Source organism: Pseudaminobacter soli (ex Zhang et al. 2022) (genome assembly GCF_014595955.1).
GTDB classification, from domain to species: Bacteria; Pseudomonadota; Alphaproteobacteria; order Rhizobiales; family Rhizobiaceae; genus Kumtagia; species Kumtagia pseudosoli.
The window spans coordinates 57,672-173,014 of the sequence record NZ_JABVCF010000014.1; the positions used below are offsets into that span (position 1 = coordinate 57,672).

The following is a 115,343-nucleotide window of genomic DNA, read 5'->3' on the forward strand; positions in this document are numbered from 1 at the left end:
CCGTCTCGGTCGCCAATGGAATAGATGTTCTGGCCGGTGGCTATATCCTCGCCCCAGATGTCGACCCCGACGATCGACAGAGGCATGCGGACATTCCCCGATAGTACTTTTTCGGTCCGTTCCAGCGGAAGCCGCTTGCCGCGCAGAATACCGTTCAGGTCACATATTACCGCCTGTATACTCTCCGGTTCTTCCGCCAGGCGTGGGCTGACCGTGTCTCGCGAACTGGACTGTAAAATTTGCCTCTCCTGTCACAGTTGATCCTCTTCTAAATTGATCAGCTTCAGGAGGAGATGGCAACAGCCGGACCGCTCGCGTCGCCGTGGCTGGGCTTCCGGATACCGCCTGCGGATCGAAGAACCCGCTAGGATTGGAAGCAGTTGCTGGAGGAGGAGCAGCCCCGCCCGTCTATTTACCCTGCGAAAGGCCGCGGGAAGAGGAACTCCCCATCCCCTTTAGGAGGCATGCCAGGCGCGGCATGTCGCCAGGGGGCCGCGAGTGCCGCGGCATCCCCCAGCGAAGCGTTCAGATCCCAAGCCTTTGCTTCCGCTCGGCGGACCAGCGCACGAGTAGATGATCCGCCATCAGGCCGATGAACGCGACTGCGAAGCCGAGCACGAGGCCCTTTCCAACGTCAGTCGACGAAAGCGCGCGCTGCATTTCCTGGCCGAGGTCCTGCGTGCCAATGAACGCGGCAATGATGACCATGAAGAGCGAAAACATGATCGACTGGTTCGCGCCCACCACCATGGTGGGCAACGCGAGCGGCAGTTCGGCATGAATCAGCCGCTGCCAGCGCGAGGCGCCCGACATGGAGGCGGCCTCGACGATCTCGGCGGGCACATTTCGCAGGCCTTCTACCGTGTAGCGGACGATCGGCACCGTGGCGAAGACCACGACAGCGGCAATGACGGCCACGTCGTTCACACCGAAGAGCATGATGACCGGTATCAGGTAGATGAAGCTTGGAAAGGTCTGGAACGAGTCGCAGACCAGGAGCAGACGCTCTGCGCGTGCGGCACGCCTTGCTCCCCAGAGGCCGAGCGGCACCCCGATCATGATCGCAAGCACCACTGACACCGTCACCATGTAGATGGTGATCATGGCCCTGTCCCACCAGCCGGAGAGCGCGATCGGGATGATGAAGGCAAGGCTCACCAGTGCGGAGCGCAGTCCGCCGATGGCCCAGCCGACCGCGGCGAGGAAGAGCAGGACCGTCACGTAGGGCAGCCAGAGGAAGGCATCGCGCATCGGGATGAGCACCCAGGTGATCAGGAACCAGCGCAGCCAGTCGGTGACGGGAATCGCTGCACGGACGAAGACGTCCATCGCAGCGTCAATCGGCCCGGCAATACTCAACGCCTGATTGCGCTTCACCTCGACGAAATAGGGATCCCAGGCCGCCAGCGCGAAGGCGAGCGCCGTGGGGACAGCCCAGACGAGGAGCAGCCGATGGCGTTCGAGCCAGCTAGCGCCCGCTTCATTGTGTTCGGGCTGTCGCAGCGCCCACGCCCTGGACAGCCGGTCCAGCAGGATGGCGAGAAGGACGATGGTGATTCCGATCTCGGCGGAGAGGCCGATCTTCAGCGCCTGCAGAAGCTGCAGGAGCTTTTGGCCCAATCCCGGCATGCCGATGAAGGAGGCGAGCACGACCATGGCCAGGCACTGCATGATGACCTGGTTCACGCCGATCAGGATCTCCGTCCGAGCGGATGGAAGCCGGACCCGGGTCATGAGCTGCAGCCGGGTCGCTCCGCTCATCTGGCCGCTCTCGATGATCTCTGGCGAGACCTTGCGCAGCCCGAGCAAGGTCATGCGGATCATCGGAGGAACGGAAAAGATGATCGTAACGATCGCGCCCGCCTTGGGTCCGATTCCGATGAAGACGACGACCGGGATCATGTAGGCGAAGTGGGGCAGCGACTGCGCGACGTTGAGGATTGGGTTCAGCACCCGCTCGACAGTTGCGGATCGCCAGGCAAGGATGCCCATGGTCAGCCCAAGCGCCACCGAGAAGGGCGCCGCGACGACGATGACCGACAGCGTCTCCATCGCCCATTTCCACTGACCCATCACGGCGATCCAGACGAAGGTTCCCGCCGAGAACACCGCAAGCCGCCAGCCCGAGAGCGCATAGCCCACCGCCCCTGCCGCAACGGCAATCACCGTCCACGGGATCGGGCCGAGATGGGGCCAGCGGCTCTTGCCATAGAGGAGGTTCGCGGTGACATCGAGACAGAACTCGACCAGATCGGAGAAAGCCCGCGTCAGGCTCATCAGCCCGAGGTCCTCCTGCACGAAGACGAAGATCGAGTTGATCCAGTGCGCGAAGGGCAGGACCAGCCATTCCGGCGGGCGATGAAGCGCCTGCGGCAGCACGGACTGCGCCGCCGCGAGCACGACGGCCAGGGCCAGCAGAACCGGCCATGCCGAGAGTCGTGCCGGCATTACGCCTCTCCACCGAAGAGGAGTTCGACCGCGCGCGACTTGTCGAGTCCGCCGACCGGGCGCCCCTCGCCCGTGACGACCGGGATCAGGTTGCGCGGATCGCAGACGAGTTGGTGCGCGAGTTCACGCAACGTTTGGTGGGCCAGCACAGGCGGACCTTCGAGCATGCGGCCTGCTGGCAACTCCGCCAGCGCACCGGCTCGGATGACGCGGCCGCGATCGATCGCCGACGTGAACTTCGCGACATACTCGCTTGCCGGGGCCATCACGATGCGCTCCGGGGTGTCGCACTGTTCGACCGCGCCGTCCTTCATGATGGCTATCCGGTCGGCGAGCCGAAGCGCCTCGTCGAAATCATGGGTGATGAACACGATGGTCTTTGCGACCATGGATTTCAGCCGCAGGAACTCGTCCTGCATCTCGCGCCGGATAAGCGGGTCGAGCGCCGAGAAGGGCTCGTCGAGAAACCAGATGTCGGGCTCGACCGCGAGCGAACGGGCGATGCCGACGCGCTGCTGCTGGCCACCTGAAAGCTCGCGCGGGAAGTAGTCTTCGCGTCCCTTCAGGCCGACCAGTTCCATCATCGCCCGTGCGCGGGCGAGTCGGGTCGCGCGGTCCTGACCGCGCATCTCGAGCGGAAAGGCCACGTTCTCGATGGCCGTGCGATGCGGCAGCAGCCCGAAGCTCTGGAACACCATGCCCATCTTGGCGCGGCGCAACTGGATGAGCTCCGCTTCGGTCATGGCGCCGATGTCGCGTCCCTCGACCATGACTGCGCCGCTGGTGACATCGACCAATCGCGCAAGGCAGCGCACCAGCGTGGATTTGCCGGAGCCCGATAGGCCCATGACGACCAGCATCTCGCCGCGACGCACCGAAAGCGAGACATCCCGGACGGCCGCGATATAGCCAGTGCTCCGCAACTCCTCGGCGGTGGTAGCGGACGTAAGGCGGAGCTTCTCGGCCCCTTTGCCAAAAACCTTCCAGACATTGTGACAGGAAATAACGACGTCCGCCTCGCTCACGCGGGACTCCCTTGAAAGCTCCCACCCGGACAAGCCGGGTGGGCACGTGACGACTGGGTCACCGAATTTGGCGGGAGAGTTCATTCGGTCCAAGGCTTCCAGACGGCCTCGTTCGCCTTGAGCCAGGCGGCTGCGGCGTCCTCGGGCTCCATCCCGTCGACGTCGACGAGCTTCGCCATCTCGGCGATCTGCGGATTGGTGAAGGTGACCTTCTGCAGCGTCGCATAGGCCTTCGGCCACTTGTCCTTCATGCCGGTCCAGGCGGCGATCTTCAGGTAGCCGTCGGCCGGGTTGCCGCAGTCGTAGACCTTGTCCGCATGCGGACCGACCTTCGGATCCTTGTCGCAGCCCTCTTCCCATTTCGGGAACTCGACGAACTCGCCGGGCCAAACGGCTTCGGCAAAGTTGGGCGTCCAGTTGAACACCACAATCGGTGTCTTGTTCTTCTCGGCGGCAGCGATCTCGGCCCACAGAGCGGCGGCGGAACCGGCGTTGACCACGACGAAATTCATGCCCAAGGCATCGACCTTCTCCTGGTCGTGCTTCAGCCAATCCACTGGACCGCCAAGGAAACGGCCCTTCTCGCCGGTCTCGGGCGTAGCGAAGGCCTTGGCGCATTCGTTCAGCGCCTTCCAGTCCGGCAGGCCGGGACAGGCCTCCTTGGTCCACGTCGGATACCACCAGTCCTCGCGAGTGATGGCATTGTGGGTGGCGACGTCCTCGATGCCGCCCTTTTCCAACGCCGCTTGGAACGATGCGCCGAATGCGCCTTCCCACACCTCGACCTCGAGGGTGGCATCACCCAGGCGCACCGCCTCGTAGACTGCTTGGCTGTCCGTGGAAACATATTCGACCGAGTTGCCCAGCCCTTCGAAGATCTGGCCAATGGCGTGGCTCATGACGATCTGGCTCGACCAGTTGTGGATCGGAATGACGATCGCATCGGAGGAATCCTCCGCGCGGAGCGTTGTGGCCGGAAGGATCGCCATCGCAGCAGTCGTCGCGAGCGCGAGAAGCATTCTCTGCATTCTGTGTGTTCCCCTCTTGATTATCGCCCGGGCCGATCCGGACGCCTCGGAAAATCGGAATTCTCCGAGCGGCGATGCTAGGGAAGAGTTGTGAATGCGTCAGACAGGTCCCGTGAACGGACTGGATAAAGTTGTTACAGAATATTAACAGAAGGAACGAATTGCCGCGGGGGAACGGTGCATGCAACCAGGCTCGGCCCATATCGTCATCATCGAGGATGATCCGGTCACGCGCCTGGCGCTCGCGGGATATTTCGAATCGTTCAGCTACCGCGTCAGCGAATGTTCGGGCGCCGAACAGGCCGAGAAAGTCCTCGCCCAGGACACTGCCGACCTGCTGATCGTCGACATCAACCTTCCAGGGAAGGACGGGCTGGAGATCACGCGTGAGCAGCGGGCGCGCTCGGAGATCGGCATCATTCTGCTCTCGGGGCGGACCGACGACGTCGACCGCATCGTGGGGCTGGAACTCGGGGCCGACGACTACGTTTGCAAGCCCTTCAATCGCCGGGAGTTGCTGGCCCGGGCGAAGAACCTGTTGCGCAGGACAGCCGCGATGCGACAGTTCGCTCGCCGAACCGTGCACTTTGCAGGCTTCTCCTTCGATACAGCGTCACGCCAATTGATCGGCCCGGAGGGCGAGGTGATCACGCTTACCCAAGCCGAGTTCAAGCTTCTGCGGGCGCTGGTTCTCAACCCCGGAATCATCATGGACCGAGACCGGCTTCTCGCCACCTTCACCCACCGCCAGAACGGCACCAATTCGCGGACGATCGATGTGATGATCAAGCGGCTCCGCGCAAAGCTGGGCGACGACACTCGGGCCCCGAAAATAATCGAGACGTCGCACGGCGAGGGATATGTCTTCACAGCGCAGCTTAGCTAGCGAGTCGCATCCTCAACCAGTTGCCTCTCGGCGCAGTCGAGCGCGCGCTGAGCGACCAGTATGAGTTCAGGCAGGGCCGCAACTTCGCGCGCGACACCGTCACGGTCGCCGCTATCGGCGCTACGGCAAATCCGGCCCAGGTGCTCGACCAGATCGGGAAAATCGAAGTTGCCGATCGCGCCCTTCAGTTGATGCGCCCGGCGCGACAGGCGCGCCATGTCGCCGGCTGCCATTGCCGCGGCGATCGCCTCGCCCTCGGAGTCGAGGCGGCTCCGCATCAGCCGAACGAGGTTCAGCGTACGCTCGGGACCGAGGTCCTGAAGCGTCTGCAGCACTGCGTCGACCGGCACCTCTTCCCCCGCAGAGGCGGCGATCCAGCGGGTCAACTCGGCTGCGAGCCTTTCCGGCTCTATCGGTTTCGGCACCACCGCGTTCATACCAGCCTGCAGGCAATTCGAAATGTCCTCCGGCTGGACGTGGGCCGACACGCCTATGATCGGAAGGCCGGATAGTCGCGCGTCCTCCATCGCGCGGATGCGCCGTGTCGCCTCGATCCCCGAAATGCCGGGCAAGTTCACGTCCATGAGTACGAGATCGAAATCCCTTTCGTTCAGCAGGACCAAGGCCTCCCCGCCGGTCCCGGCAACGGTTCCCCGCTGTCCCACGCTTTCCAGGTATGCAAGCACGACCTCCTGATTGACCGCGTGATCCTCGACGACCAGGATCGAAGCGCCCGTTGGAGGCAGGATCGGCGCGGACGGCTGGTCTGCTTCTTCGTCTCGGGACGCGACGGGAAGGCGGAGCGAGAGGGTGAACACCGACCCAACACCGGGCGTGCTTTCGACGGACAGGCTGCCGCCGATCAGTTTCGCCAGCCGGCGCGAGATGGTCAGACCGAGGCCCGTCCCGCCGTGGCTGCGGGCCGTGCTGTGGCTTTCCTGCTCGAAGGGCTCGAAGATCCGGCCCAGCGCCTCTGCCGAAATACCCCTGCCCGTATCCTCCACGATGAAGCGCTGGCCCCACCCCTCCCCCGCGGGTTCCGCCTCGGCGCGGATGGTGACGCGGCCGACATCGGTGAACTTGACCGCATTCGAAACGAGGTTGAACAGGATTTGCCGGATCTTGCCGATGTCTCCCTCATAGACGGGCAGCCGCGGGTCGAGGTCCTGGCAGATAAGGTCAAGTCCCTTCTCCTCGGCGACCGGGGCCATCAGCAGTGCGATATCATGCGTCACATCCCCCAGGCGGAAGCGCAGGACGTGCTGTTCGGCGAGGCCGCTCTCGAGCTTGGAGTAATCCAGGATGCTGTTGAGGATGCTCATCAGGCCCTTGCCGGAGGACAGCGCCGCTTCGAGTTGGGTCACTTGGCGTTCGGTCAGATTATCGCGCGACAGACTCCGCAGCATGCCGAGTACGCCATTCATCGGCGTGCGGATCTCATGGCTCATCATGGCGAGGAATTCCGATTTGGCACGGTCGGCGGCCTCCGCCCTGTGTCGTGCGGCGTCGTGCGCGGCGACCTCACCGCGAAGCTGTTCGGTCCGTTCATCGACCAACCGCTGCAACTCGCTGCGGTGCGCGCGCAGTTCGTCCAGATGGCGCTCCCGTTCCGACTGGAGTTCACGATTGGCGATGGCCTGTCGCCGGAATACCTCGACCGAGGCGGCCATGCGGGCGATCTCGTCGCTTCCCCCAGGTATCACAGGTGCGCCGAGGTCTCCCTCTGCCAGCCGGGTCATTGTTGCCGAGAGAGCGTCCAGCCGCCGCACGATATTGCCGCGGATGTAGGTCCAGATGACACCGAGCGAGACGATCAGCGCCAGGAGCGAGGCGGAGAGATAGAGCCGCTGCGTTGCGCGGATGGCCGCGTCGGCTGTTTCTCCGGCCAAAACGGCACTGGCCTGGATCCTGTCGGCCAGCGCCGCCGCCTCGACATCGAGCTTTGCCGCCGCCCGCTGGACTTCGCTCTGCGCAGCTTCGATTTGCCCGGTCAGGGTCAGGATCGACCCCGTCACCGCAAAGAGGTTCGCGGAGTTGGGAGATGGAACCGGGCCAAGCCCGACCGTGCGCAGCAGTGAAAGTGCCCTCTGTGCACGGCTTGGGTCCTTCACTCCGGCCAAGCGGCGGGCCATGATCGCAGCGCGGCGCTCCAGTTCTTCGCGCAGCGAGGCGAGCGCCTCGGCCGTGCCTACGCTGGCCACCCGGTTGAGCAGAAGCCCCGTCTCCGATGCCTGCGCGCGCAATTCGAACATCAGGCCCAGTTGAAAGAGATCGACCTCGATCAGCCAATCGAGTGCATCGAGCCGATCCGTGACGTCGCTCTCGGAACTCTCCTCCATTTCATACAGATTCGAGATCATGGCCGAGGTACCCATCTGGGCGTTGGCGACCAGCGTGTCAGCGATGTCGGTCAGTTCCTTGGTCGCATCGATGCTCTGCTGAAGCCGCTCTTCTTGCCTCCGAATGAGGTGAAGCCGCTGGCGAACAAGCTGGTCGAGCCTCATGATCGCGGCACGAACCTCCTGCTCGGCTTTGAGGGCGCCCGCGACATCGCTCTGCGCACCCGTTTCATAGCGCCGAAGCCGCTCGCGCAAGGCATCCACTTTCGCGACGAGGTAGGCGGTCCGCTCCGACCGCGCAGCCTCGTTGCTGACGGAGGCAAGTTCCGGAGCTACGGCCACAAGGCGGCTCGTTTCGTCTGCAACGCCCCGCACCTCGGCAATTGCAGGAATGGCTTCAGTCACCACAGCCGTCTGGTTGCGCGCGGCATCGCGCAACTGAAACCAGCCCAGCAGGCCGGAGCCGGCCGGAAACGCGACAATCACGAGGAAGGCGACGAGCAACCTTCCCCCGAGACTCGACTTGAAGAAGATCTTCCGCAAACCTGTCCCCCATCGGCCCGGCGGGCCGCCAAGGCGGGGAAGGCTAGCATCATTCATGTCCGCACTGTCCAGACTAGTATCGGCGCTTCTGCTTGTTGCCCTGATGTTTCCCGCCGAAGTGGCCCGAACGGATGAGACCTGGGCGCTGGAAGCGCGCTCGGTCGCCTTCGACGACGCCAGCATCGGGCTATCGATCGCGTACCATCCGCTTGAGCGCGCCTCCCGTCCCTGGAAGCTCTGCATCCTCTATCCTCACCTCAAGGACGCATACTGGCTCAGCGTCAATTACGGCATGGTCCGAGAAGCCGAGCGGCTGGGCGTCTCCTTCGAACTCTTTGAGGCGGGCGGCTACCCCAACCTCCTGCGGCAGAAGGAGCAGTTGGCGGCCTGCGGCGCACGTGATTTTGACGCGGTGATCCTCGGGACCGTCTCCTTCGACGGGCTGACGCCAACAGTCGAAGAGGTTGCGCGCCGCAAGCCTGTCATCGCCACCGTGAACGACATCGAGGATCGCGGCATCAGTGCAAAGGCGAGCGTGCCCTGGCGAGAGATGGGTCGTGCGGCAGGGCGCGCCATTGCGGACCGGCACCCGAAGGGCTCGGCACCCGTCCGGGTCGCTTGGTTTCCGGGACCGAAGGGCGCAGGCTGGGTGCGCTTCGTCGAACAGGGCTTTTACGAGGCGATAGCGCGAAGCTCGGCCAAGATCGTCGCGGTGCGCTTCGGAGATACCGGCGTCGAACAGCAGGTCCTGCTCGTCGAGGACGTGCTCGACACCATGACCCATCTCGACTACCTGGTCGGCAGCGGTCCAATGGCAGAAGCTGCGATATCGCTTCTGCGCGCCCGCGACCTGTCGGATCGGATCGGGGTCGTTTCAACCTATATGAGCCATGGGGTCTATCGCGGCATCAAGCGCGGCCGCGTCCTCGCCGCTCCGACTGACTTTCCTGTTCGGCAAGGAGCGCTATCCATCGAAATGGCGGTACGCGTGCTCGAAGGAAGACTGGAAGTACCTCACGCTGGACCTCAGATCGTCACGATAAAACGCGGAAACATAAACCTTATCGGCCCGACCGAATCGCTCGCACCGGCCAGTTTCAACGCCGTTTTCGCTGTTGAGGACAGATCGAAGTGAGCTGTCGGCGGGATGGGGTATAGCGCGCGGTGATCAGGCCGAGGCCCAACGCGCGGTCGATACTTTCCCGTTTTTCCTTCTGAGACGCTTCTTCCGCGTCGGGCGTGCGGTTCATGGGCGCCATTCCGCGTCGTCCTCACGCTCCCGCCAACTTGGCATCGATGAGCGGGTCGGGAGTTGTGCTGGTACGCATTCCGGCAGTCCAGTCAGAACACGACGCGATCTGGCCCGTTCCGCAGGTCTCCCGGAACGCCGGCCCGCTGCGGGCGTTGACAACGACCGCAGTGACGGAGGCCATGATCAGAAAGGTTCGGCCGCTCGAGCGGCGCTTTCTTTTGTCTATGGCTAAACAGCGAAAGCTGCAGATTGGTCGGTGCCTGTGCCCGCCCGGGCCGCGCCGTAGAACTGCAAAGGCAAAATCCATGAACACGTCTCACCCCAATTCGGCAGACCCGGTTCTGTCGAAGCTCGATGGCCTGCTGCCGGACCTCGAAGCGCTCTACAAGGACGTGCATTCGCATCCTGAGCTCTCCATGCAGGAGAACAGGACCGCAGGTTTAGCGGCGGACCGTCTGCGCGCCGCCGGCTACGAAGTGACCACCGGAGTGGGCAAGACCGGTGTCGTCGGCCTGCTGCGCAATGGCGATGGCCCCACGATCATGCTGCGCGCCGACATGGATGCGCTTCCCATCGAGGAAGCCACCGGCCTGCCCTATGCCAGCAAGGTGAAGTCGAAAGATCGCGACGGGAAGACGGTGCCTGTGGGGCACATGTGCGGCCACGATATGCACGTCGCCTGGCTCGTCGGCGCGACCAACCTGCTCGCGCAAGCACGCGAAGCGTGGCACGGAACACTGATGGCGGTCTTCCAGCCGGGTGAAGAAACCGCGCAAGGCGCTCGGGCGATGATCGACGATCACCTGTTGGATCGTTTTCCCAAGCCGGCGGTCGTCCTCGGCCAGCACGTCATGGTCGGATCGGCCGGGAACATCGCCGGCAGCGCGGGCCCGATCACCTCGGCCGCGGACAGTCTGCAGATTCGCCTGTTCGGCCGCGGTGCCCATGGTTCCATGCCGCAGGCCAGCATCGATCCCGTCGTCATGGCAGCGGCAACGGTCATGCGGCTTCAGGGCATCGTTTCGCGCGAGGTCGCCGCGACCGAGTCGGCCGTGGTCACCATCGGCGTCCTGCAGGCCGGCACAAAGGAGAACGTCATACCGGACGAGGCGCTCATCAAGCTCAATGTCCGGACATTCGATGCGGGGGTCCGCAAGCGGGTACTCGCCGCCATCGATCGGATCGTGAAGGCCGAAGCCGAGGCGTCGGGGGCACCGCGGCCGCCGGAGATCACTCCCCTCGATCAGTATCCCCTCAACGTCAACGACAAGCAGGCGAGCGACCGCGTGGCGGCCGCATTCCGCGACTATTTCGGGGCTGACCGCGTCGTCCACACGGGACCCGCTCCGGCAAGCGAAGACTTCGGATGTTTTGGAACCGCGTGGGAAGTCCCTTCGGTGTTCTGGTTCGTCGGTGGAACGGATCCCGACACTTACGCGAAGGCCAAGCAAGCGGGCCGCCTCAACGACCTTCCTGTCAACCACAGCCCGCGCTTCGCGCCGGTCCTTCACCCAACTCTGGAGACGGGGGTGGAGACAATGGTCGTAGCCGCGCGGGCCTGGCTGTCGGCGGCATAGGCGACTGACTGGTCGATCGCTCCCGGGGCGCATAGAGTGAGCCTTCGTCCTGCCTGGGGTCGGCCGCTGCGATGACCACATTCCTGTTGGTGCTCGACCTTCTCGGCACCTTTGTATTCGCGCTCAGCGGCGCCAGCGCCGGCGTGAAGAGCCGCCTCGACCTATTTGGGGTCTTGGTGCTGTCGTTCGTTGCAGGAAACTTCGGCGGCATCACGCGCGACATCATGATCGGCGCTGTCCCGCCCGCAGCGATCAGCGACTGGCGCTACCTTGGCGTGTCCCTCCTGGCAGGTGTGGCTACCTTTCTATGGTTCACCAGGATCGACCGGGTACAAAGCGCAGTCCTTCTGTTCGACGCTGGGGGGCTGGCGCTGTTCGCCGTCTCCGGCGCGAGCAAGGCGCTTGCCTTCGGCCTTAATCCGATAGCCGCCGCCCTGCTCGGCATGTTGACTGGGATCGGCGGCGGCATGGTGCGTGATGTGCTCGTCGCCGAGATACCAACGGTGCTGCGCGCCGACCTTTACGCGGTGGCCGCATTGGCCGGCGCCGCGGTGGTCGTCGCAGGCAACCTGCTGCACCTCCCCTCGGGCGCAGCAGCGATCGCCGGCGCGGCGCTCTGCTTCGGACTTCGCTTGACGGCTATCCGGCGCGGCTGGCAACTCCCCGTCGCAAGTCCGAGCGAAAAGGACGATCAGCGCTGACGCAGCCTGCGCGTCGAGAGGGAGTCTATTGCTTTTGCGGCGCCACCCGGAAAATCGTGCCGTTGGCATCGTCACTGACCAGCAGAGCGCCGTCCTGTGTCACCGCGATGCCGGCCGGTCGGCCCCAAACTCTCTCCTTGTCCAGCACGAATCCGGTCATGAAGTCTTCGTACACGCCGGTCGGCTTGCCGTCCTTCATGCGGGCACGGATCACCTTGTATCCGGTCCTTTCTTCCCGATTCCACGACCCGTGCATGGTCGCGAAAGCATCGCCGCGGTACTCCGCCGGAAACGCATCCTTGTCGTAGAAGACAAGCTGCAGGGTCGATGAATGGGCCTGGAGCAAGACGTCCGGCACGATCACCTTGTCCTTGAGATCGGGTCGCTCACCGGCATGCGCCGGGTCCTCGTTGCCACCAGTGTAGTACCAGGGCCAGCCGTAGAACCCGTGCTCCTGCACGGTGGTCAGGAAATCCGGAACCAGGTTGGGGCCGAGGTGGTCGCGTTCGTTGCCCGTGCACCACAAGGTGTTGGCCCCGGGCTGCATGGCCATGCCGGAGCAATTGCGAAGGCCGGTCGCAAAATTGCGGACCTTCTCGCCCTCAGCATCGAATGCGCGCACCACGGCCCGGTTCTCCTCATCGCCCCAGGCCGCACCTACCCCGTGCGTCTTCTCGAATGCCTTGATCTCCTCTGCTGACTTCTGCGGCATCCCGGCGGCGACATTTGAAGACGAGCCGATCGAGACGAACAGGCGTTGGCCGTCCGGCGAGACCGCCAAGTCGCGCGTCCAGTGCCGCTGGGTAGGGATGTCCGCGATGATGACCTCGGCCGGCCCGCTCGCCTTGCGGTCGCCAGCCTTGTATGGGTAGCGAACGACCTGGTTGGCCGCCGCCACATACACGTATCGCGGTTCGGCCGGCGGATGGAACGCGATGCCGAAAGGCTTCTCCAGCCCCTCGGCGAAGACCTCGGATGTCGCCGGGGCGCCTCCAGCCGCGTCGGCGGCCAAGACCAGTACGCGTCCGCTTCCGCTTTCCGCCACGAAGATGTCGCCATTCGGGGCGGTCCGGAGGACGCGAGGCTTGTTCAGGCCGGTGGCGAACACTTGCACCGCGAAGCCGGCCGGCACATCCGGCATCTTGCCTTGCGGCGCCTCGACGACCTTCGCCGCGTTCTCAAAATCCGGAGCCTCCGGATCGTTCTCAGTGAGAGTCGGCGCCGGCAGGTCGGCAGGTTTGATGTGCCGGCTTACACCGGGCGCGTCAGTTTCCCAGGTGCCGAACGCATCGGCTCCGGTGCGCACCTCCTGGGCGTGCACCAATGCCACCGAAGCGAGTGCCAACGGGAGACTCATCATGACAATCCGGGCCCGCATAGGGTTCCTCCTCTAGGATGCTTAGCCGCCCACGCGCCGTAGGCGCTCCCAATCGCTGCCCGCGCCGAAAGGTTCCCGAGGAGACAGCAACGTTGAGCGAGCAACGCGCCTCAAGAAATCCGAGGAACCTGTGGAACGGCCCTATGAAAAGTGCATAGTCGGACCGGGGTGGGCCGACCGCGTGCGAACGAAAGGATCGTCCCATGGCAAAATATGAGGTCGGCTATCTGGTCGGTAGCCTTGCTTCCCAATCGATCAACCGCAAGCTGGCGCTGGCTCTTGTCAAGCTCGCTCCTCCGGACCTGGAATTCCGGGAGATACCCATCCGGGATCTGCCGCTCTACAGCTACGACTATGACTCCAACTATCCGGAGGTGGCCAGGCAGCTCAAGCAGGCCATCGCCAATGTGGATGCGGTCCTCTTCGTCACGCCCGAATACAATCGTTCGATACCCGGATCTCTGAAGAATGCGATCGACTGGGCAAGCAGGCCGTACGGCCAGAATGCATTCACCAGAAAACCTTCAGCGGTGATCGGAACTTCCCCGGGCGCGATCGGCACCGCTATCGGCCAGCAGCACCTGCGCAGCATCTTGGGTTTCTGCAATTCGCCCCAGATGAATGCGCCGGAAGCTTACATCCAGTTCACGCCGGGCCTGATCGACGACGATGGCGAGGTGACAGCGGATTCCACCGCCGAGTTCCTGAAAACCTATATGGCCGACTTCCGCGTCTTCATCGAACGGGTGCTTACGGTCTTGCCGCGACAGGGCTGACGACAAGGCAGCAGCTAATGGAGATCTCTGCGGCCGCCACATCGCGTCACCTTACACTGCAATCCGCTCTGGGCCGCTACCCGCTTAGCGGAGCGAAAAACTGATCGGCACCGATAGGTCCATGCGTGATCTGGCGATCTCTGCCGGCGGGGCGGGGAGCGGTGATGCGCGGCGGATCATGGCGAGCACTTCGCCGTCGATCTCCGCGCTGCCCGACGAACGGGTGATCCGTGCCGACAATACCCGTCCAGATGCGTCTATGGTGAACGCAAGCTGGGCAGTGCCCTCTTCCCTTCGCGAGCGCGCCGCGCGTGGATAGCGCTTGTGGCGGTTCAGATATGAAACGAGCTTCGACTGCCAGCGCGCGGGAGAGACAGCGGGTGCTTGGCGGCGTTGGATCAGCGCGGCACCGGCGCTGACCTTCGGCCGGGCCTGGCTCGCACGGGCGGAGGCTGCCTTCGCGGCAGGTGGCGGCGCTTTCTGCGCCTCCTTACGCGCCGGCCTTTCCGCTGGGGCCGACCTCTCCGCCGCACGTTCAATAGGCTCGGGCCGGGCGGTAGGCTCTGGGCGCGGCAACGGCAGCGGAGCGTTTTTTTCCGGCGTCACCAAATCCGCCACCTCCGGCTCGGCCGGATCTTCGGCCGGCACAGCAATCTCTGCCGGCACTGGAGCCTCCTGCGGCTGCAGGACTGGATTGGGTGCGGGTGCGTCGCTGATCTTTTCCGGTACCGGTTGGGGCCCACGCTCCGGCTGCGGGGCCGGCTCTGGCTGAGGCTGCAGGGTCGGCTCCGGCTCGGGTTGAGGAATCGGCTCCGGCGCCTCGGTGATCTCGTCCGGTATCGGTTCGGGTTCCGGCTCAGCCAGCGGAGCCGGGTCGGCCGGTTCCGGGACCTCGGCGACATTCTCCTCGATCGGCTCCGGCTCGGCCGGAAGCGGCGCAAGCTCAATCGTGACGGCCTCCGGCAGGTCGCCATACGAATCGTTCGCGTCCGCGCGATGCGCTGCCCACAAGACGCCCGCATGGAGGCCCAAGGCCGCGAGTCCGGCCACAAGCCAGCCGGCCACCTGAGGCCGCCCGATGCATGCGTCGGGCGGGATCTCCAACTCGCCCATGCCGGACCGGACCCTAGTCCGCTGCGCCGTCGACGGGATCACCCGACGCCGGTGCACTTGCGGCAGGTGGCGCATCCTCGAGCCCGACCAAGCCCACCTTCAGATAGCCGGCAGCACGCAGGAGGTTGATCACCTCCATCAGGTCGCCATACGCGACTGCCTTATCGGCGCGCAGGAAGATGCGCGCCTCGCGGTTGCCTTGCGTGATGCCGTCCAGAGCGCCCCCCAGCGCCTCCCGCGCAACGCCATCGTTGCCGACCGATAGCGCCAGATCGGCAGCAAGCGTGAGGAAAACCGGCTCGTCGGGCCGCGGCGCCGGCGTAGCTGTCGAGGCAGGCAGGTCGATATTGACGTCTACCGTCGAAAGAGGCGCCGCGACCATGAAAATGATGAGGAGCACGAGCATCACGTCGATGAACGGCGTGACATTGATCTCGTGGGTCTCCACGAGATCGTCGCCTTCGCTGCCCCTGATGAGGGATTTTGCCATGGCCCTACTCCGTCGCCCGATGGGTCTGGACTAGGGCCGCCGCGCGGCGATCGAGGTCGCGGCTGACCAGCCGTTCGACAGCCGCCGACGCATCCGCCAGCATGTGTCGATAACCAGTCACGGAACGTGCGAAGGCATTGTAGAGGACGACGGCGGGAATGGCGGCGAACAGGCCGAGCGCGGTGGCCAGCAGGGCCTCGGCGATGCCCGGTGCGACGACGGCAAGGTTTGTCGTCTGCGTCTCAGCAATGCCGACGAAGGCGTTCATGATGCCCCAGACGGTTCCGAAAAGGCCGACGAATGGCGCGGTCGACCCGATTGTGGCAAGCAAGCCCGTGCCGCGGCTGAGTTGGCGTCCAGCCTGGGCCTCGAGTCGGGAAAGGCGCGAGGTCACGCGCTCCTTCAACCCGACGCCACCGGCATGCTCGACCGCATCGGCCGAGATAGTCATCTCGTCAGCCGCAGCCCTGACCAGCGATGGTCCCGCGCCGCGAAAAGGCTCGAGTGCAGCCTGCGCGTCGGACAGGTTCCGTGCCGCGGCCATCGCACCCAGCGCGCGGCGCAGCCGCAGCCGAGCAACCGCGATCTCAAATACCTTCACGAGCCAGATGGTGCAGGTAAGCACCGAGGCACAGAGGAGCCCGACCATCACCGTCTTCACGACGATGTCGGCCGCCATGAACATACCCCACGGAGAGAGGTCGTGTGGGAGGACCGCATCGGCCGGCTGAGCCATCGCGCGACCGGCGATCAAAAGCAGCGGAGTAGCCGTCACCGATGCCCGCACGCGTCCGACCGACTTCCGCAAGACCGGGTTGTGGTGCGCGCTGTCGCCGATCCGCATGCTATCCCCTCGTCTACTCTCACCGTCCACATATTAAGTTGAATAATAGAGTCAAGTTATATCGAAATTCGACAAAGGCGAGTCCCCGACATGATTGCACCGCAGGCAGTGCCCCTTCGGATCCGGGTTGGAAGTCAAGACGCCGCCCTCTTCCCTCGTACTCCGTATGCTTGACCGTATGCTTGACTGCGAAATGGACCACGCCGCCGGCCGCTCCGGAAACCATAGGAGTTCGCCACTGGCCGGCGCACCACGTCCACCTGCCGCACCAGCAGCGGGTCGATCGAGAATTCGGCTAGAAGGGACGGGCCAGGGAGGTCCTTGCAGCTACGGTAACTTACCGCCATGTGCTTGATAAAGGCCGGCCTAGGCCGGATGAGTATCGTTCCGAATGCTTAAACCGGGCCGGCGCACTTGGGGTCGGGAGATTTGCGCCAACAGTACGAGACGATCGCTCATCGGAACAGGAAGGCCGAGATGGAAAGCGTCACGCGACGCGCCTCGTATCACGAGCCTGGCGCGGCTTGGCGAGCGCTAGTCGCTGCCGAGTCCCCTAGAGCCAGTATGGCCGCCGCATAGGCCCATGATCGAAAAGCCCGCCAAGCCTCAAATCAGGCGCGCTGGGTTCGCGGATAAGAGTTCGCCGGACAAATCGAACGCTGCCGGTCTCTCAGGCAGCGTGGAAAGCCATCAAGATCTCGGCCGGATAACGCTTACCGTCCTTTTCATCGTCGGCCTTCTAGTCGGCAGTCTCTGGATCATTCTGCCTTTGCTGCCGGCTATCCTGTGGGCGAGTACCCTGGTGCTCGCGACTTGGCCCCTTCTAAAGGAAGCCGAGCACCTTGCGGGGGGCCGGCGCTGGGTGGCCGTGGTCTTGATGACGGCGGGAACCCTGCTGATGCTCGTTCTGCCTCTCTGGCTGGCAATCAGCGTGCTTCTGTCCAACATGGACGTGCTTGGCCGAATTGCGGAGAACATGCTCTCCCTGCGGGTGCCTGCTCCGCCTGACTGGCTGGCCTCCGTTCCGATCGTCGGCCAAGGACTTGCCGACGGGTGGAGGAAACTGGCGTCGGCCGGATTGAGCGAATTCGCTCCCAAGCTCGCCCCCTATGCCAGAACCCTGACACTGTGGCTCGGCAGTACTGTCGGGAGTCTCGGCGCGGTTCTCCTACAGTTCCTTCTGACGACCATCATCGCCGCAATCCTCTACGCCAAGGGTGAAGCCGCCGGCGCAACCGCCCTGCTCTTCGGCCGGCGCCTTGCGGGCGAGCGTGGCGAGAAGGCCGTTGTCCTGGCGGGTCAAGCGATCCGCAGCGTGGCGTTGGGGATCGTCGTGACCGCCTTCGCACAAAGTATCATCGGAGGAATCGGCCTGTGGCTGGTCGGCATGCCGCTGGCGGCCCTGCTGACGGCGCTCATGTTCGTCCTGTGTTTGATCCAGATCGGCCCCGCGCTCGTGCTCTTCCCCGCGGTTGTTTGGATGTACTATGCGGGCGACGCGCTCTGGGCGACGGTTCTGCTCGGATTTTCGATCGTGGCTTGCACCATCGATCAGGTGATCCGCCCGATCCTGATAAGGCGTGGCGCGGATCTGCCTATATTGCTCATCGTGGCCGGTGTCATCGGAGGTCTGATCGCCTTTGGCATCCTGGGCATATTCATTGGCCCGACCATTCTGGCGGTCGCCTATACGCTCCTCAATGCCTGGATGGGCGAAGCCGTCACGCGCCATTCCGACCAATGACGCGGCGCCCGGCCGGCAACCGCCACGATGCGCAAGAAAATCTGAGCTTCGCCTACAGTAACTTACTTGCGCTGGGTGCAGTAGGCTCGCAGTAGAAAGGCCTGTGACCGGCAGATCGAAGCTGATCGGAAACTGCCATGAACCAGCGCAGGTCGATGCCGATTACCTCCGTCATGCTCCGGTTCGTGGATGCGGCTGAACTGATCAAGGCGCGCAGCGCCTCCGACGAGGCTTTCCGGGATCTTTGCGAGGACTACCGACTCGCACGCGAGACCTTGACGAAGTTGAGGAAGACCAGGCCGAGACGGCCGGCAGAAATCGCCGAGTACAAGACCATGGTGGCGGAGCTGGAGGACGAGATAATCCAGCGGCTCATCGGTGCCGACGAGCAGAGCGGGTAGGGCATCCCTCGGCAGGCGAGTGACAAAAATCCCTCCGGCCAAGTCCGCGATGGGACGATACGACCGAACAGCCTCACATGGAGTACATGGTGATGGCGAACACAATCCACCCCGGAGCACCACACCATTTGCCGCCGTTCATCACGGCGCCGGGCGAGACCGACTGGTTCTACAACGGATCCGTTATCTTCATTGTTGTCTTGGTCCTGGCGCTTGGCAGTCTGTACTTCCGGCTACACGCGCTGCCGGAACGACTCGCGCATAAGAATCCCAACAAGGTGCAGTTCGAGATCGTGGCCGTCCTGGCGCTGCTCGCACTCTTCACCCACAACACGCTCTATTGGGTGGCCGCCCTGCTGCTCGCATTCGTGCGGTTCCCCGATTTCGCCACCCCTCTCACCGCAATGGCCGAATCGCTTGCCCGGCTGGCAAGCGGGCGCAGAGTTCGCGACGTCGAGGGGGCTCCCGCCGCCAAGAACGAGGGCACGCCGGTCCCGGTCGACATCAAGGAAGCCAGCCCAAGCGAGGAGTTCCCATGGTCAGCCGCGCAGTTGGGGCCCCCTCCCCCAGAACCAAGTCCTGCTTTGGACAGCGAGGGACATGACCAAGAAGCTACCTCGCCCATGAAGCAGCAGATTCCGGAAAAGGCATGAGCCATGATCGAATTGCTGCTTTGCTCGATGGTGACCATCCTTCCCGATTTCTTGTATCGGCGGTTTGTTCAGGGAAAGAGACTGGGACGGGAAATCACGCTCTACTCGGTCTGGTTCGAACTGCGCTACGGCATCACCGCCTGCCTGGCCCTGACGGTCACGCTGATAACATTGATCCTCTACTTCCATCCTTCCACATCCAGTGCCGTTGCCTTCTACCGAACAGTACCTGTGGTGTCTGAAGGGAACGGCCGCGTCGACGAGGTGTTCGTCAACGTCCGCGACACGGTGAAGGCGGGTCAGGCCATCTTCAAGCTGGACAGTTCCAAACAGCAAGCCGAGTTCGAAACCGCCCGGAGGAAGCTTTCGGAAATCGACGCCCAGATGGTATCCGCGAAGACCCAGATCGTGGTCTCCGAGGCGCAAATCCAGGAAGCGCAAAGCGCTTATCAGCAGGCCCAGGACGAACTTCAGATGAAGACGGAACTGCGCCAACGGAACTCCCCCTCCGTGTCGGAGCGGGAGATCGAAAGACTCCAGAACGCCGTGAACGGAAGACAGGCTGCCGTTGCGGGGGCCATGGCGAGCAAGGAAACCATCGCGACCCAGATCTCGACGGTTCTGCCCGCTCAGAGGGCCAGCGCCGAAGCCCAACTCGAGGAGGCGCAGGTCGCGCTCGACAAGACGACGATACGCGCCGGGATTGATGGAACTCTTGAGCAGTTCACGCTTCGCAAGGGCGACGTCGTCAACCCGCTCCTGCGTCCGGCAGGTGTACTCATCCCCTTGGAGGCGGGGCGATGGGGACTGGTGGCCGGGTTCCATCAACTTGAAGCGCAGGTCATGCGGCCCGGCATGCTCGCCGAGGTAACCTGCATCTCCAAGCCGATGACGATCATCCCCATGATCGTGACGCAGGTTCAGGATCTGATCGCAGCCGGCCAAGTCCGGGCAGGCGAACAACTGCTGGATCCGCGGCAAGTGACGGCGCCCGGCACAATCACAGTCTATCTGGAGCCGCTCTTCGACGACGGTTTTGAAGGGATCCCTCCGGGGAGCAGTTGCATCGCCAACGCCTATACGAGCAATCACGACCAACTGGACAATGAAGATCTGGGTACCCTCAAGCGGGCTTACCTACATCTCATCGACACGGTCGGCATCGTGCACGCCATCGTGCTGAGGATCCAGGCCCTGCTCCTGCCGGTTCAAACGCTTATCTTCTCGGGTGGGCATTGAGGTTCTGTGAAATGTTAGGCGTGGGGCGCCACATTCTTCACTGTTGGCCTCGTGTATTCGACGCAGGTCGGGCAACCGCTCTCCAGCGTCGAATGCCTCAAAAAGGACACTGCACAACAATACAACTGGAGCGCGCTGGTAACAGGCGAGGCCTTGCGCCAATCTAGGGAAGTCAATGCCGTTCGTATGCTGGTCTCGTACTTTGCATTGGACTGCACATGAGTACAATAAAGTCAGATTGCTCCCTTCCCACACACGCGAACTGCACTCCAGTCGAGTTCCTGGCCGATCCTGCTGACGGTCGTTCCGCGTCTGCGCAAGCTCGAGCCGAACTACGACGGTTGATCGGGTCGAACGCGTTCGATGCGTCCGAGCGCAATCGGCGCTTCCTCGAATATGTCGTGGAAGAGACCTTGGCCGGAAGGGCCGAGCGCATCAAGGCCTACAACGTCGCGACCGAAGTGTTCGGTCGCGACGTAAACTTCGATCCCCAACTGGATCCCGTCGTTCGGATGGAGGCGAGGCGTTTGCGCACGTCTCTTGAGCGATATTACCTGACAGAGGGCAAGCGGAGTGAGCTTAGGATATCACTGCCCAAGGGCGGGTATGTTCCTGAATTCCTGAGCACAAAGACCATGCTTGATGCCACGGACTCGATCTCGTGGGAGCCGGGCCCGGCACCTGCATCGTCCGGCCAAGGCTCCGTTGTCATCGACGTGCTGCCATTCGAGGCCGAGGGCGACCTGACGACGTTCTGTAATCTGGGCCACGGTTTCAGAAACCAGATAATAGTCGCCTTGAATCGGATCCCTGAGATACAGGTACTTTGTGTCGCGCCAGGGAACGAGACGCCTGGCGCATTTGCTGTCAGCGATCATGACACGCGCCTGACGCTCAGGGGAAGCGCCGCGCTTTTTGCAGGCAACTTGAACGTGACAGCACTGCTGTCGCGCTCTCATACAGGTGAACTAGTTTGGGGCGAGACCTTTCGGCGCGAATTCGATCCGCGCGGTCTCCTCGATGCGCGTGACGAGCTTGCGGATCGGCTGGTTCGGGCAATGACGGGACCGAAAGGACCTTTGTTCGAAACGGTAGCAAGCAACAAGCCGCCGAGACCCGATGCTGAACTTGTTCCGTCGCTGGTTCTTCTGCTTCGACGGGATGGGCGCTAGTGGCGAGCCGAAGCCGGCCTTCGGAAAAAGGAAATTCGCTCGGATTTGGCCCCGGCCAAGCCGGTGTGTGTGCCCAACATCCCGCGCTGACGGGGGTTCCTGCCGTCCGAACGCTACCGTAACTTACCTCCAAGAGTCTTGAACCACGCTTCATTCGCAACGAGCCTCAGTCGCAATGATCAATCAGACCGCCGAGATAGCTGCGGGCACGGCGACTATAGTGCCGGTTCCCATGATGCATTGGCCCCGCCGGACGCGGTCTAGAGACATGAACAATGGCGGCCAGCTTGTTCCCGGTCCCTCGAACCAACGCAACCTGCTGCGCGGCCCTGCTTGCAATTGTCGGGTTTGGCGATACCCACACTGAGCGGTCGCGCTGCATCCCGCAAATCAAGCCACTGGAGGATGCACAATGGCAGACCTGAAGAGCTCCGTTTCAAGTGAGAGCCCGCCCAGCGCAAAAGACCTCCGCAAGACGATGGTGGAGGAACAACTCGCGGAAGCCAGGAAACAGGACCAGGCGAGACTGCGCGACCAGGAGAAGCTCACCGCATTCACGGACGATTTCCTGAAGGGCCAAGTCAACGACGACGAGGTCGCCAGGGTGCGGCGCCTCGTCATGAATGCAGTCAAGGAGGGGAAATACGAAGCGATGGTGTACAGCTTCCCGTCCGATCTCTGCAGCGACAGTGGACGGGCTATCAACAGCGGCGACCCTCGCTGGCCCGAGAGCCTGCAGGGAAAGGCCAAGCAATTCTATGAGCGCTATCTGAAGTACGGCAAGCCTCAGGGGTTCAAGCTGAAAGCCATGATCATCAGTTTCCCGGGTGGGATGCCCGGCGACGTCGGCTTCTTCCTGGGTTGGGCGCCGGAGACGGACTAAGCCGTAGGGCCCGCGATCACAGGATGGCAGCAGACGCCCGTTGAGAGGCGGAAGAGAGCCGCGCTTGAACGCAATACCGCCGAGCAGGGAGCGAAAGCCCGGATCTCGCGCGTGAAAGGAGACGTTCGATGGACACTCCTGCCAGCACAATACCCGCTACAGTGAGTGCCGCCACCATGGGGCCACTCTCTGCCTGGTTCGAGTATCTCCAAGACGCCGCCCAGCGGAGCATTCTCTTCTGGGACGTGATGCGCCAGCGCGGCAACCAGTATCGCGAGCACATGTCCGAAAACGCGCCGCACGTCCTCAGCTTCACGCCGGAGCTGTTGATCGACGGTCGCGGCCTGGAGCGGCCGGTGAACTACGCGCTCGTCCGGATCGTGCCACCCAAGGGCGCCACCATAGACGAGACGAGACGTCCCTTCGTGATAGTCGACCCGCGCGCCGGCCACGGACCCGGCATAGGGGGATTCAAGGCGGACAGCGAGATCGGTGTTGCCCTGAAGGCCGGACATCCCTGCTATTTCATCGGCTTCCTGCCGGACCCGATGCCGGGCCAAACGATAGAAGACATTGCTCGGGCAGAGGCAATCTTCCTCGAGCACGTCATCTCGCTCCATCCAGATGCAGATGGAAAGCCTTGCGTGATCGGGAACTGCCAGGCGGGCTGGGCCGTCATAATGCTGGCGGCGCTTCGGCCGGAACTCTTCGGAACCATCATTATAGCGGGGTCGCCCCTCTCCTATTGGCAGGGCGTCCACGGCAAATACCCGATGCGCTACAGCGGCGGGCTGCTCGGCGGGAGTTGGCTGACAGCGCTCGCCAGCGATCTCGGCAACGGCAAGTTCGACGGCGCATGGCTCGTGCAGAATTTCGAGAACCAGAACCCGGCAAATACGCTCTGGACCAAGCCCTACAATCTCTACTCGAAGATCGACACCGAGGCGCCGCGCTATCTGGGCTTCGAGCTGTGGTGGGGTGGCCACGTTAATGTGAACGCCGAAGAGATCCAGTTCATCGTGGACGAACTCTTTGTCGGCAACAACCTGGCAGCAGGACGGATCACAACTTCGGACGGGACTGCGATCGATTTGCGCAGCATACGGTCCCCGATCGTCGTGCTTTGCTCCAAGGGCGACAACATCACGCCCCCTCAACAGGCGCTGGATTGGATCCTCGACCTCTACGACAGCGTGGACGAAATCCGCTCCTTCGGCCAGACCATCGTCTACTCAGTTCATGAGACGATCGGCCATTTGGGCATCTTCGTCTCCGCCGGCGTGGCGCGGAAGGAGCATGGCGAGTTCTCCCAGAACATCGACCTGATCGATGCACTGCCGCCGGGACTCTACGAGGCGACCTTCGAGCCTAAGACTGCCGAAATTGCCGGGGCGGATTACATCAGCGGCGATTGGGTAATGCGCTGCGAAGCAAGGACCCTCGACGACATCCGTGCGCTCGGCGGCAACGATGCTGCCGACGAGCGGCGCTTTGCCACCGCGGCCAATGTTTCGGAGGTCAATCTCGCGCTCTACCGGACATTCCTGCAGCCTGCCGTCCGGGCGATGGTGACGGAGCCCTTCGCAGAGCAACTTCGGCAGTTCCATCCGCTCAGGTTGCAGTACCAGTTCTTCTCAGACCAAAACCCGCTGATGGCCTTCATCGGGAAGATGGCGGAGGGCGTCAAAGAGAATCGTAGTCCGGCCAGCGATGACAACCCGTTCGTCAAGCTGCAGGAACATGCATCGCGCCAAATCGTGGCGGGGCTGGAGGCTTGGCGAACGACAGCGGAAAATTGGGCCGAGCGTACTTTCCTGACCGTTTACGGCTTGCCTGTCCTGCAGTCCGCAGTCGGAATCGACCCGGCGGACGATGGTCCCTTCCGCCGGGCAGCCAAGACCGCACTTCACCGAAAGGTCATCCAGTCACGCATCGACGAGTTGAAGGCGCACATTGACACGGGCGGTGTCCGTGAGTGCCTGGCGCGCGGTCTTCTCTACGTAGGCATGGAGCGTGGGCGCGCAGATGAGCGGGGCTTTGCTGCCATTCGCCGAATGCGCTCCATCGGAGATGGGCAGAGCCGGCTGACCCTTACCGAGTTCGAGACCCTCATTCGCGAGCAGTTCCTTATGCTGCTGATAGATCAACAAGCGACGCTCGAGGCCATTCCGCACCTGCTGCCCTCAGACCCGGCACTGCGCAGGAAGGCGTTGGCGAGCCTCCAGGACATCGTGACGGCCTCGGGAGCGCTTTCTGGCGGGGCCCTCGCGCGCTGGGAAAGGATCGTAGACCTGTTCGAGGTCGAGCCGGATACGCTGGGCAGGCGTGCGATCCGCAAGCCATCGGAGAAGCCAAGGCTCGTCAGCGAAGGCTGATCCCTCAGCCCGAAGGCCGGGCTGCCTCAGGGCAGCGACACCACCGAACCGGGGCTCGAAAGAGGAGAGCGTGTCATGTCGGTTGGCGGTAAAGAGAGTTCGGCGGGAACACGTCCGCATCAGAAGTACGAGGGCCTAATCGCCCGCGCCAAGAAGTCAGCGTCGGTGGTGACCCTGGTCGTCCACCCCTGCGACGAGACCTCCTTGCGCGGCGCGGTCGAGGCCGCGCAAGAGGACCTGATCATCCCGGTGCTCGTAGGTCCTCGCCGCAAGATCGAAGCGGTAGCCTCCGCTCACGGGATGGATCTCTCCGCCTGGGAGGTGGTCGATGTTCCGCATAGCGATGCGGCAGCCGCGAAGGCAGTGGAATTGATCCGGGAAGGGCGTGGCGAGGTGCTCATGAAGGGCAGCCTCCACACGGACGAGTTGATGCGCGCCGTCACGGCTAGCGCCACGGGGCTCCGCACCGCCCGCAGGATCAGCCACGTCTTCATCATGGACGTGCCGTCTCATAGCGAGACGCTCTTCATCACAGATGCGGCGATCAACATCGCTCCCGACCTCGAAGCCAAGCGGGACATCGTGCAGAACGCGATCGACCTCTTCACGGAGACCGGCCTCGGAACGCCGCGTGTAGCAATCCTGTCCGCCGTGGAGACCGTGACCTCGAAGATCCCCTCCACCCTCGATGCCGCCGCTCTCTGCAAGATGGCCGATCGCGGGCAGATCACTGGCGGCGTGCTCGACGGACCGTTGGCCTTCGACAACGCAGTCGATCCGGAAGCGGCCAAGATAAAAGGGATAAGCTCGCCGGTTGCCGGTCACGCGCAGATTCTGGTGGTTCCCAACCTGGAGGCGGGCAACATGCTCGCCAAGAACTTGAGTTTCCTGGCCAAGGCCGACGCGGCGGGCATAGTCCTTGGGGCACGGGTGCCGATCGTGCTCACCTCGCGCGCCGATGCCGTGCGCACGCGGCTCGCCTCGTGCGCCGTCGCCGTGCTGCTGGCCGACGCGCGGCGTCGTTCCACCTCGGCGGAGAAGATGTAGCCATGGATGCGATCCTCGTGGTCAACGCCGGCTCGTCCAGCCTGAAGTTCGAGGTGTTCGCAATCGACGGCCCTCTGCAGAGGCTGGTGGAGGGCCAGATGGAAGGCATTGGAACGACACCTAAGCTGCGGGCCTCCGGGAGCGATGGCCGGAAGCTGCTCGAACAGGGCTATCCGGCAGTTGAAGTGGCCGATCTGCCGGGCGCGACACGGGTGGTGGGGGCATGGCTTCGCGAGACCCAAGGGGTAAGTCTCGCCGCGGTGGGTCACCGCGTCGTCCATGGCGGCCCTGACTACGACAGCCCGACAAGGCTCGACGAGACCGTCATAGAGCGACTGGAGCGCTTCGTTCCGTTGGCGCCCCTTCACCAGCCGAACAATCTGGCACCGATCCGTGCCTTCTATCAGCGCTGGCCGAACCTGCCCCAGGTAGCTTGCTTCGACACGTCCTTCCATCGGGCCCACAGCGCGGTCGCCGACCACTACGCCATCCCGCAGCGCTTCCATGAGCAAGGCGTGCGGCGCTACGGATTCCATGGATTGTCCTATGAGTACGTGTCCGGACGTGTGGGCGAGATTGCACCTGATCTCGCCGACGGGCGCGTGATCATCGCCCATCTCGGCAGCGGCGCCTCGATGTGCGCCATCCAGGACGGGCGAAGCATCGAAAGCAGCATGGGATTCACGGCGCTTGACGGCCTGCCAATGGGAACGCGCTGCGGGCAGATCGATCCGGGGGTTCTGCTCTACCTCATTGCGCAGGAAGGCATGACGGCGGAGCAAGTGCAAAACCTGCTCTACCGCGACTCCGGCCTAAAGGGGCTTTCAGGGATCAGCAATGACGTCCGCGACCTGTTGGCGAGTGACGACCCGCGTGCGGTCTTCGCACTCGAGTACTTCGTCTACCGCATCGGCCTCTATGCAGGCACATTGGCTGCGGCCCTCGGAGGGCTGGACGCCTTCGTGTTCACGGCCGGCATCGGGGAGAACTCGGCTGAAATGCGCGCGAGGATCTCCGCCAAGCTTTCGTGGCTCGGCGCCAAGCTCGACCCTGCCGCCAATGCCGCCGGCGAGCCTCTGATCTCTAGTCCCGACAGCACAATTGCCCTCCTCGTCGTCCCGACCGACGAGGAACTGATGATCGCCCGGCATACGCTGGATCTGATCGGCAGATAGGCCGCAATGCAAAGCTTCGCTTCAAGCCGATCAGTCTCCTGAGGAGGTTCTGCAATGATCCCCGTCGTCAAGGCAAAGCTGTTGGAAGGGAAGAAGGGTTTGGTCGTCGGCATCGCCAACGATCAATCAATCGCTTGGGGTTGTGCGCGTGCCTTCCGCGCGCTTGGGGCCGAACTCGCCGTCACCTATCTCAACGACAAGGCACGTCCCTATGTCGAGCCGCTCGCGAAGGAACTGGAAGCCCCGATCCTGATGCCGCTCGACATCAGGCAATCCGGGCAGATGGAGGCGGTGTTCGAGCGGATTGGCGAGCATTGGGGCGAACTCGATTTCCTCGTCCATTCGATCGCCTTCTCGCCAAAGGACACGCTTCAGGGCCGCGTCGTCGATGCGCCGCGTGACGGTTTTCTGTCCACCATGGAAGTGTCCTGCTGGTCGTTCATCCGCATGGCTCATCTAGCCGAGCCGCTGATGACCAACGGCGGCACGCTCTTCACCATGACCTATTACGGCAGCCAGATGGTGGTGAAGAACTACAACATCATGGGAGTGGCGAAGGCGGCGCTCGAGAGTGCCGTGCGCTACCTCGCCGCCGAGCTCGGACCCAAGGGGATACGCGTGCATGCGATCTCGCCCGGACCGCTGGCGACGCGCGCTGCATCCGGCATCCCTGAATTCGACGAACTGCTGCACAAGGCGCAGGAGACCGCCCCAGCACGCAGCCTCGTCAGCATAGACGATGTCGGCATGGCCACCGCCTTCCTCGCCCACGACGCGGCGCGCCTGATAACAGGCGAGACCCTCTACGTCGACGGCGGCTACCACATCATCGACTGACTGCGAGCGCGAACGGGCGGCCTTGCTTCCTTGACCATTGCCGGCGCGGATGCGCTCCGCCAGTCCCCCCAAGGTTTACAGACACGCCATCCAACTTCATCTATGCTTGAGGTGGCCAGGAGTTCATGGGAGCGCTCCGGTGCGCGGTCGTGTAGTTCTTGCAATTGCAGGCGTGCTCATTTGCAGCCAAATTGGTTCAGCCACTGAGCAGGGCAGCGACTTCAACCCGCTGACCTGTGGCTGGCTGCGAGGACGCATTGCGCAGGCCGAGAGCCAGCTTAATCCCGCGCGCCTCAACAGTTTCCTGTTTCGGGCAGCCGATGAGGGCTGCACGACGATCGTGCGGGAACTCCTGGACCGCGGTGCTTCGGTGTTCGCGCGCGACCGCGTGTCCAACACGGCGCTGCTTTACGCCGCACACAGCGGCCACAAGGAACTGGTGGAATTGCTCCTCGACAGGGGGGCCGACATCAATCATGCCAATCTGGACGGCTCGACGGCTTTGGCGCGTGCAATTGCACGCCGGCGCCATGACGTAGCGCGGCTTCTGTTGGAACGGGGGGCTTCGACCGCCGGCCTGGCCCCACACGGATCGACTTTGCTCGCTACTGCGGCATTCGAGGGCGACGAACAGCTTGTGCGTGTCCTGCTGGATCATCACTCTGATCCGAACGAGCCGGATGGAACCGGCAAAGGTCCGCTCGTCTATGCCGCGGCGAAGGGCCTGACCCCGATCGTGCAGCTCTTGCTGGATGCCGGCGCTGACGTGAATAGGGTGTATGCACATAACCTGACGGCATTGATGTGGGCCGCCGGCTACCCGAACATCGTTACCGCGCAGGACGGTCTTGCAACGGCAGAACTGCTGGTGGCGCAGGGCGCGAGCATCCATGCCGTGGACGACCGTGGACGTTCGGCATTGATGATCGCCGCCGAGCGCGGCCATGCCGAAATGGTCAAATGGCTGATGGAACACGGCGCTGATGCGGCCTTGAGAGACAAGCAAGGCAAAACCGCAGCCGAACTTGCGTCCGATGCCGCCGTCCTCGCCGCGCTGCAGATGCGGGCTGTCGATCAAAGCCCGGCGAGATAGCGGCTCATCGCGGCGATGTCGGCGTCGGAAAAACCCTTGACGATCGCTGCCATGGCAGCCGCGTTCTTGCGGACTCCATTACGGAAATCGGACATGGTCTGGGCCAGATAGTCGACCTTCTGGTGGTTGAGCCGAGGATTGCGGCTGTCGCCCAGCATCCCGCCGAGATGGCACTGGGTACACTGCCCCTCGACCGCGAGGCTGTGCGCGCGCTCTGTGTCTTCCGGACTGGCGACCTCCGAATAGTTCGGCCAGGGCTGAGCCGCGAAATAGGTCGCCAGCGCCTTCATCTGGTCGTCGGAAAGCTCGGCGGCGATCGGAGCCATGATGTCGTTGGCGCGCCGTCCCGCCCGGTAATCCTTGAGCTGGGTGAAGAGATAGAACATGTGCTGGCCGGAGATGATCGGCACCTTTTCGACGACCGGTTTTCCGTCTGCGCCGTGGCAGCTCGCGCATAATTGCAGATTTTCCGCGATCTCCGGCGGAGGAGGTGTTGCTTGTTGCGCATTTGCGGGCGGGCCGACCGAAAGGGCGAGGACCGCCGCAAGTACCGGCATGATCAATGGGGCGGCGGCTCGCATTGCTACTCCGATGTGGGCAAGGAAGGCGAAGCGCGATGGCGCTTCGCCTTCCGGGAAGTGTGGTTATCGAGCAAGCTTGAATGCGATGATGTCGTTACCACGCTTGTAGTCCAGTTGCGTGTTGCCGCCGGCGGCCACGACTATGTATTGTTCGCCGTCTATCGTGTAGGAGGCTGGCGGCGCGTTGACCCCCGCACCGGCGCGGAAGCTCCACAATACGGCACCGGTCTCGGCGTCATAGGCTTTGAACAGGCCATTGCCTTCGCCTGTGAACACCAGACCGCCAGCGGTGGCCAGCACGCCGCCGATCATCGGTTCCTGGGTCTTGACCTGCCAGCGAATTTTGCCGGTGTTGTAGTCGACCGCAGTTACGTTGCCCCACTGCTCTTCGGTGGGAATGACCTTGAAGGCACCGCCTAGCCACAGTTTCCCCTCGGGATAAGGTGTGCTTTCCACCTGATACGTCATCGGCTGGTGTAGATTGATTGCATAGGCAAGCGAATGGTCGGCATCGATCGCCATCGGCGACCATTCCACGCCGCCATTGGCACCGGGAAGCATTCGAGCGCCTTGGGCCGTCGGCAGCACCCACATGTTCTCCTGCGGCACCATGGCCTCGGAAAACCGGACAAGACTGCAGTCGTCCGCCTTGTTCACGTAAATGTGCCCGGTCTTGCCGGCGTGCAGGATGCCCTTCACCGTCTCGCCGGTGTCGGTCTTGACCTGAGTAATGATCGGCGGGCTGACCGCATCGAGGTCCCACAAGTCGTGGGGGATGTACTGGAAGTGGCAGGCATATTCGCCGGTGTCGAGGTTAACCGAGACGAGCGAGTCCGTGTAGAGGTTGTCGCCGGGCCGGAGCGAGCCATCCAGATCGGGGGACGGGTTGCCGACGACGAAGTAGATGCGTCGTGTCTCCAGGTCGACGGCAGGGTTCTGCCACACACCACCGCCCAACGTCTTGTACGGATCGCCCATTTTCTCGAACGCGGCTTTTTCCGCTTCAATGTCGCGATGCAGATCACGGCCGGTCGCATCGTGCGTGGCCCAGACACCGGCGGTCTTTTCGGGGATTGTGTTGAACGTCCAAAGCAGGTCGCCCGTCTGAGCATCGAAGGCCTTCACGAAACCGCGAATGCCGTATTCCCCGCCATTGGTGCCGATGAGAATCTTGCCGTCGACGGCGGTCGGCGCCATCGTCTCGCTGTAGCCAAGTGCCGCGTCCGCGACATCCTTCTTCCAGACGACCGATCCATTCTGGGCGTTGAGCGCTACGAGTTGGCCATCGAGTGTCCCCATGTACACCTTGTCGCCATAGGCGGCGACGCCGCGGTTGTTCGGGCCGCAGCAGAAGGTCGTTATCGGGCCCATCGGGTGCTTGTAGTGCCAGATCTGTTCACCGGTCCGCGCATCCAGGGCGTAGACATGGTTGAAGGCCGTCGTCACATACATGATGCCGTTGACGACGATCGGCGTCGTTTCCATGGTCTCGACGACCTCGGTCTGAAAGATCCAGGCTGGCCGTAGGTATTTGACGTTGTCCGTATTGATCTGCCGATTTGGGAAGTAGCGGGTCTGGTCATAGTTCGCATTTGTATGAAGGAAGTTGTTGCCGTCACTCCCGGCCCTATTCATCATGTCCTGCGTGACCGATCTCATACTGCCGTACAGCGTCTGTGTCTTTTGTCGTTCCTGAGCCGACGCAGCCGAAATGGTTCCAGCCAGCATCGCAAATACGCAGGCGGCCGCGCCGCCAACGCGCTTCTTCGACCAGTATGTCATGGCTTTCTCCCTCAGCACTCAGTGTGCTGACAACACGCTCGCCCAGAGCGACCGCAGCGGAAAACCTATCACATTCCGTAGCGGCAAGCGACGGCCACAAAAGTGGAAGCGATCTCGGCCTGCGGTATGACGCGCTTATGCCAGAGCTGTGAATCCGAACCAGGCTGCGACCACGTATTTGCGGGAGGAGATGAGATGCGATCACCGTCGGCGAGGGACGGGAAGGCCGTAGTTGCACGGGGTGGGGTAGTAATCGAGGCACCGCGGAGCCGCTCCTCACGCTCCTCATGCCTGGTTCGCCGCCGCGTTCGCTCTGAGCATCTGCTGGGCGGCGGCCGCGTTTTCGGAGCCACCCTCGACATGAACCGTCGGGACCGCGATCTTGATGCCGTTCTCGTCGAAGGCCTTCTTTATCATCACCAGCGCCTTCCGCTTGATGCCGAACTGCGCGTTGGGCTTGGTCATCAGCTTGATCCGGAGCACGATCGCGAAGTCGCCGAAGGTCTCCACTCCCTGCATCTTGAGCGGCTGGAGTGTGTCGGCGGCGAACTCGGGATCCTCCGCCAATTCCAGGCCGATCTTCTTGATGATCTTGCGCGCAAGCTCGACGTCGGAGTCGTAAGTGACGTTGATCGTCATCTTGTCGATCACCCAGTCTCGGCTCATGTTCTGCACCGCGCCGAGTTCTCCGAACGGGACCGTGAAGACCGGTCCCCTGTGATGACGCAGCCGGACCGACCGGAGGCTGAAGCTCTCTACGGTTCCCTTGTAGCTTCCGCTCTGGATGTACTCCCCCACTCGGAACGCATCGTCGAGCATGTAGAACACGCCGCTGAGCACGTCCTTGACCAGCGTCTGGGCGCCGAAGCCGATTGCAACGCCTAATACGCCAGCGCCGGCGATCAGTGGACCGATCTGCACGCCGAGGCCGGACAGGATCGTGAGCACGGCAATCGTCGCGATGAAGGCGGCCAGCGTGTTGCGGAAGATCGGTAGCAGCGTGCGCAGCCGCCCGGTGCGCGCGATTTCGTCGGGCGTTGCGCCGGCTTCAACGTCCAGGCGATAGGCGATCAAGGCCTTCGATAGTTGCCAGAGCAGGTCTGCCATCAGAAGGATGACGATGCCGTTGAGAATACCGGAGACAATCGCGGTGCCGGCCGGACTGCCCGCAATGGCTGCGGCGCGCAGGCGCCAGATGTAGGCGAGCCATGCCACCGCTGCGGCCAGGACCAGCGCCCGGGCGCCCCTCACGATCAGAACATCCAGTACGACGCCAAGTGCTCCGCCGACCTTCACACGGGTAGCCAAGGAATGGGCAAGGCGGTCGACGCCCCGCAGAGTTGCAGGCAAGAGCAGCGCGAAAATTCCCAGCCAGAGCAGGCCGAGCAACCCGGCCAGCCATGCCAACCAGAGCGCGACAAGGTAGATCGTGAGCAGCACCCCTTGGATCACCGAGGTCCTCTGGTCAGGGCGCGTCCAAACCGCCTGGATCCCGATTGCAAGCAGTCCAAAACCGAACAGAAGCGCTGTGAACTGCGTCATCTCTCGGGAGAAGCCAAGTCCCGGCATCAGGGCCACGATCGCCCAGCCGAAAAGGAACAGGCCAGCCAACCGGTCGAGCCGCTGCAGCCAGAAGCGAACCTTGGGATCAAGCTCGATCGTCCCAACCGAGACCCGCGCATCCTCTGGGGCGGCAAGCGCGATCAGAAGCCTCGCCAGGATTCGTATCGCCCTGAAGGCAATCAGCGCCAGGAGCAGCGTAAGTATGGCCCTGCGAAGCAAGGGAGGCCATTCGATCGCCATGAACAGGCCGGCGCTGACCATGACGAAAGTAAGCAGACTGAGGAGATGGGGGACAGCGTCGCGCCAGGCGCCTTGTCGTGCCTCTTCGATCCCGCCTCGCCGCAGGGAACGCCTGACCAGCGCCTCGGCGCCGGCCCCCGCCGCAATGACAGCCGCGAACAGTGTGAGCACCAGTGGCCATGGCCTGGCGGAGTCCTTGTCGGCGGATAAGACAGCTGCCGCCTTCGCGAACTCCTCGGGAACACGCCCCATCGCGGCGGTGATCCCGCCGATGCGGGTGCGGATGGCAGCCTCCCAGCCGGAGATCGCTTCAATTGCGGAGCTCTCGGGCTCTTTGGCCGGCGGCGGGGTTTTCGATTGCAGCCAAGCCTTCACCTCGGGGTCGGCCAGCAGCTTCATAAGCTCCTGAGCCTTTTCGGGTGGCAGATCCGTCGGGCCTTGCTGCGCCCATGCAGCACTCGGCGAACCGTACAGGACGGCGAAACTCAGGAGAGAGGCGAACGCAAGCTGGAAGACGAGCCTCATCACGGAATTGGCCGCGCCGTGGTTGCCTTCACTCTTGCCCAAATAGCCGTTCATCGCGCTTCGATGCTCTCGATGCACTTCCTCACCGGGCAGGAGGCCTGGTCCGCCGTCGGAACGCTGACAGATTTCGCGGTTTCGCCGGGCTGGCAGAAGTTGCGGTTACGGACAAATCGCTCGTAGAGCGCGCCACCCGTGCGCATCGAGCGATAGCTGACCACCGCCCCGCCCTGCGCGCCAAGGACGGCCTGCAAATTCGCGCAACTCATGTTGGTTGCGTTGATGCGGGTGGCCGCCGACGCATCATCGACCGTCATCACAAGAGGCGCAAGGACCACCAGTCCCGCCGCAATGAGTTGGAGCGAGCTTGCCACGGCGAGCGATCTCCTTTGCCCTTTGCGGACAGCCACGATCCCGAAGTTCGTTTCAGGGGAAGCTGGTCAATCGTCGACCACGCTCCACTCGTCGCCGGGATTGAAGCTGTCGATGTACTTGACAATCTGTTCGGTCGAAGGGCCGAGATCGGCCTGGTAGACGATACCGTTCTGGTTGACGACGAAGGTTTTGACGCCGGTCTCCTGATACTTCACCGGCCAGGCCAGCAGCGCGAAGCCAGCGATCATGTTGTCGTTGATGACATAGTCATAGGCGCCGCCGGCGATGTTGTCGCCCTGCTGCTTCAGGATGCGGAAGCGGTAGCCGAAATAGCCTTCGCCGAGCTTTGCCTTGTCGAGCGCTTGCTGGTCGGCAAAGCTCCCGGCCGGGCTCTCGCCATCGGTCTCGTTCGCGGGCCAGTAGAGCCCGTCCGTCTTCCCCTCGCTGCTGATTACCTTCTGGGCATATTCCAGCACGCCGTCTGCGTCCCGGTCCTCGGAAGCGTACTCGCGCTGCGCGTCGATATACTCGCGCATCGTGTTGATGGCCTGGAGTTCGTTCTCCCCAACCCGGCGATTTACGATCTCTTCCAGCCCGGCAAAGGTGTCGAAGCTCCATTTGCCGTCGTCGCCCTTCACCAGCGGGAACGGGAAGGGCCATAGCTTGCTGCCGAGATTTATCAGCTTTCGGTCGTCATGGTCCTCTGTCTTGAGCAACTCTGCCGCGGCTTGCCGGACCTGGCTATAAGTCGCCATAGTGGCCTGGTCCGCCTTCAGTTTACCGACATCCAGGCCAAGCAAGCTGGCCAGCTTGGCAACATCGTCATCCGCAAGCGAGGCCTTGAAGGCATCGATCGCGGCCGCCGGATCCTCGAAGGCGGGCGGCTCCTCGGCAGCGGCGAAGGAGGAGATGTCGATCCCGCTTGGTGCCTGCGACGCACCCTCCTGAGCCGTGACCTCCTGCGCCCCGGCGACAGGCGGTTCCCATGCTGCTAGCATGGCCACCAGGGCGATCAGGCCGGCGCCCTTGAGCAGCATTCGATGTAGCATGCTCGTCATTGATCCTGTCCTTGCTGCGATCAACGCCCGCGTCCCCCGCGTCCGCCACCGCCACGGCCGCCGCCGCGCCCCATGGCGCCCCCTCGGGAGCCACCAGTCCGGACGGCATGGCCACCGCCTCCACGATAGCCGCCGCCCATGCTTTGGCGGCCGCGACTCGAATTCACCTTGGTGACGCGTCCGCGGTCGACGTTGCCCAGGCCAGAGGGTTTGCTCGGGCGGTTATCGACGCGGGCACCTGCCTTCGGCTTGCCGGAGGGTCGGTTCGCCGATTTCTTCGCGCCGCCGGATGGTCGCGTAGCTGCCTGCGGCCTGTCGGTTCGCGCATTCGCACGCTGCCCCTGCTGGGGCCGATCAGGTCGCGCACTGGCGCTTGGCCGCTGCTGCGGGCGGGCGTCTGCAAGGTTGCCGGGCCGCTTCTGAGCCGTGTCCAGAACGTTCTTACGAACATCCCTGGCCTGCACCGCCTTGTTGGACAGGTTCGCCGGCCGCTCGCTTCTGACGTTCGAGGCCTTGTCCCGGATGGAATTGGCGCGATTGGACTCCAGCCCCTGCTGGATCCTGTTGCGATCGATGTTGGCCAACTGGTTCCGGTCGAAGTTGATCTTGGAGCGGTCGACGTTCTTCCAGTCGACATCCTTCCAGTCGATCTTGCCGTTGATGTTGTTTAGGCAGTTGTTGCAGTCGACATCCATGTCGACGTCGCCGCCCCAGTTCCCGCCCCAGACGCCCCAATCGTCCCAGTCGACAATGGCGCCGAAGAAGGCGCCTGTGGCCGCGCCGGCCCAGAAGCCGGCGGAGGGCCAGTAGTAGTTGGGATACGGATCGGAATAGTACGAAATCGGCTCCGGCGGATAGCTCGGGACATAGAGCATCTCGGGCTCGTAGCGGGGCACATAGATGGTCTCGGGGTTCGCCGACTGGATGATGATGTTGTCTCCGGACTGGACGACCTTCACCTTGTCGTCGGTCTTGATGATGTCCTTTGCCACTGCCTCGTCCCGCAGTTGCTGGATGGCGGTGAGCACGTCCTTCTGCTGGTTGGCCAAGGCGTCCCCGAGCGCCTGCGTCCACTCCAGGTCCTCAGCCATCATCTTCACGACGTCCGGATAGTTGAGCAGCGAGATCACGCTGGCATCCCAACTTTCCTTCGGCTCCAGGCTCTTGTCCTTGGCGCGCTTTTCGAGGAAGCGCTCCGCTTCGACGATCTGGAGAGGGAACAAGGAGGCGGAGCAGACGAGCGCGAGCAGTTCGTCGGGATAGAGCGCGATCGGCGCTACGAGTTCTTCGAGTTCGTCCGCCGACAGCGGCTCTGGCTCTGCAAGCGCCGCAGATTTCGAAGCCGCCGTGGCCGCGGTTGCCTGCTCCTGCGCCCAGGCACCTGGGAGGTCTCCCGCCGTCGAAATCAGGAATGCCAGAGTGGCCGTCACCAGGCCAGGAAATGGGGACCAACTGCCGGCCATTGCTTTACCCTCTCGGCCCCACGCGGTGGCCTCGGCGGCCACAGGTCCTTTGAACTAACTCGTTTTAGCCGACGCCGCGTCCAAGGCCGTGGGCTAAACTGCCTAACCGGCTTGTGATTTATCATCGCGAGCGGGCGCCCTTCAAGAATCGGCGAGGTAAGTTACGGTAGCGTGCTACGGCGTGGGGGCAGCGTGGGCGACTGGAACAGTCCTGGCGTTCGGTATGGCTTCCGCTACTGGAGAGGGCACGAGAACCGCCAGCCAAGCCCGCGTTGAACACCGCTGCGGCGACCCGGGAGGTGATCGCGGGGCTGATGTTCGAGGCGCACAGATCGCAAGCGGATCGCTCGCGTTCGTCGTTACAAGCTTGAGGATCTACTGGACAGACGCCCTCGCCTCGACTCTGAGGCCAAGGCTGGCTGACTCGAGAACATTCGGTGGGCGCTCCCGCGCGGCAGTTGGTCGAAGAGGAGAGCGCACTCGGAAAGGGCAAGGGGCCCATCGAACCAGCTTTGCCGATTGGTCCGTAATGTGCTGCAGCATAATGTTAGCGGTGAGGCCGGTCGTAAGAGGCCAGCCCCGATGCTAACCTGTCGCTGGCGGGGCGTGATTCAGCAAAAAGGAAATCCCCATTTCTACTGTCCTCAACGCCAATGGCGTGCCCCTCCCCTACAGCGCTTCCTCGGTCCGTCATTTTTCGGCGACATCCTCCGGCCCGCAGCTTTTTGGCAGCGCTAGCAACGACTCCCTGTGGGGCGACAGCAGCGTGAACGTCACGATGTTTGGCGGGCTCGGTGACGACGTCTACCACCTCTATTCGGGCATCAACCGGGCTTCGGAACAGGCTGGCGGTGGCATCGATACCGTCGAGACGTGGATGAGCTTTACGCTGCCGGAGAATATCGAGAACCTCGTCGTCACCGGCGACGGGCGTTACGCCATCGGCAACGCCGACAACAACATCATCAGCGGTGGTTCTGGCCAACAGACGATCGACGGCGGCCTCGGCGACGATGTGTTGAAGGGCGGAGCCGGAGCCGATGTCTTCATCTTCGCGGCCGGGACCGGAAGCGATCTCATCCTGGATTTCGAGAGCCACGACACCGTTCGCCTGAACGGCTACGGCTTCCGTTCGTTCGAGGATGTCAGGGCTAACATGGTGCAGTCAGGCACCGATGTGCGGCTCGACGTCGGAGATGACGAGGTGCTGGTATTTGCAAACGCGAATGTCGACCAGTTCACGGCAAGCCAGTTCAAGCTCAGCCTCGACAGGTCCGACCTCACCTTGTCCTTCGTGGACGAGTTCGACGCGCTCAGCCTACGGAACGGCGCCAGCGGCACCTGGGACACGAATTTCTGGTGGGGCGGCGAAAATGGCAGCACGCTTACCCCGAACGGCGAAAAGCAATGGTACATCGACCATGAGTATGGTTCGACAAGCTCCGTCAATCCGTTCGGTGTCGATGACGGAGTGCTGACCATCACCGCCGCGCGGGCTCCGGACGCAATTCGGCCCCATATCAACAACTACGAATACACATCGGGCCTGCTGAACACTCACGGCTCATTTTCCCAGACCTACGGCTATTTCGAGATGCGCGCCGACATGCCGGACAATCACGGAGCCTGGCCGGCTTTCTGGCTGTTGCCGGCGGATGGTTCCTGGCCGCCGGAACTCGATGTCGTGGAAATGCGGGGGCAAGACCCGAACACGGTCCATGTCTCGGCGCATTCTATCGAAACCGGCAGCCGCACGAAGGTGGGATCGGCTGTCAACGTGCCGGACACCGAGGGTTTCCACACCTATGGCCTGCTTTGGACGGAGGACGAACTCGTCTGGTATTTCGATGATGCCGAGGTGTTTCGTGCCGACACGCCGGACGACATGCACGACCCGATGTACATGCTGGTCAACCTGGCCGTCGGAGGGATTGCCGGAACGCCCAGCGATAGGCTGGCGACGCCCGCGGAAATGCAGGTGGACTATATCCGCGCCTATCAGTTGGACGGTGCCGACTCATTGTCCGATGCGGATCGACTCGCCACCACTTCGGGCGATAGCGGGGATTGGTGGGTGTAACGCGGGCCCGGCAATCAGTTTGGGAATCGTTGACTAAGCCAGACGGCCTTGCCTTCATCGTCGCCGGCGTGTCCGGCGACCTCGAGTAGCGGGCACTACATCTGCAAAGGCCTGGTGAGACCCGGAGCAACCCGGATTGGGGGCTTGAGCTTGGCTACGGCGAGCCGACAGCTGAGTTGAGCAGCAACTCATCGAATATCATGGCAAGTCACTGAGTCTGCGATGATATTCCCCACCGCCGAAGAGACACGATCTCGCCAGTCGCCAGCGCGGTAGCCGAAATCGTGAGCAAACCGCTCTGAATTCAGCTCGGAATTCGCCGGTCTCGGGGCTTTGGCCACCCACTGATCACCGACTATTGGCTCGACATCGGCGATCGGGCCACCCATCGCCTTGCTAATCTCAAGAATTTGCCTTGCCACTTCGTACCAGCTCGCCCTGCCTTGCCCGGCAAGGTGATACAGACCTTGCAGAAAGCCCTGGTGTTCGCGCCAGAAGCGCGCTGCAGCCAGCAAACCGTCAGCTAGATCGTGTGCTTCAGTGGGATTCCCGAATTGGTCTGCGACCACTTGAAGCCTCTTGCGCGTTTGAGCCGCGGACAAAATCGTCTTGACGAAATTTCGACCATATCGACTGAAGACCCATGCCGTTCGAACAACCAGATGATCCGGGTTCTCCGAGCGGACTGCTTGTTCGCCCGCAAGCTTGCTGAGTCCGTAGACCGTTTGCGGATTGGGCTTGTCCGTCTCGGCATATGGTTCACTAGATTTGCCATCGAACACGTAGTCCGTCGAAACTTGTATGATGGGAATAGCCGCCAATCGCGTCAGTCGTGCCAATTCGGCGGGGGCCTCGGCGTTTATCCTGAATGCTCGTTGCGGCTCATCTTCCTGCTGATCAACTCCGGTATGGGCGGCTGCATTGATGACCAAATGAGGCGCGACAGACTTCAGCACCGAGACGAACGTCGAAGGGTTCGCGTGATCAATCTCCGGCCGGCCGGCGAGCACGATTTCGATATCGTGGCCCTGCGCCCGGACCGCGAGTGAACGAGCCAACTGCCCATTCTTTCCGGTGACGAGGATTTTCATCTGGCACTCACCAGTCCGAGACGGGTTCCGTTGAATCGCTGATCACGGATTGGTCTCCACCACCAGCCATTGTCCAGGTACCAGTCGACCGTACGGGCGAGGCCCGTTTCAAAGGTTTCAACCGGGCGCCATCCCAGTTCACGCTCAATCTTCGCCGGATCGATAGCATAACGCCGGTCGTGCCCCGGTCGGTCGGCGACGAATGTTATGAGATCCGTATATGAACCTCCCCCCTTTCGTGGTCGCTTTGCGTCGAGCAGCGCGCAAATGCTTCGGACCACCTCAAGATTGGTACGTTCCGCCCGACCGCCGATATTGTAACTTTCGCCTTCCCGCCCCTTGCTCATTACTGCTTCAAGCGCACGAGCGTGGTCCTCGACGTACAGCCAATCACGCACATTGGCGCCCCGGCCATACACGGGTAGAGGACGCTCATCGAGAGCGTTTGCGATGACGAGCGGAATCAGCTTTTCCGGAAAATGAAAAGGGCCGTAGTTGTTCGAGCAGTTCGAGATGACGATCGGCAGCCCGTAGGTTTCGTGCCAGGCGCGCACGAAATGGTCCGACGCCGCCTTCGATGCAGAATAGGGCGAGGACGGATTGTAAGGGGTTTCCTCGGTGAAGACCCCGGTCTCGAATGGCAGGTCCCCGAATACTTCGTCTGTGGAAACATGGTGGAAGCGAAAGCCCATGCGGCCGTCGTCATCAAGTTCGCGCCAATGATCGACCGCGGCGGTAAGCATGCTTACCGTTCCGACGACATTGGTGTTCACGAAGGCCATCGGCGCGTCGATCGACCGGTCGACATGGCTTTCGGCGGCCAGATGCATGACCCGGTCGATCTTCTCGGCCGCCAATATCCGCCCGACCGCCTTGGTGTCGCATATGTCCCCGCGGTGAAAGACATAGTTCGGATGTCCCTCGATGTCGCGCAGCGATGCCAGGTTGCCGGCATAGGTCAGCTTGTCGAGATTGACGACGCGATAGCGGCCCGTGCGGACCAGATGGCGGCAGGCGGCAGAGCCTATGAAACCCGCACCGCCAGTGACGAGGACTGTTGGCAAGCCGTGCTTCACTGGTAAGTGAATCCGGTTTCCAGCCCAGCGAGGAACGGCGCAGCTTCATCCTTGGCCGAGAGAACCATCTCAGTCGCCGGGACAGGCCAGTCTATTGCGATATCGGGATCATCAAATCGAATGGATCTGTCATGGGGCCGCGAATAGGGCGCCGAGACTTTGTAGACAACCTCGGTATCGGGCTCGAGCGTGACAAAGCCGTGCGCAAAGCCCTTGGGCACCAGCATCTGATTCCATTGCCGGCTTGATAGCGTAACAGCGACCCATTTTCCGAATGTCGGCGAGCCCTTGCGAATATCGACCGCGACGTCGAACACGGAGCCGCGCAGAACGCGCACGAGTTTGTCTTGCGCAAACGGCGGAATCTGAAAATGCAGGCCTCGCATTATGCCCCGCGAGCGCGAGAACGAGTGATTGTCCTGCACGAAGTTGATCGAGATGCCGGCCTTTGCAAGTTTCGCTGCATTCCAGGTTTCTGAGAAGAAACCTCGTGCATCATCGAACTTTGGAGGACGAATCTCAAAGACACCTTCTAACCCGAGGCCGATCACCTCAACCATGGGCGAGTTCCCGAACCCGGCGCTCGAGATAGCGTGCGTAGTCGGTCTTGCCCAAGGAGGCCGCCCTGGCCAGCACCTCAGCTTCGCTCAGCCAACCCAATTCGAAGCCGATCTCTTCGGGGCACATGATCTTGATGCCTTGACGAAGCTCTATCGTACGAACAAACGACGACGCATCGTGCAAGCTGTCGTGCGTCCCCGTGTCCAGCCAGGCGTAGCCGCGGCCGAGCCGCATGACATGCAGCTTGCCCTGATCGAGATAGGCTCTGTTGACGTCCGTGATCTCGCGCTCACCTCTTGCCGAAGGCCTGACTGACGAAGCGATCTGGACTACCGAGTTGTCATAGAAATACAGCCCGGTGACGGCCCAGTTGGAACGCGGTTGAGCCGGCTTTTCTTCGATAGAGAGCGCCCGCTGGGTTTCACGGTCGAAATACACCACGCCATAGCGCTGCGGATCCTCGACCTGGTAGGCGAAGACGGAGGCCCCGCTGGTTCGCCTCACAGCTGCCCGACAATGCTGTGAAAGGCCATCGCCATAAAAGATGTTGTCGCCAAGTATGAGCGCCACTGGATCATCGCCGATGAATTCGCTTCCGATGATGAAGGCTTCGGCCAGTCCGTTCGGTGTAGGCTGCTCAGCATACGACAGCGAAATGCCGAACGCGGAACCATCGCCCAAAAGGCGTTGAAACTGCGGCAAATCCTGCGGCGTCGAGATAACAAGAATTTCTCGTATACCCGCCAGCATCAAGACGCCCAGCGGATAATAGATCATCGGTTTATCGTAAATTGGCAGTATCTGCTTCGATACTGCGAGTGTAACGGGGTAAAGCCTTGTCCCGCTACCGCCCGCCAGGATTATACCCTTCACCGAGGGGCCCCTTCCCCTGCTTTGCTTCCTGCTCGGCCCCTCATCGGCATAGGCTCTGATTTCGGACCGCGTTCTTTGATGTGGCATTGGACGCTGAGCGAGCCCATGCATCCCGGGTGCTGAACAAGGGATTCCGTCCGGATCGTGCTGGCGATGCGCGCGTCGAGTTCCTGCAGGCGCCGGGCAGGCCCGGCATTGTTCGGCTGAAGCGCCAAGGCCATGAGAAGCATGTCGCGCGCGGTCGCCAACTCGCCGTCGCGTATGTGTCGGTTGGCCCGGTGGTAGAGGTAGTTGACCCGCTGCACGGGCGAAAAGCCATTGCCGAGGCGCGTGTAGAGCCGGTCGGCCCAGGCGGGATGGCGAGCGATCGCGGTTAGTGCAACCTGGTAGGGCCGCATGGAGGCTCCAACCCGAACCGCGCGAGCGAGCGTGTGCAGGCCAGACAAATCGTCCGCGCGGCAGGCTTCGATCAGCGCCAGCCCGCGCGCCGTTCCGGCGAAGGCCCGGACAGTGCCGTGACCGGTCATGTGCACCGGGACGAGCCGTGTCCCCGGTTGCAATGCAGCGATCCGCTCCGCGTGCTCGCGATCGACGGCATGGAACGGATCATGGAAGACATAGGCACGGCCGGCCGCGTGCGCGGATGCGATCTCCATGTTTTCATGAAGCGAGGGTGCGAAGTGGCTCGTGAAGCGGCCGTCGAAGGGGACCGTCCTGGGATCGATGGATATCTGCGGGCAAAAGGCGATTGCGACATCGGCATCAAGGAGTCGGCGATAACGGAGCGCCGCGTAGCCACCCTGGGAGTGGCCGTAAAGGATGCGTTCGGATGCCTGCCGCAGGATCGGCGCAGCCGCGACGCTGGCCTTGGCCATGCTCGCCGCCGGAAACCAGTTGGGGCGCCGGCTGATGAAACCGACAGCGGTGATGTCCGCCTTCTCGCAAAACCGCTGTCCCCAGAAGCGGCTGCCGTTTGCCTGCATCTCCATTTCGTTGAAGGTTGCGAGAACATAGGCCGACGATCCCGGCCTATGAAATACCTCAAGGTTTTCGTCTGAATAGATTAGCAAGTCCAACCCCCGAACATTGGAAATACTCCGGCAATACGGATTGCCGATTCTCTATATTTGCCGTTTGCGGAAAACGTTCCCCGCTCAACGCAAAACTGCCCGCGTCTCCTCCGTTCCGGCCGGTGTGACGGCGAGCGCTCCGGCAGGACTCAACCGGCCGCAACGCCACAGGCTGTATGACTGCTCGGTGTCCCAATCGTAGTAGAAGGCTGCCGTCAGCCGACCTCCATCCATCAGTTGCTGGAAGACCGCGCGCACGGCTCGCACCGCGTCTTCCCGCTTCCGGTCGTCGACGGGGCAGTCGCGCGCCGTATTCGCAATCCCCCATTCCGTCACCCAGCAGGGCCGGCCAGCATTGTCAATCTCGCAGAAGTCGAGGATACGCCTCACCCGATCGGCGAGGGCCGGCGCTGGTTTCTGTCCCGGATAGACGTGAATGCCGTAGGCATCGACTAGGCTGTCGATACCCCGTTTGCGCAGCTCCGCAATGACCTCGTGCGGATCGAGCCGCTCCATGCCCCTCCCGTCGGCCCAGTCGGCGCTCAGGTCGGACAGGCCGGCCGAGACGAAGGCGGCGTCGCTGCTGTGAACGGTACGCCGCACTTCCCCGCGGGTGATCTTCAAGGCCTCCAGATATTTGTCGAGCCCCAGTTCGAAGGCCGCCCTGTCCGCCAGTTCGGCGATGCTGCGCGGGGTCCGTTCGCCGGGCCGACGATGGACAAGGAGGTCGCCGTTGTAGGCGCTGAAGTTGATCTCGTTTCCGGGCTCGATCGCCTCCAGCCGAATGCCCAGGGCATCGATGCGGCGGAGTGCGTCGCGCAATCCCATGCGGTACCGCTCGAGATCGAGTTCCGAGAGCCGGTGGACATCCCAGATACGGCCGAAGCCGGTCCGGGGCCGAGCCGTCTCGGGAAAGTAGCTTCTGTTCGTCAGTTCGATCTCGAGGAGAATCCGGATACCCAGCCGGCTTGCTATCTCGAGGCCCTCGATGCTTTTGTCTACCGGCCGCGACAGCGAAAGACGGGCGTGCGTGATGCCGTTCGCCGCCATCTCCCCGAGCACCCTTTCCTGATCGCCTCGCGACAGCCACGCGAGATTCAGGCGGTTGACCCCGATACGGGCAGTCGGCGTCTCGCCGGCATGGGCAACCGGTGCCGGGGCGACGCCCCAGAACGCCAGCAGCATGCCAAGCAGAAGCCCGGCTGGCATTGTCATTCTGCCACTGAAACTAGAGGCCCACATGGCTGAGGGCGTTGCGGAAGTTGGCTTCGCAGGCCGAGTACCGGTCTATTACGGACTGCGTATCGATCTTGGAAAGGAAGCTGGCGAGATAGGCCTTCTTGTCGGCCTCTCGGTTCCACGTCGCCGCCTCAATGTAGGGGAAGCCGGCAAACTCCAGCATTTCCCGCATGCGGTCGTCCACCGCGATCATGAGCGCCGGCACGCCGGCCTGCATGCCGATGATGCAGCCATGGAACCGGCGGCCGAAGCAGAGTTCGCGGGAGGCGATCCAGTTTCGCCACTGATTCGTGTCGAAGAAGACCACGAGCTCATGGTCCCTCTGCCACTTTTCGGAATGCTTGTAGGAGGTCGCCCCGGTGATGCGGCCGCTGGCCTTGTCATAGACAGGCGCGTCATCGTCGACCGGCAAGGACAGATTATAGGCGACCAGTTCGTCCTGCACGACATAGCTTGCGACGCTTGCCGGCTTCAGCAGCGCATGGACGTCAACGATGGTATCGGCCACGCTGCCGAGATACCCGCCGAAAGCGATTTTCTGTGCTTGCGCCAGTTCGGGGTTGGCGAGGGCAGCGAGAGAGCGCTGCATCCCCGCCGGGTTGAAATACAGCGACGGACAGCCGGTCGGCTTCACGAACTTCATGCCCTGTTCCCTGAGGAACTCGGCGGTGAAATAGCCGCGGGTCAAAAAGAAGCTCTCCTTGCGCCTGAGCACATCGAGGAACTTGAGCGTGCCGGCGGGCAGGTTCTCCTTGAGGCCTTCCTTGCGCTGGATGCCGATGCCCATGACCACGACCGGCATCTTCAGCTTCTCGAACACTTCCGCTTCCAGGTCGGCCGAATAGCCGGGCCGCAGCAGGTTGGCCGAGGCGAAGACACAGATGTCGAACTCCTGGTTCAGGCGCTCGTAGACATCATCCGAACCGCAGCTTCGGGCAAGGTGCCAGAACGGCACGTAAGTGACGTCATGCGCCTTCAGGCTATGGGCCGCGCCCTCCCCAATCAGGTAATTGCCGGTATTGGCTATCTTTCTGACCTGCTCGATCAGTTCCGACTTGGTGCGGATGTTGTCGAAATAGGGCCTGTGGCGAACCTCCGCCCCGGACACGCTCGCCACGGTTCGCTGCAGATATGACGGGATGCCCGTAAGCAGGATACGCATGATATTCCCTGAAACTGTGCCTAAGACCTGGTCGCGCGCTACTGCCCGATGCCGATCTCGCGGAGCACCGTGCGGAAGTTCCGCTCGCGATCCGAGTAGCGGTCGACCAGTTCGGACGCGTTGAGGCCGGCCAGATGATCCGCGACGAACTCGGCCCGGTTCTCGGCCTTATCAATGTCGGTCGCGTCGACAGCGGGCAGGCCGGTGAAGCCCAGCATCTCGCGCATGCGATCGTCCACCGCCACCATGAGGCTCGGCACCGCCGCCTGCATGGCGATGATCGAGCCGTGGAATCGCCGCCCGAAATTGAAGTCCATCGACGAGGCCCAGGCGCGCCATTGGTTCGTGTCGAAGAATGTGCGCACGTCGAACGGGCGCTTGAGCCGCTCGGTGCCCGGATAGGCGACGTCGCCGATCATCTTCCCGGAGGCAGAGTCGTAGACGCGCCCTTCGGCATTCGGCTCCACTCGCATGTCGAAGAGCAGGAACTCATCCTGGACGACATATTGGGGAACCGAATCCTGCGGCTCCAGCGCGTTGGCGTCGAGAATCGCATCTTGGTTGCCCCCGAGATAACCGGAGAAGATGGTCCGCGCCTTGCCGATCTGCACGGAGGGTAGCTTCTTCAGCGCGCGCCGCATATTGTCCGGCATGAAATAGACCGACGGGCAGCCGGTCGGCTGCACGAACGAAAAGCCCTGGTCCTTCAGGAAACCCGTGGTTTCAAAACCGCGCGTCAGGAAATAGTGCTCCCGCTCCTTGAGAATGCTCAAGAGCCGCTTCGTGCCCTCCGGCAGCGCGTTTTCGAGATCCTTCCGGTTCTGCTGGCCGATGCCGAGCATGACGATCGGCATCTTGAGCTTGCCCAGCACTTCAGCTTCCGCATCGGCGGAGAGTCCCTTGCGCAACAGGTTTGCGCAGGTGAATACGCAGATGTCGAAGTTGGAATTGAACTGCTCGAATCCATCCCCGTTTTGGCTGCAATTGTAGAGATGCCAGAAGGGCACCTGCTTCGCATGCGGTGCGAGCGCACGCAAAGCACCCTCGCCGATCAGATAGTTGCCGGTATTGCTGATGTTCCGCAGTTCCTGGAGGAACTCGTCCTTCGTCTCGGGTTGCTTCTGCCGTTCCGAATAGGAGACGGCCAATCCGTTGGCGCCGTTTGCAAGGCGCGCGTAGTGGCCAGGAATGCCCGTCACCAGAATCCTTGGACGCATACAACCAAACCTTTCTGCTTGATAGAACTGGTGGGAAGCCCTTCAGCCCGCCGCCGCGAGCTCTGTGTCGGGCGCCTCGCGCCGGCGCATGACCGCGGCACGCGACAGCGATGAATTGCTCACCGCGCCGTCGCACCAGCCGAGGAATTCCGAGAAGGAGCTTGTCCACGAGCGGCGCGCCGCCGAATTGAGGCAGCCTTCCATGAGCGGGGCGAGCTTGCGGCGATCGCGGGCGACCTCTTCGATGACCCCCACCATCTGCCGCACCACCTGGGAGTCGACATCGGCCTCGATGAGGATGCCGTCTTCGCCATGGGTAATGAGTTCCCCCACGGCGCCAACGTTGGTTGCGATGGGAACGCAGCCGAGCTGCTGCGCTTCTGCGATCATCAACGGAGCGCCTTCCCAGCGCGAGGGCATGACGAGCACGTCCGCCCAGCCCAGCGCCTTGATCAACTCCTTGCTGGCGAAGACCGGGGGATGCACGTCGACGCCGAGGTCCTTCAGCTGCTCCGTCCAGGAAACGGTGGAATCGGCGAGGATCTCGCCTCCTATCGCCCGTATGTCGACGGGGACGTGCGCGGCATGAAGCTCGGCGATTGTCGCGGCTAGCCGATCGATGCCCTTCTGTTGGTCGAACCGCCCCATGTAGAGCAGCCGCAGCCGATCATCCTTCCGCTCCATCCTCCTTGCGGACAGCACATCGGCAAGCGCCTTGGAGGACACCGAAAAACTCGCGCCATTGGGTACGGCGAAGACCTTTTCGAGGGGAACACCGAAGCTGCGCAGGTAGATCTTGAGCTGCTCCGAGCAAGTCAGGAACGCGTCGTAGCAATGCTCATGGGCGATCGCCGCGAAGGGTTGGCCGGCCGGCCGTTTGAACGAGGTGTTGTCGACGACGTGAAGATAGCAGGCCGCGCGCGTGCCCTCCGAGCGCAGCCGCGCAATCAGCGGATGGACCGACATAACGTGGTTGTTGATGATCAGGTCGAATCCCGAGAGCTGCCCTTTCAGCGCGCCCCATTCGACCTCGTGGTGCTCGGCGATGAAGTCCTGGCCGAGGAACTGGCCCGAGCCTCCCCAGGCTGGAATGCCTTCGCTCCAGAAATGGATGTGATCGAAGCTCGCGTCGAACTCGTCGATGACGTCCATACGCTGAGTGCCCAGCACGAAGAGGTGGGTCTCGTACCCGGCCCTCTTCAGCTCGCGCGCGGCCGCATAGACCACCTTCTCGGCGCCGCCGAATGAAGCATTGGGCACGAGCAGCGCAGCCGTGCGCCTGCCGTCGCTGTGGCCAAGCGGCAGGACGGGCGAGCCGCCGATCTCCTTCCGCAGCGACTTGTGCAGATCCGAGAAAGGCACAAGCCGCGCTGGCCGCCACGTCCAGCGACCGCCGGCAGTCCGGCGCAGCGGGCTCGTGGCAATGGCGTTGATGCAGTTTATCATCACCTGCTGGGGCGTGATCAGCGACCGCCGCGGCAGACTCCGCGGGAATGGGAATCGCACCTTCAGGATGGCCGAAGTCGGCCAAATCTGCTCGTTGCCGATCGAGGCAAACCAGTCCAGCGCATTGTTCTTGATCACGTCGCGAACAAGCGACGTCGGGATGAAGATGAGGTCTGCGGACGCGGTCTGCGATGCCCCCGCCTCCAGCAACACCGGTTCGATCTTGCGCTGCGTCGCATCGTTGCCGAGTTGGACAAAGACGATATTCGCCTTCTCGCTCAATCGCTCCAGGTGGCAAAGCACGTTGGGCAGCATGCGCGACCGTCGCAAAAGGTCGAGCGTCGCGCCGCTGCCTGCGATCAGGAAAGGCGGGAAGTGGACATTGTCGGGCTCGCCGATGCTCGCCCAGAAATCCGGAATGATGTCGTCGAGGCGAAGCATCCTCGGCGGCTTGGTGGGGTCGGTGAAGAACGAGATGGCGGCATCTTCGGTCCGCGCGAAGAGATAGCGCGGGCATTCCTCGTGCTCGAACTCGACAAGCATCGGGCGCTGGAACAACGCCTTGTGGCGCTTCCTGAGGAAGCTGACGGAAGTGGCACGTTCACGATTCGCTTCCTTGAAGCGGCTTTCCGCCCGCAGCCGATATTCGAAGGTGGTGTCGTGCGATGGGACGCCGACGAAGCCATGCTCGATGCAGGAAAGCCAGAACTCCCAGTCCTCGAACCCGTTCTGCCGGTCATCGTTGAAGCGCACGCCGGCCCGGAAGACGTCGATGGAGATCATCGAGCCGGTGTCGCAGATGTTGTCGGTGATGCAGTGGACAAGCCGCGAATAGCGGTTGCCGTAGTGCGCGCGCCAGTTCACCGAGAAGGTGTCGATATTGGTGTAGACCCAGCCGCAGCCGCTCGAGAGAAGCTGCTGGTACAGGGTTTCGATGGTGCCCGGCAGGACCCTGTTGTCGGCATCGAGCAGATAGATCGCCTTGGCCTCGGGCAGGTTTTCGAGCACGTAGTCGATTGCGCGATTGCGCGCCCCGCCCGGTCCCGCATTCGGGCCGAACACCACATGGATTTCAGGGTGGCTGGCGGCATAAAGCAGCAGCAGGTCGAAAGCCTCGTGCCGCGGGTCGCCGTCGACGGACACGACAATGGCAATCCTGCAGTTGGAAACCGTCGAAGCAAGGACGGATTCCAACGCTTCCAGGGCCAGCGCTGCATGGCCGTAAAGCGGCATCGCCACCGCAATCAGATCGTCCTTACTGGCGGACATCGACCGCCTCCCCCGACTGCTTGACCAGCCGGAAGCCCGACACCTTGAGCCAGGAGAAATCGACTGAATCGGTGACGGCACGGCTCAGGATCATAAGATCCATGGGCGCGCGCACCGGCTCGTCCATGTGGATATTGACGTTGATCGCGCGATCCGGACCGACCTCGCGCCAGCCGCTGAAGAAGGCCGACGGTTTTGCCGAGCCCTTGCGCACCAACTCCGCCACCTCGGATCGTGCGTTGGAGTTTGCCGGGGCGAGCAGGAAACTGACGGCCGCCGGGGCTCCTTCCGGATGGTCGATCACGGCGCTCGCCGAGAACGAAATGGTTCCGGGCTCGACTGCGCGGCTGACGGCCCCTGCGGAAATTCCGCTCTGCAGTGGATGACACACCACCGCGTGCTCGTGCTCGAGGAAGCGAACAGTCTGGAATTCGGGCACGACCGGCGTAACCGAAACATCGACGATTCGGCTCAGCAGGTCCGGTGCCAGACGGTAGTCTTCGATGAACTGGCCGTCGAGCAGATCGGTGGGCGCGATCATGTTGGGCATTCGGGTTGGGCGGACGCCGGGGAGCCCCGTGAACACGCGGAATGCCAACGGCCTGAGATCGAGGTCGGGATGCGAGACTTCCGACCGCGCCGTGTAGCGTTCGCTGGCAATCGGAAAGCCGAGCGATAGCCCCACCGTCTCTGGCCCCGTGGTCGACACCCGCAGCCGCAACGTCTTCGCCCCACATCCGCAAGCCCGCGGCAGCGAGAAGAAATTCCAGTTCGGGACGAGCTTTGAAGCGGGAACGCTCCATTCGGCCACGCCTTCGCGACTCTCGACGTAGCTCAGCGTGACGACCAGTTCGGCGCCGTCCTTCGGCACCGAATTGAGATGGAGGGCGATGCCGGCCACGCCCCGGCTGGAGACCGGCAGAAGCTGTTCGACGTGGGCGCTTGACAGCAACTGGCCGATGCCTTCGTCCTTTGGGTCGACATAGGGATCGTTCCCGAATACTTCCGCCACCGGCTCCCAGTTGTGCGTCTGAAATGCATCTTCGAGCGCACGGTAGCTTTCGAACAGCACTTCGCGCTCCCGGCGAAGCATGGCGAGTTCCGAGGTCATCGAGGCGGCGAACCGGGACAGCCGCCCCAAGCCTCCCTCGGCCAGCGTACGAATAAGCGCGCACATCTCGGCCCCGTTTCGCGCATCGAGCCGCTGGACGGGGACTTCCGGCACCGTGGCAAGACGCCGGAGCGAAACGAGAGCATCCCTCAGGTCAGCTTCGGCTTCCTCCGAAAAGGCGACGGCAATGAGAGGAAAACTGTTCTTCAGGGCCGGTTGCGAACGCGTGCCGTCACCAAGAAAGACGACCAGGTGTTCAATTCCGGCCTGTTCGACATTACCCCGGTCGAGATCTGATGCTGCAATCAGCTTTATACTTGTCGCCGACTGCTTAATGCCCGAGGACATCAACATTTGCACGCAAAATCCCCAATAACAACATGATATGTTGAAACTATTGATTGGCAATCGATGCGATGATGCCTTGGGAGTTACGTATCAATAATTATTGCTTCGCACAATAACAAAATGCAGGGACAAATCTGCTAGGTATATACTTAAAAACTTGAAGTAATACTCGCGCAATCTGCGCTTGCCTGGCGAGATTTCAATCCGGCAGCATCATTCTTCCGATCAGGGCAGTTTGGCTTGCGATGCACTCGTCCTGTTGGAAGCGCTGCTCGATCGTTCGGCGCGCGGCGATCCGCAGTTCGGCGAAGCTGTCCGGGCTTTTCAAGGCTTCCAGGATGGACTCGGCGAGAGCGTCTGTATCGAAGAACGGCACCAGGATGCCGTTACGGCCCGAGGAGATGACTTCCCGGACGGGAGCAGTGTCGGAGGCGATGACGAGAGCGCCGCACGCCATCGCCTCCAGGACCGACCAGGAAAGGACGAAGGGATAGGTCAGATAGACGTGAGCCGCGGAAATCTGGAAAAGCTTGCGCAAGACCGGGTGCGGGACCACGCCGGGGAAAAGCACCCTGTCCCTTGGAAGATCCAGCGATGCAAGAAGGTGCTCCTTCCACGTTCCCCCGCCAGATGGCGGCGTCCCATAGCTCACGCCGTCGCCTCCAACAAAGACGAACAAGGCGTCGGAATGTTTCCGGATGACCTTGGATGCAGCCTCCAGTGCCTGCGGGAAGCCGCGGTAGGGCTCCAGGTCGCGTGCGACGAATGTGACAATGGGAGGATCGCCGGCCTTGAGCACGCGTCCGTCCGGAAGCTTCAAGGAAGCCGCCGGATCTGGGCGGAAGAGTCGCGTGTCTATCCCCTCGTGGCACACGGTGATGCGCGCTCGCGCATCGGCCGGATAAAGGCTCCTCTGCCACTCGGTCGGGCTGATGCCGCCCTCCAGCGCCTCCAGCGAAATGAGCTGCGCCATATTGCGAAGCCTGAGCCGTTTGCGCGTCTCCAGATCAGGCTGATCGTCAGGGGCAAATCCGACATCTGCCCCATCGGCTCGATAGAAGAATTCGCAATAGCCGAGCGCAGGCACACGCGGCAGCACGTCCTTCACGAACATCATGCTGCCCCAGCCGATGTGGCCGATGACGATGTCCGGGCTTTGGCCCTGGCGCGCCATCGCGTCGAACGTCTCGGCGACGCGGTGCCCGATCCGGACATGGTGGTCGGGTATGCCGAGATGGCGGGCCATCAGCGGATGCGCCCGCGGACCCGGCTCCGACCGATGCCGCACGACACGAACCGACGGGATCCGCTGGTCCAGCGCCTCGGTTACAAGGCTCACCTCATTCCCCGCCTGCGCCAAATGGGCGGCCAGGGCGGCGAACTGGCCGAAACCGCGCGGATGCACGAAAGCGACATGCATGCCTAGCAAGCCCCCGACAGGGAGCCGCCCTTCAGGCGCACGTCAGACGCCGTAGCGTGCGGCATTGGCCCACACTAGCTCGAGCCGGTGCAGCGCCTGGAAGGCGGTTGCGAGATCCCGCAGGTCCTGCTCCCCACAAAAAGTGCGCTCAAATGCCTTCGCCGCGTCCCGCAGGTCGGCACAGAGCTGCTTGCCCCTCTCCGTCAGCCTGATTCGGGCCGAGCGCTTGTCGCGCTGGGAGGTGACACGAGCGATGTAGTCGCCATCGGTCAGTTGCTTCAGGTAGTACGAGATGTTCGAACCCACATAGTTGCCGCGATCGAGCAGTTCGCCGACCGAGAGCTCGGCATCGCCAATGGCCAACAGAACCATCACCTGGGCCGGTCCGATGTCGTCGACGCCCAGCCGCGTAAGCTCCGCACTCACCAGGCCTGAGAAGCGCCGGCTGGACCGATCGAGCAGACGAGCCAGGTCGAAACATGAGACCTGCGGACCGTCGCTGTGCTGGTTACGGCGCGGCTCGTCAGGGACGACATGCAGCCTATCGCCCCCATTCCGAAGTAATACCGCATCTTCCAAGCCCATAGACGGGTGGAGAAGTCCTTGTGTCATCCCTCGCTCCAATTTTGGGAATTTACTTCAAAACTTGAAGTAAATTTCGATAACGCCCCACCCCAAGCGCCAGCTCTTGAGAGTGATATCATTGCTGTGTCACACTGATGACAGCGATACTGCAATATGTTCTGCATGCGACGCAGATAACACCCTCAAATCACTAAAAACGTTAGCCCCAGGCCAAATCGCCCATGCTTGATACTGTTCGAAAAAACCCGGTTGGCAAGGGCCAAAATGGCTCAGTTGTCGCGCAAAATGGGTCGCTCAATCCAAGGTTGCTCGTTTTGCAGGCAAGGCGTGTGTTTGCCGTGACGCTCCTTTATGCAGCCTTGCTGAGTGCCTGTATCAACCTGCTGCAGCTGACGATGCCGCTGTTCATGATGCAGGTATACGACCGGGTGCTGAACAGCCAGAGCATCGATTCCCTCGTTATGCTGACGGTCCTAGCGGTCGGCGCCCTGATGGTCTACGGCGTGCTCGAATTCATCCGTGCCCTTTCGTTCCAGGCCATGGCCAGCGCCGTAACGCGGTGGCTGAACCTGCCGCTGCTGACGGCCGCGGTTCAGGCCTCCGTCGACCAGGGGATTTCCCGCGCAACGCAGTCCCTGCGGGACCTGACGGAACTGCGCGGCTTCCTCACTTCGCCGGCCGTCAGCGCCCCCCTCGATGCCGCGTGGTCGCCGATCTTTCTGGGCGCCCTGTTTTTGCTGCATCCCTTATTCGGCGTAGTCGGAGCGATTTCGGTGGCATTGCTGCTGTGCTGCGGTGTCGTTACAGACCTGCTCACGCGTCAACTCATGAAAGAGGCAAGTCAGGCCAACATCGAGTCGGTGTCGAAAATGGCGGCGTCACTTCGACACGCGGAGGCGATCGAGGCGATGGGCATGCTGCCGGCGCTGGCGCGGCGGTGGCGCGGCGCACAGATGCATTCGCTGGAAGCGCTTGAAAGCAGCGGAAGCAGGAGCAGGGCGATGTCGTCAATCACCCGCGTGCTCCGCTACATCATCCAGACCGTGACGCTCGCAGCGGGCGCCCTGCTCGTGCTGGAACAGGAAGTCACCCCCGGCGCCATGATGGCGGCAAACATCCTTGTCGGCCGGCTGCTCGTGCCTTTCGATTCCGTCATCGAGAACTGGCGGCAATGGGTCCTGGCGATCGCCGGCTGGCGCCGTCTCGAGGCGGCCCTGAACGAGGACCTGGCGGTGCGCCAGGCCATGCCGACGACGCATGCGCACGGCGACCTCGTCGTCGACAAGCTGCTCTACGCGGCGCCCGGCATGGACGTGCCGATCATCAAGGGCATTTCCTTTTCCCTTTCCCCTGGGGAAGTGCTGGGGCTGGTCGGCCCCTCCGCGGCAGGCAAATCGACGTTGGCGCGGCTGCTCGTCGGCGTCCTCAAGCCCACGTCGGGCGGCATTTTCCTGGACGGTAACAATGTCTATCTCTGGGAACGCGAATCCTTCGGCCGGGTGGCCGGCTATCTTCCGCAATCGGTTTCGCTGCTTGAAGGGACGATCCGGGACAACATCTCGCGGATGGAAGACGGCGACCCGCACAGGGTGCTCGAGGCCGCACGGATGGCGGATGTCCACGACATGATCGGCCGCCTCCCCCTGGGCTACGACACGCCGGTCGGCGACGGCCGTCTGACGCTTTCGGGCGGACAGAAGCAGCGCATCGCTCTTGCCCGCTGCCTCTACGACCGCCCTCGCCTGATCGTGCTGGACGAGCCGAACGCCAATCTCGATGCCGTCGGCGAGCGTGCGCTCGTCCGCGCGATCGAGAAGGCCCGAGACGACGGGGCAATTGTCGTGATGATCGCCCATAGGCCGACAATCATGGAAGTCGCGGACAAACTGCTCGTCTTGGAAAACGGGCGCATCACCCAGTTCGGGGAACGCACGGACGTGGTCGCTTCGATGACGTCAGCTCAATCGTCGCGCGAGGTTGTGGCATCATGATGCGCAAGTCGATGCAGCCGACACGGACCGAGGTTCAGCCCGTCCGCAGGCCCGCTGTCCCGGACCGCCAGCCGCGGGCGCCACTGCCCGCAACCGCCGTGGAACTGGAGATGGCCGAGGGCAGAGCCCGCTCGCCGCTCCGGCGCCTTGTCGTCGCGGGGTTCACGACGATCCTGGTGTCGTTCGGCGGATTTCTCGGCTGGGCGTTTCTCGCCGACCTCAGCAGCGCCTCGGTGGCCAGCGGCACGATCGTCGTCGATTCGAAGCGCAAGACGGTCAGCCATTTCGAGGGCGGCGTCCTCAGCCGCGTGGTGGTGCAGGAGGGCGATCAGGTCACCGCCGGACAGCCACTGATAAGACTCGAGGACACGCGGGCCCGCGCCGATCTCCAAGGGCTGGAAAGCCGGCGTATCGGCCTGATCGCCAAGCTGGCGCGGCTAAGGGCGGAGCAGGCCGGCACCGAGGCGATAAGCTTTCCCGACGAATTTGGCGACGGCGGCGACGCTGCAATCAATGACGCCATAGCGGCTGAACACGCGTTCTTCGAAAAGCGCCGCGAGTCCAAGAAAGGGCGCAGCGGCATCCAGCGGACGACGATCGAGGAATTTGCCGAGCGGTCGAAGTTCCTGACTATCCAGATCGAAGCCATCGACCGGCAGATCGACCTTGTCAACGAACAGAGATCGGCCATCGCAACCTTGGTGGACAAGGGCTTTGCCCAGCGTTCCAAGCTCATCGAGATCGATGCGCGGCTCAGCGAACTCGCAGCCTCGCGCGGGGAGCTTGCCGGCCAGAGGGCGCAGGCTGAAAAGGCCAAGGCAGGCGCCGAACTCGCGCTGACGGGAATCGAACGCGACTTTCAGTCGGAAATCGCCGGCGAAATCACCACAGCCCGCCTTGAGCTCGCAGATGTCGAAGAGAAGATCGTCGCCGCGAAGGACGTATTGCGCCGCCTCGAGATCCGCTCTCCCCAGGCTGGCATCGTCACCAACATCCGCGTGCGCACGCCGGGAAGCGCTGTGACGCCCGGCGAACCGCTGCTCGATATCGTACCGGAAAGCGAGCCGCTCCTCATCGAGATGCATGTCAGCACGCGCGATATCGACAGCATCGCAGTCGGCTCGCAGGCGACGATCCGGCTGACGGCATACAATCAGCGCTCGCACTTGCCCGTGGCAGGCAAGATTATCTATGTGGCCGCCGACCAGTCGGTCGATGAAAAATCGAATGTGGCCTATTTCGTCGCGCGAGCGCAGGTCGACCCTGACTCGCTGGCCGCGAATCCGGATATGCGCCTCTATCCCGGCATGCCGGCGGAAGTGCTGATCGTGCACAAGCCGCGGCGGGCCATCGACTACCTGGTTTCTCCAGTCGCCGACAGCTTCAATCGCGCGTTCAGGGAAGACTAACCCCGCTTCTCCGCGAGTTGGATCTTCGGGGCACCAGCCAGATCCACCCCCTGCTTATAAGCCTCCCGCCAGCCCGGCACGCAGGCCGGTGGCGCGTTGGCTCGCCCATAGAATGCGGCTGGAATTTAGTTTGAATTTTGAAGTGATTTATGGGCAATCCCGAATTACACTCTCTCTAATCTTCCTGTACTTTCTTTTTTAATTGAGTATATTTACTTATAGCTGGAACTATTTTATCAAGAATGATCATTTATGCTTCCACACGTGTTGCGCTTCTCCTATTTACACTACACAATAGCCTCGCGTAATCCTCGGTCCCCACCGACGATGCACGCGTTTAAACGGCAAAGAGGAAAAGCAGATGGCCACGTTGGAAGGCGGCGCATATGACGACGTCCTGTTTGGCACTCGCTTTGACGACATCATTCGCGCCCTTGGCGGCGATGATATCGTCAAAGGAGGCAACGGAGATGACATCATTTTCGGGAACGGCGGCGACGACGTGCTGTTCGGCGAAAATGGAAACGACACTCTGCTCGGCGGTGACGGCAACGACATCCTGTATGGCGGAAACGGCGACGACATCCTGGACGGTGGTCCCGGCGACGACCTCCTCTATGGCGGAAACGGCAACGACATCCTTAGCGGTGGGGCTGGCGACGACATCCTCTATGGCGAAAACGGCAACGACATCCTGAGCGGTGGTGCCGGCGACGACATGCTCTTCGGTGACAACGGCGACGACATCCTCCGGGGCGGCGACGGCAATGACATCCTGATGGGCGGCAAGGGTAACGACTTCCTGTTCGGCGGCGCCGGAAACGACATCCTCAATGGCGGGAAGGGCGACGACCTCCTGATCGGCGGCCAGGGGAGTGACCTGTTCGTCTTCGACGGCGGCGGCGGCAACGATGTCATCCTCGATTTCACCCCCGGCGAGGACATGCTGCAGATCTCGAAGGGCATCAACGGCCTCGACGTTTCCTCTCCCGAAGACCTGGCTTCGCGCATCACGCAGGTCGGCGGCAATGTCGTGATCGATCTCGGTCATGGCGACACGCTGACACTGGTCAACGCCGACGCCAAAGACATTCAGGCCAACCCGGACCACTATTTCACGGTTCATTGAGCCTGAGCGGCGTGCCCTGTCCCCCCCTCCCTCGGGCACGCCGCATCCCCTCCAACCGATCCAAAGGACCAACGCGTGACGTCCGACCGTTCGAAGGTCGCCGGCGACGGTTCCAGCTTTGCACAGGCCTTCCAGCTTTGCTCGGAGGTTGCTGTAGTGGTCTGGGACGTACCCGCGCAGCTACCAGCCTTGGGCAAATTCACCCTGGCCATGCAATCGCAACCGGTCCCGCTTGTCAGCATGACCCTGCCGCGGGCCGATGGTGGGCAGTGCGTGCTGTGGGCAATTAAGCCGGGAAGCGAAGCGGAAGACGCGCAGATCGCGGCAACGGACGGGAGCCCGCTGCAGGCATTCGCGCTGCAACCGGCAGCACGGCTGCCGCTCCTCGACGTGGAGACTCTGCTAGGCAATCTCTCGCCCGCGGGCTGCGTCAAGTTCCTGAACAATCTCCTGACCGTATGGCGCAGCGCGTTCCGGCTGTCCCGCAACGAACTCTTCAGCAGCGTGGTCGAGGATGCCGTCTTCACCCTTGTGCCGGCGCCGCGGCTCGCCAACTCCGTCTGCCAGATCGCTCCCGGACGCTATCTCGTCGAGACCGACATCAGCCCTGAGTTGGGCGAGATCAGCGGCATTTATGCCATTGGCGCCAGTTCGGTTCTGCCGCTGCCGTCGCAATTTGTCGCCGGCAACAGTTCGGAGCCGGGTTGGCAGTCCTGCCATTTCATTCTCGACACGCTGCAGCCCGCCCGGCCGATCCACATCATGTTCCTCGGTAAAGGAGGCATAGCGGTCCGGAACCTGCCGAACTGCAATCCGCGCTATCCAGGCCTCCAGAAATGGTGGGCGGAGCAGCGCGGCGACTCTGGACTGCGCGAGTTCGTCGTGCGGCAACTGTCAAACCTGCCCGGCGGCACGGCAGCCGCGACCGACCTGCAACTGCGGGCTCCGCTGCAGGCGCGGCAGGTTGCCAGGTCGCGAATGCATGCCGCCGCCGAGATCGACCTCGCGCTGTCGCTGCAAGGCGGCCTGCTCGCCGGCGGCTGGACCAACGATCCGACCTCCACCCTCGCCGGCATCGACTGTCTCAACGAAGACGGCACAGCCCTGCCCCTCGACGGCAACTGGTACGAGTTCCCGGCCTGGAGCCGCGAAGCAAAAACCAATGCAAAGGCCGAAGTGACCGGCTTCATCGCCTGGCTTCCGCTGGACGAGCCGCTTGGTCCACTGCTCCAGCCTCGCTTCCAGATGCGGCTCGCCTCAGGTGCGGTGAAACCGCTGGTACCGAAGCCGCAGCCCTTCGAGCCAGCAGCGCAGCGCAACCGCATCCTGCGCGCCGTCCCCCCACAGCATGCCGTGGACGATGCGTTCCGGACCATTCTTGCCCCGGCCCTCCAGGGTGCCGAACGTGAATTGGGCAAAACCATACGCGTCGACCACACCAAGGACTATGGCCAGCCTCGACAGGCGCCGCTCGTCTCGATTGTGGTGCCTCTCTATCGGGTCCTCGATTTCCTCCGTTTTCAACTGTCCGGCATGGCCACCGATCCCTGGCTGGCGGAGAATGCCGAGATCATCTTCGTCCTGGACTCCCCCGAGATCGAAGACGAGACGAAACACATGCTGGGCGGGCTGCACATCCTGCACGGCCTGCCGATGAAGCTCGTCGTGATGAACCGCAATGGCGGCTATGCCCGAGCCTGCAACGCGGGCACGCGCTTTGCGCGCGGCACGGTTCTCGTGATGCTCAACTCCGATGTCGTGCCGCGCGAACCGGGCTGGCTCCAGGTACTGTCGCGACCACTTCTCGAACAACCGAAACTCGGCGCCATCGGCCCGAAGCTGATTTTCGAAGACGGCTCGTTGCAGCATGCCGGGCTCTATTTCGGCCGCGACCAGCGCGGCATCTGGCTCAATCACCATTTCTACAAGGGGATGCCCGGTCGCTATTCGCCGGCCCAGGTCGCCCGCAACGTTCCTGGCATCACCGGCGCATGCCTTGTGACGCGCAGGGAAACCTACGAGCGGGTCGACGGATATACGGAGGACTATGTAATAGGCGACTACGAAGACAGCGACCTCTGCCTCAAGATCCGGCGGCTGGGTCTGCAGATCGCCTATGAACCGGCGGCCTGCCTCTATCATTTCGAGCGCCGGTCGATCCGCCGCAGCCAGGACTACATGCGCGGCGTCGCCAGCCAATACAATGCCTGGCTGCACACCCAGCGCTGGGAGGACGACATCGCCGCGCTGATGCCTGCCTATTCCGACGGCGCAAACGGGACGGGCATCTCCATAGAAATCGAAGCGACGGAAAGGAACGCCGCATGAGCGAAGCGGCTCGTCTCCATGAAGTCGGGCCAACAACGACGGCCCAGGAGGATCGCGTCGGCTGGCTGATGGAGGCCGTCCTGCGCAACCGCTTTCTGCCGCAGCCGGATGCGGGCAGCGTGTTCGTCGGGGACGGGGATTTCCGGGCCGTCGGCGCGGAGTTTCTGGGCCATTTCATTCGCCTGGGCGGCCTGCGACCGGAACACCGCATACTCGACATCGGCTGCGGCATTGGCCGCATGGCCGTTCCGCTCACCCAGTATCTGGATGTGGAGAAGGGACGCTACAGCGGGTTCGATCCGGTCGAGGGCGGCATAGCCTGGTGCCGGCGTTTCATCACCCCGGTTTATCCCAACTTTACGTTCCAGCGGCTCGACATTGCGCACAAGCTCTACAACCCCCAAGGCAAGATCAGCGGCGAGGCGCTGAAACTCCCCTACGCGGAGCGGCAGTTCGATTTCGTGATCATGACGTCGGTCGTCACGCACCTGCCTCCCAACGAGGTTTTCGTTCACCTGAGCGAGGTCGCCAGGCTGCTCAAACCGGGCGGGCGCTTGTTCATGACCGCCTTTGTGGTTGACGGCATCGCTGCTGCGAACGCATCCGGCAGGCGCGATCCCAGGCTTGGCTTCGTGCGCGATGGCAACGGGCCCTGCTGGTTTGTTCCCGACATGCCGCCGCTCTCGGCCGTCGGGTTCGACGATGATTTCCTCGACCATGCCCTGGAAAAGGCCGGGCTTGTGATCGCCATCAAATCGCTGGGCCATTGGCGCGGTCAGGACGCGGCTCACTACCAGGACCTCTATGTGGCCGAGCGCCGGGGAGCCCAGCGGTAAGCATGCGCATCCTTGTAGCGGCGCATAACCATCCGGCCTTGCATCCTGGCGGTACCGAGATCTTCGCGCACGACCTTTTCCGCGCCTACCAGCGCGCCGGCCACCAGGCGCTCTTCCTCGGCGCGACGAACCAGGTCCATCGCGAAGTCCGGCCCGGCACGAGCTTCCAGGGGCTCGGCGATGCGGCAGACGAAGTGCTGCTGTGGTCCGGCCATTTTGACCGTTTCTACATGAGCCAGGTCGATCTCTACGGGGTCGTTCCGGACCTTGTGGAATTGCTGTCCGACTTCCGGCCGGACGTGGTGCATATCCATCACCTGCTGCTGATCGGCGCGGAGTTCCCGCATATCGTCCGGCGAACGCTGCCGGATTGCCGCATCGTCATGACGCTCCATGATTACTATCCGATCTGCCACCATGACGGCCTGATGGTCCGCACCAGCGGCAAGGAACTCTGCCACGCCGCAAGTCCAGACCGCTGCCACGCCTGCTTCAAGGATATCCCCCTCGACCGTTTTGCGCTGCGCGAGCGGCACCTGAAGGCCCTGCTGAGCACGGTCGACCACTTCGTCGCGCCGAGCCGCTTCCTGCGGCAGCGCTTCGTCGAGTGGGAGCTTGCTGAGGATGTCATAAGCGTGATCCCCAACGGCCTTCCGCTTCGGCCCACGCCGGCGGCCGCGCCAGGCGGCGCCGGAGGTCCGACGGTGTTTGGATATTTCGGCAATCTCAACCCCTGGAAGGGCGCGACGATACTGCTCGAGGCCGCCCGGCTGCTCATCGCCGAAGGGCTCGAGTTCGAGCTGCGCGTCCACGGCGGCACCCCGTTCCAAAGCGAAGCCTTTGTTGCGCAGATCGACCGCCTTTTCAGCGACACCGCGCCAACGGTGCAGAGGCGCGGGCCCTATCGGCGCGAGGACGTCGCCGAGCTCGTCGCCGACGTCGACTGCACGGTTGTGCCGTCGATCTGGTGGGAGAATGCACCGCTCGTCATCCAGGAGGCCCAGGCACAAGGGCGGCCCGTCATCGCCAGCAACATTGGCGGTATGGCAGAACTGGTCGAAGACGGGGTCAATGGCCTGGGGGTTTCACCCAACGATCCGCGCGCGCTCGCTTCAGCGATGCGCCGCTTCGTTGAAGAGCCAGATCTGCGGCTTCGGCTTTCCAGGAACGCTCGCCGGCCCGACGACATCGACACGACCGCTCGGCGCTACCTCGAATTGATCGAGGCGATCGAGCCCGCACGTGTCCAAGCAGCGTGAGGAACGCCTGAATGCCTGTCACTGCCGAGAGTCCAAGCGCAATGGCCGAGCAGAACAACACCAAGCCGGTGAATGGCCGCGTTGACGCCATCGACCAGGGCCGCGTCTTCGGCTGGGCCTTCGATCCCGCCGAGCCCCAGCGGCGGGTGGCGATCCGCGTAATCCTGGACGGCAAGACGGTTGCCGAGGCGGCTGCCGACCGCGATCGTCCCGATCTGCGACGCAATGGCATCGGCGACGGCAAACACGCTTTTGAGATCGCGCTGCCGGAACCAGCGGCCTCGCGCGCTTCCGATCTCGTCGTGGTGGCGGTGAACGGGCCGGACGACGAGCAGGCGCTACGCGTCCCCCGCCCCGACGAGCAGGCCGCCGAAGCCCTGATCGCCGCACCGCTCACCAAGGTCCTCGACAAGCTGGACGTCCTGATGGCTGCGCAACGGCAGCTGCAGGTCTCCCAGCGCTCCTTCATCCGCTCGCAGCAGATCGACGGCACCGGCGAGGCCGAGACGGTCGAGCTCATCGACATCAGCACCGACGTTGCCAGCCTCCGCACCGAGATCACGCAGCGGCTGCGCGATCTCGACGTCCATCTGATGCGGCTCGACGGCGTGGTGGCGGGGATGGAAAAGAACCTGAGCGCACTGCAGAAGCGCTCCAACGGGGAATTGAAGCCCCTGCTGCTGTTGCTGTTCGTGCTGGTGGGTTTTGCGGCGGGTGCTGCCATGACGCTCTTTGCCAGGACCTGACCATGCTGGCCGTGGAAAATGGACCTCCCTCATCCCTGACCGCCGCACCGCGGCGTAACGGCAGGATCCCCAGGGCCGGAAGGGTCACCGGTTGCCCCATCGGCGGCTCCACCCTGCTCGTGATCGGCACGGGCGGCCCGATGCCAAACGCGGCACCGACAATACTCAATGACGATCCCGCCGAGATCTCGCATGCCGCAGTCATCAGTTGGCGATTGGGGGCGCCGTTGCCGACCGCCACGCACGGCTTCGCGGCCTTGCTGCCCACGAACAGCGCCGATCGCCCATTCGCGACCGTGCAGATCGAGCAGGAAGGCGCGCCCAAGCGCTACGTCTTCGCGCCTCGAACGGTCTCGGTGAACGAAGCTGCCGCGCTGCTGGCCGAGCTTTGCGGCAGTCAACTGGCCTCCACCATCGACGCTCTGGCGGATTTGCTCGTCGCGGCGCCGTCCGACCCTCACAGGCTGTCGGCCATCGTCACCCTGGTCAAGGCGGCGCATGGGAGAAACGGCTTCATCGAGTTGCTTGGCGAAGGCCAGGACGGGGAGATCTTCCTGCAAGGCTGGGCCAAAGACGTCGTGCCCGGCATGGCCCGGGCGGTGACCGACGGTGACAGGCCTTCGGTCGCGGATTGTGCAATTGCCGCCTACGCACGGCAGGACATTCCCCAGGGAGCCGCAGCCTTCGCCGGCCTTCTCAATGCCGACGGGCCGATCAGTCCTGGCAGCATCGAGGGCCTCGTCTGGCGCGGCCGCCACGGCTGGCGCCATGTGTCCGTCCACCGGCAAAAGCTGATTGCCGGACCGCTGGAAACACCTGGCCACGTCCGCTCCGTGCTGCTGCGGGCACACAGCACGCCGCAAGCTCTGCTGCGTCTGCGCACGACAGCCAACAGTTTCGACGGCACAGAGACGGTGTCGAGCCTGCCCCTTCCGGTCCGCATGGGCGTAGACGACGCATTCCAGGTCGACGGCGCGGGCTTTCTTGTCTCCGGCTGGCTGCTCGACCCCGACGGTCATGTCCAAAGCGTGAAATTGCGCCGTCACGACGGCGAAGCACGGCTCGACGACAGCTGGAGCCGGCTCGATCGGGCCGATGTGACCGAGGCCTACGCAGACCAACCCGCCTTCTCGCGCGCATTCGGCCATGGCGGCCACAGGCATGGCTTCGTCGTCCATTCGAGGCTACCGGACGGCGATCCGTCTTCGCCCCTCTATCTGGAACTCACATTGCGCGACACCCGCCGCGCCTTCTTGCCGCTCTCGCCCTTGCGGACCACTGCCCGCCTCGCGGCGATGCGCCAGCTGCGCGCCATCGACCCATCCGATTGGACACTGCCGGAGCTCATAGACCGCCAGATTGTCCCACTTCTCTGCACCTCGGAAAGGGTGTCGCCAACGGTCGAGGCCGTTGTCGATCCAGGTCCGTTCGAGTCGGCTGCCGGCCCGCCGATCGTCATCAGCGTCGGGGAAAACGACGAGGACGGCATCGCGCCGCTTCTTGCCTTGCTGGCAATCGACCCCGAAACGAAGCGCGCTCCGATTGCCCTTGTCGTGTCCTCGGAACGCTTTCATCGGCAGCTGGCCCGCGTGGGGAAGCTCGCCGCGTTCTACGGGCTCTCGCTCAGGCTGGTCTCCGCCGGAGAAGCGGGCGATGCGTATGACCTTATCGAGGCCGGGGCGCGGGCACTGTCGTCGGACACAGTAGTCCTGCTTTCAGCATCGTTGGTGCCGAACGAGGCGGGCTGGTATCGGAAGCTTGTCCACACCCAGGCAGCGCTCAAGGATAGCATCGTCTCCCCTACCCTCGCCTATGGGGACTATTCCGTCCGCTGGGCGGGGACCTGGCCCGCGCTTCGCTACGAAGGCTACCCCATCAGCGCCGTGACCGGGCTCAAGCTGACGCCTGTCACAGCCGCATCGCTCGAATGCTGCGTGATGCCGCGCGAGGCCCTCGTCGAGGCCGGCGGCTTCGCAGGGGGATATCTCGGCTCTCGGGAAAAGGGATTGGACCTCGGCCTTCGCCTCAGCCGCGGCGGCGTTGCCTCCTACTGGCTGCCATCCGTGCAGATGCTTGGTTCTGACGAGACGTCGAGCACAGGCACATCGGCGATGAACGCCCTCGTGGAGAGCATCGATCGCAAAATTCTCGATGCCCGCCGCACCGCTCAGCTTGCCGGCAAAGGAAACTCGTCGGAGGGGCCGCGCACATGACCGAGCAGCTTCGGGTCCTCGTCATCTCGCACGGGCATCCGGCGCTCGCGTTGGGTGGTGCCGAAATCGCGTCCCACAGCTTGCACCAGGGCCTGAATTCACTGCCCGATGTGGAATCGGTCTATCTGGCCCGCGTCGGCCAACCCTTTCCGCGGCATGGTGCTTCGGCACTCATGAGCCATCGTCCCATCGAGGACGAACTGCTGTTCCACGCCGACGACTACGACCACTTCTTCCTCTCTAACCGCGATACCGAGGCTCTCCAGAACGACCTCGTGCGCTTCGTTCGCGACGCCCGGCCTCATGTCGTCCACTTCCATCATGTGCTGGGCCTGGGTTTGGAAGCGCTTCATGCGGTGCGCGAGGCCCTACCGCAGTCGGTCGTCCTGGTGACGTTCCATGAATACCTGTCGATCTGCCACAACCACGGCCAGATGGTCAGGCGGCCGACTGGCCAGCTCTGCAGGGAAGCGTCCCCCATCGCCTGTCACGGATGTTTTCCCGAAATCCCCGTGTCGCATTTCCTGAAGCGCGAGAGGTTCGTGCGCGGAATGCTCGAACTGGCCGACGCCTTCGTTTCCCCGAGTAAGTTTCTGTCTGGGCGTTACGCCGAATGGGGGATCGAGGCGTACAAGCTGTCGGTCATCGAGAACGGGATCGCCATGGGGGAAGCCGCGCCCGCACGCGAGTTGCCGCCTCATAACCCTCGACGCAACCGCTTCGCCTATTTCGGACAATTGACGCCGTTCAAGGGCGTCGACGTGCTAATCGACGCGGTCTCGCGGGTACCCGAGGAAATCTGGGGCGACGACGCCTGCCTGATGATCTTCGGCGGCAATCTCGAGCGCCAGCCGGCGGATTTCCAGGAGCGCCTGAAGAAGCTCATCGATGACGCAGGTCGCCGCGTGCGCTTCTACGGCGCCTACCAGAACGCCGACATGCCACGCCTGATCCGCTCGGTGGATTGGGTCGTGGTGCCGTCCACCTGGTTGGAAAACTCGCCGCTGGTGATCCAGGAAGCAATGCACCACCGCAGGCCTATCATCTGCTCGGACATTGGCGGCATGGCCGAAAAGGTACGGGACCGAAAGGACGGACTGCACTTCCGCGCAGGCAGCGCGCAGGATCTCGCCGATCGCATGGCCGCGGTGTTGGGCGATCCCCGGGCCTGGGAGCGGCTGCGGGCCTCGATGAGGCAACCGACGAGCCACATCGATTGCGCTCGCGAACATGTCGAACTCTACCGTCGGCTGCTGCGTCGGGTTCATGGCGAGGCCACCTGCCCACCGGGCCGCCCTGCTTCTGCAGGCGGGTTAGGCACGGGCAAACCCCACACCATTTCAGAAATCGCATGAACCGGAGGGCTACCACCATGCACCAGAAGATCCGCAAAGCCATCATTCCTGCCGCCGGTTTCGGGACGCGCATGCTTCCGGCGACCAAGAGCATCCCCAAGGAACTGCTGACGATCGTCGACCGCCCCCTGCTCGACTACATCGTTGCCGAGGCCTTCGCCTCGGGAATTGAACATGTGATCATCGTCACCGGGCGCATGAAGGGCGCGATCGAGGACCATTTCGACCACGCCTTCGAACTCGATGTCAGCCTGCGCAATGCCGGGAAGCTGCCTTTGGCCGAACGAATCGCCCAGGACACGCCAGCCGCCGGGACGATTTCCTTCGTGCGACAGCAACAGGCACGGGGTCTCGGCCACGCGGTATGGACGGCCCGCCACATCGTCGGCGACGAGCCCTTCGCGGTGCTATTGCCCGACATGCTCATGGTCGCCGACAGGCCATGTCTGAAATCCATGGTCGATCTCTATGAACGCCATGGCGACAACGTCATCGCGGTGGAGAGATGTGCTCCCGAGGACGCCCACAAGTTCGGCATTGTCTCGCTCAGGCCGACTGCCGATGGCCCGGTCGTGACCGGGCTTGTGGAGAAGCCGGCCCCTGGCACGGCGCCCAGCAATCTCTTCATTTCCGGGCGCTACATCCTGCAGCCCGAAATCTTCGCCCTTCTCGAGCGGCAGGCGCCAGGAGCGGGCGGCGAAGTCCAGCTCACCGACGCAATGCTCGCGCTGTTGGAAACCCAGGCGATCCGGCCCTTCGAATTCTGCGGCCTCACCTTCGATTGCGGCGTCCCGGCCGGCTTCGTGACCGCCAACCTGCACATGGCGGCCGCGCGCACCGACCTTGCCCCTCACATCGGTGCCGCGATGGATGCCCTCTACCCGCGCGGTGGCATGAGCGAACTGCCGGTGACCCATGCCAGTGGGCACCCCGGATGAACCCGGCGGCTGAAGGCAAGCCGCCGGCCGTTAGGCTTCGGTCAGTGTGTCGTCCAACGCAGTTGGCGTCTTGCCGGCCCCAGGCAAAGCCACCTGCTGAGCGCCGGTTTCGCCCTGTATTTGATCCAGTTCCTCCGCCGCGCTGTCCATCGCGCGATTGAAGGTGGCGACCATGGCCTCGATGTCCTCGGCAGCATGTGCCGCCATGACCTGGAAGCGGAACCTGGATTGTCCCAATGGGACGGCCGGAAATTCCACCAGATTGGCAATTCCCGCAAACAACGAGAGATATTTCGAGGCCAGGCGTCCCAGAGCCTCGCCGCCGACACGAACCGGCACGATAGGGGAAGGCTCCCCCAGCACTTCGCGGCCGGAGCGCGCCATGGACTCACGCAAATGATTCACGTTATCGCGCAGCTTGTGCCGCAGTTCTTTCCCTTCTCGCCCCCGGATGATCGAAAGCGCCTCCAGAACCGTTGCGGCCTGGACTGGCGACAGAGCATTCGAGAATGTGTGCGGCGCGCTGTAATATCTCAGATATTCGGCGGCGGCCCGCGTCTTGACGGCCACAAAGCCGCCGTTAGAGGCGAAGGTTTTTGAGAAGCTCCCGATGATGATGTCGATCTCGTCGAGCATTCCCTGCTGGCCGATGTGGCCGAGACCGTCCTCGCCCATGCAGCCCAAGTCATGAGCGCAGTCGACCAGCAGACTCGCCCCGTAGGCGTCACAGACACTTCGAAGCGCCCTGAGATCAGGGGTGTCGGAGTGCATGGAAAAAAGGCTTTCCGTCACGACGAGAATGTTGTTCTTCGTGTCCGCAGCGCGAATGTTCGCCAGCCTGCGGGCCACAGCATCTGAGTCGAGGTGCCGAAAGTATTGCACCTTTTGAGTTGCGGCCGCTGCTCCCGCCTGGAGGCAGGAATGCGCCAGCATGTCCATCACGACGTAGTCATCCGAACGGACAAAGCCCTGGATGGCGCCATATCCGGCGGCCCAGCCGGTCGGATAAAGCACGACCTCACGGCCCCCGAGGAATTCCGAAAAAGCCGCCGACAACTGCAGCGAATAGGCGGTGTTGCCGAGAAGGGCGGCTGAACCGGCGCTATGGACGCCATATTTGTCGATCGCTTCCCTTGCCGCCGCCTTTATCCTGGGATGGGAGGACAGGCTGAGATAGTCCTGCGAGGCGAAATTGACGCCTGAGGTGGCCTTCCCGGCGTCTGTCCTGATGTCCGATCGCGGCCGGGGCGCCGACGAGGTCGATCGGGCGTAGGGCCATAGGCCATGCTGACGCCGCAGATCCTGCCAGCTGAAGAAGCTGTCGGCACGCGCCATGAGACCGCTGTTCTTGAGTGCGCGATAATCCTTCAGGCTTCCGGACAGTGCAGCTTTGGGTATCGATTTCATCAGCGACGTGTCTTTCGTTCGGTGCGAAGGTCGCCGGCGAAGCGTCCTGGCCGATCCCTAGAACCTGAAACTCACCCGTGCCTTCACGAGATCGAGCTGGCCGTCGATCAGCGTTCCGTCGAACCGATCGAACTGCATGTGGTCCCAGCTCACGCCAGCGACGAGATTGTCGCTCAGGAGGTAGTCGGCGCCGGCGCCTGCCACCCAGCCCCAATCCTCCAGTCCGATGTTGGTGGTGATATACGTGGCTCCGGCATGCCCGGTGAGCAGCAGACGATCGAAGGCGAAGCCGGCGCGGGCTTTTGCCGAGAAGGCGTTTTCGACATCGATGGGGAAGCCTTCGAAATTGATGTCGAGCCGTGTGTATTCGGCTTCGCCCCCCAGAACGAAGGCACCGAATTGGTGGAGATAGCCGGCATGCGCGCCGAAGACGACGTCATCTCCCGACGAACGAAGCGCCGGAGTAAACGAGCGGTCAACATCCCGAAGCCAGCCATAACCACCCGAAATACCAAAATAGGGAGCGCTCCAGTCGACCGCCGCCCGCCCAGCGTCAGCCGCCTCGCTAGCGCTACTTGATAACAAACAAATGAAAATGCCGAGAAACCGCGCGCTCATCAATGCCCTTGTCGAATCCACACAGACGAGGTGGCAATAAGCAACTTTCCAGGCCGCCTTCAAGCGGCCTGAATAAGGATTATTAATTTTCCTTTAAGTATTTACTATTATAAGACAACCAGCCAATACTTTATCACATCCCGCAATTAACCCGACAATATATACACTAATCTGAAGATTATATCGCGCACCTGGATTTGCGCACGATGGAATATCGCTAGCATATTGCGCATCATTCGGGGCTTGTTCACTGGATGCCGTCTGCCATCAACCGCTCTCAGACAGGCCCTTCTAGGCGCATAATCGGCGCAGAGACATCTGTAAGAGAGGCCACACAGTCATCGCGGGAAACGGTCTTCCCAATCCTGCTTCTAATCTGTTGGCAACCTTCACTTCCCGGACGCTAAATGGCCGTTTTGTAATCGCGGGAACGACCTACACACCAAATTTGATGCACGGGAGAGCAGGCCTGCTGAAGCCGACTTTACCTTACCCGCACGGCCAACGCTTGTTTCCGATAACGTACGTGGAGTGGCACGCACCATGACACCAATTCGCTTGGGACAATCTTGGGACAATAAGGATGAGCAGCGAACCGATGTCGGCTCCCGATCACACGACCTCGCGCCAATTTTACCACGGGACCCGGGCCGACCTGAAACCGGGAGACCTAATCGCCCCCGGCTACAGCTCCAATTACGGCCCACGAAAACAGGCGTCCTGGGTGTCTCTGACCGGCACCCTGGACGCGGCCATCTGGGCTGCCGAGTTGGCCACCGGTTACGGGCGGAGGCCGCGCAAGATATGCAGTAACCGGAACTGAGTTCCTAGAAAGCGACCTTGTCCGCACCCTTGAGGCGCAGGATCTCGCGCGCTTCCGAAGGGGTCGCGACGGTCTTGCCAAGGCCTTCGATGATCTTGCGGACCATGCGGACCTGATCGGCACTCGACTGGGCCAGGCGCCCTCTGCCCGCCCACAGCGAATCCTCCAGCCCGACGCGGACATGACCACCCATCGAGGCGGACATGGCGGCAATGCGCAATTGGCTGGCGCCGGCACCGAGCACCGACCAGACGTAACTGTCGCCGAACAGACGGTCGGCCGTGCGCCTCATGTGCAGAACGTCTTCCTGATGTGTTCCGATGCCGCCCAGGATCCCGAACACCGACTGGATGAAGAAAGGCGCCTTGACGAGGCCGCGATCTGCAAAATGCGCAAGATTGTAGAGGTGGCCAATGTCGTAGCACTCGAACTCGAAGCGCGTACTGTTCGCGGAGCACTTCTCGAGGATGTACTCGATCTCCTTGAAGCTGTTTCGGAAAACGAGGTCGCGGGTCGCCTCCAGCGCCGGGGCCTCCCAATCGTGCTTGAATTCCTTGTACTTCTGCAGGAGCGGGAACAGGCCGAAATTGATCGAGCCCATGTTGAGGGAGGCGACTTCGGGCGCATAGGCCAAGGCAGGCTGCACGCGCTCCTCAACCTTCATGAAGGGGCTTCCGCCGGTGGTGATGTTGACGACCGCGCCCGTCCCGTTCTTGACCGCGGACAGGAAGCGTCCGAATGCCTCGATGCTCTGGTCCGGCCTCCCTGTTTCCGGATCGCGGGCGTGGAGATGCAGGATGGCTGCGCCAGCCTCGGCGGCCAAATTCGCTTCGCGCGTGATTTCTTCCGGCGTGACAGGAAGATAAGGCGACATCGACGGCGTGTGGATGGCGCCCGTCAAGGCGCAGGTGATGATGACTTTATCTCTTAAATCCATCTGCTTTCCTCGATATGACTTCTGGCCGCCTGGAGTCTGTTCGAACCAGGCGCATTAGACTGATATTTCATAGACCGCGATCGGCCACGTGTTCGAAGAACTCGACGAGCCGCCCTTCGCCTCTTCTGCTGAAGATGACTTCCGGCGGCTCGTCGTAAAGTATCTTTCCGCCTTCCATGAAGATCATGCGGTCGGCGATCCTGCGCGCGAAACTCATTTCGTGCGTCACGCAAATCATGGTGATGCCGGTGTCGGCCAATTCATTCATCACGTTCAGGACCTCGCCGACCATTTCGGGATCGAGTGCGGACGTCGGTTCATCGAAGAGCATCACCTGCGGCTGAAGACATAGCGCCCGCGCGATAGCCACGCGCTGCTGCTGTCCTCCGGAAAGCTCGTTCGGGTATTTGGCGGCATGGTCGGTCATCCTGACCCTGGACAAGAATTCCAGCGCGCGGTTCCGCGCTTCCTTCTCCGTGACCGAGCGTGCCACGGGACCAACCATGCAATTCTCCAACGCGGTCATGTGCGGGAAGAGATTGAAGTGCTGGAAGACCATACCGACCTTGCGGCGGATCTGGGGGACAGTCCCCAGAGCCCGGCTGACCGGAACTCCCCCAACGGTAATGACGCCATCCTGGTAGTCTTCCAGGCCGTTCACGCAGCGGATGAGCGTGGATTTGCCCGAGCCAGAGGGGCCGAAAACGATGATGCGCTCGCCCGACTGAATCGTCAGATGGATGTCCTTGAGTACTTTGAAGCTTCCAAATCGTTTGGAGACACCCTGGAAACGAATGAAGGCCTTTGCCTTGCCATCGGATGATGGATCTGCACGCGTCATCAGCGTCGTCCAACCTTGAGGTGGCGTTCAAGTTTCTGGCTGTACCAGGAAATGCCGCCGCAAAAGATGAAGTAGACCATGGCGGTGAATGCATAGGCCTCGATGTAGATGCCAGACCAAGCCGGATCGCTGATCGCGGCATTCGTGGTGCCCATGAGATCGTGCATGCTGATGATGACGACGAGTGATGTGTCCTTGAACGCTGCGATGAACACATTGACCAAGGAGGGGATCGACAGACGGAAGACTTGCGGCAGGATCACCTTGAAGGTGGCTTCCCAATAGGTCAGCCCGATGGTTTCCGCCGCCTCGTACTGGCCCCTGGGGATAGCCTGGAGCCCGCCGCGCAGCACTTCGGCCATGTAAGCGGCAAAGAACATGACGAATGCCGCCTGGGCGCGCAGGATCTTCGAGATTTCGAAGCCGCTCGGCAGGATGATCGGCAGCAACAGAGCCGCCATGAACAGGATGCTGATCAGCGGCACGCCCCTGATCAACTCGATATAGGCAATCGAAAGCCAGCGGATGACAGGCAGTTTGGACTGCCGGCCGAGTGCGAGCAGCACTGACAGGATCAGGGCCAGGAAGATGCCGAAGACGGAAAGCATGACCGTAAGCGGCAGACCGCTCCAGCGGTCGATCTCCACACTTTCCAGACCGGCAATGCCGCCCGCCATCAGCATGCTCGACGCCGCGATCGTCACCGCCCAAAGCCCGATCAGAAAACGCCCCCAGTTGCGCCGGCGCCACTGGCGCCAGTCGGCGCTCAGCACCAGCGCGGCCAGCACGATGATCATGGCCAGCAGGGGGCGCCAATGCTCGTCATAGGGGTAGCGCCCGAATATGATCAGCCGTGCCTTGGCACCGACAAACGCCCAGCACGCGCCCTCCTGTTGAATGCAATCCTTAGGGTCGTCAGTGAACCAGATTGCGTCGGCGATCCCCCAGCGCAGCAGGGCGGGAATCGCCGTGACAAGCAGCCATAAAATGACGACGGTCAATGCCGCGTTCACCGGAGTGCCGAACAGCGGCCTCAGGACTGTCCGCAGTCGGTGACGCCCGTCGGTTCCTTCATCCCCCCCTGCAGACATCAGGTTCCCTTGGCAAGATTGGCCTTGTTATAGGCATTCATGAGGGCGGAAATTGCGAGGCTGATCGAAAGATAGACCGCCATAATGATCGCGATTACCTCGATGGAGCGTCCGACCTCACTGATGACGACGGTCGCCACACGCATGATCTCGGGATAGGCAATCGCGACGGCCAATGAACTGTTCTTGACGATGTCGAGATACTGGCTCGCAATCGGCGGCACGGAAATCTTCAGCGCCTGCGGAAGGACGACCAGGCGCATGGTCTGGCCGTCGCGCAGGCCGAGCGAGGCTGCCGCCTCCTTCTGGCCGGCTGAGACGCCAAGGATGCCGGCGCGCACGTTCTCGGCGATGAAGGCGGCCGAGAAGATCGAAAGCCCGAGAAACACGGCGGTAAATTCGGGCGTGATCGAGGCTCCGCCCTTGAAGTTCAGTCCGGCGATCTCTGGAACGTCGACACTGCCGGTCGTCAGCACCACGGCGAGCATGGCGACAACGGCCGCGCCTGCGAGGCGAAAATCGCCGAGCCGGCCGAGCGAGCCCGTCCGCTCCCTGCTTGTGGCGCGAGCCGCCAAGGTCGCAAGCAGCAGCACCGACAGCGCCACAAGGGCCCAGAACGCAGACGGCGGCATCTGAATGACCGAGAAATACACGCCCCGGTTCGTGAGGTAGAGGCCCTCGATCGGGCTAAGCGCCTTGCGCGGCGTTGGTAAGGAGCGCGTGATCACCGCATACCAGAACAGCATCTGGAGGATCAGCGGGATATTGCGCATCAGCTCGATATAGCCGGACGAAAGGAGGCGCGAGAGGGGATTGCTGGACAGCCGCAGGATGCCCACCGCGATGCCGAGCACGGTGGCCGTGACGATGCTGGCCAGCGAGACAAGCAGAGTGTTGACGATGCCGGCCCAGAACGCCGCCAGCACGCTGTCGCCGGCGACGAACCCGGTGATGCCCTCTCCGAGCTCGAAGGAGGCCCGGCTCCAGATGAACCCGAAACCGAGAGTGGTCGAGGTCTTCGCCAGGTTGGCCGAGGCGTTACCGATAAAGAAGGAAAGAACGGCCAGAAGGCCGACCACCACGGCGATCTGCGCCGCGCTTCGCCGGAAAAAGGGGCGCCTCCAGAAAGGAGGCGCTTGATAGTCGCCGAAAGTCGTCAACGCAGGTTCTCACTGTGGTGGGCGGGCGGGACCATTTCCCCGCGCGCCCTTGACCAGGGTCACCGCCAGGACGGCGCAAACAGCAGACCACCGCGTTCGTGCAGGTCGTTCATCCCGCGCGGAATCTGGAGCACGGAGTCGGCGCCCAGATGGCGGTCGTAGATCTCGCCGTAATTGCCGACGGCCTTGATGACGTTCACGACCCAGTCGTTCTTCAGCCCCATCTGTTCGCCGAGATCGCCGTCCACCCCGAAGAACGTACGCACGACCGGATCGTCCGACGTGAGCTTCTCTGCGACATTGTCGCGGGTGATACCGAGTTCCTCGGCCGTCACCAGGGCGAAATGCGTCCAGCGGATGACGTCACCCCAGCGCGCATCGCCTTCGCGATAGAGCGGCGCTTCATAGGATTTGGCAATCACCTCGGGCAGGATCACATGGGCATCGGGGTCCTTGAAGCCCCGACGCGCGATCGCCAGCGAGGGGGTCTCGTGGGTCATCACATCGCACCGGCCGCTCTCGTAGACGGTGGGCACCTGCGCTTCCTGCTCGACCGCGATCGGGGTGAACTTCATGTTGCGGGCACGGAAGTAGTCGGCAACGTAGCGTTCCGTCACACTGCCCGCCAAGACGCAAACCGAAGCACCGTCCAGATCCTCGACACTCTTCGCGCCAAGCTCGGCGTGCGCCATGAAGCTTTGGCCGGTGTAGAAGTTCGGCGGAATGAAATCCATCTTGAGCTGGGTATCGCGCGACAGGGTATACGTCACGCTACGCGAGAGGACATCCACCTCCCCCGACTGCAGCGCCGTGAATGACTGATTGAACGCAAGCGGAACGATCTTTACGGCCGCTGCATCTCCCGAAATCGCCGCCGCGAAGGCATGGCAATAATCGATGTCGAACCCGGTCCAGGTTCCCTTGTCGTCCAGGAACGAGAAGCCGGCCAGTTGATCGGAAACGCCGCACCTCAGCTCGCCCGCCTTCTGGACATCCTCTAACGTGTCGGCCGACGCGCCCTGCGCCGTCATCGCCAGGATTGCCGCGCCTGCGGCAAGGCTCGCAAGCCAGCGCTTCCCACCCATTTTCCTATGCAGTCCCACCTCAGACCTCCCAGTGTTTTGACCTGCCATGCTCCGAAGTCCCGAGGCATCCCGGATCCTTGCGAGGACGGCCTCCTGGAAGAGGCGTGCCAGGCACCTTCGTAACGCGGTATTCACAATCACAAAATGTGTTGAAACACAACATAGTTCGTTACAGCGATTTCGGTGACGGCGGCGGCGTCCCACCCGAAGACTCATAACCCTCGAAATTTAATACCATTTGTCGTCATCCGGCCTCTTGCCGACCGATGTAAGACTTATGGATTGCGCTAAATGTCGGAGCGATGTAATGTGTGATCACATTAACCGATATGAGCGTGAGGAGTCTGGGTGGGGCCGAAACTGACGCGGGGTTCAGTCGAGGAGCGCACGGCCGCAGCTTCCGGTGAGCCGGCCTTCGCAAGCTTGCAGTCGCGGCAAGTTCCCTCCGTCTTGGCCGGGCTTGCCAGCGTGACGCGCCGGCCCCTCCAGGACCAGATCTACAACGCGCTCTATAAGGCCATATCCTCGGGCGCTTTCGCGCCCGGCCAGCGCTTCTCTTTGCGCTCCGTCGCCGACGCGCTGGGCACGAGCACCATGCCTGTGCGCGAGGCCGTCGGCAGGCTTGTGGAGATCGGAGCGCTCGAACTCCTGGAAAACCGTCGCTTGCGGGTGCCACTTCTCGACGCCCCGCGCTATCGTGATTTGATCCGCGCCCGATTGCTTATCGAGGCTTCCGCCACCGAAGCTGGCGTTCCGACCATCTCAGACGAGGCGATAGCCGAACTGGCCCGCATGCACCGCGACATGTGCGAGCTGTCGGAAAAGCCCTACACGGATGAGTATTCCGGGCAGTACCTGGCCATCAACCGCAACTTCCATTTCACCATCTACGAGTCCGCCAAATCCCAGACCCTGACCAACATCATCGAATCGCTCTGGGTTCGTACCGGACCTTTCCTGCATATCCTGCACCAACGAGCCTCGACTTGGCGCGGCAATGATATTCACGCGCGCATCCTCGAGGCCGTTCAACGAAGAGACGGGCCGGCCGCCAAGCTGGCCATTTATGAAGACATCGAATCCGCGATGAATTACGTCATAGAAGACGAAATGTTCAAATGACTATGCAGCCGGCCAATTCCTCCCCGGCTGTATTCCAAGTACACGAAAATCCACATCTCGAATGAGGCGAAGCAGGCAGCACAATGTCCGGCAACATCAGCAATTTCCAACTCGATTCCGCACTCGAGGAGGCCAGGTCTCGCTTTCTGAAGCGGAATCCCAAAAGCGCAGACGCGCATGAAAAGGCGACGCGTTCAATGCCGGGCGGCAACACGCGCACAAGCCTCTTCTACGCTCCGTTCCCGCTCGCCATCGCGCGCGGCGATGGCCCTTATGTCTGGGATGCAGACGGCCACAAATATCTCGATCTCTTGGGCGAGTTCACAGCCGGGCTCTATGGCCATTCCCATCCCGTCATTCGTGAGGCGCTCAATCGTGCGCTGGACAATGGACTCAATTTCGGCGGCCATGGGCTCATCGAAGCCGAGTTCGCCGAAGTTTTGTGCCGGCGTTTCAAGTCGATCGACCTGATCCGTTTCACCAACTCGGGCACGGAAGCCAATCTGATGGCGATCAGCACCGCGCTCGCCATCAACAAGCGACGCAAGGTCCTGGTCTTCAACGGCGGGTATCATGGCGGCGTGTTCACCTTCCACAGCGGCCACAACAGGATCAACGCCCCGTTCGACTTCATTCTTGGCCGTTACAACGATGTTGCCGGGACAAGACAACTGATCGAGGACAACGCCCTGGCCCTCGGCGTGGTCATTCTGGAGCCCATGCAGGGCGGCGCGGGCTGCATTCCGGCTTCCGCCGATTTCCTGTCCATGCTTCGCGAGGTAACGGCGCAGCACGGCATCACCATGATATTCGATGAGGTCATGACCTCGCGCCTGGGTGTCGGAGGTCTCCAGGGAGAAGTCGGCATCACCCCTGATATGACGACACTCGGCAAATATGTCGGGGGCGGCATGAGCTTTGGTGCCTTCGGTGGCACGGAAAAGATCATGAGACATCTTGATCCTAGGCAGCCCGACGCATTGCCGCATGCGGGCACGTTCAACAACAACGTGCTGACCATGTCTGCCGGGCTCGCGGCCATGACCCAGATTTATACGCCGGCGGCCGTGGCAGAACTGAACCTGCGCGGGGAAAGGCTGCGCGGGCGGCTGAATGCGCTGTTCGCCGAACGCAACCTTGCGATCAGTTTCACCGGGCGCGGCTCCATGATGAACATTCATCCGACGACCGCGAGCGTCGAGAATGTGGAAGATACCAAGCGCGGCCGCCCCGAAATCCGCGATCTCTTCTTCTTCGAGATGCTGGAGAAGGGATTTTATTGCGCGCGACGAGGCATGATCAATCTCTCGCTGGTCATCACCGACGAGCACGCGGATCAGTTTGTCGCCGCCATCGACGAGTTCGCAACAGTGCACAAAGGGTTGCTTTCGGCCCCGGCCTGAGGCGGTTCTGAGTTGAAGGAGTTTTAGAAAGAGAAAGAAGGGTTGCGTAAGGCGCGGGCCACAGACCCCGTAAGCTCATCTAAGCGGAGGCGGCGAAGGGAAGCTCATCCTTTCGCCGCCCTTTCTGTATCGGCATGTCAGGATCGCTCCGCGGTGCGAAGTGCCATATGCCGGGCAAAGGCGGCTCGGCCGTGCCGCTGATCCGGGAGGCGATCGCCAAGGGCGAACTCCTCCGGGCGCGTGCCACCGTCACCGCAGCCGATATCGAGGTCGCGGAGCCCTATTTGCGCGAAGCGAGCCAAAAATGCGCCTGCCTGACCAGGGCATGGACAAGGTCACGCGACTGGTCTGGGCTAACCATAGTGGCTAACCATCTTGCAAAACATTGGTAATAATAATTGGCCAGATGAATTTTTCCTGAGTCAGCCAACCATTTGACTTCATTGAATGCGGCGAATATTTCTGAGTCACTCTCGGAAAATTCTTGAATCACGTTGGCGATTACTGACCGCGGAACGCGTTGCAAATTCTCTCCGATTGCGGACGGCCTGCGCCTGGGATGACCAACGTGGATGCGCGTACCAATGCGCGTCTCGAGGGGTTGCCGATCGTGTAGCTAGTCTCTCGGATAAGCCTTCGAGCCCGCCGGTTTCCTTGGGCCTCGGTCGGCCGCGCGGACGTATTCCGGATGCGGCGAAAGATTCGGTTTCGGATGCTGGTAAAGATTCAAATCCGGATGCGTAGAAGGATTCGTCGAGCCAGACGAATCGCGTGTTTGGGCATTCAAGACAGATGCCGCAAGGGTCACTTACGACGACGAGCGCCCGGCCTGAATCTGCTGTACGGTGTGCATCGAAGGATGGATGACCCCGATCGATGCCATTACGCCCCGCCGACGAACATGAAGCCAAAGACTCAGTGTTAGGGCCCGGTTGGATCGCCGGAACACACTAGCCGGACAGGAGACAGGTGGCGCGATCGATAAACGCTGCACGCTCCCCCACACACCAGACAAGTTTGTCGCCATGCTTGAGGCGGACGTGCGGTTCGACACCTGCCTGCCTCAGCGCCTGCGACAAATGCTTTGAAGACACGACAACATTCCTTTCGCGCAGCAGGTCCAAAAGGTCGGTGGTCAACGCGAAACTGGCTGTGAACTCCATGATGTCCGCTGCCCTGATTGTCCTGGGCAGAAGCCGAGCCGCGACCAGGGCATTGACGTTGTGAGGCGTGGTGCCCAGCAGGCGCGCGGCTTCGCCCTGAGTGAGCCTGACATCACTGAGGGGGGTATCGTCACCGGACGGAAGCAGCGCAGTAAGCACCGCCATGTCGGAAACGGCCAACGAGGTCATGAGAGCCGATAGCCTCCCCTCGATCCTCCAGACGGGGATCCTACTATTCAATATCCTCTCGTCGCCCAGAAGCAGAGCGGCGCCTCGGGAATGCGATTAATCCCTTTGGTTATTCTGACAAACGCAGCGGGCGGCTCGTCAGTGCGGACGAGCCTCTCGACATTGGCGATCAGAGCCTCGACTGATGAGCCATGATAGTAGTCGTTCCCCATGAGAAGCACGGTGACGGGACCCGTCTCCCTCAGGAGCAGTCTGCGCTCCGAGAGCTCCGCGAGCGCTGCCCGTGGGATACCGAGTTGGACGGCTACTGCCTGCGATGGCACCAGGGTCGGTTTCAGCGCCGCGATGCATTCGATCTGCCCGCGATCCAGGAGTTTCGGCCCCTTGATCGTGTTCTCAGCGCGAAGCGTGCGGACGTCGGGGTGGCGGCTGAGCTTCGCTACCAGCCGGCGGGTGCAGTTCAGGATCTCGGCCGCGTCGCGTTGCGTCAACAAGTCCGAGCGGTGGCGATTCTCGGTTCTTCGTATCCGGTGCGTGCCGTCAGCCGTCATAACCATGTTGTCATCGAGTTTTCGCCTGATGAGTTGCCGCGCGATCGACGGAATACTCCCGTCCTGCGTGATCGCCAGAAGCGGCCCAAGCTCCTTGCGAATTCCGAAGTGCCCCGAACGTGCTTCGGAACTTCCGCGAACGGTCTCTGCAAGACGATGAAAGGCGCCGGGCCAATCAAGAAGCGCGCGGCCAACTCTCGAGAGCACCTCGGGAGAGAACCGAGCATACTCATCCTTGTTGGCTGGCCTCCACAGGCTCGTAGTGCACCTCTGCGGGTCGGCGACAAGAGCGCAGCAGATCGACATCGCCATATCGAACAGTTCGCCTCGGGACATGACCCGAAGGTCGTCCGCGAGTGACGGATTGAAGGAATTCCGTACCGACGGATCAGGATCAATCAGCCCCGTCACGAAATCCAGCGCCTGCATGTCGTTCACATGCACGAGAGGCTGGGGGAAATCCCGCAGGTCGACTGCTCCCCGAGGGAAGCCCACCTCGTCTATCTAGCGATGTCCGGTGCGCAAGGTGAATACCACCGGCGCATGCGAACTCATTTGCACTGCGGACTCGGCCGGGTTGGTGTCAGATTTGGCGGGGCTTTCCCCGGAGGCGGGAGCCGCCGGCCGCTCATTCGCTGCCTCGGTCTCGGCTGGCCCTGTGCTGTGCTGGTGCTGTTCCGCGTCTGCGAGGGAAGACCAAGTCAGACCAACAACCACAAAGCCCAGAACCATCGCCCCGCGATAAAGCTTCATGTTGACCTCCCTGGATGTCGTTCAGGCAGAAGCAGTGTTTACCAGCTCGTTTTGCGCCATCCTTCGAACTGGGCACCAAGGCGGCCGCCTGGAGCCGAGAATCAGTTGCCTCAGTATCCCAAACTTCGATTGCCGTTTCGGAACTCTAACGAACCACGAGCACGGGCACCTTGCTGTAGGTCAAGGTTTCGATTGTCTGGCTGCCGAGGAAGAGCCTCCCCAATCCGCGTCGTCCATGCGACGCCATGACGATCAGGTTGCAACCCCGTTCGGTTGCAGTATCAACGATCGCCTCCGCAGGTCGCCTCTCCTCGACGTAAATGGTTTCCGCGGCAACACCGGCCATGTCGGCGGCGGCCTTCGCCGTTGCAAGAATCCTCTCGCCTGTTTCCCTGCCGCTCTGCCTGTAGGCCTCGAAATCAATCGGAATCCCGGCTCCGCCGAGCCCACCTGCAAGTGCGTAAGTCGGAATGGGCTCGCTCACGGTCAGGATCGCAACCTTGGCTCCAATCAGCCTGGCTGGGGAGAGACCATGATCAAGTCCCCTTTGCGCTAGCTCCGACCCGTCCATAGCGATGAGAATGTGCGTGTACATGATGTCCCTCACTCCAAGAAGCTATCCTTCACCTGCGTCAAGGCGGCCCTCGGAGGCTGAACTGCCGCCGTTTCCTCGTCGTTGCGTTCTGCTCAGATCGAACATGACGGAAACGAAACCCATTTCCATGGCACGGATGGCGACGACTTCGGCAAGTTCCACGTCGGTGAGATGACACTGCGGGAATATGCTCCGGATCTGATTTACCGCCCGCGCCAGCGAAAGTAGTTGCCCCGGGCAGGCGCCCTCCAGAAAGTCAGCGACGGCATCGGCAATGGTGACGGGATGGATCATCACTGTCCTCCTCGATCTGAGGGAAGTCAGCTTCGATACCATCAACAAAGCAACGTGCCCTTGCGGTAGGTCAACAGGGTAGGTCAACAGCTTGCCCGCCGCTCATCGGTCTGCACCGAGCCGCCCCCCGCTTCCTCCACCCGCTGCCGCCGGACTCCACGGTAAGGTGAATGCGCAGGCTTGCCGTCGTGTATTTTCTAGTTCTCGCTGGATCAGTTCGACATCAATCTGTGCAGCGAGCCGTCGGACAGCAGCGACCGCGTGACTCCTCCGAAGACCCATTGTCGAAGCCGGCTGTGGCCGTAGGCACCCGAGACGATCAGGTCTGCGCCTACGGACTGCGCTATGCGCGAGAGCGCATCCTCGACTTCGGTCGTGCCTGTCCCCAGGATGTCAGCTCTTGCCTTTGCTCCATGCCGCATGAGGAAGCGCACAACATCGGCCGCATTATCCCGTTCGGCCTTCTGGTCCCCTTGCACGATCGTCGTTACCACGACTTCCTCCGCCTCCGTCAGGAACGGCATGGAGTCGGCCACGGCACGCCGCGCCTCCCGGGTATCCTTCCATGCGAGCAAGACTCGCTTTGCTTGGACCGGCCGAAGATCGTCTGCGGCGAACAGCACCGGGCGTCCGGCGGAGAGGATCAAGGAACTGGGATCGATCGTGGCATGACGGCCCGGTCCAAGATCGGGGTTCGGGTTGCCGGTCACAATCAGATCTGCCGCGCGCGCATTCAGGGCCACCAGGTTGGCAGGGTTTCCGACCTCGCCTCGCCAGGCGAAACGCTCGCTGTCCCCAACCACGCCCAGGAACTCTTCCCTCATCGCCTTCAGGCGCTCGCCGATCTGTTCCGTCTTTTGTTGCAACAGTTCCCCGGCGCCCATCCCATCTTCGTCTGACACGACGAATGGGACCTCAGCAGCGGCGAAAGCGATGATATCGGCTTCGAAACGGTCCGCGAGAACCATCCCGAACATCAGCCGCGGCGTTACCGGGGACTCCACGTCGAGTTGAACGAGGATCGTCCTGTAGGTCATCAAACGCTCCCTGGGTGTCAGGTCCAAGCGACAGCACGAAAGGGTCTTCTTCGCCTTGATGCGCGTCAAAGGCTGGTGCGCGTCAGCGTGCTCACCCGGCCGATGGTAACGCGGCGGCAGATTGACTTGAGTCAAGCGGGACGAGGCCTGTGCCGCTACTATCGATTGCATTCCCTCCAATTGGGCAAGCACGATGAGAAACTCGGCTGCGTCAGCAATAGCGGCTTGCGTGCTCTGCGGGACCCTTGGGGTTGGGATGGCAGGCGAGGCGCCAGATGCCGCCGGTGTCGCAAACGGCAAGGCACTGGTCGAAGCCAACTGTGGCCGCTGCCACGCCATCGGCCCCGCGGATAAGAGCCCGCACCCGCAAGCGCTGCCGTTCCGGACGCTGTCCAAACGCTATCCCATCGAGGCGCTGGAGGAAGCCCTGGCCGAAGGAATCTTCACTGGCCACCCGGAGATGCCGGAGTTCCAGGCCACGCCCGAGCAGATTGGCGAGATCATCGCTTACATCAAGACGCTGCAGCCATAGGGCCAGGATCTCTGCCAAGGCCGGCTCGGTTTGATCCGGCGCAAGGACGGGCATCCGTGAATATCCGAGGTTCGGGCATGTCATACTTGCAAGGGCCACAGCGACATGTGCCCGATTTCTGCATTCGGCGTAGGGACTGTTCATGGGTGCCGCTGACCCGCCAGCACTCTGCGGCTGGGACTCCGCCCATCGTGCCAATCCTGCGGTTTCCTCGCTCCGGCGAGATCAGACCGACCCTCCTGACGATCGGGATGATCACGCCAGGCCGGATGGGGCCAAGCTGAGGGCCTCATGTGCGCCGGACCCGTGGTTCCGTCCGCTCTCCGAGCTCCTCGTCGATTTTCGGTCTTCTCCGGATGGATTGTCCGCTGACGAGGCGGCCCGCCGTCTCGTCAGTCAAGGCCCGAACTTGCTCGAAGAACCACGGCGGCAGCATCTGCTGTTCGCCTTTCTGAGACGCTTCGGCAACCCGCTCGTCCTCGTTTTGCTGTTCGCCGCCCTCACCGCCGCACTCACCAACGAGCGGGCGAGCTTCCTGATCATTGCGACGATTGTCTTTCTGTCCGTCCTGATCGACTTCGTTCAGGAGCACAGGGCAGAGAAAGCCGCCGACGCGCTTCGCCAGCGCGTAGCGCTATCAGTCCGGGTGGTGCGGCAGGGGCAGACCAAGGAGGTGCCTGCGGCGGACCTTGTGACCGGTGACATCGTCCTGCTCGCGGCCGGCAACCTCGTGCCGGCCGACTGCCGCCTTGTCGAGGCCCGCGATCTTTTCGTGAACGAGGCGCTGCTGACAGGCGAATCCTTCCCGGTCGAGAAGGATGCTGGCGATGCGCCTGACACCCTAACGAGCACCTCGACGCTGGAGAACGGCGTGTTCATGGGCAGCTCCGTGGTCAGCGGCACGGCCCGCGCCCTGGTGGTGGCGACGGGCCGGGCCACCCGCCTGGGCGCTATCGCCGGCGCGCTGAACAGGGAGCCGTCGCCGACGGCCTTCACGCTCGGGATCCGAAGCTTCGGGATGCTGATCGTGCGGCTAACGGTGCTCCTCGTGCTGTTCGTGCTGCTCGTGAACCTGCTCTTCCATCGGCCGCTGATGGAATCCTTCCTCTTCGCCCTTGCGCTGGCGGTCGGGCTGACCCCCGAGCTTCTGCCGATGGTCGTGTCGGTGACGCTCGCGCGCGGCGCGATCCGCATGGCCAACAAGCAGGTTATCGTGAAGCGGCTGTCCGCCATCCAGGACTTGGGCGCGATGGACGTCCTTTGCAGCGACAAGACTGGGACGTTAACCGAATCCCGTATCAAGCTCGTCCGCCGGGTCGACATCGCAGGCAACGAGAGCGGCGACGTTCTCCAGTGGGCCTATGTCAATGCCGGGTTCGAGACCGGACTGAAGAGTCCGCTCGACGACGCTATCCTGGCCTCGGCCCCGATCGATCTTGCCGCCTGGCGGAAGATCGACGAAGTGCCGTTCGATTTCGAGCGGCGGCGGGTCTCGGTCCTTGCGGAGCGCGACGGCCGCCGGTTCCTGATCGTCAAAGGCGCGCCCGAAGATGTCATCGGGCATTCCTCGAGCTACGCCTTGGCTGGGGGCGATGCCACGAGACCGCTGGATGAAACGGCCCGGACGACTGCTCTCGCCACGCTGCGGCAGCTTGGCGACGAAGGGTTCCGGGTTCTCGGCGTGGCGTGGCGGGAAGTCGAAGTCTCCCGGGACCACGCGGGCATTGCCGATGAAAGCGAACTGACCTTCGCGGGCTTTGCCGTTTTCCTCGATCCGCCGAAGGAGAGCGCCCGGGCGGCCTTGGAGGCGCTGTACGCCCTTGGCGTGGCGGTGAAGATCGTGACCGGCGACAATGAGAGGGTCACCAGGCACGTCTGCGAGTCGCTCGGAATTCCGATGGGCAGCATCCTCAACGGGCCTGATCTCGCGAAACTGAGCGATGAGGCGCTCTCTGCGCGGCTCGCCGGAACGACCCTGTTCTGCCGTGTGACTCCGCCACAGAAGGCGCGCGTCATCGCTGAGCTTCGCCGGAGGGGGAATGTCGTCGGTTATCTCGGGGACGGGATCAACGACGCGCCTTCGCTTCGGGCGGCCGATGTCGGGCTCTCGGTCGAAGGCGCGGTCGACGTCGCCCGCGAAGCGGCGGCCATGATCCTGCTGAAGCACGATCTGGGCGTGGTGGCGGGCGGCGTTCGCGAGGGCAGGCGCACCTTCGCCAACATCATGAAATATGTGATGATGGGCACGAGCTCGAACTTCGGCAACATGTTTTCGATGGCTGGCGCGGTGCTCGTCCTGCCGTTCCTTCCCATGCAGCCCGTGCAGATCCTGCTCAACAACCTGCTCTACGACACTTCGGAGATCGCCATCCCGCTCGACAGGGTGGACGACGACATGATCTCCAAGCCGCGTCACTGGGACATGAACTTCATACAAAACTTCATGCTTGTGCTCGGGCCTGTAAGCTCGCTCTTCGACTTCGCCACCTTCGCGCTCCTGCTGTGGGTCTTCAACGCAAGCGAGGCGCTCTTCCAGACCGGGTGGTTCGTAGAATCTCTCGCGACGCAGGTGCTGGTGATCTTCGTCATCCGCACGAGCGCGCGACCGTGGCTCAGCCGGCCGCACCCTGCGCTCGCGGCAAGCTCGCTGGGAATCGTCGCCCTGGCGCTCGCGTTGCCGTTCACCCCGCTCGGCGCCTGGTTCGGATTCGTGCCGGTTCCGGCGCACGTGCTGCTGACGCTGGCCGCAGTCACCGCGTTCTATCTGGTCGTGGCCGAGCAGGTGAAGCACTGGTTTTTCTTGCGCGCACATGTGGTCCGGGAACAGGGCGGCCGACTGCATCAGCATCGGCAGGCATGACCATGGCCGATCACGTGGCCCCCCGGGCGCACGGGCAGGACGTGCCGGAAGTCCGCGGATGGCGATGGGCACAAGGAGTGATGTGGATTTCGCCTTACTCACACACCTCGCGCCGAAACTGTCCTTTTTAGGCTTCAACGAAGGAGACGTAAGATGGACGAGGAGACGACCGAGAAGATCCTCAATCTTCTTGACCAGCATCGCATCATGAGCATCGCGACGGTTCGGCCGGATGGATGGCCACAGACGACGACTGTCGGCTATGTGAACGAGGGGCTCGCCCTGTATTTCCTGTGCGGCCCGGACAGCCAGAAGGCCGCGAACCTGGCGCGGGACGACCGCGTGTCGCTGACGATCGACCACGACACGCCCGACCTGATGGCGATCACAGGGCTGTCCATGGCGGCGCGCGCCACGCCCGTGACGGACCGGGCAGAAGCGGAGAAGGTCCTGCGCATGCTGCCGCTCAAGTACCCTGAGTACAGTGCGCCGCCACTGCCCATGCCGGGGCCGGACGATATCCGGATCTTCCGGGTGATCCCCACGGTCATCTCGGTTCTCGACTATTCCAAAGGATTCGGGCACACGGATCTCGTCACCTGCCGATAGGATTTCCCAGTCCGCTGTTGCGGCTCACCGGCATAGTCCGCGAACTCACCTGCAGGTGGCCGCTGCTCCGTTACGAAGGAGGCGTTATCTCCCGTGACCAAGGGTGACAGACCTTTACATCTGTTTGCACTCGCCGGCTCAGAGGTGCTGGGATCGGCGGTCGCGCGCTGCCTCGGGATCGAACTCTCGCCCTGCGAGGAGCGTGCCTTCGAAGACGGGGAGCACAAATCGAGGCCTATGGTCAGCATACGGGGGGCCGATGTCCATGTGCTGCTCAGCCTCGCAGGCGGGTCCGATGCATCGGCGAATGACAGGCTCTGCCGTCTCCTCTTCTTCATTGCCGCCTGCCGCGAGAACGGAGCCGCCTGCGTGACGGCGATCGCTCCCTACCTGGCCTATTCCCGCAAGGATCGTCAGACCAAGGCTCGGGACCCGGTGACGACGCGCTACGTGGCCCAGCTCTTCGAGGCGGTGGGCACCAGCCGCATCGTGACCCTCGACGTCCACAATCTTTCGGCGTTCCAGAATGCATTCCGCTGCGAAAGCATCCATCTCGACACCCGCGGGATATTCGTCCCGCTCATCAGCGAACTCGCGGGCGGCCTCCCCGTCTCGATCGTCTCTCCCGACGGGGGCGGCATCAAGCGTGCCCAGCTCCTCAAGGAGACGTTCGAAGCCGAGACAGGCGAAGCGGCGGGCTTCGCCTTCTGCGAGAAGCGTCGCAGCCGAGGCATCGTGACGGGCGAGCTCTTCGCCGGCGATGTGGACGGAGCGGCGGCGGTGATCGTGGACGACATGATCAGCTCCGGCGGCACCGTGTTGCGCGCCGCGCGTGCATGCCGCCAGCGCGGGGCGAATGCAGTCTTTGCCTTTGCCGCCCATTGCCTGTTCGGATCCGGTGCGCAGGCGCTCTTCGAAGATGGGTCGCTGGACCAGGTCGTAGTGACCGACAGCGTGGAAGCGGCAATCCGCTACAAGGCAGACCACGGACTTGACCGGCTGCGGATCGTCTCTGCAGCTCCATTGATCGCGGAAGCCGTCAAACGGCTGCACGCGGGCGGCTCGATTTCCGAGTTGCTGAAGGGCGAGACCTAGCGAGCTCGCGCTCCGCCCGCTGCAGATAGCGCAAGGCGAGCGGACGCCACTTCTCGGGCCTGCGCACCCGTCTTTCGAGGAGATGCGCGATCGAGAGCCGCGCCCGCAGCAAGGCCCGGAAGGCGCCGTAGCTTGACAGCAGCCGCTCCGAAGGCTCGTGCCCGAACCGGGACTTGAGCGCGTCGAGCAGATGCTGGCGCACCCATCCTGCGCCGATCACCTCGCACTCCATGCCGAGATAGTTTGCCTCGTCGTAGGGGTCGAGGATGCGCATGCGGCGGCTGAATTCCAGACAATCGATGATCTGCAACGGCTCGCCCAGCCAGACATGCTCCGGGCGCAGATCGCCGTGGCCTTCCACGATCAGGCCGGCGGCGATGCGGGTCTCCATCTCCGGCAAAGACTCCTCCAGCCTGGCATCGGTGCGGGCGAGAAGGTCGGCGCTTTCTAGCGCCAGTCCCAGCTCGGCCCGCTGCAGCAGGGCGCGGTTGATCCGCTGCTCGTCCAGCAGGTGGCTCATGTACAGCCGACCCTGCGAGATCTCGCCGGGAATTTGGGCATAGAAGCTTGCCAGACGGTCCGATACCGCGAGCACCGGGCCTTGGCTCAGCCTCCCGGCGTCGATGAGTTCGTCCATCATGGACTCATGCGGGAGTTGCTTCATCTCCACCAGCCAATCGACGATGCGTCCGGAAGCGCCGATGCTGTAGTCGCCGTCGGGCAGGCGTCGCAGCGGACGCACCCGCAGATAGGTCTCGGCGGCCAGGCGACGGTTGAGTCGCAGCTCCTCCTCGCAGAAGAAACGCCGCCTTTCGATCGTCCCGAAGTCGAGGAACGGTCGTTTGTTCGGCTTTTTGAGCTTGTAGACGCGGGAGCCGGTCAGGAACACCCAGGACATCTGCGTCTCGCGCGCCTCGACCTCACGAACCGCCGGCCCGTAGAGCTCCGGGCGCGACAGGGCCCGCACCTTGTCCCTCAGTTTCGATCTGATTGGCGAGATGTCCATCGACAACGATCTCGCCAAGTACTTGGCGCCGATCTTTGACGAGAATCAAACCGCATCGTTCAGGTGGTCGATTGTCGATCGTCTCATAGAGGCACATGGATCCAACGCACCCTTAGCGCTGCAGGGTAGCCAGATACCGGGCCAGCGCATCGATGCGATCCTGCGTCAGCATCTCGCCGCCCACGGGGCCGTATGTCTTTGCATCCTCCTCGATGAACTGCCTGCCCCAGATGGGCATCTCGCGGGTGCCATGACTCGGCACGATCTTGCGCCCGTCGATGAATTCGCGGGCCGCTTCATAGGGGAACTCGCCGCCGTACTTTTTCTTCAGCAGCGTGAGATCGGCAGGTTTCGTCTTCAAGACCGTCGCGAGCGCACCGTCGCCCTTGCCGTGCAGGCCATGGCATGCCGCGCAAGAATTCAGGTACTCACCCTCGCCATACGACATCTTCTCTTCGGCGAATGCCGCGGAGCCCATAGCAAGGCTGCTCAAGGCAAGGAGGACGACCAGCTTTCCGGCCATGGGTTCGTCTCGTTCATCTGCATTGCGCCGGCGCTCACTCGGTTCAGCGCTGAAGCACATAAGTCCCGGGGGCATCTTCGAGCGGCGGATAGCCTCTGCCGGGGGCACCCATCGACGGCTGTGGTATCCTTTCATGCGCGGAATGCCGGGTGAGCCAGGCGACCCAGTCGGCCCACCACGAGCCGTGCTTGAAAGCGGCCGCAGGTACCCACTCCTCGGCGCTCACGCACGGGTCCGTGGCACGCTTGTAGGCGATCCGGAAGTGCCTTCCGCGATGTCCGGGTTCGCTGACGATCCCGGCATTGTGGCCTCCGCTCGTCAGGACGAATGTGACGTCGGTGTCGGTGAGATAGTGGATCTTGAATACCGAGCGCCAGGGCGCGACGTGGTCGCGTTCCGTGCCGACGACGAACATCGGCACGCGGATGTTCTGGAGCGCCGCCGGGCGGCCTTCGACCATGAAGCGGCCTGCGGCGAGTTCGTTGTCGAGGTAGAGCCGCTGCAGGTACTCCGCGTGCATCCTGTAGGGCATGCGGGTGGTGTCCGCGTTCCAGGCCATGAGGTCAGTCATTGGCGTGCGCTCGCCCATGAGATAGTCATGGACCAGACGCGACCAGATGAGATCGTTGCTTCGCAGCAGCTGGAACGCCCCGGCCATCTGATCGGCCGAAAGGTAGCCCTTGTTCCACATTATGCTGTCGAGGAACTGCGTCTGGCTGTGGTCAATGAAGAGAGCGAGCTCGCCGGGCTCCGTGAAATCGGTCTCCGCCGCCAACAGCGTTACCGAGGCAAGCCGGTCGTCATCGCGGCGCGCCATCGCCGCTGCGGCAATCGACAGGAGTGTGCCGCCAAGGCAGTAGCCGGTCGCGTGGATCTTGTGTCCCGGTACAATCGTCTGCACGGCGTCGAGCGCCGCCATGATCCCGGACCGCTGATAGTCGTTCAAAGTTAGGTCACGGTCCTCGGCAGCGGGATTCCGCCAGGAGATGCAGAACACCGTGTGTCCCCGCTCGACGAGATAGCGGACCAGAGAATTGTGCGGGGAGAGGTCGAGTATGTAGTACTTCATGATCCAGGCCGGCACGATCAGCACCGGCTCCGCGAGCACGCGCTCGGCGCTCGGCGCATACTGGATCAACTCCATCAGGTGGTTCCGAAAGACGACCCTGCCGGGGGTGATCGCCACGTCGCGGCCTGGCAGGAAATTCTCCGCTCCCGCAGGCGGTTGTCGTTGCGCAAGCCGGGTGACGTCCTCGAGCCAGTTCTGCAGGCCGATCATGAAGTTGGACCCGCCGGTCACCCTGATCCGATTCAGGATCTCGGGGTTGGCGAACGGAAGGTTGGACGGTGAAAACACATCCAGCAGTTGGCGTGCGGCGAACGACACCACGTCCTGGTGGTGCGGCGTTACGCCGGGTACCTCGTGTGTGACGTTGTGCCACCATTGCTGGGTGAGCAGGAATGCCTGGGACCATGCGGCGTAGGGCTGCTTCTCCCACCCATCGGCGAGAAAGCGGTTGTCCCCTTCCAGCGGCTCGATGCAGGGAGGCGGGTCGCGTTGAATGCTTGTGGCAGCCAGGTAGGTCATGAAGCGGCTGTTTTTCCGTGCCGCCTTGTCCAGAAGTTCCATCCGCTTGCCCGGTGCCGATGCAAGATGGATGGTCCAGTCGAAGAACGCCATTGCCAGCGCGGCAGGCGAAAGCCCCCCGGTCAGCCGGGCGCCCAGAGCCTCGTTCATCCTGTCGAACGCCCGGAACGCCTCGGTGCCCAGGCCCTCCTCCTCGCGAAGGGGTGTCTTCGGCAGATGCCGCGTCGTTTCAGGCGCGCGGGCCACCGGGATCGGACGGGGCCGAACTTCGACAAGGGCGGGAGTTGTCGTCATGGAAACATAGTGCCGAAGGTCTGAGTTTGGCATCTTGATCTTCATCAATCGTTCGCGCTGGGGCGATCGATGGGATCACCTGCAATACGCACTTGAGGATGGTCACCGCGGCGGGCAAGAGGCGTGAGCAGCATTCGAGGCGCTGACTATTCGTACGCGCCTTTAACGTCTTTATCTTTCGCCTGCCTGGACGTCATTTTCTTGGTCGAGAATAATGATGTTTTTACAACTCTCAAATATGTTGTACACCCAACGCTGGCAACCAGTACTGGGTTATTGTTCGCAGGGGTACGTTGTACGCGGGAGCCACGACTCCGAGAGAATGTCGCATTAGAAGGATACTTTCACTTCCCGTCACTAGATGACCCAGCTTCCTATGGGTCGGGGAGGTTCGGTCATGAAAGAGATCGAATGGGAGGACGACCGCAAAGGCGGTATTTGCAACTGCGCTACCGCGGAACTCGGCGAGCTTAGCCTTTGGGTTGAGCGTCTTCAACGCGACCCCGACAACCGCTACGTGTGGACCGTCGATGCCATAGGGGGAGATGGCCGCTGCTATGCCGTTGGTATCGAGCCCAAGGAAGCGTTGGCTAAGCAAGCAGCGGAATTTGCTGCACGAAATATAGCCCGTCCACGTCTGCGGCTCGTCCATGCCGCATCACGGAGTGGATTGCCGCTTTCAGACCTCATCCTTGATGAATTAAGCGCCGGTTGCGGCTGCGGCGGCCTGCGACGCAGCTGAACGACCAGCGGCCTGGATTTCGGCGCAACTCACGGTAGCCGCAGGCGACCTGATACATCGTCCACTCTACCAGACCCTAGTCCTTCAAGCTCAGTATGTAGGCAGACACATTCCTGACCTCATCTCGCGAAAGCTCTATTCTCGGCATGGAGAAATGGTCATGGCTGGTGAGCCACACGTTGAGCGCTGCTGCCGTCATTCCTGGAGTCATTGCGATCGTTTTGAAGCTGGGCGCTTCTGCGACGGGTGATCGCGACTGGTCCCCGAGAACGGCGTGGCACGAGGCACAGACCTCACGCGCGAGGGCACGTCCTTGTCGGACATCTTGGGCCTGAGTTGCGGTGATTGGCGCGACGCTGGCAAAGGCGATCACGACGAACAGCATTCGCATGGCGTGCTCCCCAATTGTCAAGCAGGCAGTTCATGATCCGCCTGCCAGAATTTTCCCGCAAGCACGTAGAGTGGGCCGACATTGAGTGCGCGATTAGCGCCGACCGGACGTAACACTCGCCCGGCCGGAATGGTGTCGGGGAACCCTCAGCCTCAGGCGCCCCTCGCCGGGTAGTAGCCTGCGTCGGCTTCCCGGGTTGGGAAATCCTGCTCTGTCGGCCATGCTGGCGGCCGGAGCCATGGCGCTGTCCAGCGCGTTCGTGCTCGGCAACGCGCCGCGGCTAAAGTGCTTCCAGGTTCCGCTTCGAGAGGGGTCGAACGGGGAGGCCGTGCCCGTATCTGTCGTGAGATGAAGTCAGCTCTGGCCCGCGCCCCTGGACTTAGCCCAAAGGCGGTGCAGGAATCCGATTATTGTCTTTCGGCCATAGGGCCTATAGCTTCGCCACCGGGTCAGCGGGCGACTGCTGGACGGCCGTGAAAGGGACAGGACCCTGGGACAGGCGTACGTGTGGCGATCCTCCCAGGGTTTCGTGGCATAAGCGCATTGGACCCAAACGCAGTCCTGGATCCGATCGGCCCCTTCTCCGGCTTGTGCGCGGCAAGTTCTGGCCTTGCCGATCAAGTGCCCTATGTCGGACCTCATTCAAGCCGGGGCCGCCATGTTTTTTCGCGCCAAGTCGTGCTCATAGCGTTCGCCTTGATGGCGATCGGGGCGTTCGAGGCGCACTCGATAGCCATGGCTGGGCCGCTATCGTGCAGCGAGGAGATTATCAGCCACGCTTACGAGAACCATCATCCGAATAATCAAAAAGACCCGCACTCGCAGCAGGAATTTCATTGCCTGGTTAGCTGCACGATGCTGGCGGCCGCCGACTATCTCTGTCTCAGCACCTGGCGTGCCGTCCTCCGGCTGAAGCCGGGCGATTCCTCGGTGTACAACGGATGGGAGCCGCCGGCCCTGCTTCGGCCCCCCGATACCGCTGGTCTGACTGAGAATTGTCCCAGTTTGATCAACGGAGCAAAGACATGAAGAAGTTCGTTTTTCTCTCCACGCTGTCCCTCCTGCTTTCGCCGCCTGCGTTCGCGCAGGACAGCAGCAGCCACTCCGATCATTCCGCATCCGGCGAGCAGGGCACCTTGCCCGCCGCATGCGAGGAGGCCGCACAGGGCGGCCACATGGACATGTCGCAGATGATGAGCGGCATGCAGCAGATGATGGACAACATGGACGAAGTCCAGAAGGCGAACATGCAGGCCATGATGAAGATGGATGGCCCGATGATGCGGGCCATGCTGATCAAGGACCCGGACCTAGCCTTCAACTGCGGGATGATCGCCCACCATCAGGGCGCCATCGCCATGGCCGAGGTCGAGCTCAAGATGGGCAAGGACGAGAAGTCCAGGCATATGGCGCAAATGATCATCGAGGCTCAGAAGAAGGAAATCGCGGAGATGACTGCCTGGGTCGAGAAGCACTCGAACCAGTGATCATCAGACCGAAGGGCGGCCATGCCGCCCCTTTATGATTCAACGACCATGGACGCGCCTAGCGTCCGTGGGGAAGGTTCCAAACCTAGCCTGGCATTGGCGGCGTGCGCCCATGGTGCGACGACGACCTCCAGCCACCCGCGATGTCCGCTTCCGGGCTGACGCAAAGTTTGACTTTACGGCCAAGATGGGCGCAACGCTGCCTGGCAGCTATGGGCCGAAAGCCGACTGGCAGCTTCGAGGCTTGGATTGTCAGAAGCGGGCCTTCAGGTTCCTTCGAAACAGCGCACCATGGCGGTTTGCCTCTCGTAAAGGCCAGAATCGTCAGGATGGTGACGCGTCCGAAATGGGAAACCGGCGGCCGGAACCCTCCAACCCCGCGTTACTGGATCTGATAAAATATGAAAGACGTACCATCGACTACAACGGCAGGCCCGGTTTTCCCGGGCGACCGGCCCCCCTTCGTCGGGCCGGCCGATTTTACCTGTGGGCCTTCGAGTCAGCCAAGTTCTCTCAAATCGGCCCGAAGCCGTCTTTGATTCTGGTCAACACGGGATCTGAGGCCGTTTCGATCACGCCGACATTCTGTTGCGCCGGGCGGGAACGAAATCCTTCGCAAGGAACGTGCCGAGCAAAGAGAAGCCGTTCCTTTTGGTGATAACGTCGGACGACACGTCGGCAGGCCAGTTCGTAGGCGTGCTTCTGCCGACGTTTGATGAAGATCAAGATGCTTCACTCAGATGTTCGGCATAATGAAACGAGCTCCCGGCAGAGGCTAACCACCGATCAGGATGCACCCGCGCACTTATGTGCTTCAGCACGGAACCGCAGACGAATGTACGGCGGTCGACGGGGATGACGAGTCTAGTCCATGGCCCGAAACCTGGTCGTACTTTTTGCCTTGAGCAGCCTTGCGACGCAGGGCTCCGCGGCATCCGCCCAAGAAACGATGTCGTATGGCGAAGGCGAGTACCTGAATTCTTGTGCGGCATGCCATGGGTTGCACGGCAAAGGTGACGGCGCTCTCGCGACTGTTCTGAAGACGAAACCGGCCGACATCACGCTGTTGAAGAAGAGGTACGGCGGCGAGTTCCCCTTCGAGCAGATCCGCGAGATTATTGATGGACGCAAGATCGTGCCGAGCCATGGCACGCGCGAAATGCCGATCTGGGGCAGGCAGTTTGTCGAGGAGGATGCAAGGACATATGGCCCCGTGGGCGGCGAGATGCTGACCCAGGATCGCATCGATGCGCTGGCCCGGTATCTCGTCACCCTGCAGCGATGAGCGCCGGGTGGGCTGGCATCTGCGTTCTACGGAGCAATCCGACCGGGGCTCGATGCTTCAAGTTCTCGTCAAGGACCGGAGCCGGGTACGTGGCGATGGACCGCTCGCCTCATAGATCAAAGCTGAGAGACAAGGTTCGGGGCCCCTCGAGCAAGAAACTCTGCGGGCTGGGGACTGCGAGTGTGTCTCAATCCCTCGTCCGGACCGACCTGGTCGAAATCCTGCAGCGGGTCATCGTGAATTGGAGGGAGAGTAAGCGGTTGGCTAAGACCGGTCGGTGGGTGCAGGAATATCTCGACCGCTGTCAGGCGGCTCTCAGCGCCTCCTCGATGGACTCAATCGGCTCGCCAGCGACATCCTTCGCGAGATCACCTAGAATCTTCGCTTCGAGCGCTTTGTGGTAATGCCGCCGAAGTTCACCGAGCGTTCGAGGATCCGCAACGACCATCAACATCCCGACCGTCCCGTCCAGCGCCATCCGGTTCAGATGCCCTGCGGCTGCGGCTGCGAAATTGTCTTCGACAATCCTGGAGTAGTCCGGGTTTGCAGCGACAGCCCTATGCCGGCCTCCCGATCCCTGGTTCTGGACGTCGAGTTCAGGCGCCGGGAGTTCGACAAGATCGATCTGAGGTTCCCTGCCCCTGTTGCGAAACAGGCGTAACCTCGTTCCGTCGACTACCGCGACCGTCGTCTCATTCGGGAGAATCATGTGTTTCTACCTTGGTTTGGTTGGGCCGCCGCGCGGCGACATTGACTCTGTTTCAGATGCAAGCCTCGGCATGGTCTGAGCCGAGTGGAATGGACGATCGGACCTGCCCTTTAACGAACCACGAGCACGGGCACTGGGCTGAAGGTCAGCGTCTCGATGGTCTGGCTGCCGAGGAAGAGTCTGCCCAACCCGCGTCGGCCATGCGAAGCCATGACGATCAGGTTGCAGTCCCGTTCTGTTGCAGTTTCCACGATCGCCTCGGCAGGCCGCCTCTCCTCGACGTAAACCGTTTCCGCAGCAACCCCAACTCTGACGGCTGAGGCCTTGGCATCGGCAAGAATCCTCTCGGCTGTTTCCTTCCCGCTCTGCCTGTAGGCCTCGAAGTCGATCGGTACGCCGACTCCGCCGAACCCCCCGCCGAATGCGTAGGCCGGAATAGGCTCGCTGACGGTCAGGATCGTGACCTTGCCTCCAATCAGCTTGGCCAATGAGAGGCCGTGGTCAAGGCCCCTTTGCGCCAGTTCCGACCCGTCAATGGCAATGAGAATGTGCGTGTACATCTGCTTTCTCCCTCTGCGAGGATTATCCTTCATCGGCCTTAGTGCGACAGCAGCACAGGCAGGCGAAGATCGTTCAGAACGCCCGCCGCGCCGCCGAGCACGAAGTCGCGGATGCTCTTCCTGATCGTGACGACTTCTTCATGTACCGTCTTAGCTGAAGGGCAGGATGCAACCGAAACTAGCAAAGCAGATCCGGTCCAGCTTGACGTAGATCAAGCTGCAGTCGTGTTCCAAACTGTTTCCGCGGCGTCCGGAGGACGGATCAGGCGAGATCCCTAGTGCAACTGCAAGGCGCGAGTGTCGGGAGGGTTTCCCCGCGATCTCTGGCCGTCCGAAGCGGACACAGGCTGTGTGGGTTCGCCGAGGCTCTCTCACGTCCTGGCAAGCCGAGCGCGCCTTTAGAGCGTTTGTGGCCGCAAGGTTGAGTCTCGCGGCTACGTTCACGTCGAGGGGAGCTATGGGAACCGCTGACGGACAGCCTACCCGCTAGCCCACGTCCACCCCGAACATCGTGCCGACGGCGGCAGTGACGCCCATCGCAAGCGCGCCCCAGAAGGTGACGCGCGCAGCCCCGCGCACCACGCCGGCTCCTCCGGCCGTGGCGCCGAGGCTGCCAAGAATTGCCAGCGCCACAAGGGTGGATGCGGCGACGATGATGCTTATCTTGTCTGCAGGCGATGCAAGTGCCACGAGCACCGGGACGACCGCTCCCGCCGCGAAGGTGAGAGCCGAGACAATAGCAGCCTGCACCGGGCGGGCGGTGACGGTCTCGGAGATGCCGAGTTCGTCACGGGCATGGGCACTCAGGGCATTGCGTTGCGTCAGTTGGGCCGCGACCCGCTCCGCTAGCTCACGGTCGAGGCCTCTGTCCACGTAAATCTGCGTCAGTTCCCGCAGTTCGGCCTGCGGCGTTTCGGCGAGTTCGCGTTTCTCGCGGGCGAGGTCGGCGTTCTCGGCATCAGTCTGGGAACTGACCGAGACATACTCCCCGGCCGCCATCGACATCGCGCCTGCCACCAGGCCGGCCAGCCCGGCGATCAGGATCTCGGTCGATCCCGATCCGGCCGCGGCAACTCCGACGACGAGGCTCGAGGTGGAGACGATGCCGTCGTTCGCGCCAAGCACGGCGGCGCGAAGCCAGCCGATCCGGTGGACCATGTGGATTTCGGAATGCGAGAGACGGCTCATTTCGGGTGCCCTCCTGCGAGGCTGGATTCCATAGGGACGGGGGCTTTCGCGGACGGCAGCGCCCCGGCCGGGGAGATGCGAAGCGCCCGCAGGGCGTTGAGGATGACGGCTACGTCGATGGCTTCCTGAAGGAGCGCGCCCTCGACCGGCGTGAGAAATCCGAAGGCGGCGGCGACCATGCCGAGGACCGACAGTCCTATTCCGACGACGACGCTCTCCAGCGCGATGCGGCGCGCGCCACGAGCGATCTCGATGCCTAGTCCAAGGCGATCTATGCGGTCGACCAGGAGGACGACGTCCGCGGCCTCGGCCGAGGCAGCAGCGCCTCGGGCGCCCATGGCAACTCCCACGTTGGCTGCCGCCAGCGCCGGCGCGTCGTTCACACCGTCGCCGACCATCATCACCGGACCGTGCTTGTGCTCTGTGAGCACCAGCAGGACCTTCTGGTCGGGGGTGAGGCCAGCGCGGATGCCGTCCAGCCCAAGGCCCTTCGTTACCCTTTCAGCGACCTCCAGACGGTCGCCCGTTGCAAGAAGAATCCGTTCGATCCCGTGTCTGCGAAGGTCCGCCAGCATGCCGCGCGCGTCGTCGCGAAGCGGGTCGGCCATGACCAGGTGCCCCGCCAACTGCCCGTCGACCGCGACGGCCACCAGGACCGACCCTGCCGCGAGCGCGGGGTGCCCGGCCGCCGATCCGATCCGGTCCGTGACGAATCCATGTCCGCCGATGACGATGGTGCGGCCTTCCACCTCTCCGCGCAAACCTTCGCCGGGAACCTCGGTCACGTCTGACGGCAGGGGAAGGGACATTCCCCGTGCCTTGGCGACGGCGACGATCGCCTGCGCCATGGGATGCTTCGAAGCCTGCTCGAGTGCCGCAGACAGGCGCAGGATCTCGCCCTCATCCAACTCCAGATGGCTGTCTATGGAAACGATCTGCGGCCGCCCTTCGGTCAGCGTCCCGGTCTTGTCGAGGATCAGGGTGCGGATACGCCCCATGGTCTCCAGGGGACCCGCGCCCTTGATCAGCACGCCAAAATGGGCCGCGCGCGACAGCCCGGCCACCAATGCCACGGGAACGGCGAGGATCAGCGGGCAAGGCGTCGCCACGACGAGAACGGCAACGGCACGGATCGGATCGTCCGTAAACCACCAGGCGACGAAGGCGAGCCCGACGGTGACTGCCAGGAAGCCAAGCGACCAGCGGTCGGCAAGCCGCGACATCGGCGCCTTCGACCGCTGTGCTTCCTCCACAAGCCGCACGATGCCGGCGTAGGTGCTCTCCTTGGCCCGCCGGGCAGCAACGAGGTCGAAGGCCTCGCCCGCATTGGTGGAGCCGCTCAGTGCCTCGCCACCTGCCTCGATGCGGACCGGAAGCGATTCCCCGGTCAGGGCCGAGGTGTCGAGGAAGGCCGAGCCGGAAGCAATGGTGCCATCGACCGGAACGACATCGCCCTGCCGGATCAGGAGGAGGTCGCCCGGCGCAATATCGTCCAGGGGGACGTCTTCCAGGCTGCCGTTGCGGTGCCGGGTCGCAGTGCGTGGAACGCGCGAGAGGAGGTCGTGCATCTCGCGGCGGGCGCGGCCTTCGGCAAAGCTTTCGAGGAAGGTGCCGCCGGAATACATGACCGCGACCACGGCCGCCGCAAGGGTTTCGCCGAAGACCAGGGCCGCCGACATGGAGAGCGCGGCCACGATATCGAGTCCGACCTCGCCGCGCCAAAGACTGCGGAGGATTTCCACCAGCAGCGCCGCCAGGACAGGAACCACGCCGGCGAACCACACGCTCGGGGCAAGATGGGACCAGCCCGTAAAGTACAGGGCCAGGCCTATGACAAGGCCGCCCAGCGCCAGCGCCAGCAGCGCCGTCTTCAGCCGGTCCTCGTTCGAATGCTCCATCGCGCTCAGTCCATTGTTGGCCGAACCGCGGCCTTGCCGCCGTTTCCGAACAGGCGACCGATTCCGCAGCGGCGAATGCTATCCCCTTCGCCGCGATGCAGGAACAGGGCTTCAATCCCCAGCCTGCCGGCGAGTGTCCCGCCCTTGTCCGGGCCGAGCACCATGAGCGCCGTCGCCCAGGCATCGGCCTCCGCGCAGGTTGGTGCAATGACAGTGACCGAAGCGGGAGATCTCAGCAGCGGCGCGCCCCGGGCCGGGTCCATGGTGTGGGAGAGCCGCCGGCCCTGGACGTCCACCCAGTGACGGTAATCGCCGGAAGTCGCAACGGCGCAGTCCTGCAGAGACAGGATCGAATGTGGTGCGCGGCGCTCTGGATCGGGTTGCTCCACGGCAACCGACCAGGGCTCGCCATCGGGTCTGAGGCCCATGGCGCGCATCTCGCCGTCTATGCCCACCAGCCCATCGCCGATGCCGAAGCCCCCGAGAGTGTCGGCGAGACGGTCCACGCCGTATCCCTTGGCGATGCCGTTGAGGTCGAGCGTGATCGGTACGCGTTTGCGGACCCTGGCTCCATCGAACTCGAGCGCGTCGTGGGCAGGCACGCGCCGCGCCTGCATTGCGCTGCGGATGCGCTCAGAACTGGCATTTGCGGAGCCGAAGCCCCACGCGGTCACCGCGTCACCTATCCCGATGTCGAATGCCCCGCCCGAAGCCCGGCCGATCGCTACGCCCAGCCGGATCACTTCGAGAAGGCGTCCTGGAAGCGTCACCCACTCCTGCGCCGGAGTTCGGCTGAGGCGCATCAGGTCGCTGTCGGGCTTCCATATCGACATCTGCGCGTCGACCTCATCGATGGCAGCCTGCAGGGCTGCCCGGACAGATCCAGCGTCGAAGCCGGGAGGAGCATAGAAAAGCGCGGACCAGCGTGTCCCCATGGTTGGTCCGTTGAGGGCGTGGCGGGCGAGTTCAGTAGACATCTTCGACATAGCGCCCCTGCGCCTTCAAGACGGCTGGCGACAGGCCCTGCGGTTCCAGCATCCGAGTCAGTACCTCGGAGACACCGGCCGCCATCTGCCGCCCGCCGCAGACCATGACCCGCGCGCCCTCCCGTATCAGCCGAGCGGCCTCGGCTGCCTCGGCCCGCAACGCATCCTGGACATAACGCGGGCTTGCCCCGCGCGAGACCGCAGTGGACAGGCTTGAGAGCCTGTCTGCGGCCGACCAGGCTTCCAGTTCCTCGCGGTACAGGAAGTCGCTGCCCGGATGCCGCATGCCGAAGAACAGATGGATCGGTCGTCGCGACGTGTTGGCGCGGATGAATCCTGCAAGCGGACCGATGCCGGTGCCTGCTCCGATCAGGATCAGGGCATCGCGGTTTCGGTCTGCGTGGAAGGCAGGATTGCGGCGGATGAAGGCTGCAACTGTCCCACCCGCTTCAAGCCCCATCAGTTCGCCCGAGCAGATGCCGCCGACATGCTTGCGCACCACGATCTCCAGGAAGCCATCGCGGCTGCCCGAGGCGAGCGAATAGAAGCGAGGCATGGGCGATCCTTCCGGTAAGATGCCGAGCAGGTCTCCTGCCTCGAAACCAGCGAATCCTTGTCTTGTCAGGCGCTGCCACGCGGACAGGCGCGGCAGCGCGAAGCGCAGGATCGCGGTCGGAGCCTGGACCTCGTGCCCATAGTCGCGGCGCGAGACCAGCGTCAGCGCGTCGGTCTCGGGGTGGACGAGCTGGTGGTTGAGCTCCAGGTCGATGCCGAGCGCCTCGCCAAGCGTGCGGCTCCAGCGTGCGAATTCCTGCGGCGACTGACGGTCCACGGTGTCGAATGGCAGCAGAAGCGGCCAATTCTTGCCCTCCGCCGCGACGGCAACCGCCTCTGCGTAAGCGCAGAAGGCAGGAAAGCTCCGGTCGCCGAAGCCCAGTACCGCCAGCGGCGCATCCGGCGCGGCGGGAAGCCGGGCCAGGCGATCCAGGAAGCCTTTTGCAGAGGCGGGGGCATTGCCGTCACCGTAGGTCGCGGCAAGCACCACATACCGTCGCGCGCGGGAGAAACGGGTGGGGTCGAACATCGACATTGGCGCGGCGTGGACGTGCTGCCCGGCGCGGGTCAACGCCGAGTGCAAGGTCGCGGCAAAGCCCCAGGTGCTGCCGCCTTCGCTCCCGACAAGGATGACCGTCTCTGCGCGGCCCGGCGCGGCATTGTCGCGAATCCTTGGGCGACCGCTGCGCCCCGCGAGCCAAATGAACAACCCAGTCACGCCCATGGCCGGAACGCCGAGCGCCATGAGCCCGAGCAGCAGGCCGAGAAGAGAGGCACCCTGTCCAGTGTGGAGCATGTAGATGATTTCTGACACACGCTGCCAGCCACTCAGGTCTGACCAGCCGAGCGTCGCTCCCGTCCCCTGATCCAAATAGCCGGTGCCGCTGTCGGTCTTCAGCGTAAAGACGTCAGTGGGGTCACCGGGATAGGGGAAGCTCAGCTCGCGCAGACTTGAAACGGGCGTCTCGGCCAGCAGCGGCATGGATTCCAGCCGGGCGCCCATCTCGCCGCTCACCGTGGAAGGCAGTTCCGGCACTACCGCCTTGTCGGGAAAGAACCCGAATGTCGAGGCCGTCATCCAGAGGGCCGTTGCCGACGACAGCAGGAGGCCGAGCACGGCACCCCGCGCGATCTCGACATGGACACGTCCTGCCAGAGGCCTCCGAAGCGGAGCGAACCAGCGTCTCCATCCTCCTGCGCGACGCGCGACCAGCATGCAGCCGGAGACGGCGAGGACAAGCATCGCTGCGGCTCCGGCGGCCATGGCGATGCGGCCAGCATCATCCAGGAACAGCGAACGATGAAGGTTGGTGAGCCAACGCTCCACTTTGTTGGAATCAGCGGAAGCAACGGCGGCTCCCGTCGCAGGGTCGATAACCACCGATCCAGGCGTGCCGCCGTCGAACCAGTAGGCGGTGATGCGACCGGAGGGCGAGCGCTTGATCTGCTCGACACCCGGGATCGTTGCCTTGATGCGCATGGCGAGGTCCGCGACGCTCATCGCCTGTTCCGCCTGCGGCGCGGCGAGCCGTTCCGCTGCCGGGAAGACGGACAACGCCGCACCGGTGACGGCGAGCATCGTCACGAGGGCAAGAGCCAGGAGACCCGGCCAACGGTGAAGGGCACGGACTATCACTCCTGCTCCCCTTTACATGCCGTAGCTGAAGTTCGCGATGTAGCGGCGGCCCTGGACGGACTGGCTCGCGCCGCCCGCCGTCAACGGCACCGCGATCTCGTTGGGACTGTCACGCATGTCTTCGACGGCGGCGTCGATGTGCAGGATGTATCCGGCGTCGAATAGAGCGTCGGCGAGGTCCAGCGTGATTTCCATCTGGCGGCCAGCGCCCACGCTCGCCCCGGTGATGCCATTGATCTCGGCCGTGTTGCCGCCGGTCGCGCGGTACCAGTCTGAGAGGTGCTCGTAGTACTTGGACTTGGTTCCGGCCATCCAGAGGCTGCCGGCATAGGCCCCCTTCGGGTCCGTAACATAGATGGCCAGGTAGGCTCCGTTGCCGCCATAGTTCTTCAGCGTCGTCGTCAGGGTTACCGGCTTCGCCATGGCGATGCCGGAGAGCGTCAGCGCCGTGGTCAGCGCCAAGGCGGCGAAGATCGTTCTCATTGTGCTGTTCCTTGGGTTGGCGTGGATGCGGGACGGCGGGCTCAGTTCACCTGGACTTTTGGTGCCGCGCCGCTACCGAAAAGGCCGTTCTGCGGGGGAGCCACGCTCCCGGCAGGAGCCGGGCCGGACGAGTTGCCGGGGCGGGACTCGTCGTCATCCTCTCCATCGCCTTCATCATGGTCGTCGTCATCGCCTCCATGACGCAGCCTGCGCCCATGACGGCGGTCACCATCGTCATGGTCGCCGACCAGCACTGGAGACGCTCCGGAGTCCCGCGATGCAGCCAAGGCCGCGTCACGCGATCCTTCGAACTGGACAGAGCCGTGCATCGCGCTCCACGCGGGCAGGCCGATCGCGGCGACGAGCGCCGTCGACGCGAACAGGATGGCAAAGGTCCTTTTCATGTCAGCATCTCCTTTTTCTGATGCTGCGTTTTTGGAGGCCGCGCCTGATCCCTTCCTGACGGGAACGGATTTTCTGCTTCAGCTTGCCGTCAGGAATCGAAAGGCCCCGCCGAAATGACGGGGCCGGAATCCTTGTGCCTGAACCCGGGGCTGCCGGCTTAAGCGACGTCGCCGGGAGCAGGTGGCCTCTTGCGGCCCGTGATCATCGCGCGGGGCAGGTTCTCCTTGTGCCGGAAGGATGCCAGCGCCACTCCGCCCACATGGACCGCCACCAGAACGAGCATCAGGTTGGCGAGAGTCTCGTGCACCTCTTTCAGTGGGCCCCCGGTCTTCGCGTGGCCGTAGCCGCGCGTCCCGACTTCCGCCCTATTGCCGCCGCCGTCCGCGAACGCGGGGGCGACGATCTGCAGTTGCTGGGCAGCGGCCGCAGCGCGGTCCGGCTTTTCCAGAAGCCATCCGGTGAACGCCGTTCCGGACAGCGTTACCAGGAGCGCCACGATCATGGCCGCGCCCGCCGGGTTGTGGCCGAGGTAGCGCCGTTCCTTGAATCTCGCCATGTCGCCGATGTAGGAGAGTGTCTGGACGGGCCCGCGGATGAATCCTGCGAACCGGGCATAGCGGCTGCCCACAAGGCCCCACAGGATCCGCAAGCCCACGAGTGCGGCAACCGCGTACCCTGCAAACTCGTGAACGGGCTGGATTTCCTCAGCGGTGAGCCATGCGATGGCAAATGCCCCGACCAGGCCCCAGTGAAAAACTCGGACCAGCGGATCCCAGACGCGCACCGACCGCGCGGCCGCGTCGGGGGAACCGGGCGTGGCTGCGACAGGGTCATTGATCGTCATGGTGGCCTTCTCCGTCGCGGTGCCGATGACCGGCCCCGTCCTGTTCGATCTCAAGGATTTCGAGGGATGACGGATGGATGGTGACTTCGATCCGCTGGCCTTGAGCATCGGTGCCGTCGATCTCGTAACAGCCGTCGTCGATCTTGATGCGACGAACTGTCCAGCCCTTCTGGGCCGCAAGCGCGGCGACGGCCTCCTTCGGCTTCCATTCCGCCATGGGGACAAAGCATTCGTCTTTGGCCAGCGCCTGTCCTACAGGCAGGACCGCGACACATGCGAGAATTGTCAGGGTGCTCCGCATGGGCCAAGACTCCATTCCACCCGGATTCGCGGCTACCTTGCAAGGTCAAGCTGACGGCATCCTGAAGCTCGCTCGCATTTCGCTTCAGCCCGCTGTCAGGCAGGCTCGTTAAGGACGACGCGCGTCTGGAAAGGCGAGAGACGATGCGGATCCTGCTTGTAGAGGACGATGGCGTGCTGGGCGATGCCGTGCGCGACCAGATCGCTGGCGATGGCCACTCAGTCGACTGGGTCACGCGGATCGATGCGGCCCGGGACGCCATGGCGGGCGCCGCCTACGACCTGATCCTGCTCGACCTGATGCTGCCTGACGGCAGAGGGATCGTGTTCCTTCGAGCCCTGCGGGCTGCGGGGGACGTCACGCCCGTCATCATCCTGACTGCGCTTGACCAGGTTTCGGACCGGATCGACGGCCTGACGACTGGAGCAGACGACTACTTGGTGAAGCCGTTCGATCTCGACGAACTGTCGGCGCGCATCGGCTCGGTGGCGCGCCGATATACGGGAAACCCGAACCCCATCATCCGGCACGGGACGCTGGACATCGATATCGCCCGCCGCAGCGTGCGCCGGGAAGGCAAGCCCGTGCAACTGACGGCCCGTGAATGGGCCCTGCTCGAAGCGTTCCTCAACCGACCTGGGCAGCTTCTCTCGAAGGCGCAACTCGAGGAGAAGCTCTACGATTTCGATGCCGAGGTGGAGAGCAACACGATCGAGGTCCACGTCAGCAGGCTGCGCAAGAAGCTCGGCACCGGCCTCATCGAGACCGAGCGAGGCCTCGGCTACAGGCTGGCCCAGGCATGAGGCGTCCCCGAAGCCTTCAGGGCCGGCTGCTCCTTTCACTCGGGGCGGTACTGCTCGTGATCTGGGTCGGCGCGGCCTGGGCGACGGCTGTCCTGCTGCGGCACGAGATCGAAAAGGTCTTCGATTCCTCTCTCCAGGAGACCGCGCAGCGCCTGCTTCCCTTGGCGGTACTGGATATCGTCGGCCGCGAGGACGGAGACGCCGCCAGCCAGCGGCTCGGCGCAATCCGCAGTCACGACGAGCTCTTCACCTACGTCGTCCGCGACGACAAGGGCAAGATCCTCCTCCAGTCGCATGCGGCCGACCTGTCGGTCTTCCCGCCTTACGAAGGTCCTGGGTTCGGTCGGACCGCGACGCATCGCCTCTATAGCGAAGAGGCGCTGCAGGGCACCGTCCGCATCACGGTGGCGGAGCCGCTCGCCCATCAGGCCAAGGTTGCGAGGGAAGTCCAGATAGGACTCGGCCTGCCAATTCTTCTGGTGATCCCCGCCGCCTTCGTCGCCGTTGTACTTGCGGTGCGGAGGAGCACAAGGCCACTGCGGGCGTTCCGGGAACAGCTCGAAACTCGAAGCGAGAAGGAACTTGGGCCTGTCGCCTCCGACGACCTGCCCAGCGAACTCGCCCCGTTGGCCGTCACCCTGAACGCGCTGCTCGAAAGGCTCAAGGCTGCCTTCGAGGCAGAACGCAGCCTTGCCGCCAACACAGCGCATGAACTGAGGACTCCGCTCGCCGGAGCGATTGCCCAGGCGCAGCGCATCCGGAAGGAAACCGTGGAATCGCATACCGCTGAGCGGGGAGCCGAGATCGAGGCGAGCCTCAAGCGGCTGACAGCGCGCGCCGAGCGGCTCATGCAGTTCGCACGGGCAGAAGGCGGGCGCCTCCGATTGGACCGGCCCTCGGATGTTCGCGCGACGCTGCGGGTCGTGATCGACGACATGCGGAGGAGCGTGCCGGCGCATAGGGTGACCTTGTGGGTGCCCGAAGTTCCGGTAATGTCCGACATCGATCCCGATGCCATCGGGATCCTGTGCCGCAACCTCGTCGAGAACGCCGTCCAGCATGGCAGCCAGTCGTCGCCAGTTGAAGTGACGCTTGACCCGGATGGGCTGCTGACTGTCTCCAACGACGGAGCGGTCGTTCCGCCCGAGAGGCTGGCGAACCTGGGGGACCGGTTCGAGCGAGGCGAGTCTTCTGCCCGCGGCACTGGGATCGGCCTGTCGATCGTCTCGACGATTGCCGACCGCATAGGCAGCCCGCTCACGCTCAAATCGCCAAGGCCCGGCACGACATCGGGTTTCGAAGCCAGCGTTAAACTTGTAACCGCAAAAGAGGTCGACGACTTTACAAAATCACTCTGAAGCCGCGTCGCGTTACAAAGGCGACCACCTCTGGCGCGTCTGAATCCTTCGTGGCAGCGGCAGGAACGCTCGAGAGAAACTCGTTGCTCGACCGCATAGCACGGTCTCCATGGGCGCGAGTGGACTCAGGTTAGGTCAGACACAGTGACCTAGCCTCGCCGCAAGCCAACATGGTTGGGAAGGCCTCACTGCACAAGGGCCCGGATGAACGATCGGCATTCCACCGCACCCGCAGCGAACCGCTGAGCCCTGCTTCGGCTCTCCTGATCCGGCAAACGCTCGCCGAAATCGAGATAACAATCCAGCAGCAACTCGCACAAAGGTCCCGGGCGTTCCAGAACATTCGGTGGGAGGCCATCCTTGAGTAGGGGCGACGGGCCGAACGGCTTGGCGGCAAGACCTGAGGCTCGCTCACGCGCTTGCTGCGCCAGATCCTGCTGCCGGGATACCTCAGGTCCGGACTCCTTCCCGGCAGTCGCGTCCAGGTGCTCGGCCAGCCGTTGTTCAAGCTCCGACAGTTCCGGAGGGTTGGCGGCCGGCTTCGCCGCACGCCGATGGTGGAAAGCCTGTCTTCGTTCCCGCCGCAGCGTGGCCAAATGGCCCAGTTCCTCGCGCGCCATGCGCTCGGCGGCCTCGCGGAGTTTGTCCTGGTCCGTCTGCGCGGCAACATAGGTCCAGAATAGAAAGGCGCGCTCCTCGTTGCGTACGGCCATGGCAAAAGCCCGATAGGCGCTGAGCAGTTCGGGCGCGATGCTTCCCGCTCCCTCGTCGTCGAACGTGTCGGCCGGCTCCCACCGCAGGTTCGAAAGGTCGGGCTGCTTGCCGCTGACCCGCTCGGACCAGTGCACGACATTCCCGAGGTGCTGGCTTTCCTCGCCAACCAGCCGCTCGAAGACCGCCACCATGTCCGGTCTGTTCTCCTGACGCATGTGAGCAGCTAGCTTCGAATAGCCGTCGATCGCCTCCTGTTCCATTGCGAAGGCGATGGCGAGCAACTCGTCCATCGATGTCACAGCCGCAAAAGGTTCCGACTTCAAGAGCGACATCTCTGGATCCTCCGAGCCGCACATTAGCCATATCAGAAATCAGGTCTGTTTGCGCTAGCGCAAGTAAGCTCAAGTTGAACTAGGCTAGATGCGCGATGGCTTTCTCGACTCGGTGCCGGGAAGCCGGTCCGCATGATGAAGGGGAAGTGCGTTTTGAGCATAGCCCGCCACACCAGAACCGCCGTCCATCTGGGCCATCCGATCCTCCACTGCGTGACGATCGTCTTGGTGGCGATCGCCTTACAATCGTTCACCTTCCCCGCCCTGGCAGCTGGCCGCCTCACAGAATTTCTACAGCACACCCAGCCATCCGGACTGTTCGAAGGCGCCGACCGCTTCGGTGACATTGAGGGCGATCCCCCTATCGCGCCCGTCTACCGTGCTGACGAACTGGTCGGCTACGTCTATCTCAACTCTGACTTCACCAGTGCCGTCGGCTATTCCGGAAAACCCATCCATATCCTGGTCGGCATCGACCCGAAGGGCATCCTCCGCGGCCTGAAGCTGATGCAGCATCACGAGCCGATCGTGCTGATCGGCATACCGGAAAAGAAGGTCGTTGCGGCACTGAACGCCTTCATCGGGAAAGATCTCGGACAGGTTGCCGCCGGAGCGGCGCGACCGCCGCAAGTGGACATCGTCAGCGGCGCCACGGTCACCGTCCTGGTGATGGGCGATAGCGTGGTGCGATCCGCCGTCCGGCTGATCCGCAGCAACCGACTAGGGGCGGCACCGGGAGAGACGCAGCAGCCAACGGCGACTGAGACCAGAGAACTCGACGCTTCGAAGAGCGAGGTGCGCGACTGGCAGAGCCTGATCGGCGACGGCTCGGTGCGTAGTCTGCGGCTGACCGTCGGCGAGGTAAGCGAGGCATTCCGGCAGGCCGGCCAGACGAAAGCTGCGGAACGGCCGGAGAGCCCGAACCCGCAGGACGAGTTCATCGAGCTCTACATCGCGCCTGTAAGCGTGCCGACCATCGGCCGCAGCCTGCTCGGAGATGCGCAGTACGAAAGGCTGCGGGGACAACTGAAGCCCGGCCAGCAGGCCATCGTGGTGGCGGGCGACGGCGCCTATTCTTTCAAGGGCTCCGGCTATGTGCGGGGCGGCATTTTCGACCGTATCGAACTCCTCCAGAACGGCCAGGGAATACGCTTCCGCGATCGCAATCACACACGGCTTGGCGACCTTGCGGCCGAGGGTGCGCCGCGGCTGCGAGAGATCGCGCTGTTCGAAGTTCCCGATGAGTTCGACTTCGACGTGACAGAGCCTTGGGAACTACAACTCCTCGTGCAGCGCAGCATCGGCGCGCGCGACAAGGCGACCCTGCCCTTCAACCTGGGCTACGCGCTCCCCGACCAGTATGTGACGGTGAAGCAGGTGCCGGCGCCGCAAGCAGCCGCCGCGCACAAGCCCGCGCCAAACGAGCAGAGCGCCCAGTCAGAAGCGCCGCTGGTCGACAACGCTGCCCAGCCGACGGCCGACGAGGAGCCGCTGTGGCAGCGCATATGGAAGATGAATACGGTGTCGATCGTCATCACCGTGGCGGGGCTGCTGGTGCTGACGGCGATCTTCTTCTTCCAGGGCTGGTTGGTGCGTCGCCCGAAGCTATTTGGCTGGGTACGGCGTGGCTATCTCCTTTTCACGCTGATCTGGCTGGGCTGGTATGCCAACGCGCAGCTCTCGGTCGTGAACGTCCTGACCTTCACCAATTCGCTGATCACCGACTTCAGCTGGGAGTTTTTCCTCTCCGCCCCGCTGATCTTCCTTCTTTGGGCAGCGGTGGCGGCCGGACTGCTGTTCTGGGGGCGCGGTCCGTTCTGCGGCTGGCTCTGCCCGTTCGGGGCCCTGCAGGAACTCACCAACAATGTAGCGCAATGGCTGAAGGTGCCACAGATCACGGTGCCCTTCGGGCTACACGAGCGCCTCTGGCCGATCAAATACATCATCTTCCTCGGCCTGTTCGGACTATCCTTCTACTCGATGGCCATGGCGGAAGTCGCCGCCGAGGTGGAGCCGTTCAAGACAGCGATCATCCTGAAGTTCATGCGCGACTGGCCCTTCGTGGTTTTCGCGGTCGCGCTTCTGGTCGCGGGGTTGTTCATCGAGCGCTTCTACTGTCGCTATCTCTGCCCGCTGGGCGCCGCGCTCGCCATTCCCGGACGCATCCGCATGTTCGAGTGGCTGAAGCGCTGGCCCGAATGCGGTTCGCCCTGCCAGCGCTGCGCCAAGGAATGCCCGGTGCAGTCGATCCATCCCGAAGGGCAGATCAACGTCAACGAGTGCATCTACTGCATGCATTGCCAGGAACTCTATCACGACGACCATCGCTGCCCGCACATGATCCAGGTGCGGCTGAAGCGCGAGAAGTTCGAGGCACTGTCGTCGCCGTCCATGCGCGGCAAGGGACCCGCGGCAAAGCCTGTCATTTCCCAAAACGGCATTCCCGTCCAACGGCCGGAGCCAGTCGCCGGTCCGTCGACATAGCAAGCCAGCACAGGAGAGTCACATGTCACAGGAAGAGATGAAGAGGGGCCTGAGTAGGCGCCAGTTGCTCGGGAGCAGCGCGATTGTGGCCGCTGCTGGCGCAACGGGCGCAGGCGGTGCGTTCACGCTCGGCGGCGGTGTGGTTTCTCCGGCGGCAGCCGACGAGAAGGGCGAACAGGAATACGAGGTCAAGCCCGGCGAACTCGACGAGTACTACGTTTTCTTCTCCAGCGGCCAGACCGGCGAGGTCCGCGTCGTCGGCTGCCCGTCAATGCGCGAGATGATGCGCATCCCGGTCTTCAACCGGTGCAGCGCGACCGGCTGGGGCCAGACCAACGAAAGCCGCAAGGTGCTCACCGAAGGTCTCCTGCCGGAAACCGTCGAGTTCCTGAAGAACAGGGGCGGCATCTACGAAAACGGCGACCTGCACCATCCGCACCCCTCGCAGACCGACGGCACCTATGACGGCCGCTATCTCTACGCCAACGACAAGGCGAACACCCGGGTCTGCCGCATCCGCCTCGACGTGATGAAGTGCGACAAGATCATCCAACTGCCGAACCAGCACACGGTGCACGGCATGCGCGTGCAGAAATATCCCAAGACCGGGTACGTCTTCTGCAACGGCGAAGACCGCGTGCCGCTGATCAACGACGGCAAGACGATGGCGGACAAGAGTACCTATCGCGCCATCTTCACCGCCGTCGACGGCGAGACGATGAAGGTGGCTTGGCAGGTCATGGTCGACGGCAATCTCGACAACGTCGATGCCGACTACCAGGGCAAGTACTGCTTCGCCACCTGCTACAACTCCGAGGAAGGCGTGAACCTCGCCGAGATGATGGCGAACGAGCAGGACTGGATCGTCATCTTCAACCTGAAGCGGATCGAGGAAGCCGTCTCCAAGGGCGATTTCGAGGAGATCAACGGCGTGCCGGTTCTCGATGGCCGCAAGGGCTCGCCCTACACGCGCTACGTGCCGGTCCCGAACAGCCCGCACGGCATCAACACGGCGCCGGACGGCATCCATGTCGTCGCGAACGGCAAGCTGTCGCCGACCGTCACCGTATTCGACGTGCGCAAGTTCGATGACCTGTTCGATGACAAGATCCAGCCGCGCGACACGGTCGTTGCCGAGCCGGAACTCGGCCTCGGGCCGTTGCACACCGCCTATGACGGCAAGGGCAACGCCTACACGACCCTGTTCATCGACAGCCAGGTCTGCAAGTGGAACATTGAAGACGCGAAACGGGCCTTTGCCGGCGAGCAGGTCGATCCCATCCGGCAGAAGCTCGACGTCCACTACCAGCCCGGCCACAACCACACCTCCATGGGCCAGACCAAGGAGGCGGATGGCAAATGGCTGATCTCGCTCAACAAGTTCTCAAAGGATCGGTACCTCAACGTCGGACCGCTGAAGCCGGAGAACGACCAGTTGATCGACATCTCGGGCGACCAGATGGTTCTGGTGCACGACAACCCGACCTTTGCGGAGCCGCATGACGCGACCATCGTGCACCGCTCCAAGATCAACCCGGTCCACGTCTGGAACCGAGACGATCCGTTCTTCGCCGATGCGGTGAAGCAAGCCCAGGCCGACGGCATTGATCTGATGACCGCAGCGGATGTCATCCGGGACGGCAACAAGGTCCGCGTCTACATGACTTCGGCCGCGCCGGCCTTCAGCCTTGAGGATTTCTCCGTCAAGCAGGGCAACGAAGTCACGGTCTATGTGACCAACATTGACGACGTCGAGGACCTGACCCACGGCTTCGCGATCATCAACTACGGCATCAACATGGAGGTGGCGCCGCAGGCGACCGCTTCCGTGACCTTCACTGCCAGCAAACCGGGCGTCTATTGGTATTACTGCTCGTGGTTCTGCCATGCCATGCACATGGAGATGAAGGGCCGCATGTTCGTTGAGCCGCAGGGCGTCTGATGCATCGTCGCTGCATATCGACACTGGGGATGGCGGCCCTTGCCGCCGCCATCCTCGCCATGCCGGCCTGGGCGGCCACAATCCGCAAGCCTGCGGATGGCTCGCCGCTCCAGCCTGTGCTCGATCAGGCGTCTCCCGGCGACGTCATCCTGCTGGCCAAGGGCGAGCATCAGGGTACGCTCACGATAGGCAAGACCCTGACGCTCGAAGGCGAGCCGGGAGCCGTGGTCGTCGGGGGCGGCAAGGGTAGCGTGATCACCGTCACGGCGCCGCGGGCGATCGTGCGTGGAGTGGAGATCAGAGGATCCGGCAAGGATCTCTACGCGATGGATTCAGGCATCTTCGTGGCGCAAACCGCGACCGGAACGCGGATCGAAGAGAACACTTTCGTCGACAATCTGGTCGGGATCTATCTGCACGGGGCCGAGGATTCGCTAGCCAAAGGCAACCGGATCGTCGGCTTGCGTGAAGGCCGAACGAGCGAGGCGGGCGACGGCATATCGGTGTGGAATGCACCCGGCGCCAGGATCGTCGACAACGACATCAGCTTCGGCCGGGACGGCATCTTTACCAAGACCAGCAAGCGAAACGTGTTCAGCGGCAACAAGCTTCGCAACGTCCGCTTCGGCATCCATTACATGTACACCAACGACAGCGAGGTCAGCGGCAACGTCTCGCACGACAACACTGTCGGCTACGCGATCATGTTCTCGAGTCGTTTGCGCATCGTCGACAATGTCTCGGACGGAGATCGCGACCATGGGTTGCTGCTGAACTACGCCAATGGTTCGCAGATCTCTGGCAATGTGGTGCGCGGGAAGCTGCTGCCGGCCGGCAGATGGACCAGTGCCGGCCAAGCGGGCGGGTCGCATGGCGTGCCGATGGAAGGGGAAGCCTCGAACGTCGCGCGAGGATCGATGCGGCCCGGCCCGGAGAAATGCGTATTCATCTACAACGCGAACCGCAACAAGTTCACCGACAACTGGTTCGAGGGCTGCGCTATCGGCATCCATTTCACCGCCGGCTCCGAAGGCAACGCCATGACCGGCAACGCCTTCATCCGCAACCGTAACCAAGTGAAGTATGTCGGTACCCGCTATCTCGACTGGTCGGTCGCGGGTCGCGGCAACTACTGGAGCGACAATCCCGCCTTCGACCTGAACGACGATGGTATCGGCGACAATCCATACCGGCCGAACGACATCATCGACCGGGTGCTCTGGACCTCCCCGCAGGCCAAGGTCCTGGTCAACAGCCCGGCCGTGCAGGTGATCCGCTGGGCACAGTCGCAATTCCCGGCGCTCCTGCCCGGCGGCGTGGTCGACAGTCGCCCGCTGATGGCTCCGCCCCGCCACCAAGAACGGAATAATAATGGCTGAGAGGGTCGAGGTATCCGACGTGTCGAAATCGTACGGCAAGGTACATGCCGTGACGAACGTCTCATGCGTCTTCCGGGAAGGCGAGACGATCGCGCTTGTCGGCCACAATGGCGCGGGCAAGACGACACTGATCAAGCTGATGCTCGGTCTGATCCGGCCGACTTCCGGAACGGTTCGCGTGCTCGGCGAGGATCCCTCCGCCGGCCAGTTCGAGGCCCGGCAGAGGCTCGGCTACCTACCGGAGAACGTATCCTTCAATATGGCGCTGACCGGCCGCGAAACGCTCGCCTTCTACGCTCGGCTGAAGCGCGTACCGCTCGATTCGATCGACGCCCTGCTGGAACGGGTCGGCCTCGGCCATGCCGCGGATCGTCGCGTCGGAACCTATTCCAAGGGCATGCGGCAAAGGCTTGGCCTGGCGCAGGCGCTCCTCGGACGCCCAAGAGTGCTCCTTCTCGATGAACCGACGACCGGGCTCGACCCGGCGCTGCGGCGAAGCTTCTACGAGATTGTCGCCGAGCTTCGCGCCGACGGCGCCACGGTGGTGCTGTCCTCGCATGCTCTGACCGAGCTCGAAGGCAAGGCCGACCGGGTGGTGATCATCAACCGCGGAGCCAAGATCGCCGACGGCACGATCGAGGAACTGCGGAGCATCGCCAATCTTCCCACACGCATCCGCGTCAGGTTGTCGGACGCTGCGGACAGTAGCGTGAACGATTGGATTGGCCGCACAGGCGCCTGGAAGCGGGTCAACGGCCACATGCTGGAGATCGACGCGGGACCCGGTGAGAAGATCTCGCTGCTGAGAAGCGCCGCATCCCCTGATGCCCCGGTGACCGACCTGGACGTCGTTCCACCGACCCTCGATGAACTCTACGCTCACTTCCTTGGCGCGGGAGAGGCCGGGCGATGAAGAACATCCTCATCATAGCGCGCAAGGAGATCCAGGAGGGCCTGCGCAACCGCTGGGTCCTGGCGACGACTGTACTTCTGGCCTCGCTCGCGCTGACGCTCACCTTTCTCGGCAGCGCGCCTGCGGGCAATGTCGGCGCGAGCGCGCTCGACGTTGTGATCGTCAGCCTGTCGAGCCTGACCATCTTCCTGGTCCCGCTGATTGCGCTGCTGATCTCGCATGACGCGATTGTCGGCGAGATGGAGCGCGGCACCATGCTGTTGCTGCTCAGCTATCCGATCGGGCGCTGGCAGGTGATCGGAGGCAAGTTCATCGGGCATATCGCCATTCTCGCATTCGCGACCTTGATAGGTTACGGCGCCGCTGCGGCAGCCCTGGCCGCGACAGGCGCCGTCATCGACACAGCGAGTTGGATCGCCTTCGCGTCCATGATCCTGTCGTCAGTCCTGCTCGGCGCGGTCTTCGTCGCCATCGGCTATCTGGTCAGCGCGCTTGCCGGCGAGCGCGGCACCGCCGGAGGAATCGCCATTGGCGTCTGGCTCGTCTTCGTCCTCATCTTCGACATGGCGCTGCTGGGGCTGCTGGTCGTCGACCAGGGACGGACGATCGGCGGCGGGCTTCTGAGCGCTTTGCTGCTTGCCAATCCCACGGACGCATACCGGCTGCTGAACCTTGGCTCGGAAAGCCTCGGCGCGCTTTCCGGAATGGGCGGTGTAGCCGAGAACGCCGCTCTCGGGCCCGCGACCCTGATCTCCGCGCTATTCGTCTGGGCGTTGGTGCCGCTGGCTGCGGCTGCGCTGCTGTTTTCCAGGAGGGAACTATGAGAACCTTATTGGCGGCCTTGGCTACGGCATTCGCGCTCGCCATCGCCGGCTGCAGCGACGAGGGGCCGGCGCAACCGCAAAAACCCTTTGCGCTGACGATGGACGCCATCGGCCGCTATTGCGGCATGAACGTGCTGGAGCATCCAGGGCCAAAAGGGCAGATCCTTCTCGGGAAAATCCCGGAACCGATCTG

101 protein-coding genes and 1 pseudogene (2 of these 102 cut by a window edge) are annotated in these 115,343 nt (G+C 62.9%); 47 read left to right on the forward strand and 55 right to left on the reverse strand.

Annotated features, from left to right (window positions below; all coding sequences use genetic code 11):
• The 4 genes from HUI96_RS23115 to HUI96_RS23130 all read right to left on the reverse strand — a co-directional run.
• Window positions 1–239, reverse strand: partial view of a glutamine synthetase family protein gene (locus HUI96_RS23115; protein ID WP_188257167.1) — the start only. 1,120 nt of this gene lie to the left of the window's left edge; the window shows 239 of its 1,359 coding nt (coding positions 1–239); it begins with the start codon at window positions 237–239; the stop codon falls past the left edge of the window.
• A 286-nt stretch (window positions 240–525) separates the two neighbouring features.
• Window positions 526–2,448, reverse strand: a complete 1,923-nt coding sequence (locus tag HUI96_RS23120; protein ID WP_188257072.1) for an ABC transporter permease — start codon at window positions 2,446–2,448, stop codon at window positions 526–528.
• On the reverse strand, window positions 2,448–3,473 hold the full coding sequence (locus tag HUI96_RS23125) for an ATP-binding cassette domain-containing protein (protein ID WP_188257073.1): 1,026 nt from the start codon (window positions 3,471–3,473) through the stop codon (window positions 2,448–2,450). Before HUI96_RS23125 ends, HUI96_RS23120 begins: the two co-directional genes overlap by 1 nt.
• Window positions 3,474–3,553: 80 nt before the next feature.
• Window positions 3,554–4,501 carry an ABC transporter substrate-binding protein gene (locus HUI96_RS23130; RefSeq protein WP_188257074.1) on the reverse strand — a complete coding sequence of 316 codons (948 nt, stop codon included), beginning with the start codon at window positions 4,499–4,501 and terminating at the stop codon, window positions 3,554–3,556.
• A gap of 181 nt (window positions 4,502–4,682) precedes the next feature.
• Here HUI96_RS23130 and HUI96_RS23135 point away from each other — a divergent pair, with 181 nt between their 5' ends.
• Complete coding sequence (locus tag HUI96_RS23135; protein ID WP_188257075.1) at window positions 4,683–5,387, forward strand: response regulator; 705 nt, start codon at window positions 4,683–4,685, stop codon at window positions 5,385–5,387.
• On the opposite strand, the gene HUI96_RS23140 is transcribed toward HUI96_RS23135, so the two are convergent.
• Entirely contained in the window at window positions 5,384–8,269 is a 2,886-nt protein-coding gene (locus tag HUI96_RS23140) for an ATP-binding protein (RefSeq protein ID WP_210320292.1), read from the reverse strand. The two genes, HUI96_RS23135 and HUI96_RS23140, sit on opposite strands and share 4 nt — an antisense overlap.
• Before the next feature lie 55 nt (window positions 8,270–8,324).
• Between HUI96_RS23140 and torT the strand changes: the two genes are divergently transcribed.
• The 3 genes from torT to HUI96_RS23155 all read left to right on the forward strand — a co-directional run bounded on the left by torT (window position 8,325) and on the right by HUI96_RS23155 (window position 11,799).
• The gene (gene torT / locus HUI96_RS23145; RefSeq protein ID WP_188257076.1) at window positions 8,325–9,404 is read left to right on the forward strand and encodes a TMAO reductase system periplasmic protein TorT; all 1,080 of its coding nucleotides are present in this window, start codon (window positions 8,325–8,327) and stop codon (window positions 9,402–9,404) included.
• A 422-nt stretch (window positions 9,405–9,826) separates the two neighbouring features.
• Complete coding sequence (locus tag HUI96_RS23150; RefSeq protein ID WP_188257077.1) at window positions 9,827–11,098, forward strand: M20 family metallopeptidase; 1,272 nt, start codon at window positions 9,827–9,829, stop codon at window positions 11,096–11,098.
• Between the two features lie 71 nt (window positions 11,099–11,169).
• The gene (locus tag HUI96_RS23155) at window positions 11,170–11,799 is read left to right on the forward strand and encodes a trimeric intracellular cation channel family protein (protein WP_188257078.1); all 630 of its coding nucleotides are present in this window, start codon (window positions 11,170–11,172) and stop codon (window positions 11,797–11,799) included.
• A gap of 25 nt (window positions 11,800–11,824) precedes the next feature.
• Here HUI96_RS23155 and HUI96_RS23160 read toward each other — a convergent pair whose 3' ends face one another.
• Entirely contained in the window at window positions 11,825–13,177 is a 1,353-nt protein-coding gene (locus tag HUI96_RS23160) for a PQQ-dependent sugar dehydrogenase (protein ID WP_188257079.1), read from the reverse strand.
• A gap of 203 nt (window positions 13,178–13,380) precedes the next feature.
• Here HUI96_RS23160 and HUI96_RS23165 point away from each other — a divergent pair, with 203 nt between their 5' ends.
• Window positions 13,381–13,953, forward strand: coding sequence for an NADPH-dependent FMN reductase (locus HUI96_RS23165; RefSeq protein ID WP_188257080.1), 573 nt, complete (start codon window positions 13,381–13,383; stop codon window positions 13,951–13,953).
• Between the two features lie 84 nt (window positions 13,954–14,037).
• Here the strand turns inward: HUI96_RS23165 and HUI96_RS23170 are convergent, their stop codons facing one another.
• The 3 genes from HUI96_RS23170 to exbB all read right to left on the reverse strand — a co-directional run bounded on the left by HUI96_RS23170 (window position 14,038) and on the right by exbB (window position 16,430).
• Window positions 14,038–15,018: a TonB family protein gene (locus HUI96_RS23170; RefSeq protein WP_188257081.1), complete on the reverse strand. Its 981-nt coding sequence runs from the start codon at window positions 15,016–15,018 to the stop codon at window positions 14,038–14,040.
• A 61-nt stretch (window positions 15,019–15,079) separates the two neighbouring features.
• The gene (exbD, locus tag HUI96_RS23175) at window positions 15,080–15,556 is read right to left on the reverse strand and encodes a TonB system transport protein ExbD (RefSeq protein ID WP_188257082.1); all 477 of its coding nucleotides are present in this window, start codon (window positions 15,554–15,556) and stop codon (window positions 15,080–15,082) included.
• 4 nt (window positions 15,557–15,560) lie between these two features.
• Window positions 15,561–16,430 carry a tonB-system energizer ExbB gene (gene exbB, locus HUI96_RS23180; protein WP_425299276.1) on the reverse strand — a complete coding sequence of 290 codons (870 nt, stop codon included), beginning with the start codon at window positions 16,428–16,430 and terminating at the stop codon, window positions 15,561–15,563.
• 553 nt (window positions 16,431–16,983) lie between these two features.
• On the opposite strand from exbB, the gene ydiK reads away from it, so the two are divergent.
• The 11 genes from ydiK to HUI96_RS23235 all read left to right on the forward strand — a co-directional run bounded on the left by ydiK (window position 16,984) and on the right by HUI96_RS23235 (window position 29,019).
• Window positions 16,984–18,144 (forward strand): AI-2E family transporter YdiK, encoded by a 1,161-nt coding sequence (ydiK, locus tag HUI96_RS23185; protein WP_188257083.1) that lies wholly within the window; start codon window positions 16,984–16,986, stop codon window positions 18,142–18,144.
• Between the two features lie 137 nt (window positions 18,145–18,281).
• Window positions 18,282–18,545, forward strand: coding sequence for a hypothetical protein (locus HUI96_RS23190; RefSeq protein WP_188257084.1), 264 nt, complete (start codon window positions 18,282–18,284; stop codon window positions 18,543–18,545).
• A 92-nt stretch (window positions 18,546–18,637) separates the two neighbouring features.
• Window positions 18,638–19,198 (forward strand): hypothetical protein, encoded by a 561-nt coding sequence (locus HUI96_RS23195; protein WP_188257085.1) that lies wholly within the window; start codon window positions 18,638–18,640, stop codon window positions 19,196–19,198.
• Between the two features lie 3 nt (window positions 19,199–19,201).
• Window positions 19,202–20,437: an HlyD family secretion protein gene (locus HUI96_RS23200; RefSeq protein ID WP_188257086.1), complete on the forward strand. Its 1,236-nt coding sequence runs from the start codon at window positions 19,202–19,204 to the stop codon at window positions 20,435–20,437.
• Between the two features lie 341 nt (window positions 20,438–20,778).
• Window positions 20,779–21,609 carry a hypothetical protein gene (locus tag HUI96_RS23205; RefSeq protein ID WP_188257087.1) on the forward strand — a complete coding sequence of 277 codons (831 nt, stop codon included), beginning with the start codon at window positions 20,779–20,781 and terminating at the stop codon, window positions 21,607–21,609.
• Window positions 21,610–22,021: 412 nt separating this feature from the next.
• The gene (locus HUI96_RS23210; RefSeq protein WP_188257088.1) at window positions 22,022–22,492 is read left to right on the forward strand and encodes a histidine kinase; all 471 of its coding nucleotides are present in this window, start codon (window positions 22,022–22,024) and stop codon (window positions 22,490–22,492) included.
• A 128-nt stretch (window positions 22,493–22,620) separates the two neighbouring features.
• A complete protein-coding gene (locus tag HUI96_RS23215; RefSeq protein WP_425299277.1) occupies window positions 22,621–24,867 on the forward strand; it encodes a DUF3141 domain-containing protein in 2,247 nt (748 codons plus the stop codon).
• A 75-nt stretch (window positions 24,868–24,942) separates the two neighbouring features.
• On the forward strand, window positions 24,943–25,914 hold the full coding sequence (locus tag HUI96_RS23220; protein WP_188257089.1) for a phosphate acetyltransferase: 972 nt from the start codon (window positions 24,943–24,945) through the stop codon (window positions 25,912–25,914).
• Between the two features lie 2 nt (window positions 25,915–25,916).
• Window positions 25,917–27,089: an acetate/propionate family kinase gene (locus HUI96_RS23225; protein ID WP_188257090.1), complete on the forward strand. Its 1,173-nt coding sequence runs from the start codon at window positions 25,917–25,919 to the stop codon at window positions 27,087–27,089.
• Window positions 27,090–27,143: 54 nt separating this feature from the next.
• Window positions 27,144–27,926 carry an enoyl-ACP reductase FabI gene (gene fabI, locus HUI96_RS23230; RefSeq protein ID WP_188257091.1) on the forward strand — a complete coding sequence of 261 codons (783 nt, stop codon included), beginning with the start codon at window positions 27,144–27,146 and terminating at the stop codon, window positions 27,924–27,926.
• 49 nt (window positions 27,927–27,975) lie between these two features.
• Window positions 27,976–29,019 (forward strand): ankyrin repeat domain-containing protein, encoded by a 1,044-nt coding sequence (locus HUI96_RS23235; RefSeq protein WP_188257092.1) that lies wholly within the window; start codon window positions 27,976–27,978, stop codon window positions 29,017–29,019.
• Here the strand turns inward: HUI96_RS23235 and HUI96_RS23240 are convergent.
• The 6 genes from HUI96_RS23240 to HUI96_RS23265 form a co-directional block, all read right to left on the reverse strand.
• On the reverse strand, window positions 29,001–29,600 hold the full coding sequence (locus HUI96_RS23240; protein WP_188257093.1) for a c-type cytochrome: 600 nt from the start codon (window positions 29,598–29,600) through the stop codon (window positions 29,001–29,003). The two genes, HUI96_RS23235 and HUI96_RS23240, sit on opposite strands and share 19 nt — an antisense overlap.
• Window positions 29,601–29,663: 63 nt before the next feature.
• Window positions 29,664–31,382, reverse strand: coding sequence for a pyrroloquinoline quinone-dependent dehydrogenase (locus tag HUI96_RS23245; RefSeq protein ID WP_188257094.1), 1,719 nt, complete (start codon window positions 31,380–31,382; stop codon window positions 29,664–29,666).
• 285 nt (window positions 31,383–31,667) lie between these two features.
• Window positions 31,668–33,764: a mechanosensitive ion channel family protein gene (locus HUI96_RS23250; RefSeq protein ID WP_237684315.1), complete on the reverse strand. Its 2,097-nt coding sequence runs from the start codon at window positions 33,762–33,764 to the stop codon at window positions 31,668–31,670.
• Complete coding sequence (locus HUI96_RS23255) at window positions 33,761–34,081, reverse strand: hypothetical protein (RefSeq protein ID WP_188257095.1); 321 nt, start codon at window positions 34,079–34,081, stop codon at window positions 33,761–33,763. Before HUI96_RS23255 ends, HUI96_RS23250 begins: the two co-directional genes overlap by 4 nt.
• Before the next feature lie 66 nt (window positions 34,082–34,147).
• The gene (locus tag HUI96_RS23260) at window positions 34,148–35,140 is read right to left on the reverse strand and encodes a DUF2950 domain-containing protein (protein WP_188257096.1); all 993 of its coding nucleotides are present in this window, start codon (window positions 35,138–35,140) and stop codon (window positions 34,148–34,150) included.
• A 20-nt stretch (window positions 35,141–35,160) separates the two neighbouring features.
• A complete protein-coding gene (locus HUI96_RS23265) occupies window positions 35,161–36,603 on the reverse strand; it encodes a DUF3300 domain-containing protein (protein ID WP_188257097.1) in 1,443 nt (480 codons plus the stop codon).
• A 631-nt stretch (window positions 36,604–37,234) separates the two neighbouring features.
• Between HUI96_RS23265 and HUI96_RS23270 the strand changes: the two genes are divergently transcribed.
• Entirely contained in the window at window positions 37,235–38,683 is a 1,449-nt protein-coding gene (locus HUI96_RS23270; RefSeq protein ID WP_188257172.1) for a family 16 glycosylhydrolase, read from the forward strand.
• 188 nt (window positions 38,684–38,871) lie between these two features.
• On the opposite strand, the gene rfbD is transcribed toward HUI96_RS23270, so the two are convergent.
• The 12 genes from rfbD to HUI96_RS23330 all read right to left on the reverse strand — a co-directional run bounded on the left by rfbD (window position 38,872) and on the right by HUI96_RS23330 (window position 53,178).
• Window positions 38,872–39,774, reverse strand: a complete 903-nt coding sequence (gene rfbD / locus HUI96_RS23275; protein WP_188257098.1) for a dTDP-4-dehydrorhamnose reductase — start codon at window positions 39,772–39,774, stop codon at window positions 38,872–38,874.
• Window positions 39,771–40,838, reverse strand: coding sequence for a dTDP-glucose 4,6-dehydratase (gene rfbB / locus HUI96_RS23280; RefSeq protein WP_188257099.1), 1,068 nt, complete (start codon window positions 40,836–40,838; stop codon window positions 39,771–39,773). The genes rfbD and rfbB overlap by 4 nt, the downstream gene beginning before the upstream one ends.
• A gap of 8 nt (window positions 40,839–40,846) precedes the next feature.
• Entirely contained in the window at window positions 40,847–41,410 is a 564-nt protein-coding gene (gene rfbC, locus HUI96_RS23285) for a dTDP-4-dehydrorhamnose 3,5-epimerase (protein ID WP_188257100.1), read from the reverse strand.
• A complete protein-coding gene (rfbA, locus tag HUI96_RS23290; RefSeq protein ID WP_188257101.1) occupies window positions 41,403–42,284 on the reverse strand; it encodes a glucose-1-phosphate thymidylyltransferase RfbA in 882 nt (293 codons plus the stop codon). Before rfbA ends, rfbC begins: the two co-directional genes overlap by 8 nt.
• On the reverse strand, window positions 42,281–43,354 hold the full coding sequence (locus tag HUI96_RS23295; RefSeq protein ID WP_237684316.1) for a hypothetical protein: 1,074 nt from the start codon (window positions 43,352–43,354) through the stop codon (window positions 42,281–42,283). Before HUI96_RS23295 ends, rfbA begins: the two co-directional genes overlap by 4 nt.
• Window positions 43,355–43,438: 84 nt before the next feature.
• The gene (locus HUI96_RS23300; protein ID WP_425299278.1) at window positions 43,439–44,569 is read right to left on the reverse strand and encodes a glycoside hydrolase; all 1,131 of its coding nucleotides are present in this window, start codon (window positions 44,567–44,569) and stop codon (window positions 43,439–43,441) included.
• 13 nt (window positions 44,570–44,582) lie between these two features.
• A complete protein-coding gene (locus HUI96_RS23305) occupies window positions 44,583–45,755 on the reverse strand; it encodes a polysaccharide pyruvyl transferase family protein (protein WP_188257102.1) in 1,173 nt (390 codons plus the stop codon).
• A gap of 38 nt (window positions 45,756–45,793) precedes the next feature.
• Window positions 45,794–46,972 (reverse strand): polysaccharide pyruvyl transferase family protein, encoded by a 1,179-nt coding sequence (locus tag HUI96_RS23310; protein ID WP_188257103.1) that lies wholly within the window; start codon window positions 46,970–46,972, stop codon window positions 45,794–45,796.
• Window positions 46,973–47,014: 42 nt separating this feature from the next.
• Complete coding sequence (locus HUI96_RS23315) at window positions 47,015–49,687, reverse strand: glycosyltransferase (RefSeq protein WP_188257104.1); 2,673 nt, start codon at window positions 49,685–49,687, stop codon at window positions 47,015–47,017.
• Entirely contained in the window at window positions 49,674–51,146 is a 1,473-nt protein-coding gene (locus HUI96_RS23320) for a DUF6212 domain-containing protein (protein WP_188257105.1), read from the reverse strand. Before HUI96_RS23320 ends, HUI96_RS23315 begins: the two co-directional genes overlap by 14 nt.
• Before the next feature lie 199 nt (window positions 51,147–51,345).
• Window positions 51,346–52,566: a glycosyltransferase family 4 protein gene (locus HUI96_RS23325; protein ID WP_188257106.1), complete on the reverse strand. Its 1,221-nt coding sequence runs from the start codon at window positions 52,564–52,566 to the stop codon at window positions 51,346–51,348.
• Window positions 52,567–52,608: 42 nt separating this feature from the next.
• The gene (locus HUI96_RS23330) at window positions 52,609–53,178 is read right to left on the reverse strand and encodes a MarR family transcriptional regulator (protein ID WP_188257107.1); all 570 of its coding nucleotides are present in this window, start codon (window positions 53,176–53,178) and stop codon (window positions 52,609–52,611) included.
• A 194-nt stretch (window positions 53,179–53,372) separates the two neighbouring features.
• Between HUI96_RS23330 and HUI96_RS23335 the strand changes: the two genes are divergently transcribed.
• From HUI96_RS23335 to HUI96_RS23380, 10 genes are all read left to right on the forward strand, one after another.
• Window positions 53,373–55,142, forward strand: coding sequence for a type I secretion system permease/ATPase (locus HUI96_RS23335; protein ID WP_188257108.1), 1,770 nt, complete (start codon window positions 53,373–53,375; stop codon window positions 55,140–55,142).
• On the forward strand, window positions 55,142–56,551 hold the full coding sequence (locus tag HUI96_RS23340; protein ID WP_425299282.1) for an HlyD family type I secretion periplasmic adaptor subunit: 1,410 nt from the start codon (window positions 55,142–55,144) through the stop codon (window positions 56,549–56,551). The genes HUI96_RS23335 and HUI96_RS23340 overlap by 1 nt, the downstream gene beginning before the upstream one ends.
• Before the next feature lie 361 nt (window positions 56,552–56,912).
• Entirely contained in the window at window positions 56,913–57,680 is a 768-nt protein-coding gene (locus tag HUI96_RS23345; protein ID WP_188257110.1) for a calcium-binding protein, read from the forward strand.
• A gap of 75 nt (window positions 57,681–57,755) precedes the next feature.
• Window positions 57,756–60,008 carry a glycosyltransferase gene (locus tag HUI96_RS23350; RefSeq protein ID WP_188257111.1) on the forward strand — a complete coding sequence of 751 codons (2,253 nt, stop codon included), beginning with the start codon at window positions 57,756–57,758 and terminating at the stop codon, window positions 60,006–60,008.
• Window positions 60,005–60,844, forward strand: coding sequence for a class I SAM-dependent methyltransferase (locus HUI96_RS23355; protein WP_188257112.1), 840 nt, complete (start codon window positions 60,005–60,007; stop codon window positions 60,842–60,844). The genes HUI96_RS23350 and HUI96_RS23355 overlap by 4 nt, the downstream gene beginning before the upstream one ends.
• A 2-nt stretch (window positions 60,845–60,846) precedes the next feature.
• On the forward strand, window positions 60,847–62,103 hold the full coding sequence (locus tag HUI96_RS23360) for a glycosyltransferase family 4 protein (RefSeq protein ID WP_188257113.1): 1,257 nt from the start codon (window positions 60,847–60,849) through the stop codon (window positions 62,101–62,103).
• 11 nt (window positions 62,104–62,114) lie between these two features.
• The gene (locus tag HUI96_RS23365) at window positions 62,115–62,849 is read left to right on the forward strand and encodes a hypothetical protein (protein ID WP_188257114.1); all 735 of its coding nucleotides are present in this window, start codon (window positions 62,115–62,117) and stop codon (window positions 62,847–62,849) included.
• A gap of 2 nt (window positions 62,850–62,851) precedes the next feature.
• A complete protein-coding gene (locus tag HUI96_RS23370) occupies window positions 62,852–65,062 on the forward strand; it encodes a hypothetical protein (RefSeq protein WP_188257115.1) in 2,211 nt (736 codons plus the stop codon).
• Window positions 65,059–66,417: a glycosyltransferase family 4 protein gene (locus HUI96_RS23375; protein ID WP_188257116.1), complete on the forward strand. Its 1,359-nt coding sequence runs from the start codon at window positions 65,059–65,061 to the stop codon at window positions 66,415–66,417. The genes HUI96_RS23370 and HUI96_RS23375 overlap by 4 nt, the downstream gene beginning before the upstream one ends.
• A gap of 17 nt (window positions 66,418–66,434) precedes the next feature.
• A complete protein-coding gene (locus tag HUI96_RS23380) occupies window positions 66,435–67,355 on the forward strand; it encodes a UTP--glucose-1-phosphate uridylyltransferase (RefSeq protein WP_188257117.1) in 921 nt (306 codons plus the stop codon).
• A gap of 30 nt (window positions 67,356–67,385) precedes the next feature.
• Here HUI96_RS23380 and HUI96_RS23385 read toward each other — a convergent pair whose 3' ends face one another.
• Entirely contained in the window at window positions 67,386–68,762 is a 1,377-nt protein-coding gene (locus HUI96_RS23385; protein ID WP_188257118.1) for an aminotransferase class I/II-fold pyridoxal phosphate-dependent enzyme, read from the reverse strand.
• Window positions 68,763–68,819: 57 nt separating this feature from the next.
• On the reverse strand, window positions 68,820–69,380 hold the full coding sequence (locus tag HUI96_RS23390) for an outer membrane protein (RefSeq protein WP_188257119.1): 561 nt from the start codon (window positions 69,378–69,380) through the stop codon (window positions 68,820–68,822).
• 598 nt (window positions 69,381–69,978) lie between these two features.
• Between HUI96_RS23390 and HUI96_RS23395 the strand changes: the two are divergent.
• A pseudogene (locus HUI96_RS23395) lies at window positions 69,979–70,167 on the forward strand (NAD(+)--rifampin ADP-ribosyltransferase); the annotation flags it as partial.
• Between the two features lie 40 nt (window positions 70,168–70,207).
• On the opposite strand, the gene HUI96_RS23400 reads toward HUI96_RS23395, so the two are convergent.
• From HUI96_RS23400 to HUI96_RS23420, 5 genes are all read right to left on the reverse strand, one after another.
• The gene (locus HUI96_RS23400; protein ID WP_188257120.1) at window positions 70,208–71,140 is read right to left on the reverse strand and encodes a 3-keto-5-aminohexanoate cleavage protein; all 933 of its coding nucleotides are present in this window, start codon (window positions 71,138–71,140) and stop codon (window positions 70,208–70,210) included.
• Window positions 71,141–71,207: 67 nt separating this feature from the next.
• Entirely contained in the window at window positions 71,208–71,981 is a 774-nt protein-coding gene (locus HUI96_RS23405) for an amino acid ABC transporter ATP-binding protein (protein ID WP_188257121.1), read from the reverse strand.
• Window positions 71,981–72,982, reverse strand: coding sequence for an amino acid ABC transporter permease (locus tag HUI96_RS23410; protein WP_188257122.1), 1,002 nt, complete (start codon window positions 72,980–72,982; stop codon window positions 71,981–71,983). The genes HUI96_RS23405 and HUI96_RS23410 overlap by 1 nt, the downstream gene beginning before the upstream one ends.
• 89 nt (window positions 72,983–73,071) lie before the next feature.
• Window positions 73,072–74,232, reverse strand: a complete 1,161-nt coding sequence (locus HUI96_RS23415; RefSeq protein WP_188257123.1) for an amino acid ABC transporter permease — start codon at window positions 74,230–74,232, stop codon at window positions 73,072–73,074.
• Between the two features lie 59 nt (window positions 74,233–74,291).
• Window positions 74,292–75,335, reverse strand: coding sequence for an amino acid ABC transporter substrate-binding protein (locus tag HUI96_RS23420; RefSeq protein ID WP_337918600.1), 1,044 nt, complete (start codon window positions 75,333–75,335; stop codon window positions 74,292–74,294).
• A 432-nt stretch (window positions 75,336–75,767) separates the two neighbouring features.
• On the opposite strand from HUI96_RS23420, the gene HUI96_RS23425 reads away from it, so the two are divergent.
• The 3 genes from HUI96_RS23425 (at window position 75,768) to HUI96_RS23435 (ending at window position 78,234) form a co-directional block, all read left to right on the forward strand.
• Window positions 75,768–76,439, forward strand: a complete 672-nt coding sequence (locus HUI96_RS23425; protein WP_188257124.1) for a GntR family transcriptional regulator — start codon at window positions 75,768–75,770, stop codon at window positions 76,437–76,439.
• 83 nt (window positions 76,440–76,522) lie between these two features.
• Window positions 76,523–77,842, forward strand: a complete 1,320-nt coding sequence (locus tag HUI96_RS23430) for an aspartate aminotransferase family protein (RefSeq protein ID WP_188257125.1) — start codon at window positions 76,523–76,525, stop codon at window positions 77,840–77,842.
• 167 nt (window positions 77,843–78,009) lie between these two features.
• Complete coding sequence (locus HUI96_RS23435; RefSeq protein WP_188257126.1) at window positions 78,010–78,234, forward strand: hypothetical protein; 225 nt, start codon at window positions 78,010–78,012, stop codon at window positions 78,232–78,234.
• Between the two features lie 558 nt (window positions 78,235–78,792).
• On the opposite strand, the gene HUI96_RS23440 is transcribed toward HUI96_RS23435, so the two are convergent.
• The 6 genes from HUI96_RS23440 to HUI96_RS23465 form a co-directional block, all read right to left on the reverse strand.
• Window positions 78,793–79,194: a hypothetical protein gene (locus HUI96_RS23440; protein WP_188257127.1), complete on the reverse strand. Its 402-nt coding sequence runs from the start codon at window positions 79,192–79,194 to the stop codon at window positions 78,793–78,795.
• A gap of 47 nt (window positions 79,195–79,241) precedes the next feature.
• Complete coding sequence (locus HUI96_RS23445) at window positions 79,242–80,240, reverse strand: hypothetical protein (protein WP_188257128.1); 999 nt, start codon at window positions 80,238–80,240, stop codon at window positions 79,242–79,244.
• A 9-nt stretch (window positions 80,241–80,249) separates the two neighbouring features.
• Window positions 80,250–80,498 (reverse strand): hypothetical protein, encoded by a 249-nt coding sequence (locus HUI96_RS23450; protein ID WP_188257129.1) that lies wholly within the window; start codon window positions 80,496–80,498, stop codon window positions 80,250–80,252.
• 145 nt (window positions 80,499–80,643) lie between these two features.
• Window positions 80,644–81,093, reverse strand: coding sequence for a universal stress protein (locus HUI96_RS23455; RefSeq protein ID WP_188257130.1), 450 nt, complete (start codon window positions 81,091–81,093; stop codon window positions 80,644–80,646).
• A 21-nt stretch (window positions 81,094–81,114) separates the two neighbouring features.
• Window positions 81,115–81,387 (reverse strand): hypothetical protein, encoded by a 273-nt coding sequence (locus tag HUI96_RS23460; RefSeq protein ID WP_188257131.1) that lies wholly within the window; start codon window positions 81,385–81,387, stop codon window positions 81,115–81,117.
• Window positions 81,388–81,599: 212 nt separating this feature from the next.
• Window positions 81,600–82,424 carry a universal stress protein gene (locus HUI96_RS23465; RefSeq protein ID WP_188257132.1) on the reverse strand — a complete coding sequence of 275 codons (825 nt, stop codon included), beginning with the start codon at window positions 82,422–82,424 and terminating at the stop codon, window positions 81,600–81,602.
• 256 nt (window positions 82,425–82,680) lie between these two features.
• Between HUI96_RS23465 and HUI96_RS23470 the strand changes: the two genes are divergently transcribed.
• From HUI96_RS23470 to HUI96_RS23485, 4 genes are all read left to right on the forward strand, one after another.
• Window positions 82,681–82,956, forward strand: coding sequence for a c-type cytochrome (locus HUI96_RS23470; protein WP_237684318.1), 276 nt, complete (start codon window positions 82,681–82,683; stop codon window positions 82,954–82,956).
• Between the two features lie 142 nt (window positions 82,957–83,098).
• Complete coding sequence (mgtA, locus tag HUI96_RS23475) at window positions 83,099–85,816, forward strand: magnesium-translocating P-type ATPase (RefSeq protein WP_188257134.1); 2,718 nt, start codon at window positions 83,099–83,101, stop codon at window positions 85,814–85,816.
• Window positions 85,817–85,969: 153 nt separating this feature from the next.
• On the forward strand, window positions 85,970–86,425 hold the full coding sequence (locus HUI96_RS23480; RefSeq protein ID WP_188257135.1) for a pyridoxamine 5'-phosphate oxidase family protein: 456 nt from the start codon (window positions 85,970–85,972) through the stop codon (window positions 86,423–86,425).
• Window positions 86,426–86,518: 93 nt separating this feature from the next.
• Window positions 86,519–87,520: a ribose-phosphate diphosphokinase gene (locus HUI96_RS23485; protein WP_188257136.1), complete on the forward strand. Its 1,002-nt coding sequence runs from the start codon at window positions 86,519–86,521 to the stop codon at window positions 87,518–87,520.
• Here HUI96_RS23485 and HUI96_RS23490 read toward each other — a convergent pair.
• The 3 genes from HUI96_RS23490 to HUI96_RS23500 form a co-directional block, all read right to left on the reverse strand.
• Window positions 87,465–88,526: a hypothetical protein gene (locus tag HUI96_RS23490; protein ID WP_188257137.1), complete on the reverse strand. Its 1,062-nt coding sequence runs from the start codon at window positions 88,524–88,526 to the stop codon at window positions 87,465–87,467. The two genes, HUI96_RS23485 and HUI96_RS23490, sit on opposite strands and share 56 nt — an antisense overlap.
• 112 nt (window positions 88,527–88,638) lie before the next feature.
• A complete protein-coding gene (locus HUI96_RS23495; RefSeq protein WP_188257138.1) occupies window positions 88,639–89,049 on the reverse strand; it encodes a c-type cytochrome in 411 nt (136 codons plus the stop codon).
• Window positions 89,050–89,092: 43 nt separating this feature from the next.
• Window positions 89,093–90,976 carry a PHA/PHB synthase family protein gene (locus HUI96_RS23500; protein ID WP_425299279.1) on the reverse strand — a complete coding sequence of 628 codons (1,884 nt, stop codon included), beginning with the start codon at window positions 90,974–90,976 and terminating at the stop codon, window positions 89,093–89,095.
• Window positions 90,977–91,328: 352 nt separating this feature from the next.
• Here HUI96_RS23500 and HUI96_RS23505 point away from each other — a divergent pair, with 352 nt between their 5' ends.
• Window positions 91,329–91,673 (forward strand): hypothetical protein, encoded by a 345-nt coding sequence (locus tag HUI96_RS23505; protein WP_188257139.1) that lies wholly within the window; start codon window positions 91,329–91,331, stop codon window positions 91,671–91,673.
• A gap of 76 nt (window positions 91,674–91,749) precedes the next feature.
• Here the strand turns inward: HUI96_RS23505 and HUI96_RS23510 are convergent, their stop codons facing one another.
• Window positions 91,750–92,064: a c-type cytochrome gene (locus HUI96_RS23510; RefSeq protein ID WP_188257140.1), complete on the reverse strand. Its 315-nt coding sequence runs from the start codon at window positions 92,062–92,064 to the stop codon at window positions 91,750–91,752.
• 507 nt (window positions 92,065–92,571) lie between these two features.
• Here HUI96_RS23510 and HUI96_RS23515 point away from each other — a divergent pair.
• From HUI96_RS23515 to HUI96_RS23525, 3 genes are all read left to right on the forward strand, one after another.
• The gene (locus tag HUI96_RS23515; RefSeq protein ID WP_188257141.1) at window positions 92,572–93,093 is read left to right on the forward strand and encodes a hypothetical protein; all 522 of its coding nucleotides are present in this window, start codon (window positions 92,572–92,574) and stop codon (window positions 93,091–93,093) included.
• Window positions 93,090–93,551, forward strand: a complete 462-nt coding sequence (locus tag HUI96_RS23520) for a DUF305 domain-containing protein (protein ID WP_188257142.1) — start codon at window positions 93,090–93,092, stop codon at window positions 93,549–93,551. Before HUI96_RS23515 ends, HUI96_RS23520 begins: the two co-directional genes overlap by 4 nt.
• Window positions 93,552–94,422: 871 nt before the next feature.
• The gene (locus HUI96_RS23525) at window positions 94,423–94,836 is read left to right on the forward strand and encodes a c-type cytochrome (protein ID WP_188257143.1); all 414 of its coding nucleotides are present in this window, start codon (window positions 94,423–94,425) and stop codon (window positions 94,834–94,836) included.
• A gap of 304 nt (window positions 94,837–95,140) precedes the next feature.
• Here HUI96_RS23525 and HUI96_RS23530 read toward each other — a convergent pair whose 3' ends face one another.
• The 10 genes from HUI96_RS23530 to HUI96_RS23575 all read right to left on the reverse strand — a co-directional run bounded on the left by HUI96_RS23530 (window position 95,141) and on the right by HUI96_RS23575 (window position 104,401).
• Window positions 95,141–95,545 carry a host attachment protein gene (locus tag HUI96_RS23530; RefSeq protein ID WP_188257144.1) on the reverse strand — a complete coding sequence of 135 codons (405 nt, stop codon included), beginning with the start codon at window positions 95,543–95,545 and terminating at the stop codon, window positions 95,141–95,143.
• A gap of 110 nt (window positions 95,546–95,655) precedes the next feature.
• Window positions 95,656–96,105, reverse strand: coding sequence for a universal stress protein (locus tag HUI96_RS23535; protein WP_188257145.1), 450 nt, complete (start codon window positions 96,103–96,105; stop codon window positions 95,656–95,658).
• Window positions 96,106–96,591: 486 nt separating this feature from the next.
• A complete protein-coding gene (locus tag HUI96_RS23540; protein ID WP_188257146.1) occupies window positions 96,592–97,293 on the reverse strand; it encodes a VIT1/CCC1 transporter family protein in 702 nt (233 codons plus the stop codon).
• Window positions 97,290–99,191, reverse strand: a complete 1,902-nt coding sequence (locus HUI96_RS23545; RefSeq protein WP_188257147.1) for a heavy metal translocating P-type ATPase — start codon at window positions 99,189–99,191, stop codon at window positions 97,290–97,292. Before HUI96_RS23545 ends, HUI96_RS23540 begins: the two co-directional genes overlap by 4 nt.
• A 5-nt stretch (window positions 99,192–99,196) precedes the next feature.
• Window positions 99,197–100,177, reverse strand: a complete 981-nt coding sequence (locus tag HUI96_RS23550) for an FAD:protein FMN transferase (protein ID WP_188257148.1) — start codon at window positions 100,175–100,177, stop codon at window positions 99,197–99,199.
• Window positions 100,158–102,365 (reverse strand): PepSY domain-containing protein, encoded by a 2,208-nt coding sequence (locus tag HUI96_RS23555; protein WP_188257177.1) that lies wholly within the window; start codon window positions 102,363–102,365, stop codon window positions 100,158–100,160. Before HUI96_RS23555 ends, HUI96_RS23550 begins: the two co-directional genes overlap by 20 nt.
• Window positions 102,366–102,380: 15 nt before the next feature.
• Window positions 102,381–102,851: a DUF2271 domain-containing protein gene (locus HUI96_RS23560; protein ID WP_188257149.1), complete on the reverse strand. Its 471-nt coding sequence runs from the start codon at window positions 102,849–102,851 to the stop codon at window positions 102,381–102,383.
• 41 nt (window positions 102,852–102,892) lie between these two features.
• Window positions 102,893–103,255 carry a hypothetical protein gene (locus HUI96_RS23565; RefSeq protein ID WP_188257150.1) on the reverse strand — a complete coding sequence of 121 codons (363 nt, stop codon included), beginning with the start codon at window positions 103,253–103,255 and terminating at the stop codon, window positions 102,893–102,895.
• Window positions 103,256–103,413: 158 nt separating this feature from the next.
• Complete coding sequence (locus HUI96_RS23570; RefSeq protein WP_188257151.1) at window positions 103,414–104,100, reverse strand: cytochrome b/b6 domain-containing protein; 687 nt, start codon at window positions 104,098–104,100, stop codon at window positions 103,414–103,416.
• Window positions 104,087–104,401 carry a PepSY domain-containing protein gene (locus HUI96_RS23575; RefSeq protein ID WP_188257152.1) on the reverse strand — a complete coding sequence of 105 codons (315 nt, stop codon included), beginning with the start codon at window positions 104,399–104,401 and terminating at the stop codon, window positions 104,087–104,089. The genes HUI96_RS23570 and HUI96_RS23575 overlap by 14 nt, the downstream gene beginning before the upstream one ends.
• A 143-nt stretch (window positions 104,402–104,544) precedes the next feature.
• On the opposite strand from HUI96_RS23575, the gene HUI96_RS23580 reads away from it, so the two are divergent.
• Window positions 104,545–105,204, forward strand: coding sequence for a response regulator transcription factor (locus HUI96_RS23580; protein WP_188257153.1), 660 nt, complete (start codon window positions 104,545–104,547; stop codon window positions 105,202–105,204).
• The gene (locus HUI96_RS23585; RefSeq protein ID WP_188257154.1) at window positions 105,201–106,562 is read left to right on the forward strand and encodes a sensor histidine kinase; all 1,362 of its coding nucleotides are present in this window, start codon (window positions 105,201–105,203) and stop codon (window positions 106,560–106,562) included. Before HUI96_RS23580 ends, HUI96_RS23585 begins: the two co-directional genes overlap by 4 nt.
• A 185-nt stretch (window positions 106,563–106,747) precedes the next feature.
• Here HUI96_RS23585 and HUI96_RS23590 read toward each other — a convergent pair whose 3' ends face one another.
• Window positions 106,748–107,608 carry a ferritin-like domain-containing protein gene (locus HUI96_RS23590; RefSeq protein WP_188257155.1) on the reverse strand — a complete coding sequence of 287 codons (861 nt, stop codon included), beginning with the start codon at window positions 107,606–107,608 and terminating at the stop codon, window positions 106,748–106,750.
• A gap of 132 nt (window positions 107,609–107,740) precedes the next feature.
• Between HUI96_RS23590 and HUI96_RS23595 the strand changes: the two genes are divergently transcribed.
• The 6 genes in view from HUI96_RS23595 to HUI96_RS23620 are tightly spaced (at most 22 nt apart) and all read left to right on the forward strand, a layout consistent with a single transcriptional unit that may run on beyond the window.
• The gene (locus HUI96_RS23595) at window positions 107,741–110,092 is read left to right on the forward strand and encodes a NosR/NirI family protein (protein ID WP_237684319.1); all 2,352 of its coding nucleotides are present in this window, start codon (window positions 107,741–107,743) and stop codon (window positions 110,090–110,092) included.
• Window positions 110,093–110,114: 22 nt separating this feature from the next.
• Window positions 110,115–112,034, forward strand: a complete 1,920-nt coding sequence (gene nosZ, locus HUI96_RS23600) for a TAT-dependent nitrous-oxide reductase (protein WP_188257156.1) — start codon at window positions 110,115–110,117, stop codon at window positions 112,032–112,034.
• Window positions 112,034–113,413, forward strand: coding sequence for a nitrous oxide reductase family maturation protein NosD (locus tag HUI96_RS23605; protein ID WP_188257157.1), 1,380 nt, complete (start codon window positions 112,034–112,036; stop codon window positions 113,411–113,413). The genes nosZ and HUI96_RS23605 overlap by 1 nt, the downstream gene beginning before the upstream one ends.
• Window positions 113,406–114,326, forward strand: coding sequence for an ABC transporter ATP-binding protein (locus HUI96_RS23610; RefSeq protein ID WP_188257158.1), 921 nt, complete (start codon window positions 113,406–113,408; stop codon window positions 114,324–114,326). Before HUI96_RS23605 ends, HUI96_RS23610 begins: the two co-directional genes overlap by 8 nt.
• Entirely contained in the window at window positions 114,323–115,150 is an 828-nt protein-coding gene (locus HUI96_RS23615) for an ABC transporter permease subunit (RefSeq protein WP_188257159.1), read from the forward strand. Before HUI96_RS23610 ends, HUI96_RS23615 begins: the two co-directional genes overlap by 4 nt.
• On the forward strand, window positions 115,147–115,343 hold the beginning of the coding sequence (locus HUI96_RS23620; RefSeq protein WP_188257160.1) for a nitrous oxide reductase accessory protein NosL. Its footprint extends 355 nt past the window's final position; 197 of the gene's 552 nt are visible here — the first part of the coding sequence; its start codon is at window positions 115,147–115,149; the stop codon falls past the right edge of the window. The genes HUI96_RS23615 and HUI96_RS23620 overlap by 4 nt, the downstream gene beginning before the upstream one ends.

Coding starts and splice junctions, on each gene's coding strand:
- HUI96_RS23120 (WP_188257072.1), bottom strand. CDS start 2,448: ATGCCGGCACGACTCTCGGCATGGCCGGTTCTGCTGGCCCTGGCCGTC.
- HUI96_RS23130 (WP_188257074.1), bottom strand. CDS start 4,501: ATGCAGAGAATGCTTCTCGCGCTCGCGACGACTGCTGCGATGGCGATC.
- HUI96_RS23135 (WP_188257075.1), top strand. CDS start 4,683: ATGCAACCAGGCTCGGCCCATATCGTCATCATCGAGGATGATCCGGTC.
- torT (WP_188257076.1), top strand. CDS start 8,325: ATGTCCGCACTGTCCAGACTAGTATCGGCGCTTCTGCTTGTTGCCCTG.
- HUI96_RS23150 (WP_188257077.1), top strand. CDS start 9,827: ATGAACACGTCTCACCCCAATTCGGCAGACCCGGTTCTGTCGAAGCTC.
- HUI96_RS23155 (WP_188257078.1), top strand. CDS start 11,170: ATGACCACATTCCTGTTGGTGCTCGACCTTCTCGGCACCTTTGTATTC.
- HUI96_RS23160 (WP_188257079.1), bottom strand. CDS start 13,177: ATGCGGGCCCGGATTGTCATGATGAGTCTCCCGTTGGCACTCGCTTCG.
- HUI96_RS23165 (WP_188257080.1), top strand. CDS start 13,381: ATGGCAAAATATGAGGTCGGCTATCTGGTCGGTAGCCTTGCTTCCCAA.
- exbD (WP_188257082.1), bottom strand. CDS start 15,556: ATGGCAAAATCCCTCATCAGGGGCAGCGAAGGCGACGATCTCGTGGAG.
- ydiK (WP_188257083.1), top strand. CDS start 16,984: ATGATCGAAAAGCCCGCCAAGCCTCAAATCAGGCGCGCTGGGTTCGCG.
- HUI96_RS23190 (WP_188257084.1), top strand. CDS start 18,282: ATGAACCAGCGCAGGTCGATGCCGATTACCTCCGTCATGCTCCGGTTC.
- HUI96_RS23195 (WP_188257085.1), top strand. CDS start 18,638: ATGGCGAACACAATCCACCCCGGAGCACCACACCATTTGCCGCCGTTC.
- HUI96_RS23200 (WP_188257086.1), top strand. CDS start 19,202: ATGATCGAATTGCTGCTTTGCTCGATGGTGACCATCCTTCCCGATTTC.
- HUI96_RS23210 (WP_188257088.1), top strand. CDS start 22,022: ATGGCAGACCTGAAGAGCTCCGTTTCAAGTGAGAGCCCGCCCAGCGCA.
- HUI96_RS23215 (WP_425299277.1), top strand. CDS start 22,621: ATGGACACTCCTGCCAGCACAATACCCGCTACAGTGAGTGCCGCCACC.
- HUI96_RS23220 (WP_188257089.1), top strand. CDS start 24,943: ATGTCGGTTGGCGGTAAAGAGAGTTCGGCGGGAACACGTCCGCATCAG.
- HUI96_RS23225 (WP_188257090.1), top strand. CDS start 25,917: ATGGATGCGATCCTCGTGGTCAACGCCGGCTCGTCCAGCCTGAAGTTC.
- fabI (WP_188257091.1), top strand. CDS start 27,144: ATGATCCCCGTCGTCAAGGCAAAGCTGTTGGAAGGGAAGAAGGGTTTG.
- HUI96_RS23235 (WP_188257092.1), top strand. CDS start 27,976: ATGCGCTCCGCCAGTCCCCCCAAGGTTTACAGACACGCCATCCAACTT.
- HUI96_RS23240 (WP_188257093.1), bottom strand. CDS start 29,600: ATGCGAGCCGCCGCCCCATTGATCATGCCGGTACTTGCGGCGGTCCTC.
- HUI96_RS23245 (WP_188257094.1), bottom strand. CDS start 31,382: ATGACATACTGGTCGAAGAAGCGCGTTGGCGGCGCGGCCGCCTGCGTA.
- HUI96_RS23250 (WP_237684315.1), bottom strand. CDS start 33,764: ATGAACGGCTATTTGGGCAAGAGTGAAGGCAACCACGGCGCGGCCAAT.
- HUI96_RS23260 (WP_188257096.1), bottom strand. CDS start 35,140: ATGACGAGCATGCTACATCGAATGCTGCTCAAGGGCGCCGGCCTGATC.
- HUI96_RS23265 (WP_188257097.1), bottom strand. CDS start 36,603: ATGGCCGGCAGTTGGTCCCCATTTCCTGGCCTGGTGACGGCCACTCTG.
- rfbD (WP_188257098.1), bottom strand. CDS start 39,774: ATGAAAATCCTCGTCACCGGAAAGAATGGGCAGTTGGCTCGTTCACTC.
- rfbC (WP_188257100.1), bottom strand. CDS start 41,410: ATGGTTGAGGTGATCGGCCTCGGGTTAGAAGGTGTCTTTGAGATTCGT.
- HUI96_RS23300 (WP_425299278.1), bottom strand. CDS start 44,569: ATGACAATGCCAGCCGGGCTTCTGCTTGGCATGCTGCTGGCGTTCTGG.
- HUI96_RS23305 (WP_188257102.1), bottom strand. CDS start 45,755: ATGCGTATCCTGCTTACGGGCATCCCGTCATATCTGCAGCGAACCGTG.
- HUI96_RS23310 (WP_188257103.1), bottom strand. CDS start 46,972: ATGCGTCCAAGGATTCTGGTGACGGGCATTCCTGGCCACTACGCGCGC.
- HUI96_RS23315 (WP_188257104.1), bottom strand. CDS start 49,687: ATGTCCGCCAGTAAGGACGATCTGATTGCGGTGGCGATGCCGCTTTAC.
- HUI96_RS23320 (WP_188257105.1), bottom strand. CDS start 51,146: ATGTCCTCGGGCATTAAGCAGTCGGCGACAAGTATAAAGCTGATTGCA.
- HUI96_RS23325 (WP_188257106.1), bottom strand. CDS start 52,566: ATGCATGTCGCTTTCGTGCATCCGCGCGGTTTCGGCCAGTTCGCCGCC.
- HUI96_RS23330 (WP_188257107.1), bottom strand. CDS start 53,178: ATGACACAAGGACTTCTCCACCCGTCTATGGGCTTGGAAGATGCGGTA.
- HUI96_RS23335 (WP_188257108.1), top strand. CDS start 53,373: ATGCTTGATACTGTTCGAAAAAACCCGGTTGGCAAGGGCCAAAATGGC.
- HUI96_RS23340 (WP_425299282.1), top strand. CDS start 55,142: ATGCGCAAGTCGATGCAGCCGACACGGACCGAGGTTCAGCCCGTCCGC.
- HUI96_RS23345 (WP_188257110.1), top strand. CDS start 56,913: ATGGCCACGTTGGAAGGCGGCGCATATGACGACGTCCTGTTTGGCACT.
- HUI96_RS23355 (WP_188257112.1), top strand. CDS start 60,005: ATGAGCGAAGCGGCTCGTCTCCATGAAGTCGGGCCAACAACGACGGCC.
- HUI96_RS23360 (WP_188257113.1), top strand. CDS start 60,847: ATGCGCATCCTTGTAGCGGCGCATAACCATCCGGCCTTGCATCCTGGC.
- HUI96_RS23365 (WP_188257114.1), top strand. CDS start 62,115: ATGCCTGTCACTGCCGAGAGTCCAAGCGCAATGGCCGAGCAGAACAAC.
- HUI96_RS23370 (WP_188257115.1), top strand. CDS start 62,852: ATGCTGGCCGTGGAAAATGGACCTCCCTCATCCCTGACCGCCGCACCG.
- HUI96_RS23375 (WP_188257116.1), top strand. CDS start 65,059: ATGACCGAGCAGCTTCGGGTCCTCGTCATCTCGCACGGGCATCCGGCG.
- HUI96_RS23380 (WP_188257117.1), top strand. CDS start 66,435: ATGCACCAGAAGATCCGCAAAGCCATCATTCCTGCCGCCGGTTTCGGG.
- HUI96_RS23385 (WP_188257118.1), bottom strand. CDS start 68,762: ATGAAATCGATACCCAAAGCTGCACTGTCCGGAAGCCTGAAGGATTAT.
- HUI96_RS23390 (WP_188257119.1), bottom strand. CDS start 69,380: ATGAGCGCGCGGTTTCTCGGCATTTTCATTTGTTTGTTATCAAGTAGC.
- HUI96_RS23400 (WP_188257120.1), bottom strand. CDS start 71,140: ATGGATTTAAGAGATAAAGTCATCATCACCTGCGCCTTGACGGGCGCC.
- HUI96_RS23405 (WP_188257121.1), bottom strand. CDS start 71,981: ATGACGCGTGCAGATCCATCATCCGATGGCAAGGCAAAGGCCTTCATT.
- HUI96_RS23430 (WP_188257125.1), top strand. CDS start 76,523: ATGTCCGGCAACATCAGCAATTTCCAACTCGATTCCGCACTCGAGGAG.
- HUI96_RS23435 (WP_188257126.1), top strand. CDS start 78,010: ATGCCGGGCAAAGGCGGCTCGGCCGTGCCGCTGATCCGGGAGGCGATC.
- HUI96_RS23440 (WP_188257127.1), bottom strand. CDS start 79,194: ATGACCTCGTTGGCCGTTTCCGACATGGCGGTGCTTACTGCGCTGCTT.
- HUI96_RS23450 (WP_188257129.1), bottom strand. CDS start 80,498: ATGAAGCTTTATCGCGGGGCGATGGTTCTGGGCTTTGTGGTTGTTGGT.
- HUI96_RS23455 (WP_188257130.1), bottom strand. CDS start 81,093: ATGTACACGCACATTCTCATCGCTATGGACGGGTCGGAGCTAGCGCAA.
- HUI96_RS23460 (WP_188257131.1), bottom strand. CDS start 81,387: ATGATCCATCCCGTCACCATTGCCGATGCCGTCGCTGACTTTCTGGAG.
- HUI96_RS23465 (WP_188257132.1), bottom strand. CDS start 82,424: ATGACCTACAGGACGATCCTCGTTCAACTCGACGTGGAGTCCCCGGTA.
- HUI96_RS23470 (WP_237684318.1), top strand. CDS start 82,681: ATGGCAGGCGAGGCGCCAGATGCCGCCGGTGTCGCAAACGGCAAGGCA.
- mgtA (WP_188257134.1), top strand. CDS start 83,099: ATGGGTGCCGCTGACCCGCCAGCACTCTGCGGCTGGGACTCCGCCCAT.
- HUI96_RS23480 (WP_188257135.1), top strand. CDS start 85,970: ATGGACGAGGAGACGACCGAGAAGATCCTCAATCTTCTTGACCAGCAT.
- HUI96_RS23490 (WP_188257137.1), bottom strand. CDS start 88,526: ATGGACATCTCGCCAATCAGATCGAAACTGAGGGACAAGGTGCGGGCC.
- HUI96_RS23495 (WP_188257138.1), bottom strand. CDS start 89,049: ATGGCCGGAAAGCTGGTCGTCCTCCTTGCCTTGAGCAGCCTTGCTATG.
- HUI96_RS23500 (WP_425299279.1), bottom strand. CDS start 90,976: ATGAAGATCAAGATGCCAAACTCAGACCTTCGGCACTATGTTTCCATG.
- HUI96_RS23505 (WP_188257139.1), top strand. CDS start 91,329: ATGAAAGAGATCGAATGGGAGGACGACCGCAAAGGCGGTATTTGCAAC.
- HUI96_RS23510 (WP_188257140.1), bottom strand. CDS start 92,064: ATGCGAATGCTGTTCGTCGTGATCGCCTTTGCCAGCGTCGCGCCAATC.
- HUI96_RS23520 (WP_188257142.1), top strand. CDS start 93,090: ATGAAGAAGTTCGTTTTTCTCTCCACGCTGTCCCTCCTGCTTTCGCCG.
- HUI96_RS23525 (WP_188257143.1), top strand. CDS start 94,423: ATGGCCCGAAACCTGGTCGTACTTTTTGCCTTGAGCAGCCTTGCGACG.
- HUI96_RS23530 (WP_188257144.1), bottom strand. CDS start 95,545: ATGATTCTCCCGAATGAGACGACGGTCGCGGTAGTCGACGGAACGAGG.
- HUI96_RS23535 (WP_188257145.1), bottom strand. CDS start 96,105: ATGTACACGCACATTCTCATTGCCATTGACGGGTCGGAACTGGCGCAA.
- HUI96_RS23540 (WP_188257146.1), bottom strand. CDS start 97,293: ATGAGCCGTCTCTCGCATTCCGAAATCCACATGGTCCACCGGATCGGC.
- HUI96_RS23545 (WP_188257147.1), bottom strand. CDS start 99,191: ATGGAGCATTCGAACGAGGACCGGCTGAAGACGGCGCTGCTGGCGCTG.
- HUI96_RS23550 (WP_188257148.1), bottom strand. CDS start 100,177: ATGTCGAAGATGTCTACTGAACTCGCCCGCCACGCCCTCAACGGACCA.
- HUI96_RS23560 (WP_188257149.1), bottom strand. CDS start 102,851: ATGAGAACGATCTTCGCCGCCTTGGCGCTGACCACGGCGCTGACGCTC.
- HUI96_RS23565 (WP_188257150.1), bottom strand. CDS start 103,255: ATGAAAAGGACCTTTGCCATCCTGTTCGCGTCGACGGCGCTCGTCGCC.
- HUI96_RS23570 (WP_188257151.1), bottom strand. CDS start 104,100: ATGACGATCAATGACCCTGTCGCAGCCACGCCCGGTTCCCCCGACGCG.
- HUI96_RS23575 (WP_188257152.1), bottom strand. CDS start 104,401: ATGCGGAGCACCCTGACAATTCTCGCATGTGTCGCGGTCCTGCCTGTA.
- HUI96_RS23580 (WP_188257153.1), top strand. CDS start 104,545: ATGCGGATCCTGCTTGTAGAGGACGATGGCGTGCTGGGCGATGCCGTG.
- HUI96_RS23585 (WP_188257154.1), top strand. CDS start 105,201: ATGAGGCGTCCCCGAAGCCTTCAGGGCCGGCTGCTCCTTTCACTCGGG.
- HUI96_RS23590 (WP_188257155.1), bottom strand. CDS start 107,608: ATGTCGCTCTTGAAGTCGGAACCTTTTGCGGCTGTGACATCGATGGAC.
- HUI96_RS23595 (WP_237684319.1), top strand. CDS start 107,741: ATGATGAAGGGGAAGTGCGTTTTGAGCATAGCCCGCCACACCAGAACC.
- nosZ (WP_188257156.1), top strand. CDS start 110,115: ATGTCACAGGAAGAGATGAAGAGGGGCCTGAGTAGGCGCCAGTTGCTC.
- HUI96_RS23605 (WP_188257157.1), top strand. CDS start 112,034: ATGCATCGTCGCTGCATATCGACACTGGGGATGGCGGCCCTTGCCGCC.
- HUI96_RS23610 (WP_188257158.1), top strand. CDS start 113,406: ATGGCTGAGAGGGTCGAGGTATCCGACGTGTCGAAATCGTACGGCAAG.
- HUI96_RS23615 (WP_188257159.1), top strand. CDS start 114,323: ATGAAGAACATCCTCATCATAGCGCGCAAGGAGATCCAGGAGGGCCTG.